This is a genomic window from Paraburkholderia dinghuensis (assembly GCF_003837865.1).
Lineage (GTDB): Bacteria > Pseudomonadota > Gammaproteobacteria > Burkholderiales > Burkholderiaceae > Paraburkholderia > Paraburkholderia dinghuensis.
The window spans coordinates 114,440-228,688 of sequence record NZ_RQIS01000005.1; the positions used below are offsets into that span (position 1 = coordinate 114,440).

106 protein-coding genes, 4 tRNA genes and 1 other RNA gene (1 of these 111 running past the window's edge) are annotated in these 114,249 nt (G+C 63.7%); 53 read left to right on the top strand and 58 right to left on the bottom strand.

From position 1 onward, the window contains the following. Window positions 1-615, top strand: partial view of an NADPH:quinone oxidoreductase family protein gene (locus D1Y85_RS08460; protein WP_124150606.1) — the 3' portion only. Its footprint begins 357 nt before the window's first position; only the last 615 of its 972 coding nucleotides appear in the window; the start codon falls outside the window, past its left edge; it ends in the stop codon at window positions 613-615. A gap of 83 nt (window positions 616-698) precedes the next feature. Here the strand turns inward: D1Y85_RS08460 and D1Y85_RS08465 are convergent, their stop codons facing one another. The 8 genes from D1Y85_RS08465 to ffs form a co-directional block, all read right to left on the bottom strand. Beyond that, window positions 699-1,523 carry an ABC transporter permease gene (locus D1Y85_RS08465; protein ID WP_124150607.1) on the bottom strand — a complete coding sequence of 275 codons (825 nt, stop codon included), beginning with the start codon at window positions 1,521-1,523 and terminating at the stop codon, window positions 699-701. Between the two features lie 42 nt (window positions 1,524-1,565). Continuing rightward, a complete protein-coding gene (locus D1Y85_RS08470; protein ID WP_124150786.1) occupies window positions 1,566-2,378 on the bottom strand; it encodes an ABC transporter ATP-binding protein in 813 nt (270 codons plus the stop codon). Window positions 2,379-2,465: 87 nt separating this feature from the next. After that, the gene (locus tag D1Y85_RS08475; RefSeq protein WP_124150608.1) at window positions 2,466-3,506 is read right to left on the bottom strand and encodes an ABC transporter substrate-binding protein; all 1,041 of its coding nucleotides are present in this window, start codon (window positions 3,504-3,506) and stop codon (window positions 2,466-2,468) included. A 62-nt stretch (window positions 3,507-3,568) separates the two neighbouring features. Next, entirely contained in the window at window positions 3,569-4,807 is a 1,239-nt protein-coding gene (locus D1Y85_RS08480; RefSeq protein ID WP_124150609.1) for a CaiB/BaiF CoA transferase family protein, read from the bottom strand. 161 nt (window positions 4,808-4,968) lie between these two features. Further along, window positions 4,969-5,565, bottom strand: coding sequence for a recombination mediator RecR (gene recR / locus D1Y85_RS08485; protein WP_124150610.1), 597 nt, complete (start codon window positions 5,563-5,565; stop codon window positions 4,969-4,971). 142 nt (window positions 5,566-5,707) lie between these two features. Further along, entirely contained in the window at window positions 5,708-6,034 is a 327-nt protein-coding gene (locus D1Y85_RS08490) for a YbaB/EbfC family nucleoid-associated protein (RefSeq protein ID WP_028224769.1), read from the bottom strand. 79 nt (window positions 6,035-6,113) lie between these two features. Further along, window positions 6,114-8,510 (bottom strand): DNA polymerase III subunit gamma/tau, encoded by a 2,397-nt coding sequence (locus D1Y85_RS08495; RefSeq protein WP_124150611.1) that lies wholly within the window; start codon window positions 8,508-8,510, stop codon window positions 6,114-6,116. 270 nt (window positions 8,511-8,780) lie between these two features. Beyond that, an RNA gene (ffs, locus tag D1Y85_RS08500) (signal recognition particle sRNA small type) lies at window positions 8,781-8,879 on the bottom strand. A 452-nt stretch (window positions 8,880-9,331) separates the two neighbouring features. Between ffs and trxA the strand changes: the two genes are divergently transcribed. The 10 genes from trxA to D1Y85_RS08550 all read left to right on the top strand — a co-directional run bounded on the left by trxA (window position 9,332) and on the right by D1Y85_RS08550 (window position 19,924). Then, window positions 9,332-9,658 (top strand): thioredoxin TrxA, encoded by a 327-nt coding sequence (gene trxA / locus D1Y85_RS08505; RefSeq protein WP_027797264.1) that lies wholly within the window; start codon window positions 9,332-9,334, stop codon window positions 9,656-9,658. Window positions 9,659-9,974: 316 nt separating this feature from the next. After that, window positions 9,975-11,237 carry a transcription termination factor Rho gene (gene rho / locus D1Y85_RS08510; RefSeq protein WP_124150612.1) on the top strand — a complete coding sequence of 421 codons (1,263 nt, stop codon included), beginning with the start codon at window positions 9,975-9,977 and terminating at the stop codon, window positions 11,235-11,237. A gap of 183 nt (window positions 11,238-11,420) precedes the next feature. Next, complete coding sequence (locus D1Y85_RS08515) at window positions 11,421-11,951, top strand: MerR family transcriptional regulator (protein WP_124150613.1); 531 nt, start codon at window positions 11,421-11,423, stop codon at window positions 11,949-11,951. Continuing rightward, complete coding sequence (locus D1Y85_RS08520; protein WP_124150614.1) at window positions 11,948-13,504, top strand: MFS transporter; 1,557 nt, start codon at window positions 11,948-11,950, stop codon at window positions 13,502-13,504. The genes D1Y85_RS08515 and D1Y85_RS08520 overlap by 4 nt, the downstream gene beginning before the upstream one ends. Before the next feature lie 44 nt (window positions 13,505-13,548). After that, window positions 13,549-14,397 (top strand): M90 family metallopeptidase, encoded by an 849-nt coding sequence (locus tag D1Y85_RS08525; RefSeq protein WP_124150615.1) that lies wholly within the window; start codon window positions 13,549-13,551, stop codon window positions 14,395-14,397. Between the two features lie 152 nt (window positions 14,398-14,549). Further along, window positions 14,550-14,813, top strand: coding sequence for a type B 50S ribosomal protein L31 (locus D1Y85_RS08530; RefSeq protein ID WP_124150616.1), 264 nt, complete (start codon window positions 14,550-14,552; stop codon window positions 14,811-14,813). Window positions 14,814-15,222: 409 nt separating this feature from the next. Then, window positions 15,223-16,977, top strand: a complete 1,755-nt coding sequence (locus D1Y85_RS08535) for an ArnT family glycosyltransferase (RefSeq protein ID WP_124150617.1) — start codon at window positions 15,223-15,225, stop codon at window positions 16,975-16,977. Between the two features lie 7 nt (window positions 16,978-16,984). Continuing rightward, on the top strand, window positions 16,985-18,364 hold the full coding sequence (locus tag D1Y85_RS08540) for an MATE family efflux transporter (protein ID WP_124150618.1): 1,380 nt from the start codon (window positions 16,985-16,987) through the stop codon (window positions 18,362-18,364). A 394-nt stretch (window positions 18,365-18,758) separates the two neighbouring features. Next, on the top strand, window positions 18,759-19,346 hold the full coding sequence (locus D1Y85_RS08545; protein ID WP_124150619.1) for a ComEA family DNA-binding protein: 588 nt from the start codon (window positions 18,759-18,761) through the stop codon (window positions 19,344-19,346). Window positions 19,347-19,486: 140 nt separating this feature from the next. Next, a complete protein-coding gene (locus D1Y85_RS08550) occupies window positions 19,487-19,924 on the top strand; it encodes a YidB family protein (RefSeq protein WP_124150620.1) in 438 nt (145 codons plus the stop codon). 116 nt (window positions 19,925-20,040) lie between these two features. On the opposite strand, the gene clpB is transcribed toward D1Y85_RS08550, so the two are convergent. Next, a complete protein-coding gene (gene clpB, locus D1Y85_RS08555; protein WP_124150621.1) occupies window positions 20,041-22,638 on the bottom strand; it encodes an ATP-dependent chaperone ClpB in 2,598 nt (865 codons plus the stop codon). Window positions 22,639-22,837: 199 nt separating this feature from the next. Then, window positions 22,838-23,344 carry an RrF2 family transcriptional regulator gene (locus tag D1Y85_RS08560; RefSeq protein WP_124150622.1) on the bottom strand — a complete coding sequence of 169 codons (507 nt, stop codon included), beginning with the start codon at window positions 23,342-23,344 and terminating at the stop codon, window positions 22,838-22,840. A gap of 133 nt (window positions 23,345-23,477) precedes the next feature. Here D1Y85_RS08560 and D1Y85_RS08565 point away from each other — a divergent pair, with 133 nt between their 5' ends. Beyond that, window positions 23,478-24,044: a group III truncated hemoglobin gene (locus D1Y85_RS08565; RefSeq protein ID WP_124150623.1), complete on the top strand. Its 567-nt coding sequence runs from the start codon at window positions 23,478-23,480 to the stop codon at window positions 24,042-24,044. Window positions 24,045-24,146: 102 nt separating this feature from the next. Here D1Y85_RS08565 and D1Y85_RS08570 read toward each other — a convergent pair whose 3' ends face one another. The 6 genes from D1Y85_RS08570 to D1Y85_RS08595 form a co-directional block, all read right to left on the bottom strand. Continuing rightward, a complete protein-coding gene (locus tag D1Y85_RS08570) occupies window positions 24,147-24,629 on the bottom strand; it encodes a molybdenum cofactor biosynthesis protein MoaE (RefSeq protein WP_124150624.1) in 483 nt (160 codons plus the stop codon). Window positions 24,630-24,648: 19 nt separating this feature from the next. Beyond that, window positions 24,649-24,906, bottom strand: a complete 258-nt coding sequence (gene moaD, locus D1Y85_RS08575) for a molybdopterin converting factor subunit 1 (protein WP_124150625.1) — start codon at window positions 24,904-24,906, stop codon at window positions 24,649-24,651. Window positions 24,907-24,916: 10 nt separating this feature from the next. Further along, window positions 24,917-26,143, bottom strand: a complete 1,227-nt coding sequence (locus D1Y85_RS08580; RefSeq protein WP_342773460.1) for a molybdopterin molybdotransferase MoeA — start codon at window positions 26,141-26,143, stop codon at window positions 24,917-24,919. Between the two features lie 187 nt (window positions 26,144-26,330). Then, entirely contained in the window at window positions 26,331-27,782 is a 1,452-nt protein-coding gene (thrC, locus tag D1Y85_RS08585) for a threonine synthase (protein WP_124150627.1), read from the bottom strand. A gap of 10 nt (window positions 27,783-27,792) precedes the next feature. Beyond that, window positions 27,793-29,124, bottom strand: coding sequence for a homoserine dehydrogenase (locus D1Y85_RS08590; protein ID WP_124150628.1), 1,332 nt, complete (start codon window positions 29,122-29,124; stop codon window positions 27,793-27,795). A gap of 100 nt (window positions 29,125-29,224) precedes the next feature. Then, window positions 29,225-30,472: a pyridoxal phosphate-dependent aminotransferase gene (locus D1Y85_RS08595; RefSeq protein WP_124150629.1), complete on the bottom strand. Its 1,248-nt coding sequence runs from the start codon at window positions 30,470-30,472 to the stop codon at window positions 29,225-29,227. 735 nt (window positions 30,473-31,207) lie between these two features. Between D1Y85_RS08595 and D1Y85_RS08600 the strand changes: the two genes are divergently transcribed. The 12 genes from D1Y85_RS08600 (at window position 31,208) to D1Y85_RS08655 (ending at window position 44,284) form a co-directional block, all read left to right on the top strand. Next, window positions 31,208-31,582 carry an Mth938-like domain-containing protein gene (locus tag D1Y85_RS08600; RefSeq protein WP_124150630.1) on the top strand — a complete coding sequence of 125 codons (375 nt, stop codon included), beginning with the start codon at window positions 31,208-31,210 and terminating at the stop codon, window positions 31,580-31,582. 117 nt (window positions 31,583-31,699) lie between these two features. Further along, window positions 31,700-33,391, top strand: a complete 1,692-nt coding sequence (locus D1Y85_RS08605) for a glycosyltransferase family 39 protein (RefSeq protein WP_124150631.1) — start codon at window positions 31,700-31,702, stop codon at window positions 33,389-33,391. Between the two features lie 130 nt (window positions 33,392-33,521). Next, on the top strand, window positions 33,522-33,893 hold the full coding sequence (locus D1Y85_RS08610) for an SMR family transporter (protein WP_124150632.1): 372 nt from the start codon (window positions 33,522-33,524) through the stop codon (window positions 33,891-33,893). Window positions 33,894-34,002: 109 nt separating this feature from the next. Continuing rightward, on the top strand, window positions 34,003-35,157 hold the full coding sequence (locus tag D1Y85_RS08615) for a DegT/DnrJ/EryC1/StrS family aminotransferase (protein ID WP_124150633.1): 1,155 nt from the start codon (window positions 34,003-34,005) through the stop codon (window positions 35,155-35,157). A gap of 137 nt (window positions 35,158-35,294) precedes the next feature. Continuing rightward, window positions 35,295-36,341, top strand: coding sequence for a glycosyltransferase (locus tag D1Y85_RS08620; protein ID WP_124150634.1), 1,047 nt, complete (start codon window positions 35,295-35,297; stop codon window positions 36,339-36,341). Then, a complete protein-coding gene (locus D1Y85_RS08625) occupies window positions 36,338-37,282 on the top strand; it encodes a formyltransferase (RefSeq protein WP_124150635.1) in 945 nt (314 codons plus the stop codon). Before D1Y85_RS08620 ends, D1Y85_RS08625 begins: the two co-directional genes overlap by 4 nt. Further along, on the top strand, window positions 37,279-38,325 hold the full coding sequence (locus D1Y85_RS08630) for a bifunctional UDP-4-keto-pentose/UDP-xylose synthase (RefSeq protein ID WP_124150636.1): 1,047 nt from the start codon (window positions 37,279-37,281) through the stop codon (window positions 38,323-38,325). The genes D1Y85_RS08625 and D1Y85_RS08630 overlap by 4 nt, the downstream gene beginning before the upstream one ends. Before the next feature lie 23 nt (window positions 38,326-38,348). Further along, the gene (locus D1Y85_RS08635) at window positions 38,349-39,245 is read left to right on the top strand and encodes a polysaccharide deacetylase family protein (protein ID WP_124150637.1); all 897 of its coding nucleotides are present in this window, start codon (window positions 38,349-38,351) and stop codon (window positions 39,243-39,245) included. Window positions 39,246-39,382: 137 nt separating this feature from the next. After that, window positions 39,383-39,844: a peroxiredoxin gene (locus tag D1Y85_RS08640; RefSeq protein WP_124150638.1), complete on the top strand. Its 462-nt coding sequence runs from the start codon at window positions 39,383-39,385 to the stop codon at window positions 39,842-39,844. Window positions 39,845-40,222: 378 nt separating this feature from the next. After that, window positions 40,223-42,049, top strand: coding sequence for a PhoH family protein (locus tag D1Y85_RS08645; RefSeq protein WP_124150639.1), 1,827 nt, complete (start codon window positions 40,223-40,225; stop codon window positions 42,047-42,049). 220 nt (window positions 42,050-42,269) lie between these two features. Further along, window positions 42,270-43,349, top strand: coding sequence for a C40 family peptidase (locus tag D1Y85_RS08650; RefSeq protein WP_124150640.1), 1,080 nt, complete (start codon window positions 42,270-42,272; stop codon window positions 43,347-43,349). A gap of 116 nt (window positions 43,350-43,465) precedes the next feature. Then, complete coding sequence (locus tag D1Y85_RS08655) at window positions 43,466-44,284, top strand: SDR family oxidoreductase (protein ID WP_124150641.1); 819 nt, start codon at window positions 43,466-43,468, stop codon at window positions 44,282-44,284. Window positions 44,285-44,365: 81 nt separating this feature from the next. On the opposite strand, the gene D1Y85_RS08660 is transcribed toward D1Y85_RS08655, so the two are convergent. The 10 genes from D1Y85_RS08660 to D1Y85_RS08705 all read right to left on the bottom strand — a co-directional run bounded on the left by D1Y85_RS08660 (window position 44,366) and on the right by D1Y85_RS08705 (window position 52,228). Further along, a complete protein-coding gene (locus D1Y85_RS08660; RefSeq protein ID WP_124150642.1) occupies window positions 44,366-45,376 on the bottom strand; it encodes an inorganic phosphate transporter in 1,011 nt (336 codons plus the stop codon). Window positions 45,377-45,386: 10 nt separating this feature from the next. Then, the gene (locus D1Y85_RS08665; RefSeq protein WP_124150643.1) at window positions 45,387-46,013 is read right to left on the bottom strand and encodes a DUF47 domain-containing protein; all 627 of its coding nucleotides are present in this window, start codon (window positions 46,011-46,013) and stop codon (window positions 45,387-45,389) included. 179 nt (window positions 46,014-46,192) lie between these two features. Further along, entirely contained in the window at window positions 46,193-47,575 is a 1,383-nt protein-coding gene (locus D1Y85_RS08670; RefSeq protein ID WP_124150644.1) for a replicative DNA helicase, read from the bottom strand. Between the two features lie 156 nt (window positions 47,576-47,731). Next, on the bottom strand, window positions 47,732-48,184 hold the full coding sequence (gene rplI, locus D1Y85_RS08675; RefSeq protein ID WP_124150645.1) for a 50S ribosomal protein L9: 453 nt from the start codon (window positions 48,182-48,184) through the stop codon (window positions 47,732-47,734). A 27-nt stretch (window positions 48,185-48,211) separates the two neighbouring features. Continuing rightward, on the bottom strand, window positions 48,212-48,487 hold the full coding sequence (rpsR, locus tag D1Y85_RS08680; protein ID WP_124150646.1) for a 30S ribosomal protein S18: 276 nt from the start codon (window positions 48,485-48,487) through the stop codon (window positions 48,212-48,214). Between the two features lie 2 nt (window positions 48,488-48,489). Beyond that, the gene (priB, locus tag D1Y85_RS08685; RefSeq protein WP_027797224.1) at window positions 48,490-48,789 is read right to left on the bottom strand and encodes a primosomal replication protein N; all 300 of its coding nucleotides are present in this window, start codon (window positions 48,787-48,789) and stop codon (window positions 48,490-48,492) included. Between the two features lie 46 nt (window positions 48,790-48,835). Further along, entirely contained in the window at window positions 48,836-49,207 is a 372-nt protein-coding gene (gene rpsF, locus D1Y85_RS08690; RefSeq protein ID WP_028204897.1) for a 30S ribosomal protein S6, read from the bottom strand. Between the two features lie 256 nt (window positions 49,208-49,463). Next, entirely contained in the window at window positions 49,464-50,348 is an 885-nt protein-coding gene (locus tag D1Y85_RS08695; RefSeq protein WP_124150647.1) for an anti-sigma factor family protein, read from the bottom strand. Further along, the gene (locus D1Y85_RS08700) at window positions 50,345-51,100 is read right to left on the bottom strand and encodes an RNA polymerase sigma factor (RefSeq protein ID WP_124150648.1); all 756 of its coding nucleotides are present in this window, start codon (window positions 51,098-51,100) and stop codon (window positions 50,345-50,347) included. The genes D1Y85_RS08695 and D1Y85_RS08700 overlap by 4 nt, the downstream gene beginning before the upstream one ends. 213 nt (window positions 51,101-51,313) lie before the next feature. Further along, complete coding sequence (locus D1Y85_RS08705) at window positions 51,314-52,228, bottom strand: LysR family transcriptional regulator (RefSeq protein ID WP_124150649.1); 915 nt, start codon at window positions 52,226-52,228, stop codon at window positions 51,314-51,316. Window positions 52,229-52,373: 145 nt separating this feature from the next. Between D1Y85_RS08705 and gcl the strand changes: the two genes are divergently transcribed. The 3 genes from gcl to D1Y85_RS08720 all read left to right on the top strand — a co-directional run bounded on the left by gcl (window position 52,374) and on the right by D1Y85_RS08720 (window position 55,992). After that, entirely contained in the window at window positions 52,374-54,155 is a 1,782-nt protein-coding gene (gene gcl / locus D1Y85_RS08710; RefSeq protein WP_124150650.1) for a glyoxylate carboligase, read from the top strand. Between the two features lie 94 nt (window positions 54,156-54,249). Next, on the top strand, window positions 54,250-55,047 hold the full coding sequence (hyi, locus tag D1Y85_RS08715; protein ID WP_124150651.1) for a hydroxypyruvate isomerase: 798 nt from the start codon (window positions 54,250-54,252) through the stop codon (window positions 55,045-55,047). 60 nt (window positions 55,048-55,107) lie between these two features. Beyond that, window positions 55,108-55,992, top strand: a complete 885-nt coding sequence (locus tag D1Y85_RS08720) for a 2-hydroxy-3-oxopropionate reductase (protein ID WP_124150652.1) — start codon at window positions 55,108-55,110, stop codon at window positions 55,990-55,992. A gap of 565 nt (window positions 55,993-56,557) precedes the next feature. On the opposite strand, the gene D1Y85_RS08730 is transcribed toward D1Y85_RS08720, so the two are convergent. The 6 genes from D1Y85_RS08730 to D1Y85_RS08755 form a co-directional block, all read right to left on the bottom strand. Next, the gene (locus tag D1Y85_RS08730; protein WP_124150654.1) at window positions 56,558-57,589 is read right to left on the bottom strand and encodes an asparaginase; all 1,032 of its coding nucleotides are present in this window, start codon (window positions 57,587-57,589) and stop codon (window positions 56,558-56,560) included. Window positions 57,590-57,678: 89 nt separating this feature from the next. Next, window positions 57,679-58,605: a CysB family HTH-type transcriptional regulator gene (locus tag D1Y85_RS08735; RefSeq protein ID WP_124150655.1), complete on the bottom strand. Its 927-nt coding sequence runs from the start codon at window positions 58,603-58,605 to the stop codon at window positions 57,679-57,681. Window positions 58,606-58,671: 66 nt separating this feature from the next. Then, window positions 58,672-59,733, bottom strand: a complete 1,062-nt coding sequence (locus D1Y85_RS08740) for a sulfate/molybdate ABC transporter ATP-binding protein (protein WP_124150656.1) — start codon at window positions 59,731-59,733, stop codon at window positions 58,672-58,674. A gap of 125 nt (window positions 59,734-59,858) precedes the next feature. Further along, window positions 59,859-60,845: a sulfate ABC transporter permease subunit CysW gene (gene cysW, locus D1Y85_RS08745; RefSeq protein ID WP_246024825.1), complete on the bottom strand. Its 987-nt coding sequence runs from the start codon at window positions 60,843-60,845 to the stop codon at window positions 59,859-59,861. Further along, complete coding sequence (cysT, locus tag D1Y85_RS08750; RefSeq protein WP_124150657.1) at window positions 60,842-61,744, bottom strand: sulfate ABC transporter permease subunit CysT; 903 nt, start codon at window positions 61,742-61,744, stop codon at window positions 60,842-60,844. Before cysT ends, cysW begins: the two co-directional genes overlap by 4 nt. Before the next feature lie 87 nt (window positions 61,745-61,831). Further along, the gene (locus tag D1Y85_RS08755) at window positions 61,832-62,866 is read right to left on the bottom strand and encodes a sulfate ABC transporter substrate-binding protein (RefSeq protein WP_124150658.1); all 1,035 of its coding nucleotides are present in this window, start codon (window positions 62,864-62,866) and stop codon (window positions 61,832-61,834) included. A gap of 306 nt (window positions 62,867-63,172) precedes the next feature. Between D1Y85_RS08755 and lexA the strand changes: the two genes are divergently transcribed. From lexA to D1Y85_RS08770, 3 genes are all read left to right on the top strand, one after another. Further along, complete coding sequence (gene lexA, locus D1Y85_RS08760; protein ID WP_124150659.1) at window positions 63,173-63,823, top strand: transcriptional repressor LexA; 651 nt, start codon at window positions 63,173-63,175, stop codon at window positions 63,821-63,823. A 27-nt stretch (window positions 63,824-63,850) separates the two neighbouring features. Further along, window positions 63,851-64,261 (top strand): hypothetical protein, encoded by a 411-nt coding sequence (locus tag D1Y85_RS08765; RefSeq protein WP_124150660.1) that lies wholly within the window; start codon window positions 63,851-63,853, stop codon window positions 64,259-64,261. 91 nt (window positions 64,262-64,352) lie between these two features. Further along, window positions 64,353-65,012 carry a DUF2939 domain-containing protein gene (locus tag D1Y85_RS08770; RefSeq protein WP_124150661.1) on the top strand — a complete coding sequence of 220 codons (660 nt, stop codon included), beginning with the start codon at window positions 64,353-64,355 and terminating at the stop codon, window positions 65,010-65,012. 76 nt (window positions 65,013-65,088) lie between these two features. On the opposite strand, the gene D1Y85_RS08775 is transcribed toward D1Y85_RS08770, so the two are convergent. Next, window positions 65,089-65,559, bottom strand: a complete 471-nt coding sequence (locus D1Y85_RS08775; protein WP_124150662.1) for a universal stress protein — start codon at window positions 65,557-65,559, stop codon at window positions 65,089-65,091. Between the two features lie 239 nt (window positions 65,560-65,798). On the opposite strand from D1Y85_RS08775, the gene nodI reads away from it, so the two are divergent. Both nodI and D1Y85_RS08785 read left to right on the top strand, forming a co-directional pair. After that, a complete protein-coding gene (nodI, locus tag D1Y85_RS08780; protein WP_124150663.1) occupies window positions 65,799-66,713 on the top strand; it encodes a nodulation factor ABC transporter ATP-binding protein NodI in 915 nt (304 codons plus the stop codon). 70 nt (window positions 66,714-66,783) lie between these two features. After that, window positions 66,784-67,620, top strand: coding sequence for an ABC transporter permease (locus D1Y85_RS08785; RefSeq protein WP_124150664.1), 837 nt, complete (start codon window positions 66,784-66,786; stop codon window positions 67,618-67,620). Window positions 67,621-67,676: 56 nt separating this feature from the next. Here the strand turns inward: D1Y85_RS08785 and D1Y85_RS08790 are convergent, their stop codons facing one another. From D1Y85_RS08790 to D1Y85_RS08810, 5 genes are all read right to left on the bottom strand, one after another. Continuing rightward, entirely contained in the window at window positions 67,677-68,099 is a 423-nt protein-coding gene (locus D1Y85_RS08790; RefSeq protein WP_124150665.1) for a hypothetical protein, read from the bottom strand. 210 nt (window positions 68,100-68,309) lie between these two features. After that, window positions 68,310-69,371, bottom strand: coding sequence for a permease (locus D1Y85_RS08795; protein WP_124150666.1), 1,062 nt, complete (start codon window positions 69,369-69,371; stop codon window positions 68,310-68,312). A gap of 220 nt (window positions 69,372-69,591) precedes the next feature. Then, on the bottom strand, window positions 69,592-70,644 hold the full coding sequence (locus tag D1Y85_RS08800; RefSeq protein WP_124150667.1) for an NADP(H)-dependent aldo-keto reductase: 1,053 nt from the start codon (window positions 70,642-70,644) through the stop codon (window positions 69,592-69,594). A 188-nt stretch (window positions 70,645-70,832) separates the two neighbouring features. Then, window positions 70,833-71,153 carry an RcnB family protein gene (locus tag D1Y85_RS08805; protein WP_124150668.1) on the bottom strand — a complete coding sequence of 107 codons (321 nt, stop codon included), beginning with the start codon at window positions 71,151-71,153 and terminating at the stop codon, window positions 70,833-70,835. A gap of 544 nt (window positions 71,154-71,697) precedes the next feature. Next, window positions 71,698-71,961, bottom strand: coding sequence for a hypothetical protein (locus tag D1Y85_RS08810; RefSeq protein WP_124150669.1), 264 nt, complete (start codon window positions 71,959-71,961; stop codon window positions 71,698-71,700). Between the two features lie 372 nt (window positions 71,962-72,333). On the opposite strand from D1Y85_RS08810, the gene dusA reads away from it, so the two are divergent. The 5 genes from dusA to D1Y85_RS08835 all read left to right on the top strand — a co-directional run bounded on the left by dusA (window position 72,334) and on the right by D1Y85_RS08835 (window position 80,150). Beyond that, complete coding sequence (dusA, locus tag D1Y85_RS08815; protein WP_246024826.1) at window positions 72,334-73,374, top strand: tRNA dihydrouridine(20/20a) synthase DusA; 1,041 nt, start codon at window positions 72,334-72,336, stop codon at window positions 73,372-73,374. A gap of 94 nt (window positions 73,375-73,468) precedes the next feature. Then, a tRNA-His gene (locus tag D1Y85_RS08820) sits at window positions 73,469-73,544 on the top strand. A gap of 620 nt (window positions 73,545-74,164) precedes the next feature. Then, a complete protein-coding gene (locus tag D1Y85_RS08825) occupies window positions 74,165-75,742 on the top strand; it encodes an efflux transporter outer membrane subunit (protein WP_124150670.1) in 1,578 nt (525 codons plus the stop codon). Between the two features lie 191 nt (window positions 75,743-75,933). Continuing rightward, window positions 75,934-77,085 carry an efflux RND transporter periplasmic adaptor subunit gene (locus tag D1Y85_RS08830; protein WP_124150671.1) on the top strand — a complete coding sequence of 384 codons (1,152 nt, stop codon included), beginning with the start codon at window positions 75,934-75,936 and terminating at the stop codon, window positions 77,083-77,085. Between the two features lie 11 nt (window positions 77,086-77,096). Next, window positions 77,097-80,150, top strand: coding sequence for an efflux RND transporter permease subunit (locus D1Y85_RS08835; protein ID WP_124150672.1), 3,054 nt, complete (start codon window positions 77,097-77,099; stop codon window positions 80,148-80,150). Window positions 80,151-80,245: 95 nt separating this feature from the next. Here the strand turns inward: D1Y85_RS08835 and D1Y85_RS08840 are convergent, their stop codons facing one another. Beyond that, window positions 80,246-81,142, bottom strand: coding sequence for a LysR family transcriptional regulator (locus D1Y85_RS08840; protein ID WP_124150673.1), 897 nt, complete (start codon window positions 81,140-81,142; stop codon window positions 80,246-80,248). 95 nt (window positions 81,143-81,237) lie between these two features. On the opposite strand from D1Y85_RS08840, the gene D1Y85_RS08845 reads away from it, so the two are divergent. After that, window positions 81,238-82,125, top strand: coding sequence for an aldo/keto reductase family oxidoreductase (locus D1Y85_RS08845; protein WP_124150674.1), 888 nt, complete (start codon window positions 81,238-81,240; stop codon window positions 82,123-82,125). Between the two features lie 256 nt (window positions 82,126-82,381). Here the strand turns inward: D1Y85_RS08845 and D1Y85_RS08850 are convergent, their stop codons facing one another. Beyond that, window positions 82,382-82,621, bottom strand: a complete 240-nt coding sequence (locus D1Y85_RS08850) for a hypothetical protein (RefSeq protein WP_124150675.1) — start codon at window positions 82,619-82,621, stop codon at window positions 82,382-82,384. 278 nt (window positions 82,622-82,899) lie between these two features. Between D1Y85_RS08850 and D1Y85_RS08855 the strand changes: the two genes are divergently transcribed. Continuing rightward, window positions 82,900-83,325 carry a hypothetical protein gene (locus tag D1Y85_RS08855; protein WP_124150676.1) on the top strand — a complete coding sequence of 142 codons (426 nt, stop codon included), beginning with the start codon at window positions 82,900-82,902 and terminating at the stop codon, window positions 83,323-83,325. Window positions 83,326-83,359: 34 nt separating this feature from the next. On the opposite strand, the gene D1Y85_RS08860 is transcribed toward D1Y85_RS08855, so the two are convergent. From D1Y85_RS08860 to D1Y85_RS08880, 5 genes are all read right to left on the bottom strand, one after another. Next, window positions 83,360-84,517: an enoyl-CoA hydratase/isomerase family protein gene (locus D1Y85_RS08860; RefSeq protein ID WP_124150677.1), complete on the bottom strand. Its 1,158-nt coding sequence runs from the start codon at window positions 84,515-84,517 to the stop codon at window positions 83,360-83,362. Between the two features lie 67 nt (window positions 84,518-84,584). Then, on the bottom strand, window positions 84,585-85,223 hold the full coding sequence (locus D1Y85_RS08865; RefSeq protein WP_124150678.1) for a TetR/AcrR family transcriptional regulator: 639 nt from the start codon (window positions 85,221-85,223) through the stop codon (window positions 84,585-84,587). A 53-nt stretch (window positions 85,224-85,276) separates the two neighbouring features. Beyond that, a complete protein-coding gene (locus tag D1Y85_RS08870) occupies window positions 85,277-85,561 on the bottom strand; it encodes a DUF1488 family protein (RefSeq protein WP_124150679.1) in 285 nt (94 codons plus the stop codon). A gap of 192 nt (window positions 85,562-85,753) precedes the next feature. After that, a complete protein-coding gene (locus D1Y85_RS08875; RefSeq protein WP_425466910.1) occupies window positions 85,754-86,086 on the bottom strand; it encodes a DMT family transporter in 333 nt (110 codons plus the stop codon). 10 nt (window positions 86,087-86,096) lie between these two features. Beyond that, window positions 86,097-86,594, bottom strand: a complete 498-nt coding sequence (locus tag D1Y85_RS08880) for a heme-degrading domain-containing protein (RefSeq protein WP_124150681.1) — start codon at window positions 86,592-86,594, stop codon at window positions 86,097-86,099. A 216-nt stretch (window positions 86,595-86,810) separates the two neighbouring features. Between D1Y85_RS08880 and D1Y85_RS08885 the strand changes: the two genes are divergently transcribed. The 10 genes from D1Y85_RS08885 (at window position 86,811) to D1Y85_RS08925 (ending at window position 95,014) form a co-directional block, all read left to right on the top strand. Next, window positions 86,811-86,887, top strand: a tRNA-Met gene (locus D1Y85_RS08885). Window positions 86,888-87,082: 195 nt separating this feature from the next. Next, window positions 87,083-87,361, top strand: a complete 279-nt coding sequence (locus D1Y85_RS08890; RefSeq protein ID WP_124150682.1) for a hypothetical protein — start codon at window positions 87,083-87,085, stop codon at window positions 87,359-87,361. A 532-nt stretch (window positions 87,362-87,893) separates the two neighbouring features. Further along, on the top strand, window positions 87,894-89,546 hold the full coding sequence (locus D1Y85_RS08895; protein ID WP_124150683.1) for an alkaline phosphatase family protein: 1,653 nt from the start codon (window positions 87,894-87,896) through the stop codon (window positions 89,544-89,546). A gap of 372 nt (window positions 89,547-89,918) precedes the next feature. Next, window positions 89,919-90,464, top strand: a complete 546-nt coding sequence (locus D1Y85_RS08900) for an NUDIX hydrolase (protein WP_124150684.1) — start codon at window positions 89,919-89,921, stop codon at window positions 90,462-90,464. A 13-nt stretch (window positions 90,465-90,477) separates the two neighbouring features. Then, window positions 90,478-91,230, top strand: a complete 753-nt coding sequence (gene aat, locus D1Y85_RS08905) for a leucyl/phenylalanyl-tRNA--protein transferase (protein WP_124150685.1) — start codon at window positions 90,478-90,480, stop codon at window positions 91,228-91,230. A 118-nt stretch (window positions 91,231-91,348) separates the two neighbouring features. Beyond that, window positions 91,349-91,471, top strand: a complete 123-nt coding sequence (locus tag D1Y85_RS27885) for a hypothetical protein (RefSeq protein WP_281278270.1) — start codon at window positions 91,349-91,351, stop codon at window positions 91,469-91,471. Beyond that, the gene (locus D1Y85_RS08910; RefSeq protein WP_124150787.1) at window positions 91,458-92,237 is read left to right on the top strand and encodes an arginyltransferase; all 780 of its coding nucleotides are present in this window, start codon (window positions 91,458-91,460) and stop codon (window positions 92,235-92,237) included. The genes D1Y85_RS27885 and D1Y85_RS08910 overlap by 14 nt, the downstream gene beginning before the upstream one ends. Window positions 92,238-92,327: 90 nt before the next feature. Continuing rightward, complete coding sequence (locus tag D1Y85_RS08915) at window positions 92,328-93,362, top strand: quinone-dependent dihydroorotate dehydrogenase (RefSeq protein ID WP_124150686.1); 1,035 nt, start codon at window positions 92,328-92,330, stop codon at window positions 93,360-93,362. A gap of 89 nt (window positions 93,363-93,451) precedes the next feature. After that, on the top strand, window positions 93,452-94,249 hold the full coding sequence (locus D1Y85_RS08920; protein WP_124150687.1) for a transporter substrate-binding domain-containing protein: 798 nt from the start codon (window positions 93,452-93,454) through the stop codon (window positions 94,247-94,249). 105 nt (window positions 94,250-94,354) lie between these two features. Continuing rightward, window positions 94,355-95,014, top strand: a complete 660-nt coding sequence (locus D1Y85_RS08925; RefSeq protein ID WP_124150688.1) for an amino acid ABC transporter permease — start codon at window positions 94,355-94,357, stop codon at window positions 95,012-95,014. A gap of 127 nt (window positions 95,015-95,141) precedes the next feature. On the opposite strand, the gene D1Y85_RS08930 is transcribed toward D1Y85_RS08925, so the two are convergent. Together D1Y85_RS08930 and D1Y85_RS08935 are read right to left on the bottom strand one after the other, a co-directional pair. After that, a complete protein-coding gene (locus D1Y85_RS08930; protein ID WP_124150689.1) occupies window positions 95,142-95,861 on the bottom strand; it encodes a FadR/GntR family transcriptional regulator in 720 nt (239 codons plus the stop codon). Window positions 95,862-96,159: 298 nt separating this feature from the next. After that, window positions 96,160-97,734: a mannose-1-phosphate guanylyltransferase/mannose-6-phosphate isomerase gene (locus D1Y85_RS08935; RefSeq protein ID WP_124150690.1), complete on the bottom strand. Its 1,575-nt coding sequence runs from the start codon at window positions 97,732-97,734 to the stop codon at window positions 96,160-96,162. A 715-nt stretch (window positions 97,735-98,449) separates the two neighbouring features. On the opposite strand from D1Y85_RS08935, the gene D1Y85_RS08940 reads away from it, so the two are divergent. Further along, window positions 98,450-99,184, top strand: coding sequence for a Crp/Fnr family transcriptional regulator (locus D1Y85_RS08940; RefSeq protein WP_124150691.1), 735 nt, complete (start codon window positions 98,450-98,452; stop codon window positions 99,182-99,184). A 293-nt stretch (window positions 99,185-99,477) separates the two neighbouring features. Here the strand turns inward: D1Y85_RS08940 and rpiA are convergent, their stop codons facing one another. From rpiA to rnr, 4 genes are all read right to left on the bottom strand, one after another. Then, entirely contained in the window at window positions 99,478-100,173 is a 696-nt protein-coding gene (gene rpiA, locus D1Y85_RS08945) for a ribose-5-phosphate isomerase RpiA (protein WP_124150692.1), read from the bottom strand. 97 nt (window positions 100,174-100,270) lie between these two features. After that, a complete protein-coding gene (locus D1Y85_RS08950; protein WP_124150693.1) occupies window positions 100,271-101,143 on the bottom strand; it encodes an N-acetylmuramoyl-L-alanine amidase in 873 nt (290 codons plus the stop codon). Between the two features lie 10 nt (window positions 101,144-101,153). Further along, window positions 101,154-101,897: a 23S rRNA (guanosine(2251)-2'-O)-methyltransferase RlmB gene (rlmB, locus tag D1Y85_RS08955; protein ID WP_124150694.1), complete on the bottom strand. Its 744-nt coding sequence runs from the start codon at window positions 101,895-101,897 to the stop codon at window positions 101,154-101,156. Window positions 101,898-102,033: 136 nt separating this feature from the next. Continuing rightward, window positions 102,034-104,496 (bottom strand): ribonuclease R, encoded by a 2,463-nt coding sequence (rnr, locus tag D1Y85_RS08960; protein WP_124150695.1) that lies wholly within the window; start codon window positions 104,494-104,496, stop codon window positions 102,034-102,036. Between the two features lie 374 nt (window positions 104,497-104,870). On the opposite strand from rnr, the gene D1Y85_RS08965 reads away from it, so the two are divergent. Together D1Y85_RS08965 and D1Y85_RS08970 are read left to right on the top strand one after the other, a co-directional pair. Then, window positions 104,871-104,957, top strand: a tRNA-Leu gene (locus tag D1Y85_RS08965). Between the two features lie 325 nt (window positions 104,958-105,282). Beyond that, window positions 105,283-105,369 (top strand) — tRNA-Leu (locus tag D1Y85_RS08970). Between the two features lie 114 nt (window positions 105,370-105,483). On the opposite strand, the gene D1Y85_RS08975 is transcribed toward D1Y85_RS08970, so the two are convergent. The 7 genes from D1Y85_RS08975 to D1Y85_RS09005 form a co-directional block, all read right to left on the bottom strand. Further along, entirely contained in the window at window positions 105,484-106,878 is a 1,395-nt protein-coding gene (locus D1Y85_RS08975) for an NAD(P)(+) transhydrogenase (Re/Si-specific) subunit beta (protein WP_124150696.1), read from the bottom strand. 9 nt (window positions 106,879-106,887) lie between these two features. After that, on the bottom strand, window positions 106,888-108,453 hold the full coding sequence (locus tag D1Y85_RS08980; protein WP_124150697.1) for a Re/Si-specific NAD(P)(+) transhydrogenase subunit alpha: 1,566 nt from the start codon (window positions 108,451-108,453) through the stop codon (window positions 106,888-106,890). A gap of 177 nt (window positions 108,454-108,630) precedes the next feature. Beyond that, complete coding sequence (locus D1Y85_RS08985; RefSeq protein WP_124150698.1) at window positions 108,631-108,876, bottom strand: hypothetical protein; 246 nt, start codon at window positions 108,874-108,876, stop codon at window positions 108,631-108,633. Window positions 108,877-108,895: 19 nt separating this feature from the next. After that, the gene (locus D1Y85_RS08990; protein WP_124150788.1) at window positions 108,896-109,330 is read right to left on the bottom strand and encodes a PAS domain-containing protein; all 435 of its coding nucleotides are present in this window, start codon (window positions 109,328-109,330) and stop codon (window positions 108,896-108,898) included. A gap of 140 nt (window positions 109,331-109,470) precedes the next feature. After that, on the bottom strand, window positions 109,471-110,739 hold the full coding sequence (gene frc, locus D1Y85_RS08995; RefSeq protein ID WP_124150699.1) for a formyl-CoA transferase: 1,269 nt from the start codon (window positions 110,737-110,739) through the stop codon (window positions 109,471-109,473). Between the two features lie 31 nt (window positions 110,740-110,770). Next, window positions 110,771-112,519, bottom strand: coding sequence for an oxalyl-CoA decarboxylase (gene oxc / locus D1Y85_RS09000; RefSeq protein ID WP_124150700.1), 1,749 nt, complete (start codon window positions 112,517-112,519; stop codon window positions 110,771-110,773). Window positions 112,520-112,765: 246 nt separating this feature from the next. Continuing rightward, window positions 112,766-113,485, bottom strand: a complete 720-nt coding sequence (locus D1Y85_RS09005) for a GntR family transcriptional regulator (protein ID WP_124150701.1) — start codon at window positions 113,483-113,485, stop codon at window positions 112,766-112,768. Between the two features lie 242 nt (window positions 113,486-113,727). Here D1Y85_RS09005 and D1Y85_RS27475 point away from each other — a divergent pair, with 242 nt between their 5' ends. Then, window positions 113,728-114,105: an HAD family hydrolase gene (locus D1Y85_RS27475; RefSeq protein ID WP_246024827.1), complete on the top strand. Its 378-nt coding sequence runs from the start codon at window positions 113,728-113,730 to the stop codon at window positions 114,103-114,105. Window positions 114,106-114,249: the final 144 nt, after the last annotated feature.

The following is a 114,249-nucleotide window of genomic DNA, read 5'->3' on the forward strand; positions in this document are numbered from 1 at the left end:
ACGCTCGCCTATGGCACGTCGCATCACGCTGTGGTCGATCGCGCGGCGCTGCGCCCTGGCGAGACGATGCTCGTGCTCGGCGCCGCAGGTGGCGTGGGCCTCGCCGCGGTCGAAATCGGCAAGGCGCTCGGCGCGCGCGTGATCGCTGCGGCATCGAGCGAAGAAAAGCTGGGGGTCTGCCGGCGCTTCGGCGCAGACGCCACCATCAACTACAGCACCGAAGATCTGCGCGAGCGCATCAAGGCGCTCACCGACGGCAACGGCCCCGACGTGATCTACGATCCGGTCGGCGGCATCTACGCGGAACCGGCTTTCCGCAGCATCGGCTGGAGGGGGCGCTACCTCGTCGTGGGTTTCGCCAACGGCGAGATACCGAAGCTGCCACTCAACCTCACGCTGCTCAAGGGGGCGAGCATCGTCGGCGTGTTCTGGGGGGATTTCGCGCGCCGCGAGCCGCAGAACAACGCGGCGGCGTTCGCGCAGATGGTCGGCTGGATCGGAGAAGGCAAGCTCAAGCCGTATGTCTCGAAGCGCTACAAGCTCGCCGACACGGCTCAGGCGCTGAAGGACATGGCGTCACGTCGCGTAGTGGGCAAGATCGTGATCGAACCCTGAGCCGGCGCTCTGCGGCCAGAACGGATACGGCGCGCCATGGCGCGCCGTATTTTTTTGCCGACCGTGGCAGGCACCGCCGCTCGTTAGAGCTTCTCAATGTCTGCCGCCCTCGGCTGCCACTTCATCAGACGCTTCTCTGCGAACCCGACGAGCGCATCGAGAAGCAGCGCGAACGCCGTCAACACGAGAATGCCTGCGAACACGGTGTTGATGTCGAACGTGCCTTCGGCTTGCAGGATCAGGTAGCCAACGCCGCTCGCAGAACCGAGGTACTCGCCCACCACCGAACCCACGAATGCAAGCCCTACCGAGGTGTGCAGACTCGAAAATACCCAGCTCGTCGCACTCGGCAGATAGACGTGGCGCAGCAGTTGCTTGCGGTTCGCACCGAGCATGCGCGCGTTCGCGAGCACGACCGGGCTCACTTCCTTCACGCCCTGATAGACGTTGAAGAACACGATGAAGAACACGAGCGTGACGCCCAGCGCCACCTTCGACCAGATACCGAGCCCGAACCACACGCCGAAAATCGGCGCGAGGATCACACGCGGCATCGAGTTCGCAGCCTTGATGTAGGGATCGGAAAGCGCGCTTGCCATGGGTGCGAGCGCGAGCCACAGGCCCACGCCGAGTCCACTCACGGTGCCGATCACGAACGCGAGCACCGTCTCGACCAGCGTGACCCACAGATGCAGCCAGATCTCGCCGCCCGTGAACCACTCCCAGATGCGCACGAGCACCTTCTGCGGCTCGCCGAAAAGGAACGCGGCCTTGTCGGGGTCATCGAAGTAGAACGGCGGCAGGATCGACGGACTCGTCAGCACGTACCAGAGCGCGAAGCACGCGACGAGCAGCAGCCACTGCCACACGATGAGGTTGCCCCGGTTCGGGCGCAGCCGTTTCCACATGATGTTGTCTCTCCTGCTTTTCTTGTTCGGGCGCGGCGCGCGTCAACCGGCGGCGAGCTGCTGCTGGTAGCCCTTGAGTACCTCTTCGCGCAACACACCCCAGATCTGCGCGTGCAGCTCGACGAATCGCGGATGCGAGCGCACTTCCGCGACGTCGCGCGGACGCGGCAGATCGATCGCGAACTCGCCGATCGGATGCGTGCCCGGCCCCGCCGATAGCACGATGACGCGATCCGACATCGCAATCGCTTCATCGAGATCGTGCGTGATGAACAGTACGGCCTTGCGGCGCGCGGCCCAGAGGTCGAGCAGCTCGTTCTCCATGAGCTGCCGTGTCTGGATGTCGAGCGCAGAGAACGGCTCGTCCATGAGAATGATGTCAGGATCGAGAATCAGCGTCTGGGCCATCGCGACGCGCTTGCGCATGCCACCGGAAAGTTGATGCGGAAACCGGTCGCCAAAGCCGCCGAGCCCCACGCGCTTGAGCCATTCCTCGGCCTCCCCGCGAGCCTCGCTGGCCGCGACGCCGCGAAACGTGAGACCCGCCATCACGTTGTCGAGTGCGCTGCGCCACGGCATCAACGCATCGGCCTGGAACATGTATCCCGCGCGACGGTTGAGGCCCGAAAGCGGCTCGCCGAACACGCTAACCGTGCCGTCGCCCGGTTCAAGCAGCCCCGCGCCGACGTTGAGCAACGTGGACTTGCCGCAGCCGGTCGGCCCGACAACCGAGACGAATTCACCCGGCGCAATGCGCAGCGTCGCATTCGCGACGGCGGTGTAGCGCTGCGAGCGGTCGTCGCGCGACGCGAAGGTGCAAGTAATATTCTCGAGCGCGAGTGCGGGTACGGTCATCGTCATTCAGGAGCTACACGGATACGGGGAGTGGAAACGCCGCGGCGCGCGGCGCCCTCGCAATCGTGACAACACGATCGCGTAAGGTCAGCTCTTGACGGTCGCGAGCGCCTTCGTCACGAAGTCGTTGGTCCACGTCTTCGAGAGGTCGATGGGCTTGCCCTTCACGTTCGCATCGAACGCCTGCAGCGTCTTGAGCGACGTGCCGGGACCGCCGGCCGGCATCAGGCCGTCCGGCGAAAGCGCCTCCTTCACGTGGTCCCACGCCGCCAGATAGAGCGCGCGATCGCCGAGCAGATAGCTCTCGGGCACCGTTTCGATGAGCTGTGCGCCGGTCGCCGCCTGCAGCCACTTCAGAGCGCGGACCATCGCGTTGGTGAGCGCCTGCGTGGTGTTCGGATTCTTCGCGATGAACGCCTGCGACGCGTAGAGACAGCCCGCCGGCATGTCGCCGCCGAACACCGAGTGCGTATCGGCGAGCGTGCGCGTATCGGAAACGACGCGAATTTCGCCCGCGCGATCGAGCTTCGTCATCACCGGATCGAGATTGGCGAGCGCATCGATCTGGCCCGACTGTAGTGCTGCAACCGCACCGGCACCCGCGCCGACGCCGATGAACGACACATCGTTCGCCGTGAGGCCGGCTTTCGCGAGCACGAAGCTCGCCATGATCGACGTCGACGAACCCGGCGCCGTGACTCCGATCTTCTTGCCCTTCAGGTCGGCGATCGACTTGTAGCCGGGCATCGTCTTCTTCGAGACGGCAAGCACGATCTGCGGTGCGCGGCCCTGCAGCACAAATTCGCGGAACATCTGGTGCTGGGCCTGCAGCAGGATGATGTGCTCGAACGCACCCGAAACGACATCGGCGCTACCGCCCACAGCGGCCTTCAGCGCCTGCGAGCCGCCTGCAAAGTCGGAGATCTCAACTTCGAGGCCCTCGTCCTTGAAGAAGTTGCGGCGCTCGGCGATGGTCAGCGGCAGGTAATAGAACAGATTCTTGCCGCCGACGGCGATCGAAACTTTTCTCGTTTCCAGTTGGCCCGGCTGTGCAAAAGCGAGCGACGGACCCGCGAGCGTGGCGCCCGCGAGCGCGGCCGTCCCGGCGAGGAAGGTTCTTCGTTGCATGTGCGAGTCTCCTGCGGTCGTTGTGCTTGTCTTTCTTCCCGGCCGCGCCTCGTTCGTGCTTTCTAGACGATCTGTTGTGCGCGCAACCGCTCTATTTGCTCCGCATCATAACCCAGCGCCAGAAGGACTTCATTGGTGTGTTCACCGAGCTCGGGGCCGAGCCAGCGCGTGTCGCCAGGCGAGGCGGAGAGCTTCGGCGTGACCGACGGCAACGCGACGTCAACCTTACCTTGCCAGCGGAACTGCTGGATCATCTGGCGCGCCATGAACTGCGGATCGGTGAACATGTCAGCGACGCTGAAGATGCGGCCCACCGGCACGTCGGCGGCATTGAGCACGTCGAGTGCTTCGTCGATCGTGCGCGTAGCCAGCCATGCGGCGATCGCCCCGTCGATCTCCTGCGTGCGCGGCACGCGGCCGTCGTTGTGCGCGAGGTCCGGATCGTTGGCGAGGTCTTCACGGTCGATGGCCGTCATGAGACGCTTGAAGATGGGATCGCTGTTGCCCCCGATCACGATGCTGCCGTCCTTGCACGGGTAGGTATTCGACGGAACAATGCCGGGCAGCGACGCGCCTGTGCGCTCGCGCACGAGACCATAGACGCCGTACTCGGGCACGACGCTTTCCATCATGTTGAACACAGCCTCATAGAGCGCAACGTCGACGATCTGGCCGCTGCCGCCGTTCGTATTGCGGTGATGCAGTGCCATGAGCGCACCGATCACACCGTGCAACGCAGCGATCGAATCGCCGATGGAAATGCCGATGCGCGGCGGCGGCAGATCCGGATAACCGGTGATGTGACGCAGACCGCCCATCGACTCGGCGATCGCACCGAAGCCCGGACGATCGCGATACGGACCGCTCTGGCCATAGCCTGAAAGCCGCACCATCACGAGGCCGGGATTCTCCTTCGAGAGCACGTCGTAGCCCAGACCGAGTTTCTCCAGCAGTCCGGGCCGGAAGTTCTCGATGACGATGTCGGCTTCCTTCGCCAAGCGACGGACGATCTCCTTGCCCTCCTCGGCCTTGAGGTTCACGGTCACCGACTTCTTGTTGCGCGCCTGCACGGCCCACCAGAGCGAAGTTCCGCCGGCTTCCGGATAGAGCTTGCGCCACTTGCGCAGCGGATCGCCGCCCTTCGGGTCTTCGATCTTGATGACCTCGGCTCCGAATTCGCCGAGAAACCGCGCCGCGAACGGGCCCGCAATCAGCGTGCCGAGTTCGAGCACCTTTACGCCGGCGAGCGGGCCTGCCGGACGCTCGCTGGCTGCGGATTCGGGAGAAGTGGCTGTGCTCATGAGTGTCCTTTTGTCGATGGCAGTTAGTGCTTTAGCACTTACTGTGCATCCCATGCAAAGCTGTCGATGTCAGTTGGTGCTTTAGCGGTTGCCGACATCCAGTGCGAAGCTGTTCTTCGGTGCGCGACGCGCGACACCACGCCCGGCGCGTCAACGACGGGTTACATCGAGCGGCGGTCGATCATCGCGCGGGCGATCGTGCCCGCATCGACGTATTCGAGTTCGCCGCCCACCGGCACGCCGCGCGCAAGCCGCGTGACGGTCAGGCCGCGCGCCTTCAGCGCCTGGCCGAGATAATGCGCGGTGGCTTCGCCTTCGTTCGTGAAGTTGGTCGCCAGCACGACTTCCTTGACGACACCGTCCGAGGCGCGCTTCACGAGGCGGTCAAAATGAATTTCTTTGGGGCCGATGCCGTCGAGCGGACTCAGATGCCCCATCAGCACGAAATACAGGCCGCGCCAGGTCATGGTCTGTTCGAGCATGATCTGGTCGGCGGGCGTTTCGACGACGCACAGCAGCGTGGGATCACGTTCCTCGTCGAGACATGTTTCGCAGACCTGAGCTTCTGTGAAGGTGTTGCACTTCTCGCAGTGCTTCAGGTGTCCGGTCGCATACATCAACGCGCGGCCGAGCTTTTCGGCGCCATCGCGGTCGTGCTGCATCAGGTGATAGGCCATGCGCTGCGCCGACTTTGGCCCGACGCCGGGCAACACACGCAGCGCCTCGACAAGCGCAGCCAGGGCGGAAGGTTGTTTCATGCGGGTTCAGCGTGGCGGATCGATGAGTCTTGCGGCCGTTTTTTACGGCGGCCGCGAACCATGCGGGCGGCGTGCACTCAAGCACAGCGGCCCTGTGAAAAACGGGCCGCGGCGCATAAGCGCGCGGCCCGCAGACACCGTATCAGAACGGCAGCTTGAAGCCCGGCGGCAGCGGCAGACCAGCGGTCATGCCGCCCATCTTTTCCTGCGATGTGGCTTCGGCCTTGCGCACCGCATCGTTGAACGCTGCGGCAACGAGGTCTTCGAGCATGTCCTTGTCGTCAGCGAGCAAGCTCGGATCGATCGACACGCGGCGCACGTCATTGCGGCACGTCATCGTCACCTTGACGAGACCGGCGCCCGCCTGACCCTCAACCTCGATCTGGGCAAGCTGCTCCTGCATCTTCTTCATGTTTTCCTGCATCTGCTGGGCCTGCTTCATCAACCCGGCGAGTTGGCCTTTCATCATGATCGTGACTCCTTCTGAATCGTCTCTATCTGGATCCTGGAAAAGCGCGCGGCATGATTGCGAGGCCGCGCGCCGAAAATCAATGGACGGTCGGACTGTGGCCCGCCGCAGCATCCGGCGCGAGCGGCCGGATCGAACCCGGCACGATGCTCGCGCCGAAATCGCGAATCAGTTGCTGGACGAATGGGTCCGCGCCGATCTCGCGTTCTGCTTCGCGTTGTGCCTGAGCGCGCGCGGCGGCGTCGAGCGCGGCAGCCGTCCGGCGTGCGGGGCCCACTTCCACGGCGACATCGACGGTTTTGCCGAGCCGTTCGGCGAGCGCCGCCTTCAGTTTGACGACCTGCGAGGCCTCGGCGTATTGCGGCACCGGCACGCTCAGCTTGAGCAGCGCACCGTCGAGCGCAGTCAGTTCGCTGTTGAACGCGAGCTGGTACGAAATGCCCTTGAGCGGCAGCGTCGCGGCGAGCGTGGGCCAGTCGCCCGGGAAACCGATCGCGTCGAGCGGAATTCCCGGTGGCAACTTGCTCACATCAACGACCGCCACAGCGGGCGACGCAGCGGGTGAAGCTGCGCGCGGCGCGGCGGGTTCACTGTCATAGGCCGGAACGAAGCTGTCGTCGGGCGTCGCAAAATAGGCGTCGTCGGCACCGAGCGGCACGTAGTCGTCGGGCGAGATGTCGTCCCACGGCGACGCCGACGAGGCGTCCTGCGCGGGCGCATTACGGGCCAGCTGGCGAGCCTGCATATCTTGCGCAGCCGCAGCGCGACGGGCCGGATCGGGCGTCGGCACTTTGACCTCGGTGCGCGGCGCCGCGGATTTCGATCCGGTAGCGGGTGTCGCTGCCGATCCAGTGGCCGCCGGGCGGGCGCCGCGGTCGTTGGAAACGCGCATGCCCTTGCTGCGCAGCACGTCGAGCGCCGCACTTGCCCCACCGCGCGCACCAGACGCCGCAGCGGGTTCTGCGGTTGCATCGGACTGGGATTGCTGCTCCGGTTCGACGGGAACGGGCGTTGCTGCCGCCACGGGCGCTACGGTCGTGATATCGGGCGCGGCGTCTGACGCATCGCCTTGTGTCTCGTCCGTCGATTCCCACGGCGGCACGACGCGAACCGCAGCGGACGCGGCCGGGGTGGTCGCAACAGCCGCAGGCATCGCTTCAGCGCCAACGTCCAGTACGGCGGTGGACTTCGCCACTTCCACCGCACTCGATCCGGTGAGCGCCGCTGCCGGACGGGTGACCGCCGCAATGGCCTCCGGCGCAGCGACCGGTTGAGCGCTGGCAGCGGGGACACTCGCGGCGGAAGGCGCCATCGCAGGCGTGACCGCACTTGCCCCGGGACCCGCCACAGCCGGCTTCGAAGCCGGTGCATTGCCGACACCGCCCGCGCCAGTCGCCGGCTCGAACGCAAGCATCCGCAGCAAGGTCATCGTGAAGCCGGCGTATTCGTCGGGAGCGAGGCCCAGCTCATTGCGGCCAAGCGTCGCGATCTGATAGAAGAGTTGAACCTGTTCGGGAGAGAGAACAGCCGCGAAGCGACGCAGATCGGCCGCTTCGGGCCACTCGTCAAGCACCGACGCCGGCGCGAACTGCGCCCACGCGATCCGGTGGAAGAGCCCCGCGAGATCCTGCAATGCTGTCGAAAACGACAGGCTGCGCAACGCCATTTCGTCGGCGATCGAGAGCACGGCCGCACCGTCGCTCGCAACGAGCGCGTCGATCAGGCGGATCAGATAGCTCTGATCTAGCGCGCCGAGCATGCCGCGCACGGCCTCCTCGGTCACCTGGTTTGCCGAGTAGGCGATCGCCTGGTCTGTCAGCGAGAGCGCATCGCGCATCGAGCCGTCAGCCGCGCGTGCGAGCAAGCGCAGCGCCTGCGATTCGAACTCGACCTTCTCCTCGCCGAGAATGTGCGTCAGGTGCTCGACGATATTCGCCGCCGGCATCTGCTTCAGATTGAACTGCAGGCAGCGCGACAGGACCGTGACCGGGATTTTCTGCGGGTCGGTGGTCGCGAGGATGAACTTGACGTGCGGCGGCGGCTCTTCCAGCGTCTTCAGCATCGCATTGAAGGCGTGGTTCGTGAGCATGTGCACTTCGTCGATCATGTAGACCTTGAAGCGCGCATCCACCGGCGCATAGACGGCGCGCTCGAGCAGCGCGGCCATTTCATCGACGCCGCGATTACTCGCCGCATCCATTTCGACATAATCGACGAAGCGGCCTTCATCGATCTCCCGGCACGCGCGACAGACGCCGCACGGTTTCGACGTCACGCCCGTCTCGCAGTTGAGCGCCTTGGCGAAGATCCGCGACAGCGTCGTCTTGCCCACGCCGCGCGTGCCCGTGAAGAGGTACGCGTGATGCAGACGGCCGCCGTCGAGTGCATGCGTGAGCGCGCGCACCACGTGCTCCTGTCCGACGAGCGAAGCGAAGTCCTTCGGTCGCCACTTGCGTGCGAGAACTTGGTAGGTCATCAGGAAATTGTATCAGCATCGCCTGCGCCCACCGAGGATTCGGCGGGTCCCGAACGGATGCGCCGCGGCGCTCGCGCTTTGTACATGCACGCCCTGCAGGCGCGGCGCATATGAACCATGCCGCGACGGCAAATACAGTGACGATCGGAACCGGTGGGCGGAGCGAGCACGCGACAAACACCGGCGAGCACGCGACCAATACGGCCTGCGAGTCTGGGCGGGGGGAAATCCGGGGGGAATACTGCCGGGAACAACTGGAAGAAAGTAGAAGGTGACGAGCCTGACCCTCGGCACTGGCGGAAAACGGCTGTGGCTGCTTCGTTCCCGACCTGACCAGGTTGACCGCCCCTCCATGCGAGGAGGCCCGTCACGGCGCATTCTAGCATTGGTTGCGCTGCAATGCGACTGCCCCACGCGAAAAGCCTCAGCGCCGCGCGCTCTTGCAACCGCGCATGCTGCCTCCATATTGTGTGCGTGTGGCCATGCATTCGGTCGGGGGCATCTCTCTCGACGCAATTCAGGTGCCGCCGGAATAGCGAAGACGCCGCTCGGAAAATGCGCGCGTAGTGTCGCTTGAGAAGCTGAAACCCTGATGGCGATATGCGTACTATCACCATCGGCAACGCATAGGGATTTAGGCTACACTGGCGTCAGCAATGGGGTCCACCGTGCACAACTGCTCCGCACGGAGCTTGCGCGGATCGGTCCGGCCGCTTGCAGGCTTTCTTGTCGGCCTTCGGTCGACCCCGGATCAGTTTTCCGTTTTGGTGTATCGTGGCGAGCAATTTAGTCAGCCTCGAATCGAAAGAGGTATTCATAAAATGAGCGAACAAATCAAGCACATCAGCGACGCATCGTTCGAACAGGACGTCGTGAAATCCGACAAACCGGTTCTGCTGGACTTCTGGGCCGAATGGTGTGGTCCATGCAAAATGATCGCGCCGATTCTCGATGAAGTCGCGAAGGATTACGGCGACCGCCTGCAGATCGCGAAGATCAATGTGGACGAACACCAGTCGACGCCGGTGAAATTCGGCGTGCGCGGCATCCCGACGCTGATCCTCTTCAAGAACGGCGCCGTCGCTGCACAGAAGGTCGGCGCACTCTCCAAGTCGCAACTCACCGCGTTCCTGGACAGCCACCTGTAAGTCCCATTGCCCGCCGCGCCGCACTTCCCAGTTCCTTGTCTGTTCATTGTTTGCTTCTCATTGAACGCATTGAACTCACGTGTGGCCCGCGGGCGAGTAACGGTGCGTGTTGTCCACCGACAACACGCACCGTAAAAAACATGCCAACTCGCCACACAGGCGGCCAGCGGCGTGTGCTATGCTAGAATTCATAAAGCGTCTAACCGGCGCCAAATAAAGTAGCAAGCAAAAGTCCCAAGCAAGTCCTAGAGCGATTCCGCTCAATTCTTTCCCCCAGACTTCATTTCGTCGCAGTTCTCCCCGACGGGTTCTCCGTATGCATCTTTCCGAGCTTAAGTCTCTGCATGTCTCCGAATTGATCGAGATGGCCAATGGCCTCGAGATCGAAAATGCGAACCGCCTGCGCAAGCAGGAACTGATGTTCGCGATTCTTAAAAAGCGCGCCAAAACGGGCGAAACGATCTTCGGTGACGGCACGCTCGAAGTGCTCCCGGACGGTTTCGGCTTTTTGCGCTCGCCCGAAACCTCGTATCTCGCGAGCACCGACGACATCTATATCAGCCCGTCGCAGATCCGCCGCTTCAATCTGCACACCGGCGACACGATCGAAGGCGAAGTCCGCACGCCGAAGGACGGCGAACGCTACTTCGCGCTCGTAAAGGTGGACAAGGTCAACGGCCAGCCGCCCGAGGCCTCGAAGCACAAGATCATGTTCGAGAACCTCACGCCGCTGCACCCGAACAAGGTGCTGCTGCTCGAGCGCGAGATGCGCGGCGAGGAGAACGTGACGGGCCGCATCATCGACATGATTGCGCCCATCGGCAAGGGTCAGCGCGGCCTGCTGGTCGCCTCGCCGAAGTCGGGCAAGACCGTGATGCTTCAGCACATCGCACACGCGATCAAGCAGAACCACCCGGACGTGATCCTGTTCGTGCTGCTCATCGACGAGCGCCCGGAAGAAGTGACCGAAATGCAGCGTTCGGTGGCAGGCGAAGTGATCGCCTCGACCTTCGACGAACCGGCTGCGCGTCACGTGCAAGTCGCCGAAATGGTGATCGAAAAGGCCAAGCGCCTCGTCGAAATGAAGCATGATGTCGTGATCCTGCTCGACTCGATCACGCGTCTCGCGCGTGCGTACAACACGGTCGTGCCGGCTTCGGGCAAGGTGTTGACGGGTGGTGTCGACGCTAACGCGCTGCAGCGTCCGAAGCGCTTCTTTGGCGCTGCACGCAACATCGAGGAAGGCGGCTCGCTCACGATCATCGGCACGGCGCTCATCGAAACCGGCAGCCGCATGGACGACGTGATTTACGAAGAGTTCAAGGGCACCGGCAACATGGAAGTGCACCTCGAGCGCCGCCTCGCGGAAAAGCGCGTTTATCCGTCGATCAATCTCAACAAGTCGGGAACGCGCCGCGAGGAACTGCTCATCAAGCCGGACATCCTCCAGAAGATCTGGGTGCTGCGCAAGTTCATCCACGACATGGACGAAGTCGAGGCCATGGAATTCCTGCTCGACAAGATTCGCCAGACGAAGAGCAACTCCGAGTTCTTCGAGATGATGCGCCGCGGCGGCTGATCGCCCCGGCATCGCGCAAAACGCCCGCTCCATGCGGGCGTTTTTATTTCCGGCCGCTAATACTCTCGCGGGCCGCTCGCTTTATTCGCGTATGGATGCATCGCCCTCAACCTGCACGTGAACGTTCACGTTGACCTATAATTCGAAGCTCTTGCTACTGCCGCCGTCCCCGGCACGCAGCCAATGTCAAAGAATACCCAGGCGCCGCTCAACGTGCGCGATGCCGCGCTCCGGTTGAACGTCACGCCACGCACGCTCAAGTATTACGAGGAGCGCGGGCTCGTCACGCCAACGCGTAGCGAAGGCCGCTACCGCCTCTATGACGAACGCGACCTCGAACAGTTCGCGCGCATCCTTCGACTTCGCGCGCTGGGCTTTTCCCTTCACGGCATCGCCGAGATGCTCAAGCGCCCGCTCGAACCCGCCGGCGACGGACGCAGACGTTACTCGCAGGATTCGCTGCGGCATATCGCGGACGCTTTGGCGCAGCAGATCGATACACTCGATGCGCGCATCGCGGCCGTGCGACGCGAACTGAAGGAAGCGCAGACAGTGCGCACCGAACTCGCGGACGACCTCGACTACCTGAAAAAGCGCCTCGCGGGTGTGCCGTCCGAAACGCTGATCGACGAACGCCTCGTCGCGAAGAAGCGTCGCAAATCCAGCAGCGGACAAAGCCGGACCGCTGGCGGCGACGGGGACACGTCCGAATGAATTCCGCCCCGCCCCGTCAGCCGATCTTCAGCGTGGAGCGTCTGCGTGGCGACTTCTATCCGTGGGTGATGGCGTTCGCCACCGGCCTCGATTACTTCGACAACGCAATCTTTTCCTTTTTCGCGAGCTATATCGCGGGCGGCATCAACGCGTCGCCCGACGAACTCGTCTGGGCGTCCAGCACGTACGCCGTCGCCGCTGTGCTCGGCATCCTGCAGCAGCAATGGTGGGTCGAGCGTGTCGGGTACCGGCGTTATGTGTGCGGCTGTCTGCTTCTTTACGCGGCGGGCTCCGTCTTTGCAGCACTCAGCGAATCGTCGATCCAGCTCGCCTTCGCGCGAGGCTTTCAGGGCTACTTCATCGGCCCGATGATGGGCACGTGCCGCATCCTCATCCAGAACAGTTTCACCCCGCAGCAGCGCCCCGTGGCGACACGTGCGTTCCTGACGCTGATCGTGTTGTCCAGCGCGCTGGCGCCACTCGTTGGCGGCCTCGTCGTCGCACATTTCGACTGGCGCGCCCTCTTCGCCTGCACCGCGCCCGCGGGTGTCCTGTACGGTGTGCTTGCGCTTTTCGCCCTGCCCGACTCCGGTCACGTGCAACCCGAGGAACGAGGCGAAGCGCACTTCTGGCCCTATATCATCTTCGCGTTCGCGCAGGGCGCACTGCAGATCGCCATGCAGCAGGTGCGCTTCGAGCTATTCAGCAAATCACCCGGGCTGATCTTGCTCACCATCGCCGGCATCGGCTCGCTCGCGTGGTTCGTCTGGCATCAGTGGCATCATCCGAAACCGCTCGTGCGACTGCACGCGCTGCGCGAAAAGACCTTTCAGGTCGGCCTGCTGCTCTACATGATCTATTACTTCCAGAGCACCGCGTTCAGCTATCTGATCTCGCGCTTCCTCGAAGGTGGCCTCAACTATCCGATCGAAAACGCCGGACGGCTCACGGGTATCACGTCGCTCATCTCGGCATCGGCGCTCTTCCTGTACTTCCGCTATGCGAAGCTGTTGCCGCGCAAGAAGTGGATCATCGTGCCCGGATTCGCGCTCGCGGCCTTCGTCGCCTTCTGGATGACACGGATGCCGCCCAACGTCAGCCAAGCCTGGCTCATCGCTCCGCTGCTGCTGCGCGGCCTGCTCCTCCTCTTTATCGTGCTGCCGGTCGCCAACCTCACGTTCAGCATCTTCGAGATCGAGGAATTCAGCCACGGCTACCGGCTCAAGAACATCGTCCGGCAGTTGACGATCTCGTTCGCTACGGCCACTGTCATCATCATCGAGCAACACCGGCTCGCGCTGCACCAGTCGCGACTTGCGGAATATGTGAATCCGCTCAACCCGATCTTCCAGAACACCCTCGCGACGCTCACGCACGGCTTCGAAAGCCTCGGTCGCGCGCCAGACGAAGCGCACGGCCTTGCGATCGCCGAGATAAGCCGCATGGTCACGCAGCAAGCGAGCTTCCTGAGTTCGCTCGACGGCTTTTATTTCCTTATCGGCGTGGCCGTCTGCGGTGGTATCTTTGCGGCCTGGCAGAAGCAGATCGAGTGACCGGTCAAGACAATCCGCGGCACCCATCACGACACAATCCGGCGATGCTATCGAAACTGTCCCAGTGGTTCGGCGCGCGCCGCCGCGAAAAGGCGTTGCGCACCCATGCGATCGACGACGCACTCTGGCAGGCCACGCTCAACGGCCTGCCGTTCCTCGCGCACCTCGATGCCGCCGATCTCGCGCGCCTGCGCGATCTGACGAGCCTCTTCATAGCGCAAAAGGAGTTCTCGACCGCGCACGGCCTCGAACTGACCGACCGCATGACGGTATCGATCGCGGCGCAGGCATCGCTGCCGGTTCTGAATCTCTCACTCGATCTGTACCGCGGCTGGGTCGGCGTGATCGTGTACCCGGGCGAATTCGTAATCCGCAAGACCGTCGAGGACGAGGATGGCGTCGTGCACGAAGTCGAGCACGATGCGAGCGGCGAAGCATGGGATGGCGGGCCAGTGATCCTCTCGTGGGAGGACGCGCAAATGACCGACGGCACCGACGCCTACAACGTCGTGATCCACGAATTCGCGCACAAGATCGACATGGCGAACGGCGAGACGGACGGTCATCCGCCCCTTTATCGCCGCTGGCACGCGCCGCTCGATGCGTCCGCCTGGGCCGACGTCTTCGACAACGCCTACGATCAGTTCTGCGCAAAGGTTGACGCGGTTCCGCAGCGGCACTGGGCGCGCTTCGAGCGCGAATCGCTGATCGATCCGTATGCGACCGACCATCCGTCCGAGTTCTTCGCGGTCTGCACCGAGGCGCTGTTCGTCAAGCCGAAGGCGTTCGAGGCCGAGTATCCCGAACTGTACCGGCTGCTCGCCCGCTACTACCGGCAAGACCCGGCCCGAGCCGGTGCACTGGCGGGTTTTGGCGAGCCAGACCTCAAATAATCGCCAACCGGCTGATTATCTGGCATAATCTCCATTTTTCGACCTTGTGTAAGTGGCTCGCGCGATCAAGGTCCTGTGACACCGCAACTGCGGACCGCAACTACGGGGTTACAGGCACGCGGGTTGGCTACCGCCCGATTTAAGGAAAAACCATGAAAGAAGGCATTCACCCGGATTACCGCGAAGTCCTGTTCATCGACGTTTCGAACGACTTCAAGTTCGTGACCCGCTCGACGATCCAGACGCGCGAAACCGCCGAGTTCAACGGCAAGACCTACCCGCTCGCCAAGATCGAAGTGTCGTCGGAATCGCATCCGTTCTACACGGGCACGCAAAAGATCATGGACACGGCCGGCCGTGTCGAGAAGTTCAACAAGAAGTTCGGCGCGCGCGCCACGGGCAAGGCCACGAAGTAAGCTTCGCGGAACACCTGTACCGGCTTCGCGCCGGTCCCGGAACAGAAAGGGCAGCGAACGCTGCCCTTTTTTGTTGCTGCGCCGCTCCTTGTCGCACCGCTCTTCGCTTCTTTTTTCGCGCCGCTTTTCGCACCCTTTGTCTCGTCGGTTACCAGCCACGCCCACACCGGAACGCTTCGCATCAACGTTTGGGTCGGTCGGTCACCGTTTCGGGCCAATGCATCGTGGCGCGCCGCTGGTGGCCCGGCTAGAATGCCGGATGCTTCGGACCAGCCCGATGTTAGTGCCCACTGCAGCGACCCGGCATGCCATCGGCGCCGTCCTGGTTCGCCCAGAGGTACCGTTCCTCGCGGCAATGGCGCAACGGGGCCGCGCCAGCCGGTCCGCTCACCCGACTCTCTCGTACTGAATGAAGCCAGCCATTCGACTGACCGCCTCCGCCACCAGCGCCCTGCCGCGCTGGCTGCTGCTGGCCATCTGTATCGTGTTCGCGTCGTTCGGCCTGTTCGGCCGCGATCCGTGGAAGAACGAGGACGCAGCCGGCTTCGGCGTCATGTGGACCATGGCAGGCGGGACCTCCCACGACTGGCTGCTGCCGAACCTCGTCGGCAAATACATTACGGAAAACGGCCCCCTTGGCTACTGGCTCGGCGCGCTCAGCATCCGCATCTTCACGCCGTGGGTGGACGCGAGTAACGCCGCCCGCATTGCCACCGGCGTGCTCTTCTGTGTCGCCTGTGCGTTCGTCTGGTACAGCGCATATCTGCTGGGCCGCCGCCCCGAAGTTCAGCCGTTCAAATACGCATTCGGCGGAGAACCCGAGCCGCGCGACTACGGCCGCACGCTCGGCGACGGTGCGCTTCTGATCCTGCTGGCCTGCTTCGGCCTCGCCGAACGCGGCCACGAGACGACGCCACAGCTCATGCAGTTCGCCGGCATCGCGATGCTGCTATACGGCATCGTGCGCGCCATCGACAAGCCGATTCAGGGCGCACTCTGGTGGGGCCTCGCGCTCGGTATCCAGACGCTGTCGAGCGGCCTCGTGCAAGTCGCCGCGCTGCTGCTGGGCACGCTTGCCATGCTGGCCGTCGCCCCCGCGACGCGCTCACGCTGGCTGCTCGCGGCTGGGCTGCCGGTCGCGCTGATCGTCGCGCTGTCGTGGCCGATCCTCGCGCTGCATCTCTATCCCGACGATGCCGTCTGGTTCCTCAATCAGTGGATCAAGTCGAGCATCAACTACTTCTCGGGGCCGCCGGGCACGGTCCTGCGCTACGCCGCCAAGAATCTGCCGCTCTTCACGTGGCCCGCATGGCCGCTGGCAATCTGGGCCTGTTTCAGCTGGGCGGGCCTGCGCCGCGCGCCGCACATCGCGATTCCGCTGTCGATCATCGTCCCGCTCCTGATCCTCGTGGTCGTGCAGAGTCACGAAACAAACAGCCTTTTCATGATCGCCCTGCCCGCGCTGTCGGTACTGGCGACGTTTGCGCTGCCCACGCTCAAGCGCGGCGCGATCAACGCGATCGACTGGTTCGCCGTGCTGAGCTTCACGATCCTCGGCACGTTCGTGTGGCTGGTCTGGCTCGCCGGCATAACCGGATTCCCGGCACCGCTCGCGCGTAATCTCGCGCGCCTCGCGCCCGGCTTCACGCCGCAGTTCAAGATTCTTTCGTTCGTTTGTGCGCTCGCCGTGACCATCTGCTGGATGATGCTCGTCCAGTGGCGCGTCGCCCGGCATCCGAAGGTGTTGTGGCGCAGCGTCGTGCTGTCGAGCGGCGGCACTACGCTCATGTGGGTGCTGCTCATGACGCTGTGGCTGCCGGTCGTCAACTACAGCCGGACCTATCGCGACGTCGCGCAACAGATCGCTACCCACCTGCCCGCCGATTACACGTGCATCACGCCGGTCCGGCTCGGCGATGCGCAAATCGCGACCTTCGCCTATTTCGGGAACATGAACTTTTCGTTCGACGAAGACTGCGACGTGATCCTGCGCCAGGACACCCAGGACTACAGCGCACCGAGTCCGATGCCGAACTTCGCCTGGAACCTGGTCTGGGAAGGCCGCCGCGCAGCCGACCGCGACGAGCGCTTCCGCCTGTACGTGCGCGTCGACCGGCCGCATCCGCCGGCGACCCACCACGTCTGGCGCAAACGTCCGGACTGAGGTCGCCGTGACCGGTACCGTCCGCGGCGACGTACGCCGTATCGCCGGCCTTGCGTGGCCGGTACTGATCGGCCAGCTCGCGATCATCGCGTTCGGCGTGATCGACACGGCCATGGTGGGCCGCTACTCGGCGCTCGATCTCGCGGCGCTCGGGCTCGGTTCGTCGATCTACATTTCCGTCTATATCAGCCTCACCGGCATCTTGAGTGCGCTGCAACCCGTCGCCGCGCAACTCTTTGGCGCGCAGCGCGACGCCCAGATCGGCGAGATGGTGCGCCAGGCATGCTGGCTCGCGCTTGTGCTGATGGTGATCGGCTGTGCAGCGCTTTATTTTCCCGGTCCGCTGCTCGACCTCGCCCACGCGCCCGAGGCGCTGCGCGAGCGCACCGTCGACTATCTGCGGCTACTCTCGTTCGGGCTGCCTGCCGGCCTCTTCTTTCGCATCTACAGTTCGCTCGCCAATGCGGTCGGGCGGCCGCGCCTCGTGATGGTCATGCAGGTGGGCGCGCTCGTCCTCAAGGTGCTGCTCAACCGCTGGCTCATCTTCGGAGGACTCGGCGTCCCCGCGCTCGGCGGCCCGGGATGTGCGCTGGCGAGCACCGCGATCAACTGTGCACTCGCGGTGCTCGCCGTACTTGCGCTGACCAGACTCGACGTGTTCGCGCCATTCGGCATCTTCAGGCACTTCTGCTGGCCGCACTGGCGACGTCAGGCCGAACTGCTCAAGCTCGGCATCCCGATGGGGCTCTCGTATCTGATCGAGGTGACCTCGTACACCTTCATGGCGATCTTCATCGCACGGCTCGGCACGACGACGCTAGCGGGTCACCAGATTGCCGGCAATCTCGGCGCCGTGCTGTACATGACGCCGCTTTCGATTGGCGTCGCGACCTCGACGCTCGTCGCCCAGGCGCTGGGCGCCAACCGCCCGGCCGAAGCGCGCACGCTCGCGCGTCACGGCATCGCGACCGCCGTGACGATCGCGTGCTGCTTCGCCCTCGCCGTCTTCCTGCTGCGGCCGCTCATCATTGGCGGTTATACGCCGGACCCGGCTGTCGTCGTGGCCGCGATGCCGCTTGTTGCGATCGTCGCGCTTTATCACGTGTTCGACGCGCTACAGGTCTCGACGGCGTTCGCGCTGCGGGCGTATAAGGTCGCCGTCGTGCCGACCGTGATCTATGCCGTCGCGCTCTGGGGCGTCGGCCTCGGCGGCGGCTACGCGCTCGGCTTCGACGTGACTGGAACGGTGCCCGCCTGGGCCATCGGCGCACGGGGCTTCTGGCTCGCCAACATGGCGAGCCTCGTGATTGCGGGCGCCGGACTCATGGTCTATCTCGCGCGCGTGAGCCGGCGTTATCTGCGCGCCGGCGCCGACATCCAACGCTAGCGGGCTGGCAAACGGGGCTGGCGAACGCGTGCGCAGGGTCGCCACGCTGCACGCCCATCGCTGGCACGCCAACGCTCTACGGCGCCCGACATCTTGCACGCCACACCGTACCGGCGGATCGCTAAGTAACGTTGCGCGCGATCACACCTGAAAACCGTTCGCCTGCCCCACGGCGACACGCGCGACCGTTACCGCCCCTAATCCTCTGCCTACCCGATACACATAAGTATTAAAGATTGTTTGGCCCGATTTACGTGTCACAAATCGGGGCGTATAAGTCGAACGCGCCCGGTTCATGGATACGCCAACTGTCCTATCCTTGTAGCGCAGCACACCTGAAGGATGCGTCGTCCGTTCCCGGCTCCCTGGATTTGCCCTCAATGGAGTGATAGTCATGCTGAAAAAGCTGCTGATGCTGTTCGTTGCCTTTGGACTCTCGATGTCCGCGTTAATGGCGAGCGCCGTGGAAGTGAACACCGCCGATCAAACCGCGCTCGAGTCCGTCAAGGGCATCGGCCCGGCCCACGCGAAGGCGATCCTCGACGAGCGCGCCCAACATGGCCCGTTCAAGGACGCCGACGACCTCGTGAACCGCGTCAAAGGCATCGGCCCGAAATCGGTGGTGAACCTCGAAGCGGCTGGTCTGACGATCAACGGATCGTCGGCGCCGCCGTCCGGCAAACCCGCTGCAACGCCGAAGAGCAGCAAGGCGGCCACGAGCGCAGCGCCCGCTGCTGCCGCGAACACGGCGCCCAATCCGGCGATGGCGCCCGAGGCGAATGCGCCGCAGACCGCTTCCGAGGCCAAAGCCGGCAAGTCGAAGCATGCGAGCAAGAAAGAAAAGGCCGCCGAAGCCGCGAGCGCAGCTGAAGCGAGTCCTGCGGCCGCAGCGCCAGGCGCCGCTTCCGAGACAAAGGGCAAGAAGTCGGGAAAGTCGAAGAAGAGTAAGGCTGCGTCCGATGCAGCCGCTTCGGGCGCCTGATTATCGGCGCCTGCTATCCGGTGGTTTCCGGCCGAGACGATATTCGCCGACGCCGGTCCGCCACGCACGGTGCGCAACGTGTGCACCGCCCGGTTTTCCGGCCACGTTCCCAAACGTGGCCATCATCCTGTGAGAAAGTCATGAGCCTGCTAGATACCCTCGGTTCCCTGTTCGGTTCTTCGTCGCAGCAACAAGGCGGCGGCCACGCCCAACTCGTCGCAGCGGCGATGGAGTTCGTCAACAACCAGCCCGGCGGCCTCAACGGCCTCGTCCAGAAATTCCAGCAAGGCGGCCTCGGCGACGTGGTGCAGTCGTGGGTCGGCACCGGCGAAAATCAGGCGATTTCGCCGGATCAACTGCACAACGTACTCGGTTCCGATGTGGTCTCGGGCCTCGCACAAAAGGTCGGCATGCAGCCGGACCAGGTGAGCGGCCTGCTCTCCCAGGTCCTGCCGCACGTGGTCAATGCGGCCACGCCCAATGGCGAAGTGCCCGCCGACGGCCAGATCAACACCAGTAACGTACTTGGCACGCTGGGTAGCCTCGCCTCCCTGTTCGGCGGCAACAAGTCGGCGTAAGTCACGTTCGCGCGCACGCGCGGGCATAAAAAAAGGGCAACGGAAAAGCTCCGTTGCCCTTTTTTATGGTGTCGGCACACACGGCCCGATGAGTCCGGACCGTGCACCCGTCCTGCTCAGTGCACGACGCGCTCGAACACGAACTTGCCGTCGTGGATGTCGACCGGAATCACATCCTTTGGCCCGAACTTGCCCGCGAGGATCAGCTTGGCGACCGGATTCTCGATCTCCTGCTGTATCGCGCGCTTGAGCGGACGGGCACCGAACAGCGGGTCGTAGCCGACCTTGCCGATCTGCTCCAGCGCGTCGTCCGACACCACAAGCTCCATGTCGAGCTTTTCGAGGCGCTCGCGCAGGCGCTGCAACTGGATCCTCGCGATCGACTGGATGTTCGCGCGATCGAGCGCGTGAAACACCACGACCTCATCGATCCGGTTCAGGAACTCCGGACGGAACTGCTGCTTCACTTCGTTCCACACCGCGTCCTTCACGGCTTCCTGCGGCTCGCCCGCCATCGACTGAATGAGGTGCGAACCGAGGTTCGACGTCATCACGATCACCGTATTCTTGAAGTCCACGGTACGGCCCTGTCCATCGGTCATGCGGCCGTCGTCGAGCACCTGCAGCAGCACATTGAACACGTCCGGGTGGGCCTTCTCGACCTCGTCGAGCAGAATCACGCTATACGGCTTGCGGCGCACTGCCTCGGTGAGATAGCCGCCTTCCTCGTAGCCCACATAGCCCGGCGGCGCGCCGATCAGCCGCGCGACGCTGTGCTTCTCCATGAACTCGCTCATGTCGATGCGGATCAGATGGTCCTCCGAATCGAACAGGAAGCCCGCCAGCGCTTTGCACAGTTCGGTCTTGCCGACGCCCGTCGGCCCGAGGAACAGGAACGAGCCATACGGCCGGTTCGGGTCCGCGAGGCCCGCACGTGAACGGCGGATCGCATCGGCGACGGCGTTGATCGCCTCGTCCTGGCCGATCACGCGCTCGTGCAGTTTGTCTTCGATCAGCAGCAGCTTTTCGCGCTCGCCCTGCATCATGCGCGAAACGGGGATGCCGGTAGAACGCGACACGACTTCCGCGATTTCCTCCGCGCCCACCTGCGTGCGCAACAGACGCCGACGCGTCGGATTGTGCTGCTCGTCCGCCTCGGCCTGCGTGACCTGCTTCAGTTGCGCTTCGAGTTGCGGCAGCTTGCCGTACTGCAATTCCGCGACTTTCTCGAGCTTGCCTTCGCGCTGAAGCTTCGTGATGTCGGCGCGCACGCGTTCGATCTCTTCCTTGATCTGCGCGCTACCCTGCACCGCGGCCTTCTCGGTGGTCCAGATTTCTTCGAGGTCCTTATATTCCAGACTCAGGCGGTCGATCTCTTCCTCGATCAGTTGCAGACGCTTCTGCGAAGCTTCGTCCTTCTCCTTCTTGACGGCTTCGCGTTCGATCTTCAACTGGATCAGGCGACGATCAAGTTTGTCCATCTCCTCGGGCTTCGAGTCGATTTCCATCTTGATCTTCGAAGCGGCTTCGTCGATCAGGTCGATGGCTTTGTCCGGCAGGAAGCGGTCGGTGATGTAGCGATGCGAAAGCTCTGCCGCGGCGACGATCGCCGGATCGGTGATTTCGACGCCGTGATGCAGTTCGTACTTCTCCTGCAGACCGCGCAGAATCGCGATGGTCGCCTCGACCGACGGCTCGTCGACGAGCACCTTCTGGAAGCGGCGCTCGAGCGCGGCATCCTTTTCGATGTACTTGCGATATTCGTCGAGCGTGGTCGCGCCGATGCAGTGCAGTTCGCCGCGCGAGAGCGCCGGCTTGAGCATGTTGCCCGCATCCATTGCGCCTTCGGCCTTGCCTGCGCCAACCATCGTGTGAATTTCGTCGATGAAAACGATGGTCTGCCCTTCGTCCTTCGCAATGTCGTTGAGCACGGCCTTCAGGCGCTCTTCGAACTCGCCGCGATACTTCGCGCCCGCGAGCAACGCTGCCATGTCGAGCGAGAGCACGCGCTTGCCCTTGAGTGTCTCGGGCACTTCGCCATTGACGATGCGCTGCGCGAGCCCTTCGACGATCGCCGTCTTCCCGACGCCCGGCTCGCCGATCAGCACCGGGTTGTTCTTCGTCCTGCGCTGCAGGATCTGGATCGAGCGGCGGATCTCGTCGTCGCGGCCAATCACGGGGTCGAGCTTGCCCGCACGCGCGCGCTCGGTCAGATCGACGGTGTATTTCTTGAGCGCTTCGCGCTGGCTTTCGGCGTCCTGGCTGTTGACCTGCGCGCCGCCGCGCACCGCGACGATCGCACTTTCGAGCGCCTTGCGCGTCAGGCCGTGCTTGCGCGCGAGCTGGCCTACGTTGCCCCTGTCGTCAGCGACGGCGAGCAGGAACATCTCGCTCGCAATATAGGTGTCGTTGAGCTTTTGCGCTTCCTTGTCGGCCTGATTGAGCAGTCCGGCGAGGTCACGGCCGATCTGCACGTTGCCGTCTGTGCCTTGCACCTGGGGCAAGCGAGTGATTGCGTCGTTTAGCGCGTTCTGGAGCGCCTGAACCTGCACGCCCGCGCGCGACATCAGCGAGCGCGCAGAACCGTCCTGCTGCGCGACAAGTGCGGCGAGCAGGTGAACAGGTTCGATGTACTGGTTATCGTGGCCGACGGCGAGGCTCTGCGCATCGGAAATCGCTTCCTGGAACTTGGTGGTGAGTTTGTCGATTCTCATTAGTACGAGACCTCCAGTTTCTTAACTGTCACCAAATCTGAGGGGCAATATTCGGGTTTCAAGCACCCATCACGTCATTTTTTCCGATTTTCTGAATCAGACGCACGAACACGTCTCGGGCCGCGGCGTTGGAGCCCGCTGGAGCCCGTTGAGGCCCACTGTGGTCAATTGTCGCGCCCAGGAAGCGCGTAGCAGAAGCTTAATGTTCGCTCGAGGGGCGGCGCGCCGCCAGCTTTTTTGCCGGCGTCGGCACGATGGTGACGGGTGCAAGGCCGAGCAGGCCCGACAGTTCAGCCGTCGGCTGCGCGAGCTCGCCTATCGTGTAGCCGTCCAGTTCGGCCAGGAATGCCGCGCGGGCGGCCCATAGCGCATGCTTGAGACGACAATGCGGCTCGATAACGCAGGTGCGTCGCTCGACTTGCTCGCCGCCGAAACAAGCCACCAGCGCGAAGTCGTTCTCGGTATGGCGCACAACTTCGCCCACGGAAAGTGTGAGCGAATCTGGTGCGAGGCGCAGCCCGCCATTGCGACCACGGATCGTGTCCACCCAGCCCAGTTCGCCAAGCCGCTGCACAACCTTCATCAGGTGGTTCTTCGAGATGCCATACGCATCCGAGATCTCCTGGATCGTCGCGAGCTCCTCGCCGCGCAAGGCGAGGTAGAGCATGACGCGCAGCGAGTAGTCGGTGTAGTCGGTCAGTTTCATGATCAGCAGCGGACGCGGGCAACAAAAACCATACAATAACATGCAGTTGCGATGCAGGTTTTGCGCTGGTTGGGTATGATAGGTACTTCTGATAAAAGGGCGGGCACGCTCGTCCGAAATTCCCGGTTGTACGATGACTTCAACTGATGCCCCCGTCGCCGACACGCGACACGCCGAACCCACCGAAGAGAATATTCGCGACCTCGTCTACGCGTTCTACGACCGCGTGCGCGCGCATGCAACACTGGGGCCGGTGTTCGAGGAAGCGCTGGCGGGCCGCTGGGACGACCATCTTCCGAAGATGTGCCGATTCTGGGGCAGTCTCGTGCTCGGCAGCAAGACGTACCGCGGCAATGTGCAGCAGGTGCATCAACCGCTGCCCGGCATCGAACCGACCCATTTCAGCCATTGGCTTTATCTGTTCCTCGATACCGTCGAGTCGCGCTATCAACCCGCTGCGGCTGTGCAGTTCATGGAGCCCGCGCTCCGGATCGCGCAGAGTCTGCAGTTGAGCCGCTTTGGCTGGGACTACACGATTCCGCCCGAACAGCAGGCGCTGCTGGAGCGTATATCGCCGCGCAGGCGACCTGCGGACTCTGACCACGATCACAAAGTTCCGGCGCGCCCGGCTGGCGAGCCATTTCCCACGAAAATCGTCGGCCGGTCGGCAGACGTCGACGACGGTAGTGGCGCGGCCTAGCGCTCTGCAGCGACCCGACGATTTGGCTGTTAGTTGCATTTCACCGTCGAAGTCCATCCCATGGATCACGGCCGATGCCCTCGCCCGGCGACGCGAGCGCCCTCACCCCTTCTCCGGCGCCGCATTCCCCGAAGCGATCCCCCAGCGCGCGAGCGCCGCGTCGTCGGTTACGCGGGCGTCCACCCACCGCGCGCCATGCTCGGTCTCTTCCTTCTTCCAGAACGGCGCTTCGGTCTTGAGGTAGTCCATCACGAATTCGCAAGACGCGAAGGCGTCACCGCGATGCATCGAAGTCGTCGCCACGAGGACGATCTGGTCAAGCGGCGCCAGTTTGCCCACCCGATGCACGACCAGCACCTCGATGCCAGGCCAGCGGCGCTGCGCCTCGGCGACGATGTTCTCCAGCGCCTTTTCGGTCATGCCGGGATAGTGCTCCAGCTCCATCGTCGCGACGGTGCTGCCCTCGTTCAGGTCGCGCACGGTGCCGACGAAGCACGCCACCGCGCCGATCGCAGGATTACGCGCACGCAGTTGCGCGACTTCTGTCGTCAGGTCGAAATCTTCGGTTTGCACGCGCACAGGCATGACTGCTCTCCTTGGCGCTTCAGCCGCCCGTCACCGGTGGGAAAAACGCCACCTCGCAGCCGTCGGTAATCCGCGTACCCGGCTCGGTCATGACGTGATTGCAGGCCATGCGCAGCGCGCGGCCTTCCGCCAGCGTCTCTGCCCACGCGCCGCCGCGCGCGCGCAGCCAGCCACGTACGTCGCCCACCGTTGCAATGCCATCCGGCACCGTCACCGATTCCTCGGCCACGCCCAGCGCCTCGCGCACGCTCGCAAAAAATCTCAACTGGATCTTCATAACGTCCGGTTCAATACAGCAATTCAGTGAAAGGGATGAAGCGCACCGTCTCGCCGGCGCTGATCGCGTGATTCGGTGAATTGTCGATCAGGCCGTCGCCCCAGACCGTCGAGGTCAACACGGCCGAACTCTGGTTCGGGAACAGATCGAGGCCGCCCGCCGGATTGACACGCGCGCGCAGGAACTCGTTGCGGCGATCGCCCTTCGCCTGTGTGAAATCGGCGCGCAACGACAGCGCACGCGGACTGACCTGCGTCACACCGGAGAGCCGCAGCAGAAACGGCCTCACGAACAGCAGAAAGGTGACGAAACTCGACACGGGATTCCCTGGCAACCCAATGAAGAACGCTTCGCCCGTCTGGGCGTCGCCACGCCGCACCGCGCCGAACGCGAGCGGCTTGCCCGGCTTCATGGCGATCTGCCACATCGCGAGCCGCCCTTCAGCTTCAACCGCCGGCTTCACGTGATCCTCCTCACCCACTGACACGCCACCACAGGTCAGGATGAGATCATGCGCGGCAGCGGCCTCGCGCAGCGTCGCGCGCGTCGCGTCGAGCTTGTCCGGCACGATGCCGTAATCGGTCACCTCGCAGCCGAGGTTGCGCAGCAGACCGTTTAGCGTAAAGCGGTTCGAATTGTAGATCGCGCCGGGACGCAGCGGCTCGCCGGGCATCGTCAGTTCGTCGCCGGTGAAAAACACCGCGACCTTCACACGGCGCGCCACGTCGAGCGTCGCACAGCCCACCGACGCAGCCAGCCCGAGTGCCTGCGGCGTGAGCCGCGTGCCCGCGGGCAGAATCACGGAGCCCTTGCGGATGTCCGCACCCTGCGCCGTGATCCATTCGCCGGGCTTTGGCGTATGGACAAAGACCACGTCGTGCTCAATGGCCTCCGTCTGCTCCTGCATCACCACGGCATCCGCACCGGGCGGCACACTCGCGCCCGTAAAGATGCGTGCAGCCGTGCCTGCCGCCAGCGGCTCTGGAGCATGGCCCGCCGGTATGCGCTGCGAGACCGCCAGCCGGCGGTTGCCCTGCACGAGATCGGCGACACGCACCGCGTAGCCGTCCATCGCGCTCGTGTGCATCGGCGGCACGTCGAGCGGCGACACCACGTCGGCGGCTAGCACGCGATTCAGGGCGTCGAGCGTCGGAAGCGTTTCGGTCCCGTTATCAGCGAGCGCGAGCGGGCTCGCCGCGCCCAGCAGCGTCGCGAGCGCCTCGGCCGTGGAAAGCATCGGAGCGCGCGCAGCAGGAGCATTAGTAGGGGAATTGGACATCGGAGCGTCTGGGAGACGGCTCTCGAGCCGCCTGCAACGGTTGGTCTGCCGTTATTGTAGCGGCGAGGACACGGTGCTGTGCCGCGTCCTCGCTACGCAGTCGACTCCGGTCCGCCAGAAGCGGCGGTAAGCGGCTGAACCGGGATTAGTCCGCCGTATGCGCGGCGATGTAATCCTTCACGCGTTGTGCGCTTGCTGGCATCACCTCGAAGCGCTGCGGCAGCGACTCAAGCCCCGCGAACGCCGCCGGACGCTCGGCCTCGCGATCGAGTGCCTCGCGGATCGTCTCGCCGAACTTGATCGGCTGCGCGGTCTCGAGCACGACCATCGGCACGCCCGGCTGCAGATGCTCGCGCGCAACCTTCACGCCGTCGGCCGTATGGGTGTCGATCATCGTGCTGTAACGTGCGTAGACGTCGCGGATCGTCGCGATGCGATCGGCGTGGCTGCTGCTGCCCGACACGAAGCCGAACTGCGCGACGCGCGCGAAGTCGCCGCTCGCCGTGAGGTCAAAACCGCCCTTCTCCTCGACGTCGCGAAACAGTTGCGCAACGCGCGCCGGATCGCGGCCAAGCAGGTCGAAGACGAAGCGCTCGAAGTTCGACGCCTTCGAGATGTCCATGCTCGGGCTGCTCGTGTGCCACGTTTCTGCGGAACCGCGCACCCGGTAGATGCCGGTGCGGAAAAACTCGTCGAGCACGTCGTTCTCGTTGGTCGCGACGACGAGCTTTTCGATCGGCAGACCCATCATGCGTGCGATATGGCCCGCGCAGACGTTGCCGAAGTTGCCCGACGGCACCGTGAACGACACGCGCTCATCATTGCTCTTTGTGGCCGCGAAATAACCGGCGAAATAGTAGACGACCTGCGCGACGACGCGTGCCCAGTTGATCGAGTTCACCGTGCCGATCTTGTTCTGCGCTTTGAACGTCAGGTCGTTCGAGACGGCCTTCACGATGTCCTGGCAATCGTCGAACACACCTTCCACCGCGAGGTTGAAGATGTTCGGATCTTGCAGGCTGAACATCTGCGCGGTCTGGAACGCGCTCATCTTCTTGTGCGGCGAGAGCATGAACACGCGCACGCCCTTCTTGCCGCGCATCGCGTATTCGGCGGCGCTGCCGGTGTCGCCCGAGGTCGCACCGAGAATGTTCAACTGCTGGCCAGCCTTTGCGAGCGCGTACTCGAAGAGGTTGCCGAGCAACTGCATCGCCATGTCCTTGAACGCGAGCGTCGGACCGTTCGAGAGCTCGAGCAGTGAAAGCTGCGTGCCATTTTCCTCGCCGAGCGCGGTGAGCGGCGTGATCTTGCTCGCATCCTCGCCGTGGCGCACGTTGCAGTACGTCGCCGCCGTGTAGGTGCGGCGCGTGATGTCACGCAGGTCCTCGGCGGGAATGTCATCGCAGAACTTCGAGAGGATCTCGAACGCGAGATCCGCGTAAGACAAACCGCGCCAGCGCGCGAGCTCTTCCGCGGACGTCCGCGGATACTGCGACGGCAGATACAGCCCGCCGTCGCGCGCGAGGCCGCCCAGCAGGATGTCCGAAAACGAGTGATGCTCGCCGGCGCCCGCGCCGCGCGTCGATACGTAATTCATTGCCATGCCCTTAGTTCAGTCCTTCCATGCGCAGCTTCGTCACCGACGACTTCACGGTCGCCAGCTGCTCGATCTGCGCGATCGCCGCGTTCACCTTCTTTTCGACGGTGAGGTGCGTGATCAGAATGATGTCGGTCTCCGCCTTGCCTTGCGCGTCGATCTGCTCCGATTCCTTTTGCAGGAGCGCGTCGATCGAAATGCCGTTGTCGGCCAGGATGCGCGTGATGTTGGCCATCACGCCGGTCTGATCGGCGACGCGCAGGCGCAGGTAGTACCCGCTCGTGACTTCGTCGATCGGCAGGATCGGCGTGTTCGAGAGGCTCTCCGGCTGGAACGCGAGATGCGGCACACGATGCTCGGGATCGGCCGTGTGCAGGCGCGTGACATCGACGAGATCGGCGACCACCGCGGAGGCCGTCGGCTCCGCGCCCGCGCCCTTGCCGTAATAAAGCGTCGTGCCGACTGCGTCGCCGTGGACGACAACGGCGTTCATCGGGCCTTCCACGTTGGCGAGCAGGCGCTTGGCCGGAATCAGCGTGGGATGGGTGCGAAGTTCGATGCCGTGCTCGGTGCGTCGCGCGATGCCGAGCAGCTTGATGCGATAGCCGAGCTCCTCGGCGTACTTGATGTCGATGGCGTCGAGCTTGCTGATGCCTTCAACGTAGGCCTTGTCGAACTGCACCGGCACGCCGAACGCGATCGCGCTCATGATCGTGGCCTTGTGCGCCGCGTCCACGCCTTCGATGTCGAAGGTCGGATCGGCTTCGGCGTAGCCGAGTTCCTGCGCGCCCTTCAATGCGGTCGCGAAGTCGAGGCCGCGCTCGCGCATTTCCGAGAGGATGTAGTTGGTCGTGCCGTTGATGATGCCCGCGATGTACTCGATGCGGTTCGCCGTGAGTCCCTCGCGCAACGCCTTGATGATGGGGATGCCGCCCGCCACCGCCGCCTCGAACGCGACCATCACGCCTTTTGCGCGCGCAGCCTCGAAAATCTCGGTGCCGTGGACCGCCAGCAGCGCCTTGTTCGCCGTGACGACGTGCTTGCCGTTGGCGATCGCGCGCAGCACGAGGTCCTTCGCGATGCCCGTGCCGCCGATCATTTCGGCGACGATATCGATCGACGGATCGTCGACAACCGCATTGAAGTCGGTCGTGAGGTCCACCGTACCAGCCGCGCTGCCGAGCGCCGCCGTGGCCTTGGCCGGGTTGCGCGCGGCGACGCGCGTCACTTCGATGCCGCGGCCGGCGCGCCGTTTGATTTCTTCCTGGTTGCGGCGCAGTACCGTGAAGGTGCCGCTGCCCACCGTGCCGAAGCCCAAGAGACCTACTTTGATCGGTTCCATGCAGCGTGTGTTCGTCTCAAATGTGTGAAAGGGAATGCTGTGTTGTCCGTGGCGCGTTTTTACCGGTGATCGTACCGGTCATTGTGCCGGTCAGATCGACTCAGGTGCCGTGCCGCATACGGTAGCCGTCGAGGAAACGCGCGATGCGGTTGATCGAATCGGTCAGGTCGTCGACGTTCGGCAGGAACACCACGCGGAAGTGGTCCGGCTGCTTCCAGTTGAAGCCCGTGCCCTGCACGAGCAGCACGCGCTCCTGCAGGAGCAGGTCGAGGATGAACTGCTGGTCGTTCTCGATCGGATAGAGCTTCGGGTCGAGGCGCGGGAACATGTACAGCGCCGCCTCGGGCTTCACGCAGCTCACGCCAGGGATCGCCGTGAGCATGTTGTAGGCGAGTTCGCGTTGGCGATACAGGCGCCCGCCCGGCAGGATCAGTTCATTGATGCTCTGATAGCCGCCGAGGGCCGTCTGGATCGCATACTGGCCCGGCACGTTCGCGCACAGGCGCATCGAGGCGAGGATGCCAAGCCCTTCGGTATAGTCCCTCGAGCGGCGGCGGTTCTCGCCCGTCATGCCGGAGAGGAACATCCAGCCCGCGCGGTAGCCGCACGCGCGATAGCTCTTCGAGAGGCTGTTGAGCGTGACCGTGATGACGTCTTCGGAAAGCGAGCCGAGTGCCGTATGCGTCTTGCCGTCGTAGATGATCTTGTCGTAGACCTCGTCGGCGAAGAGGATGAGGCCGTGCTCACGCGCGACCGCCACGAGCCCGCGCAGCAGATCGTCCGAATAGAGGGCGCCGGTCGGGTTGTTCGGGTTGATGACGACGATCGCGCGCGTGTTGGGGTTGATCTTCGCGCGGATGTCGTCGAGGTCCGGCATCCAGGCGTTCGACTCGTCGCAGATGTAGTGAACCGGCGTGCCGCCCGAGAGGCTCACCGCCGCCGTCCACAGCGGATAGTCGGGCGCGGGCAGCAGCACTTCGTCGCCGTCGTTCAGGAGCGCCTGCATCGCCATGACGATCAGTTCGGATGCGCCGTTGCCGATGTAGATGTCGTCGAGTTCGACACCCTTGATACCCTTTTGCTGCGCGTAATGCATGATCGCCTTGCGCGCGGCGAACACACCTTTCGAATCGGAATAGCCGGAGGCCCCCGGCAGGTTCAGGATCATGTCCTGAATGACCTCGTCCGGCGCGTCGAAGCCGAACGGGGCGAGGTTGCCGATGTTCAGCTTGATGATGCGGTGGCCTTCTTCTTCGAGGCGCTTCGCATGTTCGAGCACCGGTCCGCGAATGTCATAGCAGACATTCTGCAGCTTGTTGGATTTCAGGATCGGTTTCACGGCGAGCAGTCAGTTAAATGGGGTAAATCGGGCCGAACAACGGCTGAACAGGGGGTGTACCGGCGACGGGCTGCGCTTTGCGGCGCAGCGGCCCGCGAAAAAACCAGTGCTGCCCGGACGGCTCGGACCCCGGATCCGAGCGTCCCTGGCAGGCCTGCCAAGCGCCCCCGCGTCTTGCCGGGCACGCCGCCCAGAGGGCGCCATCGACCAGACCGGAACTTCGGTGGAATAAGATACGGGGCCGCGGCCGGGGAAAACGGCCGTGGGCAGCCCTTCGGCCCGGTCCGGGGTGCGCGCCCCGGTTGCTGCCCCGAGGTTGCTGCCCTTTCGAACCGGCCCGGTGGACGCGCGTCTTGTCCCATCCCGGGATTGTCTGGCGGAAACCTCGGCCTGCCTGGTAGCTCGTCTGTTGATGGCGGAGCAGGCCGCATAGCTTGTGGCAGACGGCGCGCGAAGCGAGGGGCGCCGCAGCAGCGGCTAAAAAGTTATAATTTAGCGGATATTGCCCGACTTCCGCAATGCGCAAGACGCGACGTCGGGCGCACCGGGCGTGCCGGAGAATCCGGAATGACAACCAGGCGCGCCCATTGCCACACCCAGCGACGCCCATAGCGCCGCCACAGCGACGGCCGCCGCCCCGGCAATTGGCCGCCACGCGAGGCCGACTGCGAACGCACGTATCGCCAAACGGCGATCAGGCGGCCACTGAGCGGCAACCAGGCGGCGACAACCCGGAACAACGTTTTGAAACTACACCAGGACTCGAGCGGCGCGCTCAACACCGTCACCGGCTATGGCGCCGGCTACGTCGAAGTCAATCTGCAACGCCACGAAGGAAGCGTCATCGTCATGCCGGACTCGCCGGTCATCCCCTGGCCGGTGAGTTCGTTCGACGCCCTGACACCCGAACTGTTCGACATGCTGCTTGCCCCCGCCCCCGAAGTCGTCGTGTTCGGCAGCGGCGAGCGACTGCGCTTTCCGCATCCGCGCCTGACCTCGGCGCTGGCGGCGCGGCGGATCGGCGTGGAGGCGATGGACTTCAAGGCTGCATGCCGCACCTACAACATCCTGATGGCCGAGGGCCGCCGGGTTGCTGCGGCGCTTCTGATCGAACGCTGATCTGTCTCGCAAGTTAATCGAGCCTTAAGCCGCCGGGCGGCCCGATGACGTACACTTGCGCGCCGCGCGCATGAGGCGCCGCGGCCGTACCCCGAACGCAATAACAGGCTGGAACCCATGAACGAAACGCTTTCGAGGCCGCTGAGCCGCGCCGCGATCCTGCTGCTGATCGTGGCGCTCGCTGTGATCTGGTTCGTGCCGCTCGGCTGGCGCCACCTGTTGCCGAGCGACGAAGGCCGCTACGCCGAAATGGCGCGCGAGATGCTCGCGACCGGCGACTGGATCACGCCGCGCTACAACGCCTATAAGTACTTCGAAAAGCCGCCGCTCCAGACCTGGGCCAACGCGCTCACGTTCATGTGGTTTGGCATCGGCGAATGGCAGGCGCGCCTCTACACCGCGCTCACGGGCTTCGCGGGCGTGCTGCTGATCGGCTACACGGGCACGCGCGTGTTCAACGCGGCGACCGGCTTTTTCGCGGCGCTCGTGCTCGCGACCGCCCCCTACTGGAACCTGATGGGCCACTTCAACACGCTCGACATGGCCCTGTCGTTCTGGATGGAGCTCACGCTCTGCGCGCTGCTGCTGGCCCAGCGCCCCGGTCTGCCACGGGGCCAGGTGCGGCTGTGGATGTGGGTCTGCTGGGCAGCGATGGGGCTTGCGGTGCTCTCGAAGGGGCTCGTCGGACTGATCCTGCCCGGTGCAGTGCTCGTCCTCTATACGTTCATTGCGCGCGACTGGGCGCTCTGGAAGCGCCTCTACCTCGTGAGCGGACTGATCGTCTTCTTCGCGATCGTCTCGCCGTGGTTCATCCTCGTCCAGCAACGCAATCCCGAATTTTTCAACTTCTTCTTCATCGTCCAGCAGTTCCGCCGCTACCTCACCCCTGAGCAGAATCGCCCCGGCCCGCTTTGGTACTTCGTTCCGGTGATCCTCGTGGGGTTCCTGCCGTGGCTCTCGGTGAGCGTGCAAAGTCTGCGTCACGCGCTCTCGACGCCGCGCCAGCCCAACGGGTTCGCACCCGTCACGCTGATGCTCGTGTGGAGCGTCTTCATCTTCGTGTTTTTCAGCGTCTCGCACTCGAAGCTGCTGTCCTACACGCTGCCAATCGCCCCGCCGCTCGCGCTTTTGATCGGCATGTACCTGCCGCTGATGACCCGCGAACAATGGCGCCGCCACCTCGCCGGCTACATGTTCCTGTGCCTCGCGCTTGCGATCGGCTCGTTCTACCTCACGCGACTCGGTGACGCGCGTAATCCAAACGTGCTCTATCGCGAATTCCAGGTGTGGGTGTTCGCTGCGGCGGCGGTGGGCTTCGTCGTGACGGCCATCGGCCTGTGGCTGAACCGCTCGCCGCGCACGCCCGCGACTGGCGCGGCCTCCCCGGCCGTCGCGCTCGGCACGGCATGGCTCCTGCTCGCGACGATCGCCGGCACCGGCCACGACGTCTTCGGCACCGTCAGTTCGGGCGCGCCGCTAGCGCCAGCCGTGCGCGCGGCCATCGCAAAATTACCGCCCGACACGCCGTTCTATTCGGTTGGCGTGCTCGACCACACGCTGCCGTTCTACGTGGGCCACACCATGACGATGGTCGCGGTCACCGACGAGCTCAAATTCGGCATCGACGAGGAACCGCAGAAGTGGATTCCGACCATCGACGAGTGGAAACAGCGCTGGAAAGCCTCCCGCTACGCGCTCGCATTGCTCCCGGCGCAGCGGTACGACGAACTGGCCGCGCAGGGTCTGCCGATGCAGGTAGTTGCGCGTGACGCCCGGCGCGTGGTGGTCGAAAGGCCGCCGCAGCCATGAGCGCCGGTCGGCGGCAGCGCCCGCCCAGGCGATAATTCCGGCTGGGCGCGCGGGTGCCACGCCGGAGCCACGCGAATGCCACGTAAGTGCCGCCACCCTCCGCCCCCAATATCTGTCGAATTTTCCTGAAATGAATCCGATTTCCCTCTTCTGCATCCTCGCCGGCGTCGGCCTGAATGCCTGCGCGCAACTGTTGTTGAAAGCCGGTGTCAATGCTGTTGGACACTTCGATTTCACGCGTGCGAACATTCTGCCCATCGGCTTTAAGCTCGCAACGCAGCTGCCGATCATTGGCGGACTGGCCTGCTACGTGGTGAGCGTCGTCGTCTGGATTGTCGGGTTGTCGCGCGTCGACGTCTCGATCGCCTACCCGATGCTCTCGCTCGGCTACGTGGTGAACGCCTTCGCGGCGTGGTACCTGTTCGGCGAGGTGCTTTCCGTCCAGCGGCTCGTTGGCATCGGGATCATCCTGATCGGCGTGTTCGTGCTCGCGCGCAGCTAGAAGCGTCTCGCGAGCCTTGCGGCAAGCCATTTCAGGCCCCATATAAGTAGTTTGCAGGGTTGCGGGCGCATCCTTGCATCTCGTCCCAATCTTCACGAGCAAAGCACTCATGACCCAGTCCAACGTTGCGTTCCTGCCGTTCGTCAAACCTGAGATCGACGAAGAAACCATCCAGGGCGTCGCCGACGTGCTGCGCTCAGGCTGGATCACGACCGGTCCGCAAAACCAGGCGTTCGAAGCCGCGCTGTCAGAATTCTGCGGCGGCCGCCCGGTGCGCACGTTCAACTCGGGCACGGCGACGCTCGAGATCGGTCTGCGCATCGCGGGCGTCGGTCCGGGCGACGAGGTCATCACCACGCCGGCGTCGTGGGTCGCCACGAGCAACGTGATCTATGAAGTCGGCGCGACGCCCGTGTTCGCCGACATCGATCCCGTCACGCGCAACATCGACCTCGACCGTCTCGAAGCCGCGATCACGCCGCGCACGAAAGCACTCATCCCCGTCTATCTGGCGGGAATGCCCGTCGACATGGACCGCCTCTACGCGATCGCCCGCCAGCACGGCCTTCGCGTGATCGAGGATGCGGCCCAGGCGTTCGGCGCGACGTGGAACGGCAAGCGCATTGGCGCGATCGGCGACCTCGTGTCGTTCAGCTTTCACCCGAACAAGAACCTCACGTCGATCGAGGGCGGCGCGCTCGTGCTGAACAACGAAGCCGAAGCCGTGCTCGCCCAGAAGTACCGTCTGCAGGGGATCACGCGCACGGGCTTCGACGGCATGGACTGCGACGTGCTCGGCGGCAAGTACAATCTCACGGATGTCGCGGCGCGCGTGGGCCTCGGCCAGCTCAAGCACATCGAGCGTTTCACCGAACAACGGCGCAAGCTTGCACGCGCCTACTTCGCGGGCTTCGAGGGCGGCACGGCGCGCAAGCTGGGCGTGGGTCTGCCTGTGGCGGACTTCGCGAACAGCAACTGGCACATGTTCCAGATCACGCTGCCGCTCGAAAAACTCACGATCAGCCGCGCCGCATTCATGGAGCAACTGAAGGAACGTGGTATCGGCTCGGGCGTGCACTACCCGGCGATCCACCTGTTTACGCTCTATCGCGAGCGCGGTTTCAAGGCAGGCATGTTCCCGCACGCGGAGCGATTCGGCGCGACCACGGTCACGCTGCCGCTCTTCACGCAGATGACGAACGACGACGTGGCGCGCGTATGCCGCGCCGTGAACGAAATCTGCGAGCAGTACGCGAAAGGCTGAGGCACGCGCCACGGCCGGACGCAAGGACAGGGGGCGGCACGCATGACAGCCATCCGCGCCTGTCGGGGGGAAAACCCGCTTACAAAAATAATCAACACACCACACGGCCGCACAACGAAAACGGAAAAGACGCACTCATGAGTCAAACGGAACACAGCACCTTGACCCCGGAAACGCCGGAAGTCTCGGTCATCATTCCGGTCTACAACGAGGAAGCCGGACTCGACGCGCTGTTCGAGCGCCTGTATCCGGCACTCGACAAGCTCGGCACGTCGTATGAAATCATCTTCATCAACGACGGCAGCCGCGACCGCTCGGCCGCCATGCTCGCAGCACAGTTCCGCCTGCGCCCCGACACCACGCGCGCGATCCTGCTGAACGGTAACTACGGTCAGCACATGGCGATCCTCGCGGGCTTCGAGCAGTCGCGCGGCCAGATCGTCATCACGCTCGACGCCGACCTGCAAAACCCGCCCGAGGAAATCGGCAAGCTCGTCGCCAAGATGCACGAAGGCTACGACTACGTCGGCACGATCCGCATGCAGCGTCAGGACAGCCTGTGGCGCCGCAAGGCGTCGCGCGCGATGAACAACCTGCGTGAGCGCATCACGCGCATCAAGATGACCGACCAGGGCTGCATGCTGCGTGCGTACAGCCGCCAGATCGTCGACACGATCAACCGTTGCGGCGAGATCAACACGTTCATCCCGGCGCTCGCGTACACGTTCGCGCAGAATCCGGTCGAAGTCGATGTCGCGCACGAAGAGCGCTTCGCGGGCGAGTCGAAGTACTCGCTCTACAGCCTGATCCGTTTGAACTTCGACCTCGTGACCGGCTTCTCGGTCGTGCCGCTGCAATGGCTGTCGTTCATCGGCGTGATTCTTTCGCTCGGCTCGGCCGGTCTCTTCGTCCTGCTGCTGATCCGCCGCTTCATCCTCGGCGCGGAAGTGCAAGGCGTGTTCACGCTGTTCGCCATCACGTTCTTCCTGCTCGGCGTGATCATTTTTGCGCTCGGGTTGCTCGGCGAATACATCGGTCGCATCTATCAGCAGGTGCGCGCACGTCCGCGCTACCTCATCCAGACGATCCTCGAAGAGCGTAACGGCAAGGCCCTGCTCGAGGACGTCGTACAGCCCGCACAGCCCGTGCAACCGGCCACGCTCGGTCAGGGAGCGCAACAGTGAAACCTCGCGCCGTCGTCTTCGCCTATCACAACGTCGGAGTGCGCTGCCTGCAGGTGCTGCTCGCGGGCGGCATCGACGTCGCGCTCGTCGTCACCCACGAGGACAGCCCGACCGAGAATATCTGGTTCGGCAGCGTGAAGTCGGTGGCCGAGGAGCACGGCATCGACGTCATCACGCCCGCCGATCCAAAGAGCGCCGAACTGCGTGCGGCCGTTGCCGCGGCGCAGCCGGACTTCATCTTCTCGTTCTACTACCGGCACATGCTGCCGACCGACCTGCTCGCGCTCGCCGGACGTCGCGCGTACAACGTGCACGGATCGCTCCTGCCGAAGTACCGGGGCCGTGTGCCGACGAACTGGGCGGTGCTGCGCGGCGAAACGGAAACTGGCGCGACGCTGCATGAAATGGCGGCCAAACCCGACGCGGGCGCCATCGTCGCGCAGACGCCCGTGCCGATCCTGCCCGACGACACCGCCGCGCAGGTCTTCGACAAGGTCACGGTCGCGGCCGAGCAGACGCTCTGGCGCGTGCTCCCCGCGCTCATCGCGGGCGAAGCGCCGCACCTGCCGAACGATCTCGCGCAGGGCAGCTACTTCGGCGGCCGCAAGCCCGAGGACGGCCGCATCGATTTCAGCCAGAGCGCGCAGCACGTCTACAACCTGATCCGCGCGGTCGCGCCGCCCTACCCGGGCGCGTTCACCGACATCGGCGGCGAGCGCTTCGTGATCGGCCGCGCGCGCCTCGCGCGACCGGGCGCGATCGGTGCGACGCTGGCCGGATTGCCCGCCGGCATCCACGTAAGCGATAATGCGCTCTTCGCCGTCTGCGGCGACGGCCGCGCCATCGCGATCCACGAACTGCGGCACCAGCGGGATGGTCACGAATCCATCGTCACGCCGGCCGCGTTCGCCGAACTCACCTCATCTGCTTCCCGTCCATGAAAAAAGTCCTGATCCTGGGTGTGAATGGCTTCATCGGCCACCACCTCTCCAAGCGCATTCTCGAAACCACGAACTGGGAAGTGTTCGGCATGGACATGCATACGGACCGCCTCGGCGATCTCGTCAAGCATGAGCGGATGCACTTCTTCGAAGGCGACATCACGATCAACAAGGAGTGGGTCGAATACCACGTCAAGAAGTGCGACGTGATCCTGCCACTCGTCGCGATCGCCACGCCCGCCACCTACGTGCAGCAGCCGCTGCGCGTGTTCGAACTCGACTTCGAGGCGAACCTGCCCATCGTGCGTTCGGCCGTAAAGTACGGCAAACACCTCGTGTTCCCGTCGACCTCCGAGGTCTACGGCATGTCCACCGACGGCGAATTCGACCCGGACGCCTCGCCGCTCATCTACGGTCCGATCAACAAGCCGCGCTGGATCTACGCATGCTCGAAGCAGCTCATGGACCGCGTGATCTGGGGCTACGGCATGGAAGGCCTGAACTTCACGCTGTTCCGTCCGTTCAACTGGATCGGCCCGGGCCTCGACACGATCTACACGCCGAAGGAGGGCTCGTCGCGCGTCGTGACGCAGTTCCTCGGCCACATCGTGCGCGGCGAGAACATCAGCCTCGTCGACGGCGGCGCACAGAAGCGCGCGTTCACCGACATCGACGACGGCATCGACGCGCTCATGAAGATCATCGACAACAAGAACGGCGTGGCGTCGGGCAAGATCTACAACATCGGCAACCCGACCAACAACTTCTCGGTGCGCGAACTCGCGCACAAGATGCTCGCGCTCGCCGCCGAATATCCGGAATACGCGGAAACCGCCAAGAAGGTGCAGCTCGTCGAAACGTCGTCGGGTGCTTACTACGGCGCGGGCTATCAGGACGTGCAGAACCGCGTGCCGAAGATCGACAACACGAAGCAGGAACTCGCCTGGGCGCCGAAGTCGACTTTCGACGACGCCCTGCGCAAGATCTTCGAAGCGTACCGAGGCCACGTCGCCGAGGCCCGCGCGCTCGTCGAACAGCAGTAACGCGCACGCAAGGACCTGGCAACTTGGCCCGCATCGTCCTGAAAATCGACGTCGATACGCTGCGCGGCACGCGTGAAGGCGTGCCGAATCTCGCGCGCATCTTCGACCGCTACAAGGCCCGCGCGACGTTCCTCTTCAGCCTCGGCCCGGACCACACGGGCTGGGCGCTGCGCCGGGTCCTGCGTCCGGGCTTTCTGAAGAAGGTCTCGCGCACGTCCGTGGTCGAGCACTACGGCGTAAAGCAGCTGATGTACGGCGTGCTTCTGCCGGGCCCGGACATCGGCGTGCGGGCAGCCGCCGACATGCGTGCAATCCACGAGGCCGGCTTCGAATGCGGCATTCACACGTGGGATCACGTCTACTGGCAGGACAACGTGCGTAGCCGCGACAGCGACTGGACCGCGCGCGAGATGCAGAAGAGCTACGAGCGCTTCGCGCAGATCTTCGGCGCGCCACCCGTCACGCACGGCGCAGCGGGCTGGCAGATGAACGAAGCGGCCTTCGAACAGATCGACGCCTGGGGCATGCACTACGCGTCCGACGGCCGTGGGCATTCGCCGTATCTGCCGGTAGTGAAAGGCCGTACGCTGAACCATGTGCAGATGCCCACGACACTGCCCACGCTCGACGAAGTGCTCGGCGTGGACGGCATCGATACGGACACCGTCGCCGCGTGGATGCTCAAGCGCACGGAGAACAATCCGCACGATCAGGTCTTCACGCTGCATGCGGAACTCGAAGGCCAGAAGCTCGCCCCCGTCTTCGAGCAGTTGCTCGCGGGCTGGCGCGCGCAGGGCCACACATTTGCCACGATGGGCGACTACCATGCCACGCTGGACCGTGACATGCTGCCATCGTACCCTGTCACCTGGGGCGAGATCGCCGGCCGTTCGGGCGAGCTGATCGTGCAGCCCGACTGAACCCGCCTCCCGTGCGCGCGTGCCGCCCCGAGGTGGCCGCCGTCCCGGTGACGCGGCGCACACCGGCGTGTGTGCTCTCGCCAGCGCCCTTTCCGCGCGCCGCGCGCATCGCCCGACAATAACGACCGGAGAAACACGTGTCCATCGCAGTCGACCAACCCGTTCCCGACTTCACGGCGCCTGCCACCGGCGGCGACTTCACGCTGTCGAGCCTCAAGGGCAGCAAGGTGGTCCTGTACTTTTATCCGAAAGACAACACGCCAGGCTGCACGACCGAAGGGCTGCAGTTCCGCGATCTCCATCCGAAGTTCAAGCGGGCGGGCGCACAGATCGTCGGCGTCTCGCGCGACAGCGTGCGCTCGCACGACAACTTCAAGGCCAAGCTCGAACTGCCGTTTACCTTGGTATCGGATGCGGACGAAGCGCTGTGCACGCTCTTCGATGTCATCAAATTGAAGAAAATGTATGGCAAAGAAGTTCGTGGAATCGAACGCTCCACTTTCCTCATCGACGCCGACGGCGTGCTGCGCCGCGAGTGGCGCGGCATCAAGGTCCCGGGCCACGTAGACGAGGTTCTGGAGGCTGTACAAGCGCTTTGAGGCGCGTTATATTGGGTTTTAATGAGTGCCTGTCCACCCCATTTTCTGTCGCGTTGCGAACGAGGTGCAGCCGGACTTCCGAAGGTCGGCTACGCATACCCGGGGCAACACGCCACTACCGCAGTCGAGCCGCTTGCCTCGTTAGCCGGGGCAGCGGCTTTTTTGTTGGCTTTTTTGTCTGCAATCCCGCCATCGCCGCGACGGATTACCCTCCGGTCGCGCGTCTTTGCCAAGGAGGCGATCGAAAACCAGGCGAACCGGCATTTCCAGACCTGAGCGCGCACCGAGCGCGGCAGCGCGTGGCGCCCACCCGGTGCCACCCGCACCGCCCGAAAGCGCACCTACTCGACCACTCGACCCGAATTTTCGAGGGACACCATGCCTTTGCCTACCCCCCCCAGCAAGCTCGGAAACCTGCTGCCGCCCGAAGAATTCAAGGCGCGAGCGCGTAGTACGCGCGGCACCCGGAAGGCGGCGAGCGAGAACGACGCAAGCGACGTGACGGAATACAGTCCCGCGAACGTTGCCGAGCCGATGACGCCCGCAGCGAATGCCGCCACCACGCTGCGCACGGTGCCGCTGCCCTCCGGCAGCGCGGAGCTGGCCGCCCTCGAGCCTGTGACAGCCGCGCCTGCCCGCAAGCGCAAGCAACCGCAGCAAGCTGCACTGCTGCAGCCGGTTCAAGCGCGCGCCGAGCCCGAAACGCCTGTCGCACGCAGCGGCAAGCAGTCGCCCGCGAAGCCGGACACGACCGCGGCCGCCGGCACGCGCGGTGCCGCGAAGAAGCGTCTGCATCCTGAAGAAAGCAGCCAGGTGCGCAAGCTCTTCGTGCTCGACACGAACGTGCTGATGCACGATCCGACCTGTCTCTTCCGCTTCGAGGAACACGACGTCTATCTGCCGATGATGACGCTCGAGGAACTCGACAATCACAAGAAGGGCATGTCCGAAGTGGCGCGCAACGCGCGCCAGGTGAGCCGCACGCTCGACCAGCTGGTCGCGAACGCGGGCACGATCTCGGAAGGCATTTCGCTCGCACGACTTGGAAGCCGTGAGGCGCTCGGCCGGCTGTACTTCCAGACGACGCTCACGCACATCGAACCGGTCGACGGCCTGCCCGAGGGCAAGGCGGACAACCAGATCCTCGGCGTCGTGCGCGCGCTACAGCGCGACCGGCCGGACCGCCTCGTCGTGCTGGTGTCGAAAGACATCAACATGCGCATCAAGGCGCACGCGCTCGGCCTGCCCGCGGAAGACTACTTCAACGACCAGGTTCTGGAAGACAAGGACCTGCTCTACTCGGGCATCCGTGCGTTGCCGCAGGACTTCTGGACGAAGCACGCGAAGGGCATGGAGTCGTGGCAGGACACGAAGACCGGCACGACCTACTACCGCGTGACTGGCCCGGAATGCGCATCGATGCTCGTGAACGAGTTCGTCTATCTGGAGCCGCAGAACGGCGAGCCGGCGTTCCACGCGATCGTGCGTGAACTCAACGGCAAGACGGCGCTCCTGCAGACGCTGCGCGACTACGGCCATCACAAGAACAACGTGTGGGGCATCACGGCACGCAACCGCGAGCAGAACTTCGCGCTCAACCTGCTGATGAACCCCGAGATCGACTTCGTCACGCTACTCGGCCAGGCGGGCACGGGCAAAACGCTCGTTGCGCTCGCGGCAGGTCTCGCGCAGGTACTCGACGACAAGCGCTACAACGAAATCATCGTGACGCGCGCGACGGTGCCGGTGGGCGAGGACATCGGTTTCCTGCCGGGTACGGAAGAAGAAAAGATGCAGCCGTGGATGGGTGCCTTCGACGACAACCTCGAAGTGCTCCAGAAAACCGATGACGCGGCTGGTGAATGGGGCCGCGCGGCCACGCAGGAACTGATCCGCTCGCGGCTGAAGGTGAAGAGCATGAACTTCATGCGTGGACGCACCTTCGTCGACAAGTACCTCATCATCGACGAGGCGCAGAACCTCACGCCGAAGCAGATGAAGACGCTCGTCACGCGCGCGGGTCCGGGCACGAAGATCGTGTGCCTCGGCAATATCGCGCAGATCGACACGCCTTATCTGACCGAAGGCAGCTCGGGCCTCACGTATGTCGTCGACCGCTTCAAGGGATGGGCGCACAGCGGCCACGTGACGCTCGCACGCGGCGAACGCTCGCGACTGGCCGATTACGCATCGGATATCCTGTAAGCACATCGCGGGCGCACCGCGCACGCCGTTCTGAAGGGCCGTAACTGGATCGCCAGATACGGCCCTTTTTTATGGTCGAGCGTCCCGGTAAAGCAACAGTTGGCGCACGAACCTCATGTAAATTGTCAAGAATTCTTGCGAGCGCCCCGCCAGACGGGCTACCATCGCCGCATCACCAGCTATCCACCGCGGCGAGCGCCCTCGCCCGCCACAGCGTTTCATGCGCCGACTCTGGCTTCCGCTACTGATCGTGGTCTTTCTCGCGGCGTGTTCGAGTACGCCGGATAGAGTCGCGCGCAGCGGCAGCTCGTCCACAGGCTCTGACGCCTTGCGCACGCGGCCGCCCGGCCTCCCGAATTTCGTCGATCACAGTATCGGCCGCGAAGAGATCTCGATCCAGGCGATGGGGCTCGTCGGCATTCCATACCGCTGGGGCGGCAATACGCCCGATAGCGGCTTCGATTGCAGCGGCCTCGTCAAATACGTGCTCGCGCGATCGGCGTCCGTTAGCTTGCCGCGCACCACCGCCGAGATGAGCGAGCGCGGCCAGTCGATCGATCCCGGCGAAATCGCCGCCGGCGACCTCGTGTTTTTTAATACGACCGGGCGTCCGCATTCACATGTCGGCATCTATGTCGGCAATCTGCGCTTCGTCAACGCGCCCTCGACGGGCGGAACAGTGCGACTCGACTATCTGACGAACTCTTACTGGGCCAAACGCTTCGACGGCATACGTCGAATGGCGCCACCGAGGAACGCACCGGCACCGTTCGATACGCCGACATGGGAGGCGTCCGCGCCGGTGCAACACCCTGCCACCGTGGCTACGGCAACGGCGGTGGAGCAGAGCCGGCCAATGCCCACTGCTCCGTCTGCACCCGCCTCGCCGCCCGCACCGGCAGTGGCGGACGCGTTTGAGCCGCCTCCCGCAGCCCTCAGCACGGCGCATGTGCAGGCGCGCAGCGCTGGGGCAGTGACACCGGCTGTTGCGCCGTCCACTTCGATTGCGACCGGCAGCGGTGGCGCCACGCCGGGCCCGATTGCCAACGCAAGCACGCCGGCTGTGCCGAGTCAGCCTGACCCGATCAACGCCACCGCGGACGCCTTCGAACCGCCTCCGCCCGCCGCCATTGCCGCCGCGCGGCAGGCTGCGCAGGCGGGGTCGGTTTCTGTCACACCCCCGGCATCCTCGACCCAACCGGCGCCGTTCGTGCGCGCTTCGACGACCATCGGCGCGCCGCGCGCACCGGCGCAAACAATCGACGACCCTATCGCCCGCTTCGCGAACAGCGCTTTCTGATTTCCCGCACGCTCCGGCGTGCGCCCTTGTCCGCGTCCTTGTCCAAATGGCCAGCAAGGTTTTCGTGGCCCCCTGCGTCTGCTATCGTTTTGGTACTTTTTCGCAGCGAGGCAGCGATGGATCTCGGACTCAGCAACAAGGTAGTACTGGTGACGGGTGGTAGTAAGGGCATCGGGCTCGCTTGCGCCCGCGCGTTCGCGAAAGAAGGTGCGAAAGTCGCAATCGTGTCGCGCGACCCGGCCAACCTCGCCCGCGCGCGCGAGCAACTCGCGAGTGAGGGCCTGCACATCCATCTCACGCGCGCCGACCTGCACGAACCGCACAGCGCGGCGGACGTAGTCGAAGATGTGTCGACAGCCGTAGGGCCAATCGACATCCTCATCAACAGCGCGGGCGCGGCACGCCGTTACGATCCGGAAACGCTAGACGCCGACGCGTTCAAGGCGGCAATGGAAGCGAAGTACTTTCCGTACATCTACCCGCAACAGGAAGTGCTTCGGCGGATGGTGGAACGCGCAAAGGCCGGCATGAAAGCGGGCGCGACGGCCGAACCCGGAACGATCATCAACATCATCGGCATGGGCGGGAAGCACGCTAGTGACATCCATATCGCGGGCGGTGCCGCCAATGCCGCACTCATGCTCGCGACGGTGGGACTTGCGCACTATCACGCTCGCTACGGCATCCGCATCAACGCCATCAACCCGGGCGCGACGCTCACGGAGCGACTGCAGGAAGCGCTGAAGCTGGAAGCAGAACGGGAAGGCATCGACGAAGCAACGGCGCTCGCGCGCGGGCAAGCAAAATTGCCGCTCGGACGGTACGCGAAGCCCGAGGAAATTGCAGACGTCGCGCTATTTCTGGCGAGCCCCCGTGCGAGCTATGTCACTGGAGCGCTCATTCCGATGGACGGCGGGGGCGCGCCGATCATCTGACCGGGGCTTGATTTGCGCGCGCGACCGGCGCTTTGATACGACGGTCCGGCGCTGCCACGTGCGACAGCGCCGGGCATCGCCTTACATCAGGCGGTGGCCGATCCACCAGGCCGCGGCAGAGAGCGCCGCCGAAGCCGGAATAGTCAGAATCCACGCCCAGACGATATTGCCTGCCACGCCCCAGCGCACAGCCGAAAGCTTCCGGGTGGCGCCCACACCGACGATCGCGCCGGTGATGGTGTGCGTCGTCGAAACGGGAATGCCAAGCCAGGACGCAGTGAAAAGCGTCATCGCCCCGCCCGTCTCTGCGCAGAACCCGCCGACCGGCTTGAGCTTGGTGATCTTCTGCCCCATCGTCCGGACAATCCGCCAGCCGCCGAACAGCGTGCCGAGGCCCATCGACAGGTAGCAACCGCCCACGACCCAGATCGGCGGCGCGTCGGCGGTAGCTGCAGCGTAGCCTGTGGCGATCAGCAGCATCCAGATGATGCCGATGGTCTTCTGCGCGTCGTTACCGCCATGGCCAAGGCTGTAGAGACTCGCGGAAATCAGCTGAAGGCGACGGAATCGCCGGTCCACCTTGCTGGGTGGTGTGCGGAAATAGAGCCACGACACCAGCAGCATGAAGAACGAGCCGAGGATGAAACCAAGCAGCGGTGAGAGGAAGATGAACGCGACAGTGTTCATCAGGCCGTGCATGTTCAGCGAGTGCCAGCCCGACTTCGCGAGCGCCGACCCCACGAGACCGCCGATCAGCGCATGCGAGGAACTGGACGGGATCCCGTAGTACCAGGTCAGCACGTTCCAGCCGATCGCACCCATCAGCGCGCCGAACACGACGTAGTGATCGACGATATCGGGGTCGATGGTGCCCTTGCCCACCGTCTGCGCCACCTTCAGGTGGAAGACGAAATAGGCGATGACGTTGAACATGGCCGCGAAAGCCACGGCCTGCTGCGGCTTGAGCACGCCGGTCGACACGACGGTGGCGATCGAGTTCGCCGCGTCGTGAAAGCCGTTCATGAAGTCGAAGATGAGCGAAATGGCCACGAGCGACGCGACCACCCAGATGGCGAGTTGTATCGATTGCATCGCGGCGGACTCAGGCGTTTTCCAGCACGATGCCTTCGATGATGTTCGCGACATCCTCGCACTTGTCGGTGACGGCTTCGAGCAATTCGTAGATCGCCTTCAGCTTGATCAGCGTCTTGACGTTGTCTTCCTCGCGGAAGAGCTTCGACATCGCCGAACGCAGCAGCCGGTCCGCCTCGGACTCGAGCCGGTCGATCTCCTCGCAGGCCTTCAGGATCTCGCGCGCCTGCTTCATGTCGGACAGCAGCGCGACGGCGGCTTCGACGCGCCCGACGCATGCCGTGCAGACACGTGCCAGCTGGTTCGCTTCGGCCGTCACTGCCTGAACGTCATAGAGCGAAATGGCGGTGGCCACGTCCTCCATCAGGTCGAGCACGTCGTCCATCGTCGAGATCAGCTTGTGGATCTCGTCACGGTCGAGCGGCGTGATGAAGGTCTTGTGCAGCAGGTCGATCGCCTCGTGGGTCAGCTTGTCAGCCGCCTTCTCGGCGGCCTGGACATTCTGCTTGTGGACTTCGGCATCGGCCAGGTTGTCCATCAGAAGCTCGAGCTCCCGGCTTGCAGAAACGAGGCACTTTGCGTGCGCATTAAAGATTTCGAAAAACTTGCCCTCAGTGGGCATGAATCGGCCGAACATTTGAATCCCGGAAATAGGTCTCGGATTGCCGTTGTGAAACGGCAAGCTATCCGTCATAAAACGGCAAGCGTGCCGTCACAAACCGGCCACATTGTAACGTCGGACGGAAGTACCCGCACTTCTTGACGGACAGGGGCGCGGCGTTTGACCACGGGGGTGCAAACGCGTGTTAGTGGACGTTACTCGCCGTAAAAAGTCTGCGCTCCGGCAAAATTATCGAATTTCGTGAATTGACCATGGAACGTAAGGCGAACAGGTCCGATCGGCCCGTTACGCTGTTTGCCGATAATGATTTCGGCGGTGCCCTTGTCGGGACTGTCGGGGTTGTACACTTCGTCGCGGTAAATGAACAGGATCACGTCCGCGTCCTGTTCGATAGCGCCCGATTCGCGCAGGTCCGACATCACCGGCCGCTTGTTCGGACGCTGCTCCAGACCCCGGTTCAGCTGTGAGAGCGCGATCACTGGAACATCAAGTTCCTTGGCGAGACTCTTGAGCGAACGCGAGATTTCGGAGATTTCCGTCGCACGGTTCTCGCCCGACGAGGACCCGCTCATCAGCTGCAGGTAGTCGACGATGATGAGCCCGAGCTTGCCGCATTGCCGCGACAGGCGCCGGGCGCGCGAGCGCAGTTCCATTGGGTTCAGGCCGCCGGTTTCATCGATGAAGATCTGCGCCTCGCTCATTTTCTGCACGGCGTGCGTGAGTTTCGGCCAATCTTCGTCGGTCAGGCGGCCCGTGCGCATGCGGTGCTGATCCAGACGCCCGACCGAACCGAGCATACGCATGATGAGCTGCGTACCCGGCATTTCCATCGAAAACACCGCCACGGGCAAGCCGTACTCCACGGCAACGTACTCGCCGACGTTCATCGAGAACGCGGTCTTACCCATCGACGGGCGCCCCGCCACGATGATCAGTTCGCCGCCGTGCATGCCCGAAGTCATGCGATCGAGGTCCAGGAAGCCGGTCGGCGTGCCCGTCACGTCACTCGGATTGGCCGTGTGATAGAGCGTATCGATACGCTCCACGACCTGCGTGAGCAGCGGCCCGATTTCGAGGAAACCCTGGGTGCCGCGCGCGCCGTCCTCGGCGATCGAGAACACCTTCGCCTCGGCCTCGTCGAGCAGTTGGCGCACTTCCTTGCCCTGCGGATTGAACGCGTCCGCCGAGATCTCGTCGGCGACCGACACCAGACGTCGCAGCACCGCGCGGTCGCGCACGATTTCGGCGTAGCGTCGGATGTTCGCCGCGCTCGGCGTGTTCTGCGCGAGCGCGTTCAGATACGCGAGGCCGCCCACATCTTCTGCCTTGCCGGCGTTGCCGAGCGCCTCGTAGACGGTCACCACGTCGGCCGGGCGCGCGGACGAAATCAGGCGTCCGATATGCTCGAAGATGACGCGGTGATCGTAGCGGTAGAAGTCGCTTTGGGAGAGAAAGTCGGCAATCCGGTCCCAGGCCGCATTGTCCAGCAACAGGCCGCCGAGTACCGATTGCTCGGCCTCGATCGAATGCGGGGGGACTTTCAGCGACTCAAGTTGGGGATCGTTCGGAGCGTTCATGAGGGGCAATTATCGGACAAGCCGCCCGTCAGGAACAAGCAGCAAAACAGCAAAACTTCTGCGACCCGGCACACAACAAAAAAGGCAGAAGCCGTTGGGCTCCTGCCTTTTTCAAAATGACGGCGATCGAGCGGCCCTGGCGAGCCGCTGCGGCGCTCAGGCGTGCTCGCCCAGCACCGACACTGTGACGTCGACGAGGACGTCGGTGTGCAGCGAAACGTGCACCGGGTGGTCGCCCACCATCTTCAGCGGGCCTTCCGGCAGGCGCACTTGCGCCTTTTCCACTGCGAAGCCCTGCTTCGTCAGCGCGTCGGCGATGTCGGCGTTCGTGACCGAGCCGAACAGACGGCCGTCCACACCAGCCTTCTGGCCGATCTGAACGGTCAGGCCGTTCAGCTTCTCGCCTTCTGCCTGAGCGGCTGCCAGCTTTGCAGCGGCGGCCTTTTCGAGTTCGGCGCGGCGAACTTCGAATTCGGCGATCGCGTCCTTCGTTGCACGGCGTGCCTTCTTGTTCGGGATCAGGAAGTTACGGGCGTAACCGTCCTTCACCTTGACGATGTCGCCGAGGTTACCCAGGTTGACGACTTTTTCGAGAAGAATGATCTGCATTCGGATGCTCCTTATAGCGTCGTCGGGTTAGGCCTTGTGCTGGTCCGTGTACGGCATCAGCGCGAGGAAACGCGCGCGCTTGATAGCCGTGTCCAGCTGACGCTGATAGTGGGCCTTGGTACCCGTCAGACGCGCCGGCGTGATCTTGCCGTTCTCGCCGATGAAGTCCTTCAGCGTTTCGATGTCCTTGTAGTCGATCTGTTCGACGCTTGCAGCCGTGAAGCGGCAGAACTTCTTGCGCTTGAAGAGCGGGTTTTGCTGTTGACGACGCTTGTCGAATTTTTTACCAGTCGGGCGGGGCATGATTAGTCCTTTCCTGTACCTTGCATTTCTGTGATGTGAAACACCAGGGTTCGTGCGTTGCGGTGTTTTTTCGCCAGAAAACCCGTGAAAAGCGTCTCGACGCCCATCTCACAGCTTTCCAGCTTGCCGCATGCCTCACCGGCGGCCACCGCATCCATCGTCAGTTCCACGAGGCGGGCGATACCGGCCTCGACGACTTCGGTGCGGTGATGCAACGTGCAGCTTGCGATCGGAACGCCGGCCGGGGTGTACCGCACCGGTTCGCGTTCGACGACGCTAGCCGTCAGTTGCAGCCTGTTCACGTGGCGAATTTACACAAACGCGCTTGAATCCTGATGGCTTGATTAATTAAGCCTGCGCTTCGGTCGGCTGGGCAGCCGCCTTCTTGGCTTCTTCGCGCTGCACTTCCTTCATCATCGGCGACGGGCCGGTTTCGGCCTTCTTCATCTTGACGATCAGGTGACGCAGAACGGCGTCGTTGAACTTGAACGCGTGTTCCAGCTCGTCGAGCGTGGTCTGGTCGCATTCGATGTTCATGCAGACGTAGTGAGCCTTCGCGAGTTTCTCGATCATGTAGGCCAGTTGACGACGGCCCCAGTCTTCGATGCGGTGGATCTGGCCACCGTGCGACGTGATCGTGCCCTTGTAGCGCTCGATCATCGCGGGCACTTGCTCGCTTTGATCGGGGTGCACGATAAAGACGATTTCATAATGACGCATACACACTCCTTGTGCTGACTTTTGGATAGAAGCCGCCCGGGCGTCGAACCGGTGCGGCAAGTGAGAAGCCGAAGATTGTAACGCGACAGCACTGCGCGCGCAACTGAAATCGGCCGGGCAAGGTATGGATCGTGCCGCGAATCGGGCGTGTTTTCAATGACTTGCGCGGCGCCTCGTCCATGGGGCGCTAGCCGTGAAAGCTCCGCGCGGGCTCTTTCAGGTTTTCACGGGCCCTTCGTGGCCGTTCAGTGGTCGTTCAGCCGCCGCCCAGCCGCGCGAGGAGCGCGTCGCGCAGGCCTGTGAGCACCCCAGCCTCTCCGTCGGTAACAGCCCACCAGGTCATGCCATCCGCCTCCCAGCGCGCAAGCGCGTAGCCCTCGCTGGTGGGCGGCGGGCTCGCCGTCACGGCGGGCCCTGTGCTGCCCGGCGGGAACACGTAGACATCGATCACGTGCTTGTCGTGGTGATAGATGAGCACCGCCACGCGTTCGCGCCCCACATAGTCGAGCCGCCCGCCGACGAGCGGATAGCCCGCCGCCGCGAGATCCTCGACGGGCGGCGCATAGTCGATCTTGCCGTTGAACCACGGCTTGACCGTGTGCTTGTCCGTCGAGATCACATCGAGGTCGCGACCCGAGATCTGGGCGCGGACGTGGCTCGACACGATTTCGTCGACGAACGCGCCGCCTGCCGCCGGATGGCGCAGATTCAGCGCCGCCGCGAGTCCGAGCGCGAAGAGCACGAGCAGTGCACCAGTCAGCCAGCTGAATCCCGCCGACGGCGTGCCCACACGACCGCCGGAGCCGATTCCGTCGAGACGTGGCCAGGTAAGCCAGGACGACGCGCCCCAGCCCGGTTTGCGCGCGCGCGGACGCACGGGTTGCGCGCCGGTTTCTCGCGCGAATGCATCCTCACCCGAAGCGATCGGCGGCAAAGCGGCAGTGATGCGCGCACCGAGCGCCTCGGGCGCGCGGTAATAGGTCGCCGATCTCGTGGCCTTCGAAATCGCCTGCACAACCTGCTCTTCGTGCTGGCATTGCGCGCATCCAGCCATGTGCTCACGCACGCGCAGTTCGTCGCCGGCAGAAAGTTCGCGGTCGACGCTAGCGTCGACGAGTGGGTGCGCGTCGTCACAGTTCATCGAGCGCCTCCCTCCGTAGTGTGGCCGCTCGTACGCGGCTGCGGTCCGCCGTCGACGGCCGGTTCCTCGCGGACCCGGCCGTCGTTTTCCCGGACGGATGGTCTCCCTGGCTGACTGCTTTCCCCATTGCCTGGGCTGTTGCTCTTTACTTGCCGCACCTGTGGTGCGTCGTAATCCGTGCGCCCCTGTTGAGCCGCCAGCAGCGTCGCGAGGCGCCGGCGTCCACGCGCGAGCCGCGACATCACAGTCCCGACCGGCACGTCCACGATCACCGCGATCTCGCGATAACTCAAATCCTCCATCTCGCGCAACACCAGCACTTCGCGATACTCGACCGGCAGCCGTTGCAGCGCATCCTGCACGTTGCGCGCGTCCTCCGCGCGCATCGCGAGTGTTTCCGGATCTTCGCTCGCGGTCTCCCAGCCTTCGGGCGGCCTGTCGTCGCGCAGTTCGTCGATGGGCGTCACTACTTCCGACGTCGACCGCCGCCGCCATTCGTCGTACCAGACGCGCCGCACGATCGTCAGAAGCCAGGGGCGCGCAAGGTCACCGTGAAACGTGTCGAAAAAACGGAATGCCCGCAGGTACGCCTCCTGGGCGATGTCCTCGGCATCGCGCGAATTGTGCGAGAGCCAGCGCGCGAGGTTGTAGGCCGCGTCCAGATGCGGCATCGCGAGCGACTGAAAACGGCGGCTGCGCGCAGCCTCATCGCTTTCAGACGGATCGATCTGCTCGTTCGCGCTCGCGCCCACGCTCGCCCCTCGTGCCCACTACGGTGTCCCTCGTCCTTCGAACCGCCGTCACCTTCCTGCTAGCACTACCGGCACCGCAGCAAGTGTATTCCCGCTTTAGCTTTTCGCGAGCGAAAAATAAATCGCGAATGGGCAGCGCGATCAGGTGGGACGACCGTCACATCCGCTCCACAGGAGGTCCCTATGCCCTCCCGCCTGAAGCGGCGCGGCAGATCAGGTCGCTGCGCCGCTCCAGTACCCGGGCTGCGTATAGGCCTGCTTGAGGTAATCGATGAAATAGCGCACCCGGGCCGGCACGTAACGCTGCTGCGGATAGACCGCGAGGATGTCGTAGTCGGGCAGCGCATAGTCGTCGAGTACCGTTTCGAGTTCGCCGCGCGCGAGTTGCGCGTCGATCTCCCACGTGGACCGCCAGCCGAGCCCAAGCCCTTCCGCGGCCCAGCGATGCAACAGTTCGCCGTCGTTGCAGTCGAGCGTGCCGCTCACGCGCACTGTCACGAGCTTGCCGTTGCGCCGGAAATACCAGCCGCGGTTCTGCCCGCCCTGCAGGTTGAACGCGAGACAGTTGTGGTTCTGCAGGTCTTCGAGCGTCTTCGGCCTGCCATGTCGGCGAAAGTAGTCGGGCGTGCCACACACCACGCGCCGGTTCGACGCCAGTTTTACGGCGACGAAGTTCGGATCGACCGCGCCGCCAATCCGGATCGACAGGTCGTATCCCTCGCGCACGAGATCGACCACGCGATCGGTCAGGTTGAACGACATCTGGAGTTCGGGCTTGTCGGCAAGAAACGCGGGCGCGAGTGGCGCGACATGCTTGCGCCCGAAGGCCGCCGGCGCCGACACGATCAGATGCCCGTTCACGACGCGGCGCCCAGCCGAGAGTTCGTTTTCCGCCTGCTCCCATTCCGCGAGGAGGCCGCGGCAGCGCTCGAGAAATGCCCCGCCCTCTTCGCTCACGACGAGCCGCCGTGTCGAGCGATACAGAAGCTTCACGCCGAGCCGTTTCTCCAGCGCATCAATGCGTCGCCCGAGAATCACGGGCGACACGCCCTCCTCGAGCGCCGCTGCCGCGAGGCTGCCAGCCTGGACGACGCGCACGAACGTTTCGATCTGCTTGAAGCGGTCCACGGGGTGTCTCCTCTCTCCACGGCATTCGATACTTTTAGTTTCGAAATAAGCGACATGGACTGATCTTATCAAACCTTTCGTACGATCCTAAAGTGCGTCTCAACAACCCGTAATCTGTGCAGTTCGCGAAATTCAGGAGACAGTCATGGCCAAAATGAGAGCCGTCGACGCCGCGGTACTGGTACTCGAGAAAGAAGGGATCGACACGGCCTTTGGCGTGCCGGGCGCTGCCATCAACCCGTTCTATTCGGCGCTCAGGAAGGCCGGTGGCATCACGCACCTGCTCGCGCGCCACGTCGAGGGCGCTTCGCACATGGCCGAGGGTTATACGCGCGCCGCGCCGGGCAATATTGGCGTGTGCATCGGCACGTCGGGACCGGCCGGGACCGACATGATCACCGGGCTCTATTCGGCGTGGGCGGACTCGATTCCGATCCTCGCGATCACCGGTCAGGCTCCGCGCGCCAGGCTCTATAAAGAAGACTTCCAGGCCGTCGACATCGAGTCGATCGCCAAGCCCGTCACCAAGTGGGCCGTGACGGTGCGCGAGCCCGCCCTCGTGCCGCGCGTATTCCAGCAGGCATTCCACCTGATGCGCTCGGGCCGCCCGGGTCCGGTGCTGGTCGATCTGCCGATCGACGTGCAACTCGCGGAAATCGAATTCGACATCGACCTCTACGAGCCGCTTCCGCTCTACAAACCGAAGGCAACGCGCAAGCAGATCGAAGCCGCGCTTGCGCTGCTCAACGCGAGCGAGAAGCCGCTCATCGTCTCTGGCGGCGGCGTGATCAACGCAGTTGCAGAAGATCTGCTCGTCAAGTTTGCCGAAACGGTCGGCGTTCCTGTTATCCCGACGCTGATGTCATGGGGCGCTATCGCCGACGATCACCCGCTCATGGCCGGCATGGTCGGTCTGCAGACGTCGCATCGATACGGCAACGCGACAATGCTCGCCTCCGACTTCGTACTCGGCATCGGCAATCGCTGGGCGAATCGCCACACGGGTAGCGTCGAGGTGTACACGAAGGGCCGCAAGTTCGTGCACGTCGACATCGAGCCAACGCAGATCGGCCGCGTGTTCGGCCCGGATCTCGGCATCGTGTCGGACGCGAAGGCCGCGCTCGAACTCTTCGTCGAAGTCGCGCAGGAATGGAAAGCCGCGGGGAAGCTCAAGGATCGCGGCGCGTGGGTCGCGGACTGCCAGCAGCGCAAGCGCACGATGCACCGCAAGACGCACTTCGATGTCACGCCGATCAAGCCGCAGCGCGTGTACGAAGAGATGAACAAGGTGTTCGGGCGCGATACGTGCTACGTGAGCACCATCGGCCTTTCGCAGATCGCCGGTGCCCAGTTCCTGCACGTCTACAAGGCGCGTAACTGGATCAACTGCGGCCAGGCGGGCCCGCTCGGCTGGACGATTCCCGCGGCGCTCGGCGTGCGCGCGGCCGACCCTACCCGCCCGATCGTCGCGCTCTCCGGCGACTACGACTTCCAGTTCCTCATCGAGGAACTTGCCGTCGGCGCGCAGTTCAAGCTGCCCTACGTTCATGTCGTGGTGAACAACTCGTACCTCGGCCTGATCCGCCAGGCTCAGCGCCAGTTCGACATGGACTTCTGCGTGCAGCTTGCGTTCGAGAACATCAACGCGCCTGAGCTCAACGGCTACGGCGTCGATCACATCGCCGTCGCCGAAGGGCTCGGCTGCAAGGCGCTGCGCGTCTTCAAACCCGAAGAGATCGCGCCGGCGCTCAAACAGGCGCAGTCGATGGCCGCCGAGTTCAGCGTGCCGGTCGTGGTCGAAGTCATCCTCGAGCGCGTGACCAATATCTCGATGGGCACCGAGATCGACGCGATCAACGAATTCGAAGAACTTGCCGAAAAGCCCGAACACGCACCGACCGCGATCGCAGTGCCGGACGAAGCGTAAGCGTTACCCCCTGCTGACCGCCTTGCGGTGTGCACCCCGGTTCACCGCAAGGCGATTCAGATTCATCCACTGACCGACCAGCGAGACAAGCACCATGCCGAAATTCGCAGCAAACCTCACCATGCTGTTCAACGAAGTGCCGTTCCTCGACCGCTTTGCCGCAGCCGCCGAGGCGGGCTTCGACGCCGTGGAATTCCTGTTCCCCTATCCGTACAAAGCCAGCGAACTAGCCGAACGGCTCGACGCACACAAGCTCAAACTCGTGCTTCACAACCTGCCCGCTGGAAACTGGGAAGCAGGCGAGCGCGGCATCGCCTGCCTGCCCGGACGCAAAGGCGAGTTCCAGGAGGGCGTGGGCAGCGCAATCGAGTACGCGAAAGCGCTCAAGGTGCCGCAACTGAACTGCCTCGTCGGTATCCCGACGGCCGGCGTTTCGCGCGACGCCGCGCTCGCCAACATCGTCGACAACCTGACGTTCGCCGCGGCCGCGCTCAAACGCGAGGGCATCCGCCTGCTCGTGGAGCCATGCAATTCGTACGACATTCCGGGATTCGCGCTCAACCGTTCGGCCGAAGCGCTCGACGTGATCGCGAAGACGGGCTCGGAAAACGTCTTCCTGCAGTACGACATCTATCACATGCAGCGCATGGAAGGCGAACTCGCGGCGACGATCAAAAAGCACTTCGCGAAGATCGCGCACATCCAGCTCGCCGACAACCCGGGCCGCAACGAACCGGGCACCGGTGAAATCAACTACCCGTTCCTGTTCGACCTGCTCGATACGCTCGGATATGAAGGTCATATCGGATGCGAATACAAGCCGCGCACGACGACACTCGACGGTCTCGGGTGGCTGCGTGGCGCACGGGAGCGCTCGGCCGCGCTCGCGTAAGCGCGCCGCATTCAATCGCGCATCCAACCATATACACAGGACTCAACGGAGAACCGCAAGATGGCAAAGATCGGCTTCATCGGGCTCGGCATCATGGGCTCGCACATGGCGCGCAACCTCATCAAGGGCGGCCACTCGCTCACCGTCAACGGCAAGTATCCGGTGCCGGACGATCTGCGCACGCAGACCCAGGTCGTCGCCGATTCGACGGCTGTCGCACAAGCCGCGGACATCGTCATCATCATGGTGCCGGACACGCCTGACGTCGCGAACGTCCTGTTCGCCGACGACGGCGTCGCCAGGGGACTTTCGTCCGGCAAGCTCGTGATCGACATGAGCTCCATCTCCCCGCTCGATACACAACAGTTCGCGCAGAAAATCAATGCGCTCGGCTGTGACTACCTCGACGCGCCGGTCTCGGGCGGCGAAGTCGGCGCCCGGGAAGCGACGCTCACGATCATGGTAGGCGGCCCGCAGAAGTCGTTCGACCTCGCGAAGCCGCTCTTCGAACTGATGGGCAAGAACATTTCGCTCATCGGCGACAACGGCGCGGGTCAGACGTGCAAGGTCGCGAACCAGATCATCGTCGCGCTAAACATCGAAGCCGTGGCCGAAGCGCTGTTGTTTGCCTCGCGCTCGGGCGCCGATCCCGAGCGCGTGCGCCGTGCGCTGATGGGCGGCTTTGCTTCGTCGCGCATTCTCGAAGTACACGGCGAGCGGATGACGAAGCGCACGTTCAACCCGGGCTTTCGCATCGAACTGCACCAGAAAGACCTGAATCTCGCCCTCGATGGCGCGCGCAAGCTCGGCATCTCACTGCCTCACACGGCGAGCGCGCAGCAGCTCTTCAGCGCGTGCGTCGCGAACGGCGGCAAGGCGTGGGACCACTCGGCCATGATCCGCGCGCTGGAAATCATGGCGAACTTCGAGATCGCCAGCGCGTGAGACGGTCAGGCGCCGGTTGCCTGACGCCTCTAACGTGAAGTGAACGGGCGGCGCGGCCCGCCGCTTGCGCGAGCGTGCGAACGTGCGGTGAGGACCGCGCTTCGCCTCCGCGACGCCAGCCATGACACGGCTGTCGCAAACCAAGGCTGTCGCAAACGAATTCCGGCTGGCGCGAAAGGACCGCGACGGCCACTGGTGGGGCGCTCCGCGGCGGCGGCACCGTCGTGGAGCAAATCGGGGCCGCTCCCTGGCTGAGGGCGGCCTGTGGGGTCCGCAGCGGCGCCCGATGACGGCGGGGAAGCCTTGGTCGGTCAGACGTCGTCATCGGGTGTCCGCCTGTCGGATTGCCTCGCTGCGGGGACACAACCCACATTCATGCGCGCATATCGCACGACGCGCGACTTTCACAGTTCCTGCGAGAAGATCTATCTGCGTCAGGCGCTGGTGATTCCGCCCCTGGCGTCAACGAGACGTTGGGCGGAGCACCGCCCTTTGCCTCGTGCGCATGCGCCACGCGTTAATGTGGCGCTTTGCATCTCTGCACCTGGGCAGACGAATCGATCAATCAGTAGGTATCAAACACGCGCTGCAATTCGCCTCGCTCCCGGATTCCAGCCGCCAGCGCAAGCGCCAGCAACACGCGCGCCTTGTAGGGGTTGAGCGTGCCGGCGCTAACGAAGCCGAGCGCGTCGTCGTTCGCAGCGCCGTTGTGCATCACGTGACCCGAACCCACACGCGACGCGCGCACCACGGCCACACCCCTGGCCGTGGCTTCAGTCAGCGCTTCCTGCAGGGTGGCGTGAATCGAGCCATTGCCGGTGCCCGCCACGACGATCCCACGTACACCCGCCGCGACGAGCGCATCGACGGCAACGCGCGAAACGCCCGCGTAACTCGAGACGATCTCGACAGACGGCCACGGCATGTCCGCGGTAAGCAGCGAATCGACGGTATGCGGACGCAGCGCGCGGCGCTGGAATTCCACGCGAGCGTCCTGCACCCACCCCAGGACGCCGATTTCGGGTGACTGGAACGCATCGACTGCATACGTGCTGGTTTTCGTGACGTCGCGCGCGCAGTGAATGCGGTTGTTGAATGCGACGAGCACGCCCTGTCCCGCCGCCGCACTGCTCGCCGCGAGCGTTACCGCATTCAGCAGATTGAGCGGACCGTCGGCTGAAAGCGCCGTGGCGGGCCGCATCGCCGCGGTCATCACAACGGGCTTCGTGCTCTTCACCGCAAGGTGCAGCAGATAAGCGGTTTCTTCGAGCGTGTCGGTCCCGTGCGTGATGACGACGCCGTCGATGTCATCGCTCGCCAGCAACGCGTTCACGCGTTGTGCGAGCGTCGTCCACAGCGCCAGCGGCATGTCCTTGCTGTCGATACTCGCGACCTGTTCGGCCTCGATCTGCGCGATGGCGTCGAGACCTGGCACGGCCGCGAGCAACTGCGCGACACCGATCACACCGGCCCGATAGCCGGCCGTGTTCGCCGCGTCGGGCGCGGCGCCTGCAATGGTGCCGCCGGTGGCGAGCAAAGCGATGCGTGGCAGCGGCTTCGCCGTCGCAGAAGATGAAGTGGAAACGGGCGTATTCATGGCGGCGATTTTAAGCGATTCACCGCCGCGCGCCACCTGGCCAAATGGCCAACCACGCAGCGCACGCGGCCGGCCACCGCCCCAAATCCTCAGGCCGTCTCGCGCAACTGACTCGCGATCTGCTGCTCAGTCAACTGCGGCGCGAACATCTCGATCAGCCGGTACGCGTACTGGCGCAGGAACGCGCCCTTGCGCAGGCCTATGCGCGTCGTGCTCGCCTCGAACAGATGCTGCGTATCGAGCGCGACGAGTCCGGTGTCACGCGCCGGATCAAAGGCCATCGCGGCCACCACGCCAACGCCCATGCCGAGTTCGACGTAGGTCTTGATGACGTCCGCGTCGATCGCCGTCAGCACGACATCGGGCACCGAGCCCGCCTTCGCGAACGCCTGGTCGATATGCGAGCGGCCCGTGAAATCCTGGTCATAGGTAATGACCGGATACTCGGCGATTTCTTCGAGCGTGAGGTTTTCGCGTCCCACGAGCGGATGCGTCTTCGGCACGACCACGACGTGATGCCACGAATAGCACGGGAACGTCACGATGTCCGGATAGCGGTCGAGCGCCTCGGTCGAGATGCCCATATCGGCCTCGCCGTTGATGATCGACTGCGCGATCTGTTGCGGACTGCCTTGGCGCATCGCGAGACGCACGTTCGGGAACACTTGCCGGAACTCATGCACGACCTTGGGCAGCGCGTAGCGCGCCTGCGTGTGGGTCGTCGCGACGACGAGGTGGCCGCTGTCCTCTTCGGCGAACTGGCGCGCGACGCGCCGCAGATTCTCGGCGTCGAGCAGCATGCGCTCAATGAGCTGATGGACTGCCCGGCCCGGCTCGGTGAGGCCCGTGAGGCGCTTGCCGCGCCGGATGAAAATATCGACGCCGAGTTCGTCCTCCAGATCCTTGATCTGCTTCGAGACACCCGATTGCGACGTGTAAAGCACGTTCGCCACTTCGGTCAGGTTCATGTTCTGACGAACGGCTTCGCGCACGAAGCGCAACTGCTGGAAATTCATGTTCTTGTCTCCGGCACTGCCATTGGACTCCGATTGAATACGCGGAACTGCGCGCGGGACTGCGGCTCACTGCGCGGGAAACACGCGCAATCCGCGCGGTACTGCGGTCGCGCTCTCGCCGACCGAGAGACTCAGCGCACGCCACGTCTCGCGGTCGAGTTCGGCTTCGAGCGCACCGCCGCCTGCCCTGCTTTCCAGTTCGACACGCACGGAACCGCCGAGCGTCACCACGCGGCGCACATCGACGACGATGCCGTCGCTATCCGCAGTCCGCTGCGGATGCAGAACGAGATCGTGCGGCCGCACATACGCGAGCGCCGGGCCGTCGAAACCTGCCTCGACGGCGATTGGCTGCGTCGCGCCGTCGGCGACGAAGCCTTGCGCGTTCACACGGCCGCGCAGGCGGTTCGCTGCGCCGAGAAATTCGTAGACGAACGCCGTCTGAGGATGATCGTAGACGTCCTGCGGGCGGCCCACCTGCTCGACGTGCCCGTGATTGAGCACGACGATGCGGTCGGCCACCTCCAACGCTTCCTCCTGGTCGTGCGTGACGAAGATCGTCGAAATGTGCAGGTCGTCGTGCAGCCGGCGCAGCCAGCTGCGCAGTTCCTTGCGCACCTTTGCGTCAAGCGCGCCGAACGGCTCGTCGAGCAGCAGCACCTTGGGCTCGACAGCGAGCGCCCGTGCGAGCGCGATGCGCTGGCGCTGTCCGCCCGAGAGTTCGGATGGATAGCGCTGCGCAAGCCAGTCGAGCTGAACGAGTTTGAGGAGTTCGTGCACCTTCTCGCGGATCACCGACTCCGATGGCCGCTCGTTGCGCGGCTTGACGCGCAGTCCAAACGCGACGTTCTCGAACACCGTCATATGGCGGAACAGCGCGTAGTGCTGGAATACGAATCCCACCTGGCGCTCGCGTGCGCCCACGGTGCCCACGTCCTCGCCCTGCAGCACAACCTGGCCCGCGTCTGCGTATTCGAGGCCCGCGATCACGCGCAGGAGCGTGGTCTTGCCGCAGCCCGACGGCCCGAGCAGCGCGACGAGTTCACCCGGCGGAAAGTCGAGCGAGACGTTGTCGAGCGCGGTGAAGTCGCCGAAACGTTTTTGCAGATTGCGAACGGTGATGCCCATGATTTACAGCTCTCCTTGTGTCGACAGGAGTTGGCGCTTCAGCGCCTGCTCCCGTCCCATTCCTGTGGCATGCCGGCCAGAGTCGGCTCTTCAGTGCCTTACCCGGACCCCATGCAAGATCGTTACTATTGCGCGTGACGGGCAATGCCCGGTCGCGAAGCGTGTGGTGCACCGTGCTGCGCATCGGCGACGATCACCTGCGCAGCCGACTGCGCGCGCGGCGGCCCCGCATACGCCGGCACCGCACCGGTATCCGCGCGTTCGGTTGAAAGATGACGCTCGGCGAGCAGCTTGAGCCCAAGCGTCACGAGCGCGAGCAGCGCAAGCAGCGACGCCACGGCGAAGGCCGCCGCGAAGTTGTATTCGTTGTAGAGAATCTCGACGTGCAGCGGCATCGTGTTCGTCTGACCGCGGATGTGCCCCGACACCACCGATACCGCGCCGAACTCGCCCATCGCGCGCGCGTTGCAGAGAATCACGCCGTAGAGCAGCCCCCAGCGAATATTGGGCAGCGTGACGCGGCGGAACATCTGCCAGCCGGACGCGCCCAGCACGTGCGCCGCTTCTTCCTCGTCGTTGCCCTGCGCCTGCATCAGCGGGATCAGCTCGCGCGCGACGAACGGGAACGTGACGAAGATCGTCGCGAGCACGATGCCGGGCACGGCGAAGACGATCTGCACATCGTGGTCCTGCAACCACGGTCCGAGCCAGCCCTGCGCGCCGAACAACAGCACGTAGATGAGACCCGAGATCACGGGCGAGACCGAGAACGGCAGATCGATCAACGTGGTGAGCAGCGCCTTGCCGCGAAACTCGAACTTAGCGATCGCCCACGACGCCGCGAGGCCGAACACCAGATTCAGCGGCACGGCAATCGCTGCGGTGATGAGCGTGAGCTTGATCGCGGAAACGGCATCGGGATCGGTCAGCGACGCGAAGTAGAAACCGATGCCCTTCGACAGCGCCTGCCAGAACACCGCGACGAGCGGCACCACGAGAAAGAGCGCGAGAAAGACGAGCGCGATGCCGGTGAGGACCCAGCGCACCCAGGGCGCTTCGATCACCGGATCGGGGCCGTGCGGCGTGCGTGGCTGTCGTGCGGACGTGCTCATTGCGCACCTCCCGCGACGGCACCGAGTGCGGCGTCGCCGCTGCGTGGCGTAGAAGACGAGGCACCGCGACTAGTGCGCCGCTGCAGATACCACTGCAACGAATTGATGATGAGCAGCATGACGAACGAGGCACACAGCATCACGACTGCGAGCGCCGTCGCACCCGCGTAATCGTACTGTTCGAGCTTGGTGATGATGAGGAGCGAGGTGATCTCGGACTTCATCGGCACATTACCCGCGATGAAGATCACCGAGCCGTACTCGCCAAGCGCACGCGCGAAAGCAAGCGCGAAACCCGTCAGCAACGCGGGAAGCGCGGCGGGAAGCACGACGCGGCGGAACGTGAGCCAGCGCGACGCTCCGAGACACGCGGCGGCCTCTTCCTGCTCGCGCTCGAAATCTTCGAGCACGGGCTGCACCGTGCGCACGACGAACGGCAAACCGATGAAAGTGAGCGCGACGAGCACGCCGAGCGGCGTAAACGCGACCTTGATCCCAAGCGGCTGGAGGAACTGGCCGAGCCAGCCGTTGCCCGCGTAGACAGCCGCGAGCGAGATGCCGGCAACCGAAGTGGGCAGCGCGAACGGCAGATCGACGATCGCATCGACGACGCGCTTGAACGGGAATGGATAGCGCACGAGCACCCAGGCAAGCAGGAAGCCAAACACCGCATTGATCAGCGCGCCGCCGAGCGCGGCAGAAAACGTGAGCCGGTACGACGCGATCACGCGCGGCGACGCCACGGCGCGCACGAACTGATCCCAATCGAGGGTAGCGGTCTTGAGGAAAGTGGCCGCGAGCGGAATCAGCACCACGAGGCTCAGATAAGCCAGCGTGATGCCGAGCGTCAGGCCGAAGCCCGGCAACGCACTCGGCTTGTGAAATCGGAACGTCGTCATGCTTGTTGCTCTTTCAATGAACTCAGGCGCACCATGCGCCAAAAAGCGCGACCTTACGGGCGCGCCTCGTGTGATTGCCGCTTTGCGTCACTGCGGCTGGTAGATCGAATCGAAGACCCCTCCGTCCGTGAAATGTGTCTTCTGCGCGTTCGCCCAGCCGCCGAACGTGTTGTCAACCGTGTAGAGCTTCAGCTTCGGAAACTTCGCCGTGAGCGCCGCCGGGACCTTGTCCGAACGCGGACGATAGAAGTTCTTCGCGGCAATCTCCTGGCCCTCCTGCGTGTAAAGGAACTGCAGGTAGGCCTCGGACACCTTGCGCGTACCGCGCTTGTCGACCACCTTGTCGACCACGGCGACAGGCGGCTCGGCGAGAATGCTCACCGACGGCACCACGATCTCGAACTTGTCCGTCCCGAACTCCTTGACTGAGAGGAACGCTTCGTTTTCCCAGGAGATCAGCACGTCACCGATGCCGCGCTGCACGAAACTCGTCGTCGCGCCACGGGCGCCCGAGTCCAGCACGCCCGCGTTCTTGTAGAGCTTCGAGACGAATTCCTTCGCCTTCTGGTCGTTGCCGCCCGGCTGGTGCTCCGCGTACGCCCACGCCGCGAGGTAGTTCCAGCGTGCGCCGCCGGAGGTCTTCGGATTCGGCGTGACGATCGAAACGCCCGGTTTCACGAGGTCGTCCCAATCCTTGATGTGCTTCGGATTGCCCTTGCGCACAAGAAACACAATCGTCGAGGTGTAAGGCGACGCGTTGTCGGGCAAGCGCTTTTGCCAGTCCGCATTCACGATGCCCTTGTTCGCGAGCGCGTCGATGTCCCATGCGAGCGCGAGCGTCACGACGTCGGCCTGCAGTCCGTCGAGCACCGAGCGCGCCTGCGCACCGGAGCCACCATGCGACTGTTTGATCGTGAGCGTCTCGCCCGTCTTCGCCTTCCAGTCTTTGGCGAACGCCGTGTTGATGTCCTGATACAACTCGCGCGTCGGGTCGTAGGAAACGTTGAGCAGCGACGTCTCCGCATGCGCCGCGGCCATGCCAAAAAGCGGCGCTGCTCCGATGACAAGCCTCGCCGCCAGCGTCTTCAGCCAGCCTGCCTTCCCCGTGTTCTGCCTGCCCATCCGCGCTTCTCCGTGTTGTGTTGAGAGCATGCGACCCTCGATGAAAGGCAGTCTAACGATCGTTGTTAATCATTAAAAATAATGTTTAATCATTTTTTAATACTCAAAAGTGGTAAAGACTGCCGTTTCGGCCGCGCGCGGGCTGTTTCGTCCACGGTTTTGCCCGCGGTTCCGTCCGTGTATGCCCGTATGGAGGCCTCAAATCGGCTCAATCGCAACATCCGGATGGAGAACTTCAAGTAACACTTGAAAAGCGCCGAATACTGTATAAAAATACAGTCACCTGTCTATCCATACAGTGGCGCCATGACCAAACTCACCGCACGACAGCAACAGGTTTTCGATCTGATCCGGCGCGCGATCGAGCGCACGGGCTTCCCGCCTACGCGCGCCGAGATCGCGGCCGAACTCGGCTTCAGTTCTGCGAATTCGGCGGAGGAGCATCTGCGCGCGCTGGCACGCAAAGGCGTGATCGAACTGGCTGCGGGCGCGTCGCGCGGCATCCGTCTCATGCCCGGCCCGGATGACCTCCCGCACCAGTTCACGCTGCCGCACGCGAGCATCATGCAGCTTTCGTTGCCGCTCATCGGGCGGGTCGCGGCGGGCAGCCCGATCCTCGCGCAGGAACATATCTCGCAGCACTATGCGTGTGACCCGGCGCTCTTTTCCAGCAAGCCCGACTACCTGCTGAAGGTGCGCGGACTCTCGATGCGCGACGCGGGCATCCTGGATGGCGACCTGCTGGCTGTGCAGAAAAAGAGCGAGGCAAAGGACGGCCAGATCATCGTGGCCCGCCTGGGCGACGACGTCACCGTGAAACGCCTGAAGCGCCGTCCCAACGGCCTCGAACTGATTGCCGAGAACCCCGATTACGACAACATCTTCGTCGAGGCGGGCAGCGCGGAATTTGCGCTCGAAGGCATCGCTGTCGGCCTGATCCGGCCGACCGAATTCTGATCATCTGAACGCTGTCTGGAGGGAGTCATGGAACGCCTTGCCCGTCTGTTGCCCTTTCGTCAATTCGGCCGCTTGCGGCATCTGCGTGGCCTTGCCGGTTGCGCGGCGCAAAATGCGCGCGCGTCAGCGGGGGCGTTGTCCGGCTCGCTTTTTGACGATCTCGCCGAAGTCGGTCCAGGCCAGAAGTCGCACCTGGCCGCGCATTTAGCCGCGCATACGTCCGATCTCCCCCCGCTGCCCTCCGCGCAGCCCGCCTTTGCGCGCGTCTCGCTCAACAGCACGCTGAACAACGCCGATCCGCAACGTCGTGCGCCGGTACGCGTGTACCACGGACCATCGCGGCTCATCATGGTCGGCACGGTCGATGCCGTCTGCCGGATGATCGACCGCTGCATCGCCGAGCAGCACGCAGACATGCCCGCGGCACTCTCGAAGTAAGGAAATCGAAGTCAGGAAATGCCGGCTGCGGGATCGTTTGGGCGCTTGCGCGGTCCACACGTAATGTGCCTTTGACGAACCAAACCTGAAGATGACCGAATCTGTTTCGACCCAATCGACGAAACGCTGGATGAAGCCTGTCGCGATCGCCGTAGCCGTGGCGTTGGTCGTGGTAACGGTGGGCTACAGCTATGCATCACCGTATGTGGTGCTGCACCGGTTGAAAGTTGCAGCCGATGCCCGTGATGCTGCCTCGCTCAACGACTACGTCGACTATCCGGCCTTGCGGGTGAGCCTCAAGGAGCAGGCGGGCGAGATGGTGCAGCGCCGGATTGGGGCGGAACACAGCAACAATCCGCTGCTGCTGTTCGGCGCCGCGATCGGCACGGCGCTGATCGGGCCGATTGTGGATGCTTATGCGACACCTGAAGGCGTCGCCGCGCTGCTCAACGGGATACCGCCCAACGGTAAGCCGGGTGATACGCCGCCACCTGTCAGTGATGGCGGCGAGGCGCACTCGCCCGCGCCGACCGATGCGCCTGCTCGATCCAGTGCGCCGGCTGCGTCGGCCGAGAACAAACAGGCTCGCCCGCAATCGACGGCGGGCTACCGCAGCCTCAACGAATTCGTCGTAACGTGGCAGCACAGCGCGAACGGCGAACGCTATTCCGCCGTCCTCCAGCGCCACGGGCTGTTTTCATGGAAGCTTGCGGCGGTCGAACTGAACGAACCTGCACAACCCGTTCATTAGCGCCCCAAAGGGCTCGCTAGCGCGCGTTAGCGAGCCCTTGGGCGTTGCCGGTGAGCGTAGCCATCCAGCGCGACCATCAGGCGGCCGCTTGCTCCTGCTTCTGCTCTGCCGCCGACGAACACGCCACGAGAATGCTGCAGGAAACGCGGTCGAGCAGCGGCGTGTTCCCCGCACCCATCCACCAGCGCGAGAGTCCTGTGCGACAACGGTGGCCCACCACGACCAGATCCACCTGCAGTTCATTGGCAAGGTTCGCAATCTCGTCGATCGGGTGTCCGAAGGCGAAATGGCCCTGCGCGCGCACGCCCCGCTCGGTCAGCCAGTCCACGCCTTCCTGAAGAATTTCGCGTGCTGTTTCCTCGAAGCGGCCACAGGCCACGTCGGTCAGGAGGCCGGCGCTCTGTGCGATCGTCGAGCGCATGTCGACGACCGAGAGCAGGTGTGTTTCAGCACCCAGATCCAGCGCAAGATCCGCGCCGCAACGTAGCGCCTTGCGGCCTTCGCGCGAGCCGTCGTAACACAGCAGGATTTTCTTGTAGCTCGCCATGATGATCTCTCCCCGGCCAATGCGGATCGCCGACCGTGCATCTTCATCATGGTGCGCCGCAATTCCACATGCAAGCGCTGGAAAACGCCAGGTCCGGCACCGATACCACTCCTGCACCACCACGGTGCCTGAGACGGAAAGGTTCACCGCCAGCCGTCTCTTCGGCAATGTTCTAGAATAGGCCGCCTCAGGGTGCACCCTGTGTGTGCCACGCCACCGGACTTACGCTCATACGTTCCATGCCCGCACCCGCCATCGAATTCGAGCAGGTCATCAAACATTACGGAGACAGGACGGTCGTCAACGGCCTGTCGTTTAACGTCGTCCCCGGCGAGTGCTTCGGACTCCTCGGACCCAACGGCGCAGGCAAGACCACGACGCTGCGCATGCTGCTCGGCATCGTCGCGCCCGACGCCGGACGCATCAGCCTGTGCGGCGAACCCGTACCGGCGCGTGCGCGCGAGGCCCGCGCGCGCGTCGGTGTCGTGCCGCAGTTCGACAACCTGGACCCCGATTTCACCGTCCGCGAAAACCTGCTCGTGTTCGGCCGCTACTTTGGTCTGTCCGCGAGCGAGACGCGCGCGCTCGTCACTCCGCTGCTCGAATTTGCGCGGCTCGAAAGCAAGGCCGATGCGCGCGTCGGCGAGCTTTCGGGCGGCATGCGGCGGCGTCTCACGCTCGCGCGCGCACTGGTCAACGATCCCGATGTGCTCGTCATGGACGAGCCGACCACAGGCCTCGACCCGCAAGCGCGCCATCTGATCTGGGAGCGCCTGCGCTCGCTGCTCGCGCGCGGCAAGACGATCCTGCTCACGACGCATTTCATGGAGGAAGCCGAACGCCTCTGCAACCGCGTCTGCGTGATCGAGGAAGGGCGCAAAATTGCCGAGGGCGCGCCGCGTACGCTGATCAAGTCGGAGATCGGGTACGACGTCGTCGAAGTCTACGGGCCCGATCCGGCCGCGCTGCGCGATGAACTGGCGCCCTTCGCCGAACGCACGGAAATAAGCGGCGAGACGCTCTTCTGCTACGTCGACGACCCGCAGCCCATTCACCAACGGTTGCGGCATCGCTCCGATTTGCGCTACCTGCACCGGCCCGCGAATCTCGAAGACGTATTCCTCCGGTTGACGGGTCGCGAGATGCAGGATTAGACGCGGCAGGATTAAACCCGGCAGTACGAAACCAGCAGGATCAAACCCGCAGGCCCACTCGCGAGACACCATGGACGCACGCACCAACAACCCGCCGCCGACGTACCCGGCCAGCACGCCGCAGCGCGATCCGCGCGCCGCGCTGCCGTCGAACGCGACGCACTGGATCGCGGTCTGGCGGCGCAACTATCTCGTGTGGCGCAAGCTCGCGATCGCGTCGATGTTCGGCAACCTCGCCGATCCGATGATCTATCTGTTCGGCCTCGGCTTCGGGCTCGGGCTGATGGTCGGGCACGTCGACGGCGTGTCGTACATTGCGTTCCTCGCGGCGGGCACGGTGTCGTCGTCGGTCATGATGTCGGCGAGCTTCGAGGCGATGTATTCGGGCTTCTCGCGCATGCACGTCCAGCGCACGTGGGAGGCAATCATGCATACGCCGCTGTCGCTCGGCGACATCGTGCTTGGCGAGATCGTGTGGGCCGCGAGCAAGTCGATGCTCTCGGGTGCGGCGATCATGCTGGTAGCGGGCGCGCTCGGCTACGCGAGCTTTCCGTCGATGCTGCTCGCGCTGCCCGTGATCGCGCTCTGCGGCCTCGCGTTCGCGAGCTGCGCGATGATCGTCACGGCGCTCGCGCCCGCATACGACTTCTTCATGTTCTACCAGACGCTCGTGCTCACGCCGATGCTGCTGCTCTCCGGCGTGTTTTTCCCGATCACGCAGCTACCGGCCCCCGCGCAGCACATCACGCTGATGCTGCCGCTCGCGCACGCGGTCGAACTGATCCGCCCGGCGATGCTCGGGCGCCCGATAGAAAACGCGGGGCTGCATCTATTCGTGCTGGCGATTTATGTGGCGGTGCCGTTCGCGATCGCGACGGTGCTGTTCCGCAGGCGCATGATGCGCTGAGAGCGCGTGCGGCGCAAAGGCGCGCCGCCCACGTACAGCGGGGAAAAACCGACGAATCACTCTTCGTCGTCGCCCCAGGGAATATCGACGTCCGAAATAAAGGCGACCGTCGCGAAGGGACCGCCCTCCTGGCGGCCGAGCTTTCCGTCCGCACGATGCCATTCGACACGGAACGTCGTCGCCGTGGTTTGCGAGAGCAGACGAACGGTGCGGATCTCCTCGGGATCCGAATCCTCGACCGGACCGTCGAGCGACACCAGCAGCGACTGCGGCCACACACCATCGGCGGGATCGTAGATGCGATCGCCTTCGGGGATCGACGTGTCCGCCTCGACGCCGATCGTCGCCGACGCCTCCACGATCATCTTGCCGAGCGCCCGCAAAACGGCGGTCGCGCGCGCCGAGTTCGCCTGCCGGATGGCGAGGTCGCCGCGCGTCAGTGCCTGTTCGAGCTTCGGATTCGTCTTTTGCTGTGCCATGCTGATTTCAGGGCCGCGGCCCTCTCCTGTGCCAACGGACACGTAAGCATCCGCCGTTGCTGCATCACTCATGCGCCATGCAATGCTTCAATCCTTGCATTGCGAGCGTGGCGCAAGACCTGTACCGCCGCTTTGACATGCCAAAGCGGCGAGCTGCGCCCTTCGGGCGCGAAACCTGAGTAAGCGCCAAGGCGCCAACCTGGCCGGACATCAAAAACCCAGTGCAAGCGCCGCGAAGCCCGCAACGATGCCAAAGAGCACCACCACCGCCGCGACGATAGCCAGCACACGCGCACGGAACGAGCCCGCCAGCATGGCGAGCGACGGCACGCTCACCGGCGGCAGCGTCATCAGCAACGCGCCTGCGGGACCTACGCCAATGCCGAGCGCGAGCATCGCCTGGATGATGGGCACCTCGCCTGCCGTCGGGATTACAAACAACATGCCCGCCACCGCGAAGGCGACGATCCAGCCGAGGCTGCTGGTCACGTCCGGCCCGATATGCGGAAAGAGCCACGCGCGCGCTGCGCCGAGCAGCAGCACGAGCACGACGTATTCAGGAATGAGCCGCGCCGCCATGCGCAGGAAAAGCTGGAGCCAACGCACGAACACGTTGCCGCCGCTCGCCTGCTGGTGCGTGAGCTGGGCCAGGCGATCGTCGGCGGCACGCGCCTCGTCTTGTGTGACGAGCCGGTTGGCGAGCCAGCCGAGCCCGAACACCATCAGTACGCCGAGCACCAGACGCAGCGCGCTCCATTGCCAGCCCAGCACGAAGCCCATGAAGACGAGCGTGGCGGGATTGAGCACGGAGTTGCCGAGCCAGAACGCAATCGCTCCGCCCGCCGAGGCGTTGCGCGAGCGCAATCCGGCCACGACCGGCGCGGCGCAGCAGGTGCACATCATGCCGGGCACGGCGAGCAGCCCGCCTGCGGCCACGCTGCCGAAGCCGTGCCGGCCGAGCACGCGTGCGACCCACTGCACGGGCAGCAGGACCTGGACCGCCGAGCCGAGCAGAAGGCCCAGCACCATCGCCTGCCAGATCGCCTTGCCGTAAGCCCACGCGTAGTCGAGCGCCGCAGAGAGCGACGGCGCAGGCGGACTCGCTTCGGTGCCCATCAGGATGGATTTGCCGATCGAATGCGTTGCCTCGGCCGTGAAGGCGCGGTGGTAGTACGGGAACCACTTCACATAGAAAAGACCGGCGACGGCCAGCAAAAGGAAGATGGGCCAGCCATACGAAGGCGTCGTCTGGGCGTCGCGTGCGGTCGTCATTGTGAAACTGCTCCGGAAGAGTGTTGTGCCAGCTGCGGGGGGCGCATCGTTTGATGCGCTCCCCGCAGCGCAAGCTGGATCGTAGTGTATGGGTCGCGAATCGCCAACGGGTTTCGCGGCGGCGGGCCGTATTCTGGCACGCAATGCGGGACACCCCTCTCGCCGGGACCGATCGAGTGTGCGCACCGCCGTTGCGGCGGCGCAGGGCATGGCGGAACGCTTACGGCGCGGGATTGGGCTGCAGCTCGTGCAGCGCGTCGATTTGAGCGAGCACCTCGGGCGAGAGCGTCACATCGACGCTGCCAATGTTCTCTTTCAACTGCGCCATCGAAGTCGCGCCGATCAGATTGCTCGTCACGAACGGCCGGCTGTTGACGAATGCCAGCGCCAGTTGTGCAGGCGTCATGCCGTTCTCCTTCGCAAGGGCGACGTAGCGTGACGTCGCCGCGACGGCCTCAGGCTTGCTGTAGCGCGTGAAGCGTTCGAACTTCGATATGCGTGCGCCCTCCGGCCGCGCCCCGCCCTCGTACTTGCCGGAGAGCCAGCCGAATGCCATCGGCGAATAGGCCAGCAGGCCGACCCCTTCGCGGTGCGTGAACTCCGAAAGCCCGCTCTCGAACGTGCGGTTCACGAGGTTGTACGGATTCTGAATGCTGACGATGCGCGGCAAGCCGAGCTTTTCCGCCGCGCGCAGGAACTGCGCGACGCCCCACGGCGTCTCGTTCGACACACCGATGTGACGCACTTTGCCCGCCTTGACGAACTCGGCGAGCACAGAAAGCGTCTCTTCGATCGGCACGGTGTACGCATCGTCGATCCACGGATAAGCATTGCGGCCGAACGTCATCGTGCTGCGGTCCGGCCAGTGCAGCTGATAAAGGTCGACGTAATCCGTCTGAAGACGCTTGAGACTGCCGTCGAGCGCCTCGATCAGGTTCTTGCGGTCGTACTGGTTCGCCTCGCCGCGAATGTGCCGGGGATTGTGCGGCTGGCGTGCGGGTCCGGCGATCTTGGTCGCAAGCACAACGCGCTCGCGCGCAGCCGGATGCTTCGCGAGCCAGGTCCCGATGTAGCGCTCCGTCAAACCTTGTGTCTCGGGGCGCGGCGGCACGGGGTACATCTCCGCGGCATCGATCAGCGTGACGCCGTGATCGAGCGCGTAGTCGATCTGCTCGTGCGCGTCGCGCTCTGTGTTCTGCTCGCCCCACGTCATGGTGCCGAGACCGATCAGACTCACCTTGACGTTCGTGTCGCCGAGTGTGCGGTATTCCATCGAAACGTATTCCGTTGATTGTCAGTTGAGGAGGAGACCGAAACTACCACGGCGCGCCAGATTTTTCACGGACGCGACCACGGCGCGCTCGTCGGCCTCACGCAAAAAAGCCGGAGCCGGCATGGCCGGTCCGGCTGCGCGCGGATCGCGCCGCGGTGAGGCGAAACGACATGCTGCGCCAAGGGCCGTTACGGCCCGACGCGCTCGACAGTCCAGTTCGAGCTGCGCACGAGGTAATACCGCCCCGCGATGCCGACCCAGTGACGGCCACGCGGCGGCGGCTCCAGACCGTGCTGGCGCCAGTCGTCGACCACGAATTGACGGTTGCGGAACTCGGGGTCGACACGGTCGCCCTTCTGCAATTGCGGCGGCAGGTCGCCCGGCGGCATGTGGGCCGGCGGCTCACCACCGCGATAGGTCCCCGGGGGGCGCGTCTGCGCGAACGTCGAGAACGATGCCAGCATGGCCGGTAGGGCCAGCGTGGCGAGAAGCACGGAACGTCTATCCATCGTTCACCTCCTGTTTTGCCTGTGACGGCCTGGCGCTGCGGTGTCAGTCCGTGCGGTCCGCCACACGGACACCCTATGCTGGTCATCTTAGTACAGGGCGCGACAAGACTTGTGGGAGCTGCTCCGGCGCGTCCATGCAAGCCGTACAGCCCGTACAGCGCAGCGCGCCGGTTGCCAAAAACGTTCCCGAATCGGCCCCACCCGAGCGTGAAGTCACACGATGGAAAACCGAGCCGCCTGCGAGTACATGGACTTCGACATGACCGCCGGCGTCGACCGCGACCATGCGCACGGCTCATTCATCTCGTCGTGGACGATTCACGGCCTGACAGAAGAAGACATGTCGGCCGAGCCACTGATCGATGCTATCGCCGCCGGGTGTTTTCCGCCCAGGACAACGCGCTCGACCGGATCCCCTACGCCATCGACGAAGGAGTGGCTGCGTCCAACTGAAGTGCTGCCCGGACAAAACAAAACGCCGGGTGTCTTGTGGACACCCGGCGTTTTGTTTGCCCCCGCTGCCCGACAAGGCGGGCGACGAGACTTACTGGCCGTTGGACACCGACTGCGAGCCGCTGGCGTGGTTCCCCGACTGCGACGCCGACGAGACGACGCCGCCGTAAGCAACGTTGGCACCTTGCTGGCTACGCTCAGCCGCGACGGTCTGGGCGCTCACGCCGCGCTGCGACGCCGGGGCGCCGACGGCCGGACGGTAGAACGGCGCCGGGCCATAGCCGCTGGCGAACGCCGGAGCAGCAACAGAAGCGGAAGCTGCGATGAGCAGTGCTGCGATCAGTTTGGTCTTCATGATGGACTCCAATATCAGGTTCAGTTGCGATTCGAAATTGCGCCGCACCCGGGAGCTTTGAGCCCATGAGCTGCGTCAACGGAACCTAGTGTATACACCTACTATCGAAAAATAATAACGATAATTTGAATTAACCATTCCTGATTCGGAAACAATCCTGACAGTCAATCCGCATAAGGCTGACAGACGGACAGACCCTAATAAGCGTCATCGAAATAATTTTGCGACGCACAAAATCCGGCGCGGAATACATACCTTCAAGAGGGTTTTACGGACACCGGGAGTGATTCCGTAGGTTTTGCGAAGCGCGAAGAGCGTTTTGACGGATGGGTTAAAATGCAAGGTTGTTCCACGCTAGCCCGCCGATCTGCCATGTCCGCCAACCGTATTTCCAGTCCTCGTCGCGTATCCGTCGCGCCGATGATGGACTGGACCGATCGCCACTGCCGTTCGCTGCACCGTTTCATCTCCCGGCACACGTGGCTATACACGGAGATGGTGACGACGGGCGCCCTGCTCCACGGCGACGTGCCGCGCCATCTCGCGTTTACGCCAGCCGAAGCGCCCGTAGCGCTGCAACTGGGCGGCAGCGAGCCCGATGACCTCGCGCGCGCGGCAAAGCTCGGCGAACAATGGGGCTATGACGAGATCAATCTGAACTGCGGCTGTCCATCCGAGCGCGTGCAGCGTGGCGCGTTCGGCGCTTGTTTGATGAACGAGCCGCAGCTGGTGGCCGACTGCGTGAAGGCAATGCGCGACGTCGTCTCGGTGCCGGTGACCGTAAAGCACCGCATTGGCGTCGACAGCGTCGAAGCGTATTCGTTCGTGCGTGACTTCGTCGGCACGATCGCAGAGGCAGGGTGCGATGTGTTCATCGTCCATGCACGCAACGCGATTCTCAAGGGTCTGAGCCCGAAGGAAAACCGCGAGATTCCCCCGCTCAAATACGAGTACGCGTATCAACTCAAGCGCGATTTCCCGCAGCTCGAGATCATCATCAACGGCGGCATCAAGACGCTCGATGAGGTGGAGACGCATCTGGAGCACGTCGACGGCGTGATGCTCGGCCGCGAGGCGTATCACAATCCCTACGTGCTGGCCGATGTCGACGCGCGCTTCTATGGCGCGAGCGACCCGGCGCTCACACGCGAAGCGATCGAAGCGAAGCTGATTGAATACTGCGCACACGAAATGGCGCGCGGCACGTATCTCGGGGCCATCACACGTCACGCGCTGGGGCTCTATCGCGGCGTTTCGGGTGCGCGCGGCTGGCGGCGCGTGCTCTCCGACAACCGGAAGCTCGCGAAAGGCGATCTCGCTATCTTCGACGCGGCACGCGAGCATCTGCTCGCTTCTTCTTTGACCTTGGACGCGCAAACGCCCAACGAAACACCCGCCGAAATATTTGAATAAAAGGCTAGGCAAGCGTAATAGAGTGTGTATATAATCTTTTTTCTCGATTGACGCCGCACTATCATGCTGCGAATGCCGGGAAAGTTGTTCAGTGGTGGCTGTAGCTCAGTTGGTAGAGTCCAGGATTGTGATTCCTGTCGTCGTGGGTTCGAGTCCCATCAGCCACCCCAGAGAATTCAGACAAAAAGCCCAGTCCATGTGACTGGGCTTTTTGCTTTCTGGAATCTGTGCAACCCGTGTGTGACTGGACTCGACCGGACCCAATCCAGGTCGATGCCGACTCCACCGGTCGCTGCGCCCGGAGAGCCGCGGTCGACATCGACGGCGACAATCGAACGGACGTCCCAGCAAGGCCACTGCGCCGCGAAACAGCTGGCGCAAGGCGCCAAGCCATCGCAGGGGTTCGAGCCCGCTCCCGAATGAATGCGCCCGACGCACACTCGTTGCTCGCAACGACGTTGCGACAATGCCTAACACGCCCACCGGACCGCGCTCCTAGGTTCCGTGAATCGCTGGCCAAAAAAGAAACTATGCGGACGACTTTCCAGGTTCCGCTGAACGACTGCCCCAGCGATTGAACCTCGAACCAATCCGGTGATTCACGTCGATTGCCGGCGCGCTGCCAAATCCAGGCCGGATTGCACGTAGGCGGAATGCAGCCGGAATCGCATGCGGCTGACTCCTGCAGGACATTCGCCGTTCACCGTTCACATGAACCCGTTGTGGCATGATTTCAAACGCTGCACCGGCTGTTTCGTTCGTCCTCCGCGCGGTGAAACAGGGTGGATACATGATCGATGACGTCAACCGCAGTTTCAGTCGCAGTCAGTTGCACTGGCATTCGCGCAGTGCGCCTCACCGCCATGCAACGTGCGAAACGGTCACGCGTGCCGCATTGGCCACTGCCCTGATCGCCTTTTCCGGCTGCACGGTCGGCCCTGATTACCGTACACCCGCTCCGCCCGCTACCGACGCCTACACATCCACCCCGCTACCCGATCAAACGGCCTCCTCGCCGGGCGCATCGGGCAGCCCGCAACAGTTCGTGGCCGGCCTGGACATTCCCGCCCAGTGGTGGACGCTCTTCCATTGCGAGCCGCTCGACGCTCTGATCCGCGAAGCGCTCGCCAACAGCCCCAACGTCGCCGCGGCGCAAGCCGCGCTCAGGCAGGCCGCCGAAAATCTTCGCGCGCAAATGGGCACCACGCTGTATCCGTCCGTCGACGCGAGGGCCAACGCGACGCGCGAGAAGTTCAACGGCGTCACGTTCGGCGAGCCTCAACTCACGGAAGTGCTGAACCTCTATAACGCCTCGGTGAACGTGTCGTACAACCTCGACGTGTTCGGCGGCGGAAGGCGCGAAATCGAATCACTGCGCTCGCAGGTCGATTACGAGGGCTTTCAGTTGCAGGCCGCGTATCTCGCGTTGTCCGCAAACATCGTGACGGCGGCCATCAAGGAAGCCTCGCTGCGCGAGCAAATCGACGCGACCGCGCGCATCGCCGACGACGAAGACGCGCAACTCGGCGTATTGCGCCACCAGTTCGAGCTGGGTGGCGTGAGCCGCGCCGCCGTGCTTTCACAGGAAACGCTCGTGGCGCAGACACGCGCGACATTGCCGCCGCTGCATCAGTCGCTCGACCAGATGCGTCACCAGCTCGCGGTCCTTGCGGGCAAGCCGCCGAGCGATACGGACGTGCCTGAATTCAGGCTATCGATGTTCACGCTGCCGCAAACGCTGCCGGTCAGCGTGCCGTCGTCGCTTGTGCGGCAGCGCCCCGACATTCTCGCCGCCGACGCCACGCTGCATCAGGCGAGCGCCCAGGTCGGCGTCGCGACGGCGAACCTGTATCCGCAGCTCACGCTCTCCGCGAGTTACGGTCCGCAGGCGTTGACACCCGCGGGCCTTCTCAAGTACGCCGACATGATCTGGAACATCGGCGCAGGCATCACGCAGCCGATCTTTCACGGCGGCCAGCTAACCGCGCAAAAGCGCGCAGCAGAAGCTGCATTCGATCAGGCCAATGCGCAATACCGGCAAACGGTGCTGCTCGCGTTCGAGAATGTCGCCGACACACTGCGCGCGCTCGAACACGATGCAACCGGCCTGCGGGCGCAGACGGAAGCATGGCACGCGGCCAGCGGTTCGCTCGACCTGACGCGCGGTCAGTTTCGCCTCGGCGGTGTCAGCTATCTCGCGCTGCTCGATGCGCAACGTCAATACCAGCAGACCGTCGTGAATCTCGCGCAAGCGCAGGCCGCGCGCTACGCGGACACGGCGGCACTGTTCCAGGCGCTTGGCGGCGGCTGGTGGAACGACACGGCAACGAGCCAGGCAGCCCAGCCCACGCCGGTTACGCCGAAGTGAATATCTCGCAGTGGCCGCGCGTCGCATGCGATCAGACCGTAGCAGCACCGCAAGAGCAAGTGCCTCAACCGTCGATCTGAGTTAGCGCTTCGGCACTTACTCCGGTCCCATGCAAAGCTGTCGACGGGAGTCAGGGCTTTAGCGCTTACTCCCCTCGTACGCAGAATTGTTTGTCCTGCAAGGACGCGACGATGACGACGAAAAAACCGATGGCAAAGCGGATGATCATCATGCTGATCTGCGTTGGCCTGCTGCTCGGCGCGCTGGTCGGCTTCAATCTCTTCAGGGCGCACATGATCAAGCAGTTCATGGCGAGCAACGCCGCGCCGGCCGCCACCGTAACCGCTGCTACTGCAAGCTATCAGACATGGCAGCCACAGCTCGCCGCCGTGGGCAGTCTGCGCGCAGTGCGCGGCGTCGAGGTGACGACGGAAGTGGCCGGACTCGTGCGCGAGATCGCGTTCAACTCCGGCCAGGAGGTGAAGACAGGCCAGGTGCTCGTGCGCCTGAACGACGATTCGGATCGCGCGCAGCTCGCGTCGCTGCAAGCAGCAGCAGAACTTGCGCAAACGGTCTACAAGCGCGACCAGGCGCAGTTCGGCATTCAGGCAATTGCCAGGGCGCAGCTCGACGCCGACGCCGCCGACCTCAAAAGTAAAAAAGCCCAGGTCGATCAGCAGGCCGCCCTCGTCGAAAAGAAGACGATACGCGCGCCGTTCGCGGGACGCGTCGGTATCACGACGGTCAATCCCGGCCAGTACATCAATCCGGGCGATACCATCGTCACGCTTCAAGCCATCGACCCCATCTACGCCGACTTCTTTCTGCCGCAAAAGCAACTCGGGCAATTGCAGGTCGGCCAGGCCATCGTCGTCGATACGGATGCGTTCGGCAATCGCGCGTTCGACGGCAAGATCCGCTCTATCAATCCACGCGTGGACAGCGCGACGCGCAACGTGCAGATAGAGGCGACCGTCGACAATCGCGAGCGCAAGCTGCTGCCCGGCATGTATGCGAACGTGAAGATCGATGCGGGCAGCGTGGAGCGCTATCTGACCTTGCCGCAAACGGCGATCACCTATAACCCGTATGGCGCGACGGTGTTCGTCGTGAAGCCCGGCCAGAAGAAGAATGCGCAAGGCAAGATCATGCCGGTCGCGCAACAGGTGTTCGTCACGCCGGGTCCAACGCGCGGCGACCAGGTCGCGATTCTCAAAGGCATCAGCGAAGGCACACAGGTCGTGACGAGCGGCCAGCTGAAACTTAAAAACGGCACACCGCTCGTAATCGACAACCGCGTGCTGCCTGCAAACAACCCGAATCCGACGCCTCAGGAACAATAAAAGGCCGCGCGATGAAATTCACCGACATCTTTATTGAACGTCCGGTGCTCGCATCGGTGGTAAGTCTGCTGATACTCGTGCTCGGCTTGCGCTCGCTCGCGGCGCTGAAAGTCAGCGAGTATCCGCAAACCGAAAACGGCGTGGTGACGATCACCACCGCGTACTATGGCGCGAGCGCCGACACGATGGCCGGCTTCATCACGCAGCCGCTCGAAGCCGCGATCGCGCAGGCGCAGGGCATCGACTACATGTCGTCGACAAGCAGCACGGGCGTCTCGACGATCACCGCGACGCTGCGCCTGAACTACGACTCCAATCGCGCGCTCACACAGATCAACACGCAGATCGCATCGGTGCGCAACCAGTTGCCGCCGCAAGCGCAACAGCCGGTGCTGACCGTGCAAGTGGGTCAGACCACCGACGCGATGTACATGGGTTTCTACAGCGACGTGCTGCCAAGCAACAACGTCACGGATTATCTGCTGCGCGTCGTGAAGCCGAAACTCGATTCGATCCAGGGCGTACAGACGGCGGAAATTCTCGGTGGTCGCCAGTTCGCGCTGCGCGCATGGCTCGACTCGGGCAAGCTCGCCGCACACAACGTGACGGCTTCCGACGTCTTCACGGCACTTGGCAACAACAACTATCTTGCGACGCTCGGCACGACCAAAGGCCAGATGATCAGCGTCGATCTGAATGCCGGCACCGACCTGCATTCCGTCGAGGACTTCAAGAAGCTCGTTGTCACGCAGAAGAACGGTTCTATCGTGCGCCTCGAAGACGTCGCGAATGTCGTGCTCGGTGCGGATAGTTACGACTTCAACGTCGCGTTCAGCGGCAAGCGATCGGTGTTCATCGGCATCAAGGTGGCGCCCGACGCGAACGTGCTCGACGTCGCGAAGCGCGTGAAAGTTGTCTTCCCGGACCTGCAGAAGCAGTTCCCGACCGGCATGACGGGCGACATCGTCTACGACGCGACCGACTTCATCAACACCGCCATCGTCGAAGTGGTGAAGACCCTCATCGAAGCGCTGCTGATCGTGACGGCTGTGATCTTTCTTTTCCTCGGCAGTTTCCGCGCGGTGATCGTACCCGTGATCGCGATGCCGCTTTCGCTGATCGGCACGTTCTTCGTGATGCAGGTGCTCGGCTATTCGATCAATCTGCTGACCTTGCTTGCGCTCGTGCTCGCAATCGGTCTCGTCGTCGACGATGCAATCATCGTGGTCGAGAACGTCGACCGGCATATGAACGAAGAAGGCAAGCCGCCGTTCGAAGCCGCCCTGATCGCCGCGCGCGAACTCGGCGGTCCGATTGTCGCCATGACAGTCGTGCTGATCGCCGTGTACGTGCCGATCGGTTTTCAGGGCGGACTAACGGGCGCGCTTTTCACCGAGTTTGCGTTCACGCTGGCGGGGGCCGTCACGGTGTCGGCTGTCATCGCGTTGACGCTTTCGCCGATGTTGTGCTCGCGCTTTTTCCGCAAGGACCAGGAGTCGGGCCGCTTCGCGCACTTCGTCAACCGGCAGTTCGAACGCGTGCGTCACGGTTACGGGCGTCTGTTACATGCGATGCTCGACACGTGGCCTGTATTCATCGTGATGGGCGCTCTGCTCCTGTGCGGCGCCGTGTATCTCTTCATGACGTCGAAATCGGAGCTCGCCCCTCAGGAGGACCAGGGCATCGTGCTATCCCAGATCCAGGGGCCGCCCAATGCGACGATCCAGCAGATGCAGACCTACGCGGACCAGGTCTTCGATATCTCGAAGCAGTTCCCCGAATACGCACAGATGTTCCAGCTCACGGGCGCGCCGACGTTGAACCAGGGCATCGGCGGCGTGCTCTTCAAGACGTGGGACAAGCGCAAGAAAAGCGCAACGCAATTGCAGCAGGAATTGCAGGAGAAGTGGAACGGCATTGCGGGCGCGCGTGTCGCCGCGTTTCAGTTTCCGCCGCTGCCGGGCGCGCAAGGTTTGCCCGTGCAATTCGTCATTAGCACGACGGAGCCGTTCGAGAATCTCAACGAAGTGTCGCAAGCCGTGCTGCAAAAGGCGCGCGAAAGCGGCATGTTCTTCTTCGTCGACAGCGATCTGAAGATCGACAAACCAGAAAGCGTGTTGCTCGTGGACCGCGACAAAGTCGCGTCGCTCGGCCTGACGCAAAGCGATGTCGGGCAAGCGCTGGGCGCGGCGCTCGGCGGCAACTACGTCAACTACTTTTCGATAGCGGGCCGTTCGTACAAAGTGATTCCGCAGGTACTGCAAACGGACCGGCTGAACCCGTCGCAAGTGCTCGACTATTACTTGCGCACACCCGATGGCAGCGTGATACCTGCAGCGACGGTCACGACGCTTAAGCCGAACGTCGTGCCCGAGTCGATCAATCACTTCCAGCAGCTCAATTCGGCAACGATTTCCGGCGTGGTCGCGCCGGGCATCTCCCAGGGCGAAGTGCTCGACTTCCTGCGCAAAGCCACCATCGACGCCGCGCCCACGGGCTACACGGCCGACTATTCAGGTCTGTCGCGACAATTCGTGCAGGAGTCCGGCGGCTTCCTGATTACGCTGCTGCTCGCGACGATCATCGTGTTTCTCGCGCTCGCCGCACAGTTCGAGAGCTTCCGCGATCCGGTCGTGATTCTCGTGTCGGTACCGATGGCGCTGTTCGGCGCGCTGATTTTCATCAACGTGGGCCTTACGACGCTCAATATCTACACGCAAGTGGGTCTAGTCACGCTGATGGGCCTCGTCAGCAAGCACGGCATTCTGATCGTGCAGTTCGCGAACGAACTGCAACGCACGGGGCGTGGCAAGCGCGAAGCACTCGAAGAAGCGGCCGGCGTGCGTTTGCGGCCAATCCTGATGACGACGGCCGCGATGGTGCTGGGCGTGCTGCCGCTCGTGATCGCATCGGGTGCGGGCGCGGCCGGGCGCAACGCGATGGGGCTCGTGATCTTCACGGGGCTGTCGATCGGCACGCTATTCACGCTGTTCGTCGTGCCCGCGATGTATATGTTCCTCGCCGCGGACCATCATCGGGACAGAGAGCATCCGGTGGAGGCCTGAGCGATTGAAGCGGCACGACATTTGCGAACCGCTATGGAAACGGCCACTCATGTACCGGCAACCCAAGACGCGATAGAAGCGGTACAGCTCCGGCGTCAGTTCGCCTTGATGAAGTCGACAAACGCACGCAAAGGCGCAGGCACCAGACGCCGCCCCGAATAGTAGAGAAATGGGCCCGGAAAAGCGGGCCACCAGTCTTTGAGAACAGGTTCGAGCGCACCACTTTCGAAATGCGGACGTAGCCAGTCTTCGAAGAGAGAGACCAGTCCGGTCCCCGCAACGGCGGCATCAACGAGAAGATCCACGGCCCCGCCGACCTGAACCAGCAACGGGCCGGTGGGATCGACGCGCACCACTTCGCCATGCCGCTCATATTCCCAGGGCGGCATCGCCCCACTCGCAAAACGCCCGCGAAAGCACGCGTGGCCGAGCAGATCGCGCGGATGCGCCGGGCGCCCGCGACGGTCGAGGTAAGCCGGCGAGGCGGCAGTCGCGAAGCGCTGAGTGCGCGGGCCGATCGGCACGGCGATCATGTCCTGCTCCAGCCGCTCGCCGTAGCGGATGCCCGCATCGCATCCGGCCGCCAGCACATCGACAAAACTCTCCTCGGCGATGACTTCCAGCTGAATCTCAGGATAGGCGGCGAGAAAGCCAGGCACGATGGCGGGAAGGATCAGGCGCGCCGCACTGAGCGGCACGTTGAGCCGAAGCGTGCCCGCCGGCCGGTCGCGGAAGGTATTGACGACGTCGAGTGCCGCTTCCACTTCGTTCAACGCGGGGCGCAGACGTTCGAGCAGGCGCTCGCCCGCCTCGGTGGGCACCACGCTGCGCGTCGTGCGGTGCAGAAGTCTTACACCGAGCCGCGCTTCCAGCCGGCGGACCGCCTCGCTCAGCCCGGACGCGCTGGAGCCGATGGCGCGAGCCCCCTCCCGGAAGCCCTTCGCCCGCGCAACCGCCACAAAAGCGTTCAAATCAGAGAGATCGATCTGCATTGTGCGTATCCCCGTACAACCTGTGCGGATTATGATGGCTTATCGACCAATGATTCAAGTTCTAAGCTCTGGTCATCCACTGCAAGGAGAACGGTATGTCCAGTGTCCAGTCATCCGGTGCATTCAAGCTCGGCGATTCCGTCGTCAATCGGCTCGGTTACGGCGCCATGCAGCTCGCAGGTCCCGGCGTATTCGGACCGCCCAGGGATCGCGACGCCGCGCTGGCGGTATTGCGCGAGGCGGTTGAATCCGGCGTCAATCACATCGATACCAGCGACTTCTACGGTCCCCATGTGACCAATCAATTGATTCGCGAGGCGCTGCATCCGTATCGCGACGATCTTGTCATCGTGACCAAGCTCGGCGCGCGGCGCGGCGACGATGCCTCATGGCTGCCCGCGTTTTCAGCCGACGAACTGACCCGCGCGGTGCACGACAACCTGCGCAACCTCGGCCTCGACACACTGGACGTGGTCAATCTGCGCAGCATGTTCGGCGTGCACGGGCCCGCGGAGGGATCGATCGAAGCGCCGTTGACTGCGCTCGCCGAATTGCAGCGACAGGGGCTCGTGCGTCATATCGGACTGAGCAACGTCACGCCCACGCAGATTGCGCAAGGGCGACAGATCTGCGAAATCGTCTGTGTTCAGAACCACTACAACATCGCGCATCGCGCCGACGACGCCTTGATCGACGATCTCGCCCGCGATGGGATTGCCTACGTGCCCTTCTTCCCGTTGGGCGGTTTCACGCCGCTGCAGTCATCGAGCCTCTCCGACGTCGCTGCCCGTCTCGGGTCGACTCCCATGCAAGTCGCCCTTGCCTGGCTGCTACGCCGCGCGCCGAACATTCTGCTAATTCCCGGCACGTCGTCCGTTGCGCACCTGCGCGAGAATCTGGCCGCTGCCACGCTCGATCTGCCGGACGATGTGATCGCGCAACTCGATCAAATTGGAAAAGCCGGTGTTGCCGGGCAGGAATGAGCGCGGTAGATTAGTAATGCGAATTACATCCGATTTGACAACATAGCCGGATTGGCCCTCAGCACGTCCTGCTTCATCGCCATATCGAGGTACCGTTCAGAAATCGCTTCTACGCGTGGGCCGACACGTTACCGACACTACGTCATTGGGAAAAGACGCGTCCGGCCACCAACGATTAAGCCGCGGGCACTTGCGATCGAGCGACCGCCCCAAAGCATTCCGCCCGGGGATACCACCACGCGGACACTAATCAACCTCATGCCGGACGTGCATCGATCCACGCCCGCGCTGCGTCGAAGCCCGCCTCCGCGGCTGCGTGCTCAGTCGTCCACAACCGGTCGATATGGACGAGTTGCCAGTCGAGCACGACCGCATCGCCCTTCAGCACGCGAAAATGCGCCTTCACGCCCGTCAGCACCTGCTCGACCGCAACCTCGATGTCGCAGTCCTTGTAGTGCTCCTCGTAGTCGCCCATGTCGAGGCCCTTCGGCTCCATGATCCGTCTCCGTCATAAGCAGACAATCCATCCTAGCACTCCCCCGCGCGCGACTGCCGCGCGGCGGACACCAGCACCGACTTCACCAGCGTCGTCATTTTCGGGCGCCCTTTCACTTTCATAACGAGTACGACGCTCGAACGCACGCCACTGCAGTCACAGCCGCGATGCGCCGATATAATGGCGCACGCCCTGAACGGCCCAACAGGCCGTAACGGGCGCCACTTCGCGCGGTTTTACGCGCCACGTGCCGATGCTTTGCACCTTCGCTTTTTCATATGCAAAAACTGATTCTGCCGTTCGTATCGGGCTTTCTGGCGTCGCTGTTCTTTCGCGAAGCTACGCTCGCGCTGCTGCATGCGGCACAGTTCATCGACGCATCGGGCTTTTCGACACAACCGTTCGTGCCCCTCGGCTTGCCGGAGTTTCTCGTGAACGCCTTCTGGAGCGCCATCTGGGCCGTGCCGATGGCGTGGCTGCTGCGCGTGTCGCCTTCGCGGCCCGCGCCGTGGGTGCCGGCGTTCGTATTCGGCGGCCTCGTGCTCACGGCGGGGATGGTGTTCGTCGTCGATCCGTTGCGCGGCATCTGGCCGAGCGGCAACATGCTGCCGCGCCTCGCGATGGGGTTTGCGTCGAACGCCATGTGGGGATGGGGTGCACTCGTGTTCATGCGTGCACTGATGAGCGAAACCGTCGAGGACTGAACGACGCGCGCCCGGCAGACAAGTGAGGCGCGGCTCACTCCATCAAATCGCGCAGCGGATGGTCCTCGACCGTCCATGGGCTCTCGAACATTTTCTCGACGTCGCTCGCCGTCACATCCTCGATGCGCGCGAAACGCCACGTCGGACGATTGTCCTTGTCGATGATGCGCGCGCGTATCCCTTCCATCACATCGCCCTGCGCGAAACTCGATCGCGTGAGATCGAGATCGCGGCGCAACACGTCCGCCATCGAGTCCTCCGCGCGCGACACGACTTCCAGCGACACCGCCATCGACAGCGGCGAACGCTCGCGCAGCACACCGATCATCTGTCCGGCCCACTCGGCCTCTGATGTGTCGGGGCTTCCGGCGTCACGCGTCGCGGCTTCAAGCGACGCCAGGATAGCCGGTACGTCCGTGTGCGAAAAATGCCTGTCGATCCACGCTCGTGCCGCCGCAAGCGCACATGCGTCCGCGGTCTGCTGCGTGATCTCGGGAGTCGCGGCCTCGCGCCGGATACGCGCGACGAGTTCCTCGCCCGACGCGAACGGCTCCGTTTCCAGTGTATCGATGAGCGCCGGCCAGGCGGCATCGTCGAGATAAACGTCTGCGAGACCCGCGTAAAGCGCGCAGGCGGCGTCGACCGTCTCGCCGCTCACAGCAAGATAGCGGCCGAGCGCACCAGGCGTGCGCGCGAGAAACCAGCCCATGCCCACGTCCGGAAAGAGGCCGATGCGCGTTTCAGGCATCGCCACACGCGTCGACGGCCCCACCACCCGCAGACCGCCCGTGCGATAAGCGCCCTGCGATATGCCCATGCCGCCGCCCATCACCACACCGTTCATAAACGCGACATAGGGCTTCGGATAGGTAAATATCGCGTGATTGAGGCGGTATTCGTCGGAGAAGAACGCGTCGAGCGCAGCCTGATCGCCGGCGCGGAATGACTCGTAGAGAAAACGGATGTCGCCGCCGGCGCAAAACGATCGCGCGTGACGCGAGAGCACGACCACCGCGAGCACGTCCGGATCGTCGCGCCAACGCACGAGCGCGGCGAGCATCGCGTTGACCATGCCCGTGGTAAGCGCGTTGAGCGCCTGCGGACGCTCAAGCTCGATAAAGCCGATGCGGTTTGCTACGCGGGCGACGACGTACTGGTCATCGTTGCTGGCAGAAAGGGCTACCGGTGACATGGCGACACGAGAAATCGAAAGTCCAGTGAAAACACTCGACGTTAGCGAGGTCAGGCTTGTGAGGCTATCACGTCGTCGATGCCTTCGTTCTCTTCGCGACGCACGTTCCAGCGTCCGTTGGCGCGCCGGCTTGCGCACCTGACCAGGCGTCCAGTGCCGCATCCACGACTTGCCCAAGCGGAGAGCGCGGAAAACCGGGACAAGTGAGCGAAAGCGCCACCATGCCGTGCAGCGTTGCCCAGAACGCCTCGGCGCGCGCCGCCCCATCGGCGCCATGCACTGCATCGAGGGCATCGGCAAATAACGCCACAATCTGTCCGCCCGGATCCGCGGCGCCGGGCACGTCGATAAACACCGCCCGATAAGTCTGCGGATGCGCCCTCCCGAATGCCACATACGTTTGGGCGAGTGCGCGAAGACGTTCGCGCGGATCCGCGATCAGCACGAGCGGTTCGAGCTGCGCAAGCAGTTGCGCATGGCCCTCGTGACCGAGTGCGCGCGCGATCTCGTCGCGGTTTTCGAAGTACAGGTAGATCGATGCCGGCGAGTAGCCAATCGCATCAGCGATCTTGCGCATCGATAGCGACGTAAAGCCATCGCGCGTCACGATGCGCCGCGCGGCATCGAGAATGCGAGCGCGCAGCGCCTGTCGCAATGCCGGTTGCTGGACGGCGTTTGAGGAGCCTTTTTGGTCGGGAATTCCCATTGTGGGCAATTGCCATTGTCGCGGGCGCACGCGTCGATGCGCCCTGGACGGCGTTACGCAGCGAGACGTCCCGGAGGAAAATGCCCGCTCTTGAGCAGGACGGGCGTGCCGTTGCTGAGTTCGAGGTGCGCGCGGGCCACCTGCTCGATGCGCGCGCGCCCAGCGTTGAAAGCCTTCATCGACGCATCGCGGCTCGCGGCCGGCGCGCCAAAATGATCTTCGAGCGCCTCCACCGAAATCGCACACGGCACGCGTGCGCCATCGACGAATGCGGCGAACACGACGGTCAGATTCGAATCGCGATAGAGCGGCGCGTCGGAAGAAAAGCGGATGTCCATCTCGAGCCTCGTCGGCAATTCATCAGAAGAAAATCCGCACCGGCGGCCGGCGGGAATGACCGCCAATGTTACGCCTTGCCCCACTGCGCCGTCGCGAACGTGCGTGCGGGTGCGCACACGGAAGCAGACGAATGCCGCCGGTTCCTTCGACGCTAATAGTTGGCCGCGCGCTGCTCGCGCAACCACGACACCTCAGTGCGCTTCCATCTTCGAGAAGACGTTGAGCACGACGACACCCGCCACGATCAACCCGAGGCCCAGCACGGCGGGAAGATCCGGCACCTGACGGTAGAGCGCCATCGCGACCAGCGTGATCAGTACGATGCCCACGCCGGACCACACCGCATAGACGATGCCCACTGGAATGGTCGTCAGCGTGAGCGCAAGCCCATAGAACGCGAGCGCGTAACCCGCGACGACAATCAACGAGGGCACGAGGCGCGTGAAGCCGTTCGATGCCCGCAGCGCGGACGTCGCGACGACTTCGGCGATGATGGCGACGACGAGCCAGGTCCACGCGTTCAGCCGCATCGCGTCACGCCTTTCCGAGGGCAAGCTGGGCGTACTCAACGCCGAGGTGCGCGCATAGCGCTTCGACGACGAGTTCGTGATCGGCGCGCTGAGGCAACCCCGACACCGTCACCGAGCCGATCACCCCTGCCCCCACAACGGCAAGCGGAAACGATCCGCCGTGTGGCGCATAGTCGACAACGGACAGGCCGTGCTTCTCGGCGAGCGTGGTGCCCGCTTGCTGCATGCGCAGGCCGATCGAGTACGAGCTGCGCCGGAAATGCTCGACGACGCGCGACTTGCGCCGCACCCAGTCGACGTTGTCGGGCGTCGTGCCTTCAAGCGCGCTGAAGAAGAGCGGTTGCCCGAACGTACGCACATCGATGGCGACCACCAGCGAACGCGCGACAGCGAGTTCGTGCAGATGTGAACCGAGTGCCCACGCACGGGCTGCGTCGAACCGGGGGAAAACGAGCGCCTGTTCCTGCGCGGCGATCGTCTGCAGATCGTGTGCGATGTCCATGGAGACGAACCGTAATGGCGACGGCGCTGCTGCAACGCCGGGACGTAGCCGCCCGGAAGTAAGCTGGCGCCGACTGGATTTACGATTCTAGCCTGGCCCCAGATGTCCTCGCTGCGGCAAGCGTTTCTCAATCGGGCTGCAGTCGGTTAGAAGGCGAAACGTCGATTCATGTTGCAATATGGTTTCAATAGCCTTATAATTCTTTTCTTCGACGGACGCGGGGTGGAGCAGTCTGGCAGCTCGTCGGGCTCATAACCCGAAGGTCGTAGGTTCAAATCCTACCCCCGCAACCAAAGCCTTTTAAGGCTTTGCGCGATTCAGCCAAGTTTCGAGAACGCGATTTTTCCCCGAATTTGGGCTCTACGTGGGCAAAACCCACGTATATCCTGCAAGCATCCGTCGCGCCAATGAACCCGCCTTCGTGCGGGTTTTTTGTTGTCCAGTGAAATCCGCCCCGAGCAGACGTTCATATTTTTGGAGGCTTTTCCATGAAGAAACACGCACTCGTACAGTTGGCGTTCGTCTCTGCCTCTATCAGCCTGACCAGCACCGCACACGCGGCTGATGTCAATGTCGGCATCAATGTGGGTACGCCCGGCGCTGTTGTGGTCGCGCCGCCGCCCGCCGTCGTCGTCACGCCCGGATGGCACGGCGACCGCTATTGGGACGGTCGTCGCTACTGGAACCGGGACGAATGGGAAAAGCACCACCACCACGATAAGGGTTGGCACTGCCCGCCCGGACACGCCAAAAAGGGCGAGTGCTGATCCGGCTTCCAGCCAGGAACACGCAGGATGAAGAAACCCGGCCTCGCGCCGGGTTTTTGTTTTCGGGTAGCCGATCGCGCTGCGCAGCCTGCTGGTTCTAACGCCACTCACGCTGCAGATCCCCCAGATCCTCTTCGAAGTCCGGATATGCGGGTGGCGCACGTCGAGTCTCGGTTTCCAGTTTTCGGAATCCTTACTAGTTCACCGCCACATCGCCTGATGGCCTGGAGCGCCACACCGGTCACGTCCGGCCGAATTCGATTCGCGTGTATTCGATCTTCACGCGCCCCGTCTCACGCATCGCCGATTGCCACGAAGTGCTGTTGCGACGACATCGTTTTCGCAAGGCATGTCGGACGACTTTGCCTCCATCCCCACGTCCCGTATCGACCATCGAGCAACCGAAAATCCTCCGCGCGACTCGAGTGTAAGAATATGTAATTGAAAGCAAATGGACATGGCTCCGCCGCAATACCCCTGCAAATTTACGTGGTTTCGCACGATGTTCCTCAACATACAAACGAGGTGAACGATGAAAGAGGCAAGCAGGTGGTCGGCAGGTCTGGTGGCGCTCGGAGCAGGCGCACTCGCCTTAAGTGGCGTACTCGCGCCGGCACAGGCGAGTGAGACGCATGAGATCAAACACGTCTTGCTGATCAGCTTTGACGGCTTGCATGAACAGGACGTCGCGCGCTGCATCGCGGGCAATACCTGCACGAATCTCGCACTTCTCGCGAAATCTGGCGTCACGTATACAAATGCCTATACGCCGGGTCTTTCCGATTCGTTCCCCGGCCTCTCCGCGCTCGTGACGGGTGGTTCGCCAAAAACCGCCGGCCTTTTCTATGACGTTTCGTATGACCGGACGCTTTACGCGCCCAGCGACACAGGTTGCGTCGGCAAGCAGGGCTGGAACGTCGTGTTCGACGAGACGACGGGTATCGACGGTGAAAACGGTGGCGCGCTCGTGCATCTGGACGGCGGCGGCGCGTTCAATCCTCAAGCGATTCCGCACGCGCGCGAGGGCGGCAAATGCGTTCCCGTCTATCCGCACAACTACGTGAAGACGAACACGATCTTCGAGGTCGTCAAACAGCACGTTCCCAATTCGCACACCGCCTGGGCCGACAAACACGCGTGGGGCTACGACTGGCTGAATGGCCCGTCCGGTCACGGCGTGGATGATCTGGCGCGCACCGAGATCAATTCGATCGACCCCGCCACGAACAGCTATTACCTCGACACGTACACGCACACCGAAAAGTTCGATGATTACCACGTGCAGGCACTCATCAACGAGATAGGTGGCAAGGACTCCACGGGCACTCGCAACGAGCCCGTGCCGACGTTGTTCGGTGCGAATTTCCAGACGCTGAGCGTGGCGCAAAAGGCCACGGTCGCCACGGGCGGCGGCTATCTCGACGCCGATTTCACGCCGGGTCCGCAAGTGGCTGGCGCGATCAACTACATCGACAATTCGCTCCGCAGAATCGTTGACGCGCTCAAGCAGCAGAATCTCTACAATTCGACGCTCATCATCGTGACGGCCAAGCACGGCCAGTCGCCGACCGATCACACGAAGCTCGTGAAGAACGGCGACACGCTCACGAAACTGCTTGAAGCAAACAACTATCTCGACCCGAATGGCAACTTCGGCCAGTTCAACACGGCGAGCGGCAATCTGAACGATGGCACGGGTCTCGTCGACACTGGCATGGTCCAGACCGACGACGTGGGCCTCATCTGGCTGCGCGATCAATCGCAGCGCGACGCCGTGATCGCGACGCTCAAGCAGAACCTCTCGTGCAACGCACCCGGCATCTGCGCGGATGGCCCGCAAGCGTACATCCTCTCAGGTAACGCACTGGCGTCGCGCTTCGGGGATCCGGCGCAAGGCCGCACGCCCGATATCATCGTCCAGCCGAATCCGGGCGTGATCTACACGTCGAGCAAAACGAAGGATGAGGAGCATGGCGGCAACGCGCCCGACGACAGCCATCTAGGCCTCGTCGTTTCGTTCGCGGGACTGCACCATGCGGGTCACCGTGTCGATGAGCGCGTCCAGACCACGCAGGTTGCGCCCACCATCCTCAAGGCGCTCGATCTCGATCCGCACCTGTTGCACGCCGTTGCAGTTGAAGGCACGGACACGTTGCCGGGCCTTGGCCTGAGAGGCGGCGATTAACACGTATGATCCCTCGGGCCGGCGCTTCCCACGAAGCGCCGGCCCGCGAGCAAGCTCACGCCTCACGCCTGTACGCGAACCCGTCCAGGAAGCAACCGGCTCACACAGGCAAGCGGCAGCGCCGTGAACGTGACATGCCGTTGCATGTCGAACAATCCTTGCGGTCAGCCGCTACGTACCGCCCGGCGACAATCCGGTGACGCGGCGCGCACCTTCCCGATCGCATACTCGTTTCTGCTATTTTTGGCGCTTCTGACGCGAGACTGCCTTGAAGTGCCTGCCACAATAGCTGCCGCCCCGTACCGCCCGCCGCCCTCCCGGCCGCCCCCGCCGCGGTGATACACTCGTATCACCCTTCCCCCCATCGTGCTCATGAAATTCTGCTCGACTTGCGGTCAGACGGTCAGCCTGCTCGTACCGCCCGGCGACAATCGCGAACGGTTTGTCTGTTCGGCCTGCGGTACCGTGCATTACGAGAATCCGCGCAACGTGGTCGGCACCGTCCCCGTCTGGGAAGACAAGGTGCTGCTCTGCCGCCGCGCGATCGAACCGCGTTATGGCTACTGGACGCTCCCCGCCGGATTCATGGAAATGGGCGAGACCACGTCCGAAGCGGCCGTACGCGAGACGCTCGAAGAAGCCGGCGCGCGCGTCGAAGTGCAGAGTCTTTTTTCGCTCCTGAACGTGCCGCGCGTGCATCAGGTCCATCTGTTCTATCTCGCGCGCCTGCTCGACACCAATATCGCCGCGGGAGAAGAAAGCCTCGAGGTCCGGCTCTTCGAAGAACACGAGATTCCGTGGGACGACCTCGCGTTTCCCACGATCGGGCAGACACTCCGGTTCTTCTTCGCCGATCGTCAGTCGGGCAGCTACGGGCTGCATACCGGCGATGTGCTTCGCTCGCTGCGCGAGCCCTGACTCAAGTCCGCCGATGGTTCCCTGGCTCGGGCCCGAAGACCCGTTCCCCAGCGTGGAGCGTTCGCTCGGCATGAACAGCGGCGCACCCGGCCTGCTCGCGGCAAGTGCCGATCTGCTGCCGTCGCGCCTCGTCGACGCCTACCGTCACGGCATCTTCCCGTGGTATTCGGACGGACAGCCCGTGCTCTGGTGGAGCCCCGATCCGCGCATGATCCTGCGACCTGACGAGTTCAAGGTGTCGCCGTCGCTGAAAAAGACGCTTCGGCGCGTGCTGCGCGACGATGCATGGGAAATCCGCGTCGACGACGATTTTGCCGCCGTGATGCGCGCGTGCGCGAACGCACCGCGCCGCGGCCAGCGCGGCACCTGGATCACCACCGAAGTGATCGACGCCTATTTGACGCTGCACCGCATCGGCGACGCGCACAGCATCGAGGCCTGGTGCGACGGCGCACGCGTGGGCGGACTCTATGGCGTCTCGCTCGGCACGATGTTTTTCGGCGAATCGATGTTCGCCTCCGTCACCGACGCCTCCAAGATCGCACTCGCCGCGCTCGTCGCGCATCTGCGCAGGCACTGCGTCGCGCTGATCGACTGCCAGCAGAACACGGCGCACCTCGCCTCGCTCGGCGGGCACGAGATCGCGCGCAAAGCCTTCATCGCCCACGTGCGCGCAACGGTCGACGCACCACGCATTCCGTGGCGCTTCGACAAGCGCGTCCTCGCCGATCTGGTGGGAAGCGGCGGCGCAGTCCCGGCTGCCTGACCATACCGCCGCCCGAAGGTGGAGGCGTTGCGCGCACGGCGCAGTGCCGTGCAATTCAATGGATTCCGGCTCGGCGCCGATGTTAGACTGAAGATAGAACACGCCGCCGGAGCGGCCTGTGCTGGAAACCGCGCTGGAAACCACGCTGGAAACGGCGCTGGAAACCGCGCACACAGGCCGCAAGCGCCATCCCAGCGACGATCCGAACTGCCATGAGAGCTGCCAACGTGACGCATCCTAACGAGCTGCCGCTTTCACCCCTTTCGGCGCTGCAGTTCTACGCAACGGCGCCCTACCCCTGCAGTTATCTGGCGGGGCGTATCGCGCGCTCGCAGGTAGCGACGCCAAGCCACCTGATCAACTCGGACGTCTACACGGATCTCGTGAAGGCAGGTTTCCGGCGCTCGGGCGTCTTCACCTACCGACCGTATTGCGACGGCTGCCGTGCCTGCGTTCCGGTGCGTGTTCCAGTCGCGCTCTTCACGCCGAACCGCACGCAGCGCCGGGTCTTGCGCCATCATGGCCCCCTCGTGGCGACGGTCGCGCCGCTGCACTACGACGAAGCGCACTACGCGCTCTACATGCGATACCAGTCGGCGCGCCACGCAGGCGGCGGCATGGACCGCGACAGCCGCGACCAGTACGAGCAATTCCTTCTGCAAAGCAGGATCAATTCGCGCCTCGTGGAATTCCGCGAGCCCGACACGCAGAACCCGGAAAGCCCCGGCTTGCTGCGCATGGTTAGCATGATCGACATCCTGGGGGACGGACTTTCGTCGGTCTACACGTTCTTCGAACCCGACGAGCCGCACACGAGCTACGGCACCTACAACATCCTGTGGCAGATCGAGCAGGCGCGCAGTCTGCAACTGCCTTACGTGTACCTCGGCTACTGGATCCGCGAAAGCCCCAAAATGGCCTACAAAGCGCACTTCCGGCCGCTCGAAGGTCTACTCGACGGGGTCTGGTCCACGCTCGATCCCGATCTGGCGCGTGAAGCGCGCTAGAAACGTGCCGTGCCTCGCGCGCGCCGCCCGGTGTGCGCAATGCCGTTAAAATAGCGGGTTCTCATTTTCCGGCGTCCGCGCCCTCTGCCCGTGTTCAGCTCCCTCTATCCGTTCCTGCGCAACCAGCTCTTTCGTCTGGACGCCGAAGACGCCCACCATCTGACGCTGCGCGCCATCGGCGCGGCCGGCCGCACCGGCATGGCCGGGCTCCTCGCGCCGCGCGTCCCCGACGCGCCGCGCACCGTGATGGGTCTCACCTTCCGCAATCCGGTCGGCCTCGCCGCCGGGCTCGACAAGGAAGGCGCGGCGATCGACGGGTTCGCGGCGCTCGGTTTCGGCTTTATCGAGGTGGGAACCGTGACGCCCCGCCCGCAGCCGGGCAATCCGCGTCCGCGCATTTTCCGGCTGCCGCAGGCGGGCGGGATCATCAACCGCATGGGTTTCAACAACCACGGTGTCGAGCAGTTTGTGAAGAACGTGCAGGCCGCACGTTATCGCGGCATCCTCGGCCTGAACATCGGCAAGAACGCCGATACGCCCATCGAGCGCGCCGCCGAAGACTATCTCTTCTGCCTCGAACGCGTCTATCCGTTCGCGAGCTACGTGACGATCAACATCTCGTCGCCGAACACGAAGAACCTGCGCCAGTTGCAGGGCGCTGGCGAACTCGATGCGCTGCTCGCCGCGCTCAAGGACAAGCAGCAGCGTCTCGCCGACCTGCACGGCAAGCTCGTGCCGCTCGCGCTGAAGATCGCGCCGGACCTCGACGATGAGCAGATCAAGGAGATCGCCGATACGCTCCTGCGCCACAAGATCGAAGGCGTGATCGCAACCAATACGACGCTCTCGCGCAGCGCCGTGCAGGGCCTGCCGCACGCGGACGAGACGGGTGGCCTTTCGGGGCGGCCCGTGTTCGATGCGTCGAATGCCGTGATCCGCAAGCTGCGCGCCGAACTCGGCGCCGACGTACCGATCATCGGCGTGGGCGGCATCTTCTCGGGGGAGGATGCGCGCGCGAAGATCGACGCGGGCGCCTCGCTCGTGCAGTTGTATACCGGTTTTATCTACCGCGGTCCGGCGCTCGTCGGCGAATGCGTGCGCGCTCTGGCCTCGGGCCGCGCCTGACGATATAGTTGCAGCCAACGCGCGGCGCTCGCTGGCCGCGCCGCGCAGGCAACATCGCCCTGAAACCGCCGCAAAACAAGAGGAAAAAGATGAAGCTCGCCCTGTTGAAGAAACTCCTTGTGGCCGCGCTGATCGGCGCGTCGTTCGTCTCGGCCAGCGCACAGGCCGACGATCTGCTCGACCAGGTGAAAGCGCGCGGCACGCTGCGCATCGGCCTCGAAGGCACGTTCCCGCCGTTCGACTCGAAGGCGCCGGACGGCCAGCTCGTCGGCTACGACGTGGATATCGCGAAGGCTGTGGCCGCGAAGCTCGGCGTGAAGCCCGAGTTCATCACGACCGAATGGAGCGGAATCATCGCGGGCCTGCAGGCCGGCAAGTTCGACGTGATCGTCAATCAGGTGGGCGTCACCGACCAGCGCAAGGCCGTGCTCGACTTCTCGCCGGCGTATACGTACTCGGCCGCGCAACTCATCCAGCGCAAGGACGATACGCGCGCGTTCAAGTCGCTCGATGACCTCAAGGGCAAGAAGCTCGGCGTCGGACTCGGCACCAACTACATGGACATGGCGAAGTCCGTGCCGGGCATCGACGTGAAGACGTATCCGGGCGCCCCCGAATATCTGCGCGATCTCGCGGCCGGCCGGCTCGATGCGGCGCTCAACGATCGCCTGATGCTCGCGTACCTGATGAAAAATTCGCAGTTGCCGCTGCGCACGGGCGCGATCGTCGGCAATGGCAACCCGTCCGCGATCCCCTTCAAGAAGGGCAATCCGAAGTTCGCCAAGGCCATCGACGACGCGATGACCCAGCTCGAAGCCGACGGCACGTTCACGAAGATCTCGGAGAAGTGGTTCGGCATCGACGTGAGCAAGCCGGTTACGCAATGAACGTCACCGTGACCTGACGCCTGACGCGGGGCGGCATCGCACGATGCCGCCCCTTGTTTTTTTGGTGCGCCCAAACGGTCTTCCTCAACCTCGATCCGTTCGCCCATGCCCATCACTACGCTCATCATCCAGTCACTGCCGGTGCTCGCGCAGGGCGCAGTGCTGACGGTCAAGTTCGCCGTACTCTCGATGATCTTCGGCCTCGCCGGCGGCATCGTGCTCGCGCTGATGGGCATCAGCACGAACCGCGCGCTGCCGCGCATCGCGCGCGTCTATATAAGCCTCATGCGCGGCACGCCGCTTCTCGTGCAGATTTTCGTCGTCTACTATGGACTGCCGAGCATCGGCATCTCGCTCGAACCGACGCCCGCCGGTGTGATCGCGTTGTCCGCGAATGTGGCTGCGTATCTCTCCGAGAGCATGCGCGGCGCGATTCTCGGCATTCATCGCGGGCAGTGGCTCGCGGCATACAGCCTCGGCCTGTCGAGGCGCCAGACGCTGCGCTACGTGATCGCGCCGCAGGCGCTGCGGATCGCGGTGCCGAGTCTCTCGAACAGCCTCATCAGCCTCATCAAGGACACCTCGCTCGTCTCGGTGATCACCGTGACCGAGTTGCTGCGCAGCGCGCAGGAAATCATCGCGTCGACTTACCAGCCGCTGCCGCTCTATCTCGCGGCTGCCGCGTTCTACTGGCTGCTGTGCCAGGTGCTGGAATGGCTCCAGCACTGGTACGAGAAGCGCCTCGCGCTGCCTGCGCGGCACTGAGGATCAACGCGCGCGCGAGACCGTTACACGCGGCTCTCGCGCGGGCGAAACGCGACCCGACCGCAGGCACGGTTCCCGCGCGGCACGTCACAACGACGCTACCGCGCAAGCCGCGCACCGGCGTCGCTCAACGCTGCACGGCAGGCTCCGGCGACAGCGCCCGCTGAAGTTCGTCGGCCGTATATTCGATCATCGCCAGCGCAGCCGCTTCGGCTTCCTTCGCCTCGCGCCGCTCGATCGCGTCAACCACGCGTCCGTGCGCCTGCACGATGTTGCGCCAACCATCGTCCCGCTCGTTGAGGATCGGGTTCACGAGCGACAGCGCGCCACGAATGATCGCCGCCATCTGCTGAAAAAACTGATTGCCGCTCGCGGCAAGAATGCGTGTGTGCAGCAGCGTATCGGCCGCCTGGCAGCCTGAGTCGCCGGGACTCGTCTGGCTCAGCGCCTCGAACGCGTCGCGGATGCCCACAATCTCCGCCGCACTCGCGCGCGTCGCCGCGAGCCCGCACGCGGCCGGCTCAATCAGACCGCGAAACTCGATCACGTCGCGCAAAAACGTCTTGTCCGGCTTCGCGCGAAAACGCCAGCTCACAACGTCTTCGTCGATCATGCGCCAGTCTCGCATCGGCCGTATGCGCGTGCCGATCTTCGGCCGCACATCGAGCATGTGCCGCGCGAGCAGCATGGAAAGCGCCTCGCGCATCACCGTACGGCTCACGTCGAATTCCTTGGACAGCACGTCCTGCGGCGGCAAGACGGCGCCATAGCGGTCCTCGACGATGCCTGCGATCAGGCCGTCCATGACCTTGCTGACGAGCGAGCGTTCCTTGTTCACCAGTTCCATGAGACTCCCCCGATTCGGCGGTATCGCCCCTGTTTGCGGGTTACTGCGGGCCCTTGTGCGTCGTCGACCAATACCGGTACGTTGCATGGTGATTGCATACCTCACCAGCCAGGATATCTCCTGACGAGACTATCGCCTGAAAAACGCCCTGCCCGTGGCGTTTTCTTCATCACCCCACGTCAAGTCCGGACCGCTTGTCTCACGCGCCACGCGGTCCGGTTAGATGTATGGAGTGCGTATTTACTCGACGCCGCTTGTGCTTGTGTCTGGTTACGCAAATTCGATGCCACGGGGTCGATCATCGTCGCACGCCGTTCGCGCCTTGCGCGTCGGTACGTCCGTACTGATCGTCGAAACGAACGATGTCGTCTTCGCCGAGGTAGCCGCCCGACTGCACCTCGATGATCTCCAGCGCGGTCTTGCCGGGATTCTCCAGACGATGCTTCACGCCCAATGGAATATAGGTGGATTCGTTCTCGGAAAGCAAAAAGACTTCATCGCCGCGTGTGACGCGCGCGGTTCCGCGCACGACGGTCCAGTGCTCCGCGCGATGGTGATGCATCTGCAGCGAGAGCCGTCCGCCCGGCTTCACGACGATACGCTTCACCTGAAAACGTTCGCCACGGTCTATCGAATCGTACCAGCCCCACGGCCGCTCGACGCGCCGGTGGTGCTGCGCCTCCTCGCCATGCTGATCTTTCAGTTTCCCGACAATTGCTTTTACGTCCTGCACACGATTCTTCGCGGCGACGAGCACGGCATCGGCCGTCTCGACCACTACGACCCCATGCACGCCGACGCACGCAACGAGTCGTCCGTCCGAATGAACAAAGGTATCGGTCACGTCCTCTAGCAGCACGCGTCCACGCGCGACATTGCCGTTCGGATCCTTGTCCGACACCTGCCAGACCGCGTCCCACGCGCCGACATCCGACCAGCCCGCCACGAGCGGCACAACGACGCCCGCAACCCGTGCATCGACGCCGATGGATTCCATCACCGCGTAGTCGATCGAGTCGGACGGACATGCGGCCAGCGCGGCCGCGTCGAGATGCAGACTGCCGTCGGCATCGAGCGTGGCCCGTTCGAACGCGGCCGCACATTGCGCCGCAATAACGGGGCGACGGTGCTCGATTGCCGCGAGCCACACCGAAGCACGCACGACGAAGATGCCGCTATTCCACCAGTAGTCACCCGAGGCGACATAGCGGGCCGCGAGTTCGGCATCGGGCTTTTCGACGAAGCGTTCGATCGGCCGGGCGCCATTTGCGTCGAGCAACCGGCCCACGCCGATATAGCCATAACCGGTTTCAGCGCGCTGTGGCGGCACGCCGAGCGTCACGATCGCCCCGCGCGCCGCGTAGGTCACGGCATGTTCGAGCGCACGGCCGAAGGCGCTGCGGTCGGCGACCAGATGATCGGCCGGCATGACGACGAGCACGGGATCGTAATCCGTGTCGCCGCCGCCCTGAATTTTGCATTCATGGCGCGCGGCAAGCGCGGCTACGGTCAATGCGGGTGCCGTATTGCGCGCGACCGGTTCAAGAACAATACGGGCGGTCACACCACTGCGGCCAAGCCGGTCGACGGTCAACAGACGCAGTTCCTCGCTGCTCACGACGAGCGGCGCGGCCTTCTGCACGGGAGCCGCGGCACCTTGCTGCGTGAATGCACATTCGAGCCGGCGCACGGTGGTCTCGAGGAGCGACTCGCCGTCGAGCAAATCGATTAACTGCTTCGGACAATGTTCACGCGACAGCGGCCACAGACGCGTGCCCGAGCCACCCGCCAGCACCACGGGTTGCACGATAAGCGTGTCCTCGACTTTCTGTTCCGCCGCGATCAAGCCCGCATGGGGCACGACGTGATTCATACGCGCTGCTCCCCGTCGATGTGTATATGCACAATGCGCACCTCCGTCACCAGTCCGGACGTGGCCGCACGCGCTACCTGGGCATTCATTGGAACAAACGTGGAGGTTTAGCTCTGTTCGCATGCACACACTGATCGTGCGCTGTTTCGCGGACGCATCGTTCGTCCACGTAACGTCTCGCGGCACGAGGCGAACCATGTTTCAGCGCCGAACTGTGCGGCGCACACACGTCATGCGCCGCAGCAGCCTTGAATCAAAGCCGACGAATACCTTCCGTGCGACGCGGCACGCTCGCTAAACGCAAGTGAGGCATGTTTCAGCTTGGAGTCATATTCGTGCACGTGCGTCACGCCCGAAAATAACCGCACCGAATCAACGACTTGAATCGACAAAATATCGTATGACCTCAACGCGGGGGGCCGAAGTCATTGTGCAGAACTGAAACAAAAATGGCCCATCCGCCCGTCCGGTAACGCACACACCGCCCGCAGAGACACCAGCCATGGAGGTTTGCGGCACTCTGGCACACCCCCTGCTATAGATCAGTCGCCACACCGAGGCAAACGCCTGGAATCGAAATGGCGGAAGCCCACAAGACTATGGGGCTGGCACGACGAACGTATAGCCGAACGGGAAGCGGCACATAACGACAGATTCGCCGGCCGGAATGAGATAACAACGAGGCAGCGCTTGCCGCCTCAGACGAGGACCAATCATGTTGACCCTTCAATCCGATCTGCACGGAAATCATCTGCTGGGCGCGTTACCGTCGCACGAATGGCAAGCACTCGCCCCGCATCTCGAACTCGTTCACCTGCGCACCGAACAACTGCTGTGCGATTCCGGCCAGCGCATTCACCACGTCTATTTTCCGACCACTGCGATCATTTCGATGCTTTCGACGATGGAAGACGGCAGCTCCGTCGAAATCGCGGCAGTCGGGCGCGAAGGCATGACGGGCGTGCCCGTCCTGACCGGCGGCGAAACCATGCCGAACCGCGTGCAGGTGCAGTCCGCGGGATTCGCGTATCGCATGAGCGCGCAGAGCCTCCGGCAGCAGTTCGCACGTTCGGACTTCCTGCGCCGGCTCATGTTGCTCTACATGCACGCGCTGCTCACGCAGGTTGCACAGACGGCTGCCTGCAACCGTCACCACTCGCTTAGCAAGCAGTTGTGCCGGTGGCTCCTCATCGAAGTGGATCGCGTGGCATCGAATGACCTCACGGTCACGCAGCAACTGATCGCCGATATGCTCGGCGTGCGTCGCGAAGGCATCACGGAAGCCGCGGGCAAGCTGCATGACGATGGGCTGATCCATCACAGCCGTGGTCACATCCGCGTGCTGGACCGCGAGGGCCTCGAATCGCGCGCCTGCGAGTGCTACGGCCTCGTGCGGCGTGAGTTCGATCGGCTGCTGCCCCGCCTGCGTCAGGCAGAAACGGTGGAGTGATGCGTCGCGCGGGGCGACTCGCGCGCACGTCTTTTTCGGCTGGCTGTGCGCATCAGGCGCGAGCCCGGCGGACCGGAACGCCGCTCGAAAACGCTTATCGCTCGCAGCCAGCACAGTTGCGCGAAACATCGTGCATCAGCGCTGTGCCGTTACGCTTCGTTTCGCGCACAACGCATCGATAAAAACAGGATTACTTATTATTTATCCGAAACTGGCGAGCCGAAAATCAATGCTGGCCACAACGCCATCGACCGGCCCTGCAACGAGCGGCGCACGCGCCGCTCGTGCAAGCGTCAGCGCTTCGGATAGTCGATACGTTCGACGCCCGTTTCCGTGCCCAGCAGACACAGGTCGGCGCCGCGTTCCGCGAAAAGACCCACGGTCACGACGCCCGGCCATGCGTTGACGAGCGCCTCGAACCCGCACGGGTCGCTGATGCGCAAGCCCTTTACGTCGAGGATCTCATTGCCGTTGTCAGTGAGGTAGGGCGAGCCATCCTTCTGCACGCGCAGCACAGGCACACCGCCCAGCGCGCTCACGCGCCGGCCGATCGCCGTGCGCGCCATCGGCACCACTTCGATCGGCAGCGGGAACTGGCCGAGCACGTCGACGCGCTTGCTCGCGTCGGCAATGCAGACGAACACGTCCGCCACGGACGCGACGATCTTCTCGCGCGTAAGCGCCCCGCCACCGCCCTTGATCATCGCGCCTTGCGCGTCTATCTCGTCGGCACCGTCGACGTAGACGGTCAGCGACTCGATGTCGTTGAGATCGAAGACGCGGAAACCGTGCGACTGAAGCCGCGCGGTCGTCGCCACCGAGCTGGACACCGCGCCCAGATAGCGGTCCTTGCTCGCCGCGAGCGCATCGATAAAGCAGTTCGCGGTAGAACCGGTACCGACGCCGATCACGGCGCCCTGCGGTACGTTGGCGTTCACATAGTCGGCGGCGGCCTGGCCGACCAGTTGCTTAAGTTCGTCTTGAGTCATGGAAAAACTGCCCGAGGAGGGGGAAAAGGCGGAAAGTCGATAGTTTACCGGAGTTGCGCGAGGCAGCCGGCGCAGCGTCCCCCACCGCGCCGCGAATTCAACGCGTGAGGTCGGTGTCGCCGGGCTGTGCGGGCATGTACTTGTCGAGCAGCGCCTGCGCGATGGCGTCGGTTTGAGCGTCAGGCGTGCCCGAATAGTCGCGCGGACGGAAATGCATCTGGAACGCCGCGATGACGCGGCGCGTGCGCTCGTCGAGCACGCCGTCGGTTGCCACGTCGTAGCCATAACGTGCGAGCTTGAGTTGCAGACCGCGCACATCGGCGGGGCCGTCGGGCGCGCGGCCCGCGAGATCAGCCTTGACCGTGGCGTCGTCCGGCCAGGCGCCCACACCAGCATCGTAAAGCTGCTTCCACGGAAAAAGCGGGCCCGGATCGATCTTGCGCTGCGGTGCGATATCGCTGTGACCAACCACGCGCGTCGGCAAGATGCCGTATCGCACGACAATGTCCTTTGCGAGCCGGATGATCGCATCGACCTGGGCGGGCGGCCACGGCTGCCACGCGCGGCCCTGCGGCGTGTCGCGCGGCCCCAGATTGACATTCTCGATGCCGATCGACGCAGCGTTCAGTTCGGTCGTCCCTTGCCATTCACTCGCGCCCGCATGCCACGCGCGCTGCGATTCCGGCACCAGTTGCCACACGACCGGCTTGCCGTTTTCGACTGGCGGATTTTCGGGCACGAGATAGTGCGAGCTGACCGCTTCGGTCGTGAGCACCTTGAGCGATCCGGCTTCGTCGATCTCGGTGTAGTGCATCACGAGAAAGCGGATGCGCGAGTCGGCGCTCTGCGCGTGATGGCTCGTGTCGGCGACATACGTCCCGCGATCGACCTTCGTGCTGCTGACGCAGGCCGCAAGTGTGAGTGCAAGCGCAAGCATCGCGGCGCGCAAGGCAAAGCGATGAAACGACATTTCCGGGCGTTTATCTCGCGGCAGTCCGCTGGCGAACGGCCTCGAAAAGACACACCCCCGATGCGACGGACACGTTCAGGCTCTCGACCGTCCCCGCCATCGGAATGTGCATGACTTCGTCGCACGTTTCGCGCGTGAGACGGCGCATGCCCTCGCCTTCGGCGCCCATGACGATCGCCACCGGGCCGTCAAGCTTCGTCTGATAGACGCTGGCGCTCGCATCGTCCGACGTGCCGACCACCCACACCCCCGCCTCCTTCAGTTCTCGCAACGCGCGCGCGAGATTCGTCACGGTGATGTACGGAACGGTATCGGCGGCGCCGCTCGCGACTTTCGCTGCGGTCGCGTTGAGGCCCACGGCGCGGTCGCGCGGAGCGATCACCGCGTGCGCGCCAGCGGCGTCGGCGACGCGAAGACACGCACCGAGGTTATGCGGATCCGTCACGCCGTCGAGCACGAGCAACAGCGGCGAGCCGTTGATGCCGTCGAGCAGCTCCGCCAGATTCTGCGCGAGCGGCATGTCGTGGACACGCGCGACGACACCCTGGTGGCGCTCCGTGTGCGCGAGACCCCAAAGCCGCGTTTCGTCGGCTGCGATCACGCGCGCGCCGGCGTCCTTCGCGGCTTGCAGGAAGTCCTGCATGCGGCGATCGCGCCGCGTCGGATCGTAATAGACGTCCTCGACCGTCGACGCGTCGTGCCGCAAACGTGCGGTCACCGCATGAAAACCGTAAAGAACCTTGAGACGTGACATGAATTAGACAACCTCTGATGAACTGCCCGCGATGCATCACGCGCATCGCGAACGAATGTAATTCTCCCGGCCGCCACACGCGGACCGGGCGGCGCGGCGACACCCGCATTGGGCGACCGCCGCGCTGGCGGCACGCTCAGCGCTTCTTGCGCGAAATCGCCTTCTTCGACGCCGCCTTGGACGCGGCATGCTTCTTCGCCGTCTTCGCCGCGCCGCGCGCAGCACGGGCTTCCTTCACGGCGGCGCTCGGTGCAGGTGCGGCCTTCTTGCGGCGCGACGGCTCGCCCTGCGGCAGTCCGCGCACGCGCGGACCGACATCGGCGGCACCCTTGTCAAACGACGCCAGACGATTGACTCCAGGCTTCACAGGCGTATCGCGCACGAGCCGGAAATCGATCTTGCGCGCATCGAGATCGACACGGCCAACCTGCACGCGCACGCGGTCCGAAAGGCGGTAGCGGATACCGGTGCGCTCACCGCGCAGTTCGTTCTTGATCTCGTCGTACTGGAAATAATCGGCGCCCAGTTCCGTCACATGCACCAGACCTTCGATGAAAAGCGCGTCAAGCTGCACGAAAATGCCGAACGACGTCACGCCGCTCACCATGCCGCCGTACTCCTCACCGAGCTTGTCGCGCATGAAGTAGCACTTGAGCCAGGCTTCGACATCGCGCGACGCTTCATCGGCGCGCCGCTCGTTGGCCGAGCAATGCAGGCCGAGTTCTTCCCAGATGGCCGTGTTGTTCCCACGCGCGCGCTTGCCGCGCTTTTCCTCGTCCTCGGCCTGCAGAGCACGGGCGCGCGGCGAGAGCGCCGTGTTCAGCTCCACGCCCTCGGGCGCGTGCGGCTGGTACTTCTTGCCCTGCAGGATCGCGTAGATCGCGCGGTGCGTGAGCAAGTCAGGATAGCGGCGGATCGGACTCGTGAAGTGCGCGTAGGCCTCATACGCGAGACCGAAGTGACCGATGTTGTCCGGGCTGTAGACGGCCTGCTGCATCGAACGCAGCAGCATCGTCTGAAGCATCTGGGCGTCGGGCCGGTCGCGGATGTGCGCCATCAGCGCGGCGTAGTCGCTCGCGTGCGGCGTGTCACCGCCGCCCAGCGTAAGGCCCATGCCGCGCAGGAAAGTGCGCAGGTTCTCGAGCTTCTCCGCGGTCGGGCCCGCGTGCACGCGATACAGGCCCGGGTGTTTATTGCGCTTCAGGAAATCCGCTGCACACACGTTGGCCGCAAGCATGCATTCTTCGATCAGCTTGTGCGCATCGTTGCGCTGACGCGGCACGATCTGCTCGATCTTGCCCTGCGCATTGCACACGATATACGTCTCGGTCGTGTCGAAGTCGATGGCGCCGCGCTTCTGGCGCGCGGCGAAAAGCGCCTTGTACACGCCGTAGAGGTTCTGCAACTGCGGAAGGAGCGACTGGCGGCGCATCGCCTCCGGTCCCTTGGTGTTCTTGAGCACCGCAGCGACTTCGGTATACGTGAGGCGCGCGGCGGAGTGCATCACGCCCGGGTAGAACTGATACGCCTTGATCTCGCCGCGCGTGGTGATCACCATGTCGCACACGAGCACACAGCGGTCGACGTGCGGGTTGAGCGAACACAGCCCGTTCGAGAGCTTCTCGGGCAGCATGGGAATCACGCGGCGCGGGAAATAGACCGAAGTGCTGCGCTCGATTGCATCGATGTCGAGACCGCCGCCGGGCAGCACGTAGTGCGAGACATCGGCGATCGCGACGATCAGGCGGAAACCCTCGCCACGGCCGACCTGCATCGGCTCGCAATAAACGGCATCGTCGAAGTCGCGTGCGTCCTCGCCGTCGATCGTCACGAGCGGCACGTCGCGCAGATCCACGCGATAGCGGATATCGGCCGGACGCACGGCGTCGGGCAGCTTTGCGGCTTCGGCAAGCGCCACGTCGCTGAATTCGTGCGGCACACCGTACTTGCGCACGGCGATCTCGATCTCCATGCCGGGATCGTCGATATCGCCGAGCACCTCGACCACACGACCGAGCGGTTGCGAATGGCGGCTCGGGAAGTCGGTCAGCTCGACCACCACGACCTGCCCCACCTTCGCCTTCTTCGTGTTTTGCGTGACCAGAATGTCGTGGCCGATGCGCTTGTCCTCTGGCGCGACGATCATCGCGCCACTTTCGTTCAGGAGACGCCCGATTACCCTGCGGTTCGCGCGGTCGGTGACCTCGACGATATGCCCCTCGGGACGCCCGCGCCGGTCGTAGCCGACGATGCGCGCGAGCACGCGATCGTTGTGCATGACCTTCTGCATTTCGCCTTGTGGCAGGAACAGATCGTCCTGACCGTCGTCGCGCACGAGGAATCCATAGCCGTCGCGATGGCCCTGCACGCGGCCGGCAACGAAGCTGGAGGGATGGGCGAGCTGATAATGACCGCGCGCGTCAAGACGGATCTGGGCGTCGCGCTCCATGGCGGCGAGCCGCCTGAAGAACCCTTCGCGCTCCTGGCGCTTGATGGAGAGTGCCTCGGCGATATCGTTCGCGGTACAGGGCGAGTCACTGGTCCGCAGCACGCCGAGGATCTCTTCGCGGCTGGGAATCGGGTACGGATATTTGCTCAAGGGCTTGTCGATGGTTGTTCTCGTTGCGTCGATGTCGGATCTGTCGCGTCGCCAGGCGTTGCCCGGACGGCGCCGCGTTCTTCGAGTACCACAGCATCAGTTCAGCGGCCGGCGAAGTCCGGTGGACCGCTCACATCGCGCGTCGCGTACCGGCGGCCTGCTGCGAGGCATTCTAACACCCGCTTTGCGCGCGACAGACGCCTCTGAGAACGCTTGCGCCCTGCTCGTGCCCCTTCCGGAGCGGCAACCTGCGCTTCGCGAGGCCGCGCGAGCGATCGATCCGACCGGCTTCACGAAACGCTTGACAAAGCCCTTGGGCACGTTATAATCATCGTCTTTGCTGCACGATACAACCGTTCAGCAATCGACACCTTGCCCAGGTGGCGGAATTGGTAGACGCACCAGGTTCAGGTCCTGGCGGTGGCAACACTGTGGAGGTTCGAGTCCTCTCTTGGGCACCAAAAAACTCTTTCCAGCGATTCTCTGGAAGTAGTTCATCAGCGAGACCCCGCATAGCGATTTACGCCGGCGGGGTTTTTGTTTTCGTGCTCCCTCTTTCGCGCTTCTCCCGGTCGATGCCGTAGCGTACGCATCAGGAATCGGAACGCAAGTCGCCCCCACCCACGATTCATCGGTTTTCATTCCCTGCACACGACGCTTCATCTGGTTCGCTATTCGGCCGCCCTGCGCACCCTGCACGATTCGCTCCGACTCTGGAGAAAATTCTTAAAACTCCGTTGACAGGTTTCATCAGCCCGCTATAATTGCGGTCTAGCTTGAAGACGTGCCCAGGTGGCGGAATTGGTAGACGCACCAGGTTCAGGTCCTGGCGGTGGCAACACTGTGGAGGTTCGAGTCCTCTCCTGGGCACCACGCTCTTCAAGACAGAATCGATCAAAAAAGCCCGCAAATTGCGGGCTTTTTTGTTTTCGATGCTGGTTTTCGACTGCGGTTGAAAACGGCGGTTTTCAACCCCGAGGCGCAGTCTCACGCCGCTTCAAGGTGCCTCAACAGTGCATCCACGCTGCCCTTCGCATCGCCGAACAGCATCCGCGTGTTGTCCTTGTAGAACAGCGGATTGTCGACACCCGCGTAACCTGTCGCCATGCTGCGCTTGGACACGACTACGGTGCGCGCCTTCCACACTTCGAGCACTGGCATGCCCGCGATCGGGCTCGCCGCATCCTCCTGCGCGCCCGGATTCACGATGTCGTTCGCGCCGATCACCAGCACGACGTCGGTGCTCGTGAAATCGTCGTTGATCTCGTCCATCTCGAGCACGATGTCATACGGAACCTTGGCTTCGGCCAGCAACACGTTCATGTGTCCCGGCAGACGGCCCGCGACCGGATGGATAGCGAAGCGCACGCGCACACCGGCAGCCCGCAAACGTCGCGTGATCTCGCTGATCGTGCCCTGCGCCTGGGCGACCGCCATACCGAAACCTGGCACGATGACCACTTCGCTCGCGTCGCGCAGCAGCGAACCCACTTCGTCCACGGACGTCGCCACAACCTCGCCCTGCGGCGTCGAGCTTGTCGTCGACGCGGTTGCGCCGAAGCCGCCGAGAATCACCGAGACGAAGCTGCGGTTCATCGCCCGGCACATGATGTAGCTGAGAATTGCGCCGCTCGATCCGACGAGCGCCCCGGTCGTGACGAGCAAATCGTTGTCGAGCATAAAACCGGTCGCGGCAGCGGCCCAGCCGGAATAGCTGTTGAGCATTGACACCACCACGGGCATGTCGGCCCCGCCGATCGCCATGACGAGATGCACGCCGAGCGCCGCCGCGAGCGCACACATGATGAGCAGGGCGTAGAGGCCGTCGGTACCTGCGGGCACGCTCAAGAAGCGATAGCCCAGCACGACGCACGCAGCGAGCACGGCGAGGTTCAGCCAATGTCGCGCGGGCAGAACGAGCGGCTTGCCACTCACCGTCCCCTGCAATTTCAGGAACGCGACTATCGATCCGCTGAAGGTCACTGTGCCGATGAACGCACCGATATAGATTTCAGTGTTGTGTATCGTGCGCTCGACGCCACTCAATGTCGCATCAGCAGAGAGATAGTTCGCGATGCCAATCAATGCCGCGGCCAGACCGACGAAGCTGTGGAGCATCGCGACCAGTTGCGGCATCTGCGTCATCTCCACGCGCCTCGCCAGCACGGCGCCGAATCCGCCACCGACCACCGCTGCGACGAGCGCAATCTGCAATCCCGCTCCACCCGTGACGAGCAGCGTAGCGAGCACCGCGATCAGCATTCCTGCCATGCCATAGAGATTGCCGCGCCGCGCGCTCGTGGGATGCCCGAGGCCCCGCAGGCTCAGGATGAAGAGCGTCGCTGCGCCGAGCCACGCCATATTTCCGATTCCGTTCAGCATGACGTCTCCTCAGGTTCGCTGGAACATTTTCAACATGCGCTGGGTCACGAGAAATCCGCCCGCGATATTGATCGTCGCCACTACAAGCGCAATGCCCGAGAGCACGCTCACAATCGTGCCGGTGCCGCCTGGATGCAGCAGCGCGCCGATCACGATGATGCCGCTGATTGCGTTCGTCACGCTCATGAGCGGCGTATGCAATGCAGGCGTCACGTTCCAGACCACCTGATAGCCGACGAAAACAGCCAGTACGAACACCGTGAAGTGCGCAACGAACGCCCCCGGCGCAACAGCGCCGAGCGCAAGCAGCAGCAACGCGGTGGCCATCAACGCGACAAGCGACCAGACGCCATGCCGGCGTGCGGCATGCGCATCGGCTGCATCCGGCGTCGCGCTCGCCACGCCTTTCGCTGTCGGCGACATGGGCGTCGGCGCGGGTGAAGGCGCCACCACGGGCGACGGCCAACACAGGGTGCCGCTCTGCATGACTGTCGTGCCGCGTTGCACGACGTCGTCCATGTCGAGTTGCAGTTCGCCATTCTTTCCGGGTGTGATGTCGGTGAGCAGATGGCGCACATTGGTCGCGTAAAGCTGGCTTGACTGGTTTGCCATGCGGCTCGGAAGATCCGTATATCCGATCACCGTCACGCCGTTCACGCTTACCACTTCGCCCGGTTGCGTCAGTTCGCAGTTACCGCCCTGCTCTGCCGCCATGTCGACGATCACGCTTCCCGCCCGCATGCACGCCACAGTCTGCGCGTTGATGAGCAGCGGCGCGGTCTTGCCCGGAATGAGCGCGGTCGTGATGATGATGTCGACCTCGCGAGCCTGCGCTTCGAAGAGCGCCATTTCCGCTTCGATGAACTTCGCGCTCATCTGCTTCGCGTAACCGCCCGTGCCCCCGCCCTCCTCGTCGATATCGATGCCGAGGAACTCCGCGCCCATGCTCTCGACTTGCTGCGCCACGTCGGGCCGCGTATCGAACGCTCGCACGATCGCGCCGAGCCCACGCGCGGCGCCAATCGCCGCCAGTCCGGCGACGCCAGCACCGATCACCAGCACTTTTGCAGGCGGCATCTTTCCCGCCGCCGTAATCTGTCCGGTGAAAACACGCCCGAAATGCTGCGCCGCCTCAATCACGGCGCGATAGCCGGCCATGTTCGCCATCGAACTCAACGCGTCCAGCTTCTGTGCGCGCGAAATGCGCGGCACGCAGTCCATCGCGAGCACGGAGGCGCTGCGCGTGGCGAGCACGTCGAGCAACGTGGCGTTTTGCGCGGGCCAGACGAAACTGATGAGCGTCGCGCCGGGCTTGAGCTGACGCGCTTCGTCGATCGATGGCGGCCGCACCTTGGTCACGACGTCGGCGGTCGCCCAAAGCGTGGCTGCATCGGCGACGATCTGTGCGCCCGCGAGCGTGTACGCCTCGTCGCTAAACGATGCGAGCGCTCCCGCGCCAGCCTCGACGTTGACTGTGTAGCCGAGTTTGATTAGCTCTGCGATGCTTTGAGGCGTCGCGGCCACGCGACGCTCACCCGGATGTGTTTCGCGCGGAACGGCAAGGGTCATCACCATGGCGCACCTGTCCACGGTTCAGTCGCAATGACGAGGGCACAACAGATCGGCGGCGCGCCGAAGGGCCTGGCGCGCCGAATGCGTTGCCATGACTTCATGAAACGTCTCCTGCTCGATGTTGGAATTCTGTGTGTGCCGCGGCTTGTCGACGGGTGTCGCGTCGTTCTCCGGTCCGGCTCAGGGTTGCGGGTTCCCCGATCTGAGGAATTCAAGCGCGGCTTCGCGTGCGCCCGCAATGGCGGCCGCTTCGCTCGCGAATACGGTCCCGTCGATCATCCAGTGCATAGGGAATGCGGCTTGTGGTTCTTCCCGTGGCTCGTCGCCGCGCGCATGAATGGCGGCAAAGGCAGCCCAGCCGCCGTTGTGAATCAGCTGGCGTGCCGAGAGTTCGACCACGTAGTGACCGAGTGTTTCGGTCTGCATCGAAGGCTCCTTTGCGCGCTTAAATTTGTTGCGCCTGCACTTCCAGTTCGGCGATGCGCTTCTTCAGACCGCGCTCTTCCTGGAACCGCGCCGTCTCATCCCGGATAACAGCGACAATCCCCGTCAATTCGCCCTGTGGCGAGCGCAGCAGCGCAACCGTGAATGCGATCGAGAGTGCACGGCCTTCCTTGTCGACGGCCGGAACGCGCAGCACGTCACTGCCGTAGCGCGTCTGCCCCGTCGCCATCGTCTTCTGATACCCGTCCCAGTGCCGGCCACGCAGACGCTCCGGGATGATGAGGTCGAGTGTCTTGCCCATTGCTTCGGATTCCGTATAGCCAAACATGCGAGTCGCCGCAGGATTCCAGCACGTAATGTCGCCGGCGGCGTCCGAGATGATGACGGCGTCGCCGATGGCGTTGACGAGTTGCGCGTAGTCGATGGCGGATTGCATGGCGATAGGTTGACGGATTGGCGGCGAAGCACCGTGAATATGCGGTGCGCTGCTCGCATCGAGTTCGCAGCGCACCATCGTCTCTGTCTGTTTGCTGTGTTCGCGCACCGGCACGGCGCGTGCCGTGCCGGCTGACGACATTAAACCGCGCGCCCTTCGTGCAGCGCCGCGATCTGCTGCGGCGTGTAGCCGAGACCGGCGAGCACTTCGTCGGTGTGCTCGCCAAGCAGCGGCGAAGCGGTCACTTCCGGCTTCATGTCCGAGAACTTGATCGGGCTGCCGATGGTGAAGTAACTGCCTCGCACCTTGTGCGGAACTTCGACGATCGAACCGCTCTTGCGCAACGATTCGTCGTGCAGCAGTTCCTTCATCGACAGCACCGGTGCGCACGGAATATCGTACTTGCGGAAGACGTTGACCGCTTCGAACTTGGTCTTGTCCTTGATGAAGTCCTCAATCGTGGCGAAGATCTCGTCGATGTGCGGCTGGCGCGCGCGCGGCGTGGTGTAGTTCGGATCGGTCTTCCACTCCGGCTTTCCGAGCGCGTCGCAGATCGGTTCCCACGCATGGCCCTGGACCGTGAAGTAGATGTACGCATTCGGATCGGTCTCCCAGCCCTTGCACTTCAGGATCCAGCCCGGCTGGCCGCCACCACCGGCGTTGCCACCACGAGGTACCGCTCCGTCCTTGAAATATTCCATTTCGTGCGGGTACTGCGGATACTCTTCGAGGTAGCCGACGCGATCGAGACGCTGCTGGTCACGCATCTTGACGCGGCACAGGTTGAGCACGGCATCCTGCATCGACACGGCAACCTTCTGCCCCTTGCCCGTCTTGAGACGGCCGAGATAGGCGGTCAGGATACCGATCGCGAGGTGCATGCCGGTGTTGGTGTCGCCAAGCGCCGCCGCCGAGATCGTCGGGGCGGAATTGTCGCCTTGCCACCAGCCGGTGGTCGAAGCGGCGCCGCCAGCGCACTGCGCGACGTTCTCGTAGACCTTGAGGTCTTCGTAGTGGTGGCCTTCTGAAAAGCCCTTGACCGAGGCGAGAATCATGCCCGGGTTGAGTTCCTGGATGCGCTCCCACGTGAAGCCCATGCGATCGAGCGCGCCGGGACCGAAGTTTTCCACCATCACGTCCGATTCGCGGATCAGCTTTTCAAGCACTTCCTTGCCTTCGGGCTTCTTCGTGTCGAGCGTAAGCGACCGCTTGTTGCTGTTGAGCATCGTGAAGTACAGCGCATCGGCATCGGGCATGTCGCGCAACTGGGTGCGCGTGACGTCGCCTGCACCGGGACGCTCCACCTTGATCACGTCTGCGCCGAACCATGCGAGCATCTGCGTACAGGCAGGGCCTGCCTGCACGTGCGTGAAGTCGATGATCTTGATGCCCTCGAGGGGTTTGCTCATTGCGTATCTCCTGGTTCCTGATCGGTTGGTTTTATTTCTTCATTGCCGCGCTTTGCGGATTCAGATTCGTGAGACGGCCACTCTCCGTGCCAGCCGATTCGTCGATAACAGCGTTGATCACCGTGGGCTTGCCGGATGCGATCGCTTCGAGCAACGCAGCCGTGAGTTCTTCGGGCGTGGTTGCGTTGTGACCGACACCGCCAAACGCCTCCATCATCTTGTCGTAGCGCGCGTTCTTGACGAACGCGGTGGGCGCCATATCGGCGCCGCCGCTCGCGTTCACATCGGTGCCCTTATAAACGCCGTTGTTGTTGAACACGATCGTGCAAACGGGCAGGTTGTAACGGCAGATGGTTTCGAGTTCCATGCCGCTGAATCCGAACGCGCTATCGCCTTCGATGGCGACGACCTGGGTACCGCTCGTCACCGCCGCACCGACCGCGAAGCCCATGCCGATGCCCATGATCCCCCACGTACCCGAGTCGAAGCGCTTGCGCGGCTGGTACATGTCGATGATGCTGCGCGCGTAGTCCAGCGTATTCGCGCCTTCGTTCACGACGTTGATATCCGGGCGCGTTTTCAGCACGTCCCGAATCGCGCGCAAGGCGCTGTGGAAGTTCATCGGCGACGGATTTTTCTCCAGGGTCGCTGCCATCTTCGCGAGGTTCTTGTTCTTGCGTTCAGCGATGGCGTTGAGCCACTCGGCGCCGGGCTGCGGGAAGTTGTCGCCGACGCCTTCAAGCAACGCCTCGACACACGAGCCGATATCGCCGATCACCGGTGCCTCGATTGCAACGTTGCTGTCGATTTCGGTAGGCGCGATGTCGATCTGGATGAACTGCTTCGGCCCGCTTTCCGCGCCCCACGTCTTGCCTTTGCCGTGCGAAAGCAGCCAGTTCAGCCGCGCGCCGACCAGCATGACGACGTCCGCCTCGGCGAGCACGAACGAACGCGCAGCCGACGCCGACTGCTCGTGCGTGTCGGGCAAGAGGCCCTTGGCCATGGACATCGGCAGATAAGGAATGCCGGTCTTCTCGACGAGTGCGCGGATCTGCGCGTCGGCCTGCGCATAGGCGGCACCCTTGCCGAGCAGGATCAGCGGACGTTTGGCACCCTTGAGCACGTCGAGCGCGCGCTTGACCGACTCGGGCGCCGGGATCTGGCGCGGCGCGGCATCGACCACCTTCACGAGCGACTGCTTGCCCTTCACGGCGTCCATCGTCTGCGCGAGCAGCTTTGCTGGCAGATCCAGATAGACGCCGCCGGGACGGCCGGACACGGCAGCGCGAATGGCGCGCGCCACGCCGATGCCGATGTCCTCGGCGTGCAGCACGCGATACGCGGCCTTCGCATAGGGCTTCGCCGCGTTGAGCTGATCCATCTCTTCGTAATCGCCCTGCTGCAGGTCAACGATCTCGCGCTCACTCGACCCGCTGATGAGGATCATCGGAAAACAGTTCGTCGTGGCGTTGGCGAGCGCGGTGAGTCCGTTCAGGAATCCCGGCGCCGAAACGGTGAGGCAGACGCCGGGCTTCTTCGTCATGTAGCCCGCGACCGCTGCCGCGTTACCCGCGTTCTGCTCATGGCGAAAGCCTATGAAGCGCATGCCCTCGGCTTGCGCGAGCCGGGCGAGGTCGGTAATGGGAATGCCGACCAGTCCGAAAATCGTGTCGATGTCGTTCAGTTTCAGCGCGTCGATGACGAGATGAAAGCCGTCGGTCGTTTGCTGTGCTTCCGGCGCGGGGCTGTTCTGCGCCTCGTTGATGCCTGCTTCTGCCATGACGTCTCCTCTTTGGCGGGGCGTTGTGCTGCTCGTGATATACAATATTCCACACACAATATTAGTCAAGACGTTTTTTCCCCGATCCTGCATGTGCGGCACTGCAACAGAGATCGCGGCGCCGATGTGGCGGCACACCGGTACGTCCCGGCTGATTCCATCTTCACCAACAAATTACGTAGTCCGAATCGATTTGCGGCCTACTTCACCCGGCGATTCAGACGAAAGACTTATGAATGGGCGCGCCTAGTCGAGAAAATCACAATTCGCCTCGACGAACAGGGCGAGATCGATCGAGTGCTGCCGCACCAGTTGCTCGACGCGCTCGGTGTCGCGTTGCTCCAGCGCCTCGATGATCCGCATGTGATCCACGATCGAACGCGACGCGCGATCGCTCTGTGCGATCGTCATGCGCCGGATTGCGCGAACGTGCATGAATATGTTCTTGATGGTGTCGACAATAATGGGCGACTTCGACAGTTCCACCAGCGACTGATGGAACATGATGTTCGCCTCCGAGTATTCCTCTATATGGTCGGAAGGCGTCGTATCGTTGAAGTCCGAGAACATGTGCCGCAGGCGGGCGATGTCGTCGCTGGAGGCGCGCTGCGTTGCGAGCCTCGCCGCCATGCTTTCGAGCGCCGCCCACATGTAGATCATCTCGACGACTTCCTGGCGCGTCTTGCGCAGGATATAGACACCACGCCGCGGCACCGTCCGCAGAAAACCCTCCTGCTCCAGTAACGTCATGGCTTCACGCACGGGGGTGCGGCTTACGCCGAGTTTCTCGGTCAACTCTTTTTCATCGAGACGGATTTCATCACGCGAACGATAGATATCGGTCTCAGCGATAGCCTGCTTCAGCCTCGCATAGGCCTGATCGCGCAACGACGCCGCGGCGTTGATGGGTTCGAGCGTCAAGGTTAGCGGGGCGGCCCCGGTAACCACTTGCTTATCGGCGGACATCGGTCGTTTGTCTCCAACGTTCTGATTTGCCGGCTCTACTGGGGAAATTTCATATTTCCAATACAATATATCAGACACCAGAATGCAGCTACGCCGGGTTTACGCGCATCTCGTCCGGGAAGTCAGCCGTCTCTCCAGAACGATAAATACTGGTTTATACAAATCACAAAAAACTTTAACTATCGTTTATTCATCGGCGACCCTACGCTTCGTTCACGTCATTCGACATTGAGGAGACTGCCATGAGCCAGGCGCACGCCACCGATCGAGACCCGCACCTTCACGCACATCTCAGCGCGTTCAATTCGGCCTTCGCGGAATTGGGCCTGCGGTTTCGCTGGGACGCACAGACGCTCTACTCGCTCGCGTCGATTGACGGTGAGCGCGCTCGCATCGCCGCCTATATCGAAGCGAATCATCCGCACCTTCTGAATGCCTACAGCATCGACTTCCTGTCCGAAGCGATCCTTGCGCTCAAGAATGCTCAGGTCCCCGGAGAATGGTTCGCGGGGCATGTCGTGCAACAGGAGCAGCCGACGCAGCGGCCCCCCCTGCCCTGCGGCTGGGTACCGGACTGGCGCGATCCGGGTCTGGGGCTGCCAGCGCTGGCCGGCGCCTGATGCGTGCGCGGGCTTCGAAACGAAGCCCGTCGACACTGCATCGGACTACCAGGTATTTCGACGCGGCCGCGGCGTAACCGCGGCTTCAGTCGACGATTCACCGCGCACCTGCCACGGCGAACGATCCAGTCGTGCGCGCTCGCC

What these genes read in the sequence shown, in the direction of transcription:
- D1Y85_RS08650 (WP_124150640.1), top strand. Translation starts at nt 42,270, where the DNA reads ATGCGCCGACTCTGGCTTCCGCTACTGATCGTGGTCTTTCTCGCGGCG.
- D1Y85_RS08860 (WP_124150677.1), bottom strand. Translation starts at nt 84,517, where the DNA reads ATGTCACCGGTAGCCCTTTCTGCCAGCAACGATGACCAGTACGTCGTC.
- D1Y85_RS08550 (WP_124150620.1), top strand. Translation starts at nt 19,487, where the DNA reads ATGAGCCTGCTAGATACCCTCGGTTCCCTGTTCGGTTCTTCGTCGCAG.
- D1Y85_RS08735 (WP_124150655.1), bottom strand. Translation starts at nt 58,605, where the DNA reads ATGAATTTCCAGCAGTTGCGCTTCGTGCGCGAAGCCGTTCGTCAGAAC.
- rpsF (WP_028204897.1), bottom strand. Translation starts at nt 49,207, where the DNA reads ATGCGTCATTATGAAATCGTCTTTATCGTGCACCCCGATCAAAGCGAG.
- D1Y85_RS08805 (WP_124150668.1), bottom strand. Translation starts at nt 71,153, where the DNA reads ATGGATAGACGTTCCGTGCTTCTCGCCACGCTGGCCCTACCGGCCATG.
- D1Y85_RS27475 (WP_246024827.1), top strand. Translation starts at nt 113,728, where the DNA reads ATGAGCCAGGCGCACGCCACCGATCGAGACCCGCACCTTCACGCACAT.
- D1Y85_RS08535 (WP_124150617.1), top strand. Translation starts at nt 15,223, where the DNA reads ATGAAGCCAGCCATTCGACTGACCGCCTCCGCCACCAGCGCCCTGCCG.
- D1Y85_RS08645 (WP_124150639.1), top strand. Translation starts at nt 40,223, where the DNA reads ATGCCTTTGCCTACCCCCCCCAGCAAGCTCGGAAACCTGCTGCCGCCC.
- lexA (WP_124150659.1), top strand. Translation starts at nt 63,173, where the DNA reads ATGACCAAACTCACCGCACGACAGCAACAGGTTTTCGATCTGATCCGG.
- D1Y85_RS08935 (WP_124150690.1), bottom strand. Translation starts at nt 97,734, where the DNA reads ATGAATCACGTCGTGCCCCATGCGGGCTTGATCGCGGCGGAACAGAAA.
- moaD (WP_124150625.1), bottom strand. Translation starts at nt 24,906, where the DNA reads ATGAAGATCCAGTTGAGATTTTTTGCGAGCGTGCGCGAGGCGCTGGGC.
- D1Y85_RS08515 (WP_124150613.1), top strand. Translation starts at nt 11,421, where the DNA reads ATGTCAAAGAATACCCAGGCGCCGCTCAACGTGCGCGATGCCGCGCTC.
- D1Y85_RS08855 (WP_124150676.1), top strand. Translation starts at nt 82,900, where the DNA reads ATGCAAAAACTGATTCTGCCGTTCGTATCGGGCTTTCTGGCGTCGCTG.
- D1Y85_RS08790 (WP_124150665.1), bottom strand. Translation starts at nt 68,099, where the DNA reads ATGGCACAGCAAAAGACGAATCCGAAGCTCGAACAGGCACTGACGCGC.
- D1Y85_RS08660 (WP_124150642.1), bottom strand. Translation starts at nt 45,376, where the DNA reads ATGCAATCGATACAACTCGCCATCTGGGTGGTCGCGTCGCTCGTGGCC.
- frc (WP_124150699.1), bottom strand. Translation starts at nt 110,739, where the DNA reads ATGAGCAAACCCCTCGAGGGCATCAAGATCATCGACTTCACGCACGTG.
- gcl (WP_124150650.1), top strand. Translation starts at nt 52,374, where the DNA reads ATGGCCAAAATGAGAGCCGTCGACGCCGCGGTACTGGTACTCGAGAAA.
- cysT (WP_124150657.1), bottom strand. Translation starts at nt 61,744, where the DNA reads ATGACGACGTTCCGATTTCACAAGCCGAGTGCGTTGCCGGGCTTCGGC.
- D1Y85_RS08465 (WP_124150607.1), bottom strand. Translation starts at nt 1,523, where the DNA reads ATGTGGAAACGGCTGCGCCCGAACCGGGGCAACCTCATCGTGTGGCAG.
- D1Y85_RS09005 (WP_124150701.1), bottom strand. Translation starts at nt 113,485, where the DNA reads ATGTCCGCCGATAAGCAAGTGGTTACCGGGGCCGCCCCGCTAACCTTG.
- D1Y85_RS08840 (WP_124150673.1), bottom strand. Translation starts at nt 81,142, where the DNA reads ATGCAGATCGATCTCTCTGATTTGAACGCTTTTGTGGCGGTTGCGCGG.
- D1Y85_RS08865 (WP_124150678.1), bottom strand. Translation starts at nt 85,223, where the DNA reads ATGGGAATTCCCGACCAAAAAGGCTCCTCAAACGCCGTCCAGCAACCG.
- D1Y85_RS08990 (WP_124150788.1), bottom strand. Translation starts at nt 109,330, where the DNA reads ATGCAATCCGCCATCGACTACGCGCAACTCGTCAACGCCATCGGCGAC.
- D1Y85_RS08480 (WP_124150609.1), bottom strand. Translation starts at nt 4,807, where the DNA reads ATGAGCACAGCCACTTCTCCCGAATCCGCAGCCAGCGAGCGTCCGGCA.
- D1Y85_RS08655 (WP_124150641.1), top strand. Translation starts at nt 43,466, where the DNA reads ATGGATCTCGGACTCAGCAACAAGGTAGTACTGGTGACGGGTGGTAGT.
- D1Y85_RS08950 (WP_124150693.1), bottom strand. Translation starts at nt 101,143, where the DNA reads ATGTCGTTTCATCGCTTTGCCTTGCGCGCCGCGATGCTTGCGCTTGCA.
- cysW (WP_246024825.1), bottom strand. Translation starts at nt 60,845, where the DNA reads ATGAGCACGTCCGCACGACAGCCACGCACGCCGCACGGCCCCGATCCG.
- D1Y85_RS08665 (WP_124150643.1), bottom strand. Translation starts at nt 46,013, where the DNA reads ATGTTCGGCCGATTCATGCCCACTGAGGGCAAGTTTTTCGAAATCTTT.
- D1Y85_RS08740 (WP_124150656.1), bottom strand. Translation starts at nt 59,733, where the DNA reads ATGGGCATCACCGTTCGCAATCTGCAAAAACGTTTCGGCGACTTCACC.
- D1Y85_RS08850 (WP_124150675.1), bottom strand. Translation starts at nt 82,621, where the DNA reads ATGGAGCCGAAGGGCCTCGACATGGGCGACTACGAGGAGCACTACAAG.
- rplI (WP_124150645.1), bottom strand. Translation starts at nt 48,184, where the DNA reads ATGCAGATCATTCTTCTCGAAAAAGTCGTCAACCTGGGTAACCTCGGC.
- D1Y85_RS08560 (WP_124150622.1), bottom strand. Translation starts at nt 23,344, where the DNA reads ATGAAACTGACCGACTACACCGACTACTCGCTGCGCGTCATGCTCTAC.
- D1Y85_RS08835 (WP_124150672.1), top strand. Translation starts at nt 77,097, where the DNA reads ATGAAATTCACCGACATCTTTATTGAACGTCCGGTGCTCGCATCGGTG.
- D1Y85_RS08775 (WP_124150662.1), bottom strand. Translation starts at nt 65,559, where the DNA reads ATGGCGAGCTACAAGAAAATCCTGCTGTGTTACGACGGCTCGCGCGAA.
- D1Y85_RS08570 (WP_124150624.1), bottom strand. Translation starts at nt 24,629, where the DNA reads ATGCCTGTGCGCGTGCAAACCGAAGATTTCGACCTGACGACAGAAGTC.
- recR (WP_124150610.1), bottom strand. Translation starts at nt 5,565, where the DNA reads ATGAAACAACCTTCCGCCCTGGCTGCGCTTGTCGAGGCGCTGCGTGTG.
- D1Y85_RS08580 (WP_342773460.1), bottom strand. Translation starts at nt 26,143, where the DNA reads ATGCTTTCCACGGCCGAGGCGCTCGCGACGCTGCTGGGCGCGGCGAGC.
- D1Y85_RS08490 (WP_028224769.1), bottom strand. Translation starts at nt 6,034, where the DNA reads ATGATGAAAGGCCAACTCGCCGGGTTGATGAAGCAGGCCCAGCAGATG.
- D1Y85_RS08920 (WP_124150687.1), top strand. Translation starts at nt 93,452, where the DNA reads ATGAAGCTCGCCCTGTTGAAGAAACTCCTTGTGGCCGCGCTGATCGGC.
- D1Y85_RS08630 (WP_124150636.1), top strand. Translation starts at nt 37,279, where the DNA reads ATGAAAAAAGTCCTGATCCTGGGTGTGAATGGCTTCATCGGCCACCAC.
- D1Y85_RS08615 (WP_124150633.1), top strand. Translation starts at nt 34,003, where the DNA reads ATGACCCAGTCCAACGTTGCGTTCCTGCCGTTCGTCAAACCTGAGATC.
- D1Y85_RS08545 (WP_124150619.1), top strand. Translation starts at nt 18,759, where the DNA reads ATGCTGAAAAAGCTGCTGATGCTGTTCGTTGCCTTTGGACTCTCGATG.
- D1Y85_RS08895 (WP_124150683.1), top strand. Translation starts at nt 87,894, where the DNA reads ATGAAAGAGGCAAGCAGGTGGTCGGCAGGTCTGGTGGCGCTCGGAGCA.
- D1Y85_RS08525 (WP_124150615.1), top strand. Translation starts at nt 13,549, where the DNA reads ATGCTATCGAAACTGTCCCAGTGGTTCGGCGCGCGCCGCCGCGAAAAG.
- D1Y85_RS08695 (WP_124150647.1), bottom strand. Translation starts at nt 50,348, where the DNA reads ATGAACTGTGACGACGCGCACCCACTCGTCGACGCTAGCGTCGACCGC.
- D1Y85_RS08870 (WP_124150679.1), bottom strand. Translation starts at nt 85,561, where the DNA reads ATGGACATCCGCTTTTCTTCCGACGCGCCGCTCTATCGCGATTCGAAT.
- D1Y85_RS08495 (WP_124150611.1), bottom strand. Translation starts at nt 8,510, where the DNA reads ATGACCTACCAAGTTCTCGCACGCAAGTGGCGACCGAAGGACTTCGCT.
- rlmB (WP_124150694.1), bottom strand. Translation starts at nt 101,897, where the DNA reads ATGTCACGTCTCAAGGTTCTTTACGGTTTTCATGCGGTGACCGCACGT.
- D1Y85_RS08985 (WP_124150698.1), bottom strand. Translation starts at nt 108,876, where the DNA reads ATGCAGACCGAAACACTCGGTCACTACGTGGTCGAACTCTCGGCACGC.
- dusA (WP_246024826.1), top strand. Translation starts at nt 72,334, where the DNA reads ATGTCCGCCAACCGTATTTCCAGTCCTCGTCGCGTATCCGTCGCGCCG.
- D1Y85_RS08755 (WP_124150658.1), bottom strand. Translation starts at nt 62,866, where the DNA reads ATGGGCAGGCAGAACACGGGGAAGGCAGGCTGGCTGAAGACGCTGGCG.
- D1Y85_RS08530 (WP_124150616.1), top strand. Translation starts at nt 14,550, where the DNA reads ATGAAAGAAGGCATTCACCCGGATTACCGCGAAGTCCTGTTCATCGAC.
- aat (WP_124150685.1), top strand. Translation starts at nt 90,478, where the DNA reads ATGGTTCCCTGGCTCGGGCCCGAAGACCCGTTCCCCAGCGTGGAGCGT.
- D1Y85_RS08825 (WP_124150670.1), top strand. Translation starts at nt 74,165, where the DNA reads ATGATCGATGACGTCAACCGCAGTTTCAGTCGCAGTCAGTTGCACTGG.
- D1Y85_RS08720 (WP_124150652.1), top strand. Translation starts at nt 55,108, where the DNA reads ATGGCAAAGATCGGCTTCATCGGGCTCGGCATCATGGGCTCGCACATG.
- rpsR (WP_124150646.1), bottom strand. Translation starts at nt 48,487, where the DNA reads ATGCCCCGCCCGACTGGTAAAAAATTCGACAAGCGTCGTCAACAGCAA.
- trxA (WP_027797264.1), top strand. Translation starts at nt 9,332, where the DNA reads ATGAGCGAACAAATCAAGCACATCAGCGACGCATCGTTCGAACAGGAC.
- D1Y85_RS08925 (WP_124150688.1), top strand. Translation starts at nt 94,355, where the DNA reads ATGCCCATCACTACGCTCATCATCCAGTCACTGCCGGTGCTCGCGCAG.
- D1Y85_RS08975 (WP_124150696.1), bottom strand. Translation starts at nt 106,878, where the DNA reads ATGCTGAACGGAATCGGAAATATGGCGTGGCTCGGCGCAGCGACGCTC.
- D1Y85_RS08670 (WP_124150644.1), bottom strand. Translation starts at nt 47,575, where the DNA reads ATGAACGCTCCGAACGATCCCCAACTTGAGTCGCTGAAAGTCCCCCCG.
- nodI (WP_124150663.1), top strand. Translation starts at nt 65,799, where the DNA reads ATGCCCGCACCCGCCATCGAATTCGAGCAGGTCATCAAACATTACGGA.
- D1Y85_RS08900 (WP_124150684.1), top strand. Translation starts at nt 89,919, where the DNA reads ATGAAATTCTGCTCGACTTGCGGTCAGACGGTCAGCCTGCTCGTACCG.
- D1Y85_RS08940 (WP_124150691.1), top strand. Translation starts at nt 98,450, where the DNA reads ATGTTGACCCTTCAATCCGATCTGCACGGAAATCATCTGCTGGGCGCG.
- thrC (WP_124150627.1), bottom strand. Translation starts at nt 27,782, where the DNA reads ATGAATTACGTATCGACGCGCGGCGCGGGCGCCGGCGAGCATCACTCG.
- D1Y85_RS08880 (WP_124150681.1), bottom strand. Translation starts at nt 86,594, where the DNA reads ATGGACATCGCACACGATCTGCAGACGATCGCCGCGCAGGAACAGGCG.
- D1Y85_RS08770 (WP_124150661.1), top strand. Translation starts at nt 64,353, where the DNA reads ATGACCGAATCTGTTTCGACCCAATCGACGAAACGCTGGATGAAGCCT.
- clpB (WP_124150621.1), bottom strand. Translation starts at nt 22,638, where the DNA reads ATGAGAATCGACAAACTCACCACCAAGTTCCAGGAAGCGATTTCCGAT.
- D1Y85_RS08590 (WP_124150628.1), bottom strand. Translation starts at nt 29,124, where the DNA reads ATGGAACCGATCAAAGTAGGTCTCTTGGGCTTCGGCACGGTGGGCAGC.
- hyi (WP_124150651.1), top strand. Translation starts at nt 54,250, where the DNA reads ATGCCGAAATTCGCAGCAAACCTCACCATGCTGTTCAACGAAGTGCCG.
- D1Y85_RS08800 (WP_124150667.1), bottom strand. Translation starts at nt 70,644, where the DNA reads ATGGAATACCGCACACTCGGCGACACGAACGTCAAGGTGAGTCTGATC.
- rho (WP_124150612.1), top strand. Translation starts at nt 9,975, where the DNA reads ATGCATCTTTCCGAGCTTAAGTCTCTGCATGTCTCCGAATTGATCGAG.
- D1Y85_RS08470 (WP_124150786.1), bottom strand. Translation starts at nt 2,378, where the DNA reads ATGACCGTACCCGCACTCGCGCTCGAGAATATTACTTGCACCTTCGCG.
- rpiA (WP_124150692.1), bottom strand. Translation starts at nt 100,173, where the DNA reads ATGACTCAAGACGAACTTAAGCAACTGGTCGGCCAGGCCGCCGCCGAC.
- D1Y85_RS08785 (WP_124150664.1), top strand. Translation starts at nt 66,784, where the DNA reads ATGGACGCACGCACCAACAACCCGCCGCCGACGTACCCGGCCAGCACG.
- D1Y85_RS08610 (WP_124150632.1), top strand. Translation starts at nt 33,522, where the DNA reads ATGAATCCGATTTCCCTCTTCTGCATCCTCGCCGGCGTCGGCCTGAAT.
- D1Y85_RS08795 (WP_124150666.1), bottom strand. Translation starts at nt 69,371, where the DNA reads ATGACGACCGCACGCGACGCCCAGACGACGCCTTCGTATGGCTGGCCC.
- D1Y85_RS08845 (WP_124150674.1), top strand. Translation starts at nt 81,238, where the DNA reads ATGTCCAGTGTCCAGTCATCCGGTGCATTCAAGCTCGGCGATTCCGTC.
- D1Y85_RS08565 (WP_124150623.1), top strand. Translation starts at nt 23,478, where the DNA reads ATGACTTCAACTGATGCCCCCGTCGCCGACACGCGACACGCCGAACCC.
- D1Y85_RS08620 (WP_124150634.1), top strand. Translation starts at nt 35,295, where the DNA reads ATGAGTCAAACGGAACACAGCACCTTGACCCCGGAAACGCCGGAAGTC.
- D1Y85_RS08475 (WP_124150608.1), bottom strand. Translation starts at nt 3,506, where the DNA reads ATGCAACGAAGAACCTTCCTCGCCGGGACGGCCGCGCTCGCGGGCGCC.
- D1Y85_RS08930 (WP_124150689.1), bottom strand. Translation starts at nt 95,861, where the DNA reads ATGGAACTGGTGAACAAGGAACGCTCGCTCGTCAGCAAGGTCATGGAC.
- D1Y85_RS08520 (WP_124150614.1), top strand. Translation starts at nt 11,948, where the DNA reads ATGAATTCCGCCCCGCCCCGTCAGCCGATCTTCAGCGTGGAGCGTCTG.
- D1Y85_RS08980 (WP_124150697.1), bottom strand. Translation starts at nt 108,453, where the DNA reads ATGGTGATGACCCTTGCCGTTCCGCGCGAAACACATCCGGGTGAGCGT.
- D1Y85_RS08730 (WP_124150654.1), bottom strand. Translation starts at nt 57,589, where the DNA reads ATGAATACGCCCGTTTCCACTTCATCTTCTGCGACGGCGAAGCCGCTG.
- D1Y85_RS08830 (WP_124150671.1), top strand. Translation starts at nt 75,934, where the DNA reads ATGACGACGAAAAAACCGATGGCAAAGCGGATGATCATCATGCTGATC.
- D1Y85_RS08890 (WP_124150682.1), top strand. Translation starts at nt 87,083, where the DNA reads ATGAAGAAACACGCACTCGTACAGTTGGCGTTCGTCTCTGCCTCTATC.
- D1Y85_RS08810 (WP_124150669.1), bottom strand. Translation starts at nt 71,961, where the DNA reads ATGAAGACCAAACTGATCGCAGCACTGCTCATCGCAGCTTCCGCTTCT.
- D1Y85_RS08765 (WP_124150660.1), top strand. Translation starts at nt 63,851, where the DNA reads ATGGAACGCCTTGCCCGTCTGTTGCCCTTTCGTCAATTCGGCCGCTTG.
- oxc (WP_124150700.1), bottom strand. Translation starts at nt 112,519, where the DNA reads ATGGCAGAAGCAGGCATCAACGAGGCGCAGAACAGCCCCGCGCCGGAA.
- D1Y85_RS08605 (WP_124150631.1), top strand. Translation starts at nt 31,700, where the DNA reads ATGAACGAAACGCTTTCGAGGCCGCTGAGCCGCGCCGCGATCCTGCTG.